The sequence below is a fragment of the Pseudoalteromonas piratica genome, from assembly GCF_000788395.1.
In the GTDB taxonomy this organism is placed as follows: Bacteria; Pseudomonadota; Gammaproteobacteria; order Enterobacterales; family Alteromonadaceae; genus Pseudoalteromonas; species Pseudoalteromonas piratica.
In genome coordinates this window covers 519,043-634,385 of record NZ_CP009888.1, presented here as the reverse complement: position 1 = coordinate 634,385, position 115,343 = coordinate 519,043, and the positions used below count along the sequence as shown (strand labels likewise).

The 115,343-nt window shown below is 40.6% G+C and carries 104 protein-coding genes and 1 riboswitch (1 of these 105 running past the window's edge); of the genes, 48 read left to right on the top strand and 56 right to left on the bottom strand.

Annotated features, from left to right (window positions below; all coding sequences use genetic code 11):
- Nucleotides 1-534: the 3' portion of a glutathione peroxidase gene (locus OM33_RS02770; RefSeq protein WP_038638472.1), read on the top strand. The gene continues 12 nt to the left of window position 1, outside the view; 534 of the gene's 546 nt are visible here — the last part of the coding sequence; its start codon lies off the left edge, out of view; its stop codon occupies nt 532-534.
- A gap of 54 nt (nt 535-588) precedes the next feature.
- On the opposite strand, the gene OM33_RS02765 is transcribed toward OM33_RS02770, so the two are convergent.
- The 4 genes from OM33_RS02765 to OM33_RS02750 all read right to left on the bottom strand — a co-directional run bounded on the left by OM33_RS02765 (nt 589) and on the right by OM33_RS02750 (nt 6,460).
- Nucleotides 589-3,405, bottom strand: coding sequence for a TolB family protein (locus OM33_RS02765; RefSeq protein WP_038638469.1), 2,817 nt, complete (start codon nt 3,403-3,405; stop codon nt 589-591).
- Nucleotides 3,406-3,499: 94 nt separating this feature from the next.
- Nucleotides 3,500-5,014, bottom strand: coding sequence for a PH domain-containing protein (locus OM33_RS02760; RefSeq protein WP_038638467.1), 1,515 nt, complete (start codon nt 5,012-5,014; stop codon nt 3,500-3,502).
- The gene (locus OM33_RS02755) at nt 5,001-5,525 is read right to left on the bottom strand and encodes a PH domain-containing protein (RefSeq protein WP_038638464.1); all 525 of its coding nucleotides are present in this window, start codon (nt 5,523-5,525) and stop codon (nt 5,001-5,003) included. Before OM33_RS02755 ends, OM33_RS02760 begins: the two co-directional genes overlap by 14 nt.
- Nucleotides 5,526-5,608: 83 nt before the next feature.
- Nucleotides 5,609-6,460: a D-hexose-6-phosphate mutarotase gene (locus OM33_RS02750; protein ID WP_038638461.1), complete on the bottom strand. Its 852-nt coding sequence runs from the start codon at nt 6,458-6,460 to the stop codon at nt 5,609-5,611.
- A gap of 256 nt (nt 6,461-6,716) precedes the next feature.
- On the opposite strand from OM33_RS02750, the gene OM33_RS02745 reads away from it, so the two are divergent.
- Nucleotides 6,717-7,643 (top strand): endonuclease/exonuclease/phosphatase family protein, encoded by a 927-nt coding sequence (locus tag OM33_RS02745; RefSeq protein WP_199922491.1) that lies wholly within the window; start codon nt 6,717-6,719, stop codon nt 7,641-7,643.
- 150 nt (nt 7,644-7,793) lie between these two features.
- On the top strand, nt 7,794-9,491 hold the full coding sequence (locus OM33_RS02740; RefSeq protein ID WP_038638455.1) for an alkaline phosphatase D family protein: 1,698 nt from the start codon (nt 7,794-7,796) through the stop codon (nt 9,489-9,491).
- Nucleotides 9,492-9,549: 58 nt separating this feature from the next.
- Here OM33_RS02740 and glmS read toward each other — a convergent pair whose 3' ends face one another.
- Both glmS and OM33_RS02730 read right to left on the bottom strand, forming a co-directional pair.
- Entirely contained in the window at nt 9,550-11,373 is a 1,824-nt protein-coding gene (glmS, locus tag OM33_RS02735) for a glutamine--fructose-6-phosphate transaminase (isomerizing) (protein WP_038638452.1), read from the bottom strand.
- 74 nt (nt 11,374-11,447) lie between these two features.
- Complete coding sequence (locus OM33_RS02730; RefSeq protein ID WP_038638449.1) at nt 11,448-12,212, bottom strand: DeoR/GlpR family DNA-binding transcription regulator; 765 nt, start codon at nt 12,210-12,212, stop codon at nt 11,448-11,450.
- A 199-nt stretch (nt 12,213-12,411) separates the two neighbouring features.
- Between OM33_RS02730 and OM33_RS02725 the strand changes: the two genes are divergently transcribed.
- Nucleotides 12,412-13,095: a hypothetical protein gene (locus tag OM33_RS02725; RefSeq protein WP_052140876.1), complete on the top strand. Its 684-nt coding sequence runs from the start codon at nt 12,412-12,414 to the stop codon at nt 13,093-13,095.
- A gap of 23 nt (nt 13,096-13,118) precedes the next feature.
- Here OM33_RS02725 and glmU read toward each other — a convergent pair whose 3' ends face one another.
- Nucleotides 13,119-14,480, bottom strand: a complete 1,362-nt coding sequence (glmU, locus tag OM33_RS02720) for a bifunctional UDP-N-acetylglucosamine diphosphorylase/glucosamine-1-phosphate N-acetyltransferase GlmU (RefSeq protein ID WP_038638446.1) — start codon at nt 14,478-14,480, stop codon at nt 13,119-13,121.
- 265 nt (nt 14,481-14,745) lie between these two features.
- Nucleotides 14,746-15,558, bottom strand: a complete 813-nt coding sequence (locus OM33_RS02715; RefSeq protein WP_038638442.1) for a class I SAM-dependent methyltransferase — start codon at nt 15,556-15,558, stop codon at nt 14,746-14,748.
- 220 nt (nt 15,559-15,778) lie between these two features.
- On the opposite strand from OM33_RS02715, the gene OM33_RS02710 reads away from it, so the two are divergent.
- Together OM33_RS02710 and OM33_RS02705 are read left to right on the top strand one after the other, a co-directional pair.
- The gene (locus OM33_RS02710) at nt 15,779-18,967 is read left to right on the top strand and encodes an amidohydrolase family protein (RefSeq protein WP_038638439.1); all 3,189 of its coding nucleotides are present in this window, start codon (nt 15,779-15,781) and stop codon (nt 18,965-18,967) included.
- A gap of 248 nt (nt 18,968-19,215) precedes the next feature.
- Nucleotides 19,216-20,283: an ABC transporter substrate-binding protein gene (locus tag OM33_RS02705; protein ID WP_038638435.1), complete on the top strand. Its 1,068-nt coding sequence runs from the start codon at nt 19,216-19,218 to the stop codon at nt 20,281-20,283.
- A gap of 4 nt (nt 20,284-20,287) precedes the next feature.
- Here OM33_RS02705 and OM33_RS02700 read toward each other — a convergent pair whose 3' ends face one another.
- The 4 genes from OM33_RS02700 to OM33_RS02685 form a co-directional block, all read right to left on the bottom strand.
- On the bottom strand, nt 20,288-20,578 hold the full coding sequence (locus OM33_RS02700) for a S24 family peptidase (protein WP_052140875.1): 291 nt from the start codon (nt 20,576-20,578) through the stop codon (nt 20,288-20,290).
- Nucleotides 20,579-20,705: 127 nt separating this feature from the next.
- Nucleotides 20,706-21,119 carry a hypothetical protein gene (locus OM33_RS02695; protein WP_038638432.1) on the bottom strand — a complete coding sequence of 138 codons (414 nt, stop codon included), beginning with the start codon at nt 21,117-21,119 and terminating at the stop codon, nt 20,706-20,708.
- Between the two features lie 127 nt (nt 21,120-21,246).
- Nucleotides 21,247-22,629, bottom strand: coding sequence for a cytochrome c oxidase accessory protein CcoG (gene ccoG, locus OM33_RS02690; RefSeq protein WP_038638429.1), 1,383 nt, complete (start codon nt 22,627-22,629; stop codon nt 21,247-21,249).
- A gap of 265 nt (nt 22,630-22,894) precedes the next feature.
- Nucleotides 22,895-24,316 carry a sigma-54 interaction domain-containing protein gene (locus tag OM33_RS02685; protein WP_038638426.1) on the bottom strand — a complete coding sequence of 474 codons (1,422 nt, stop codon included), beginning with the start codon at nt 24,314-24,316 and terminating at the stop codon, nt 22,895-22,897.
- Nucleotides 24,317-24,489: 173 nt separating this feature from the next.
- Here OM33_RS02685 and OM33_RS02680 point away from each other — a divergent pair, with 173 nt between their 5' ends.
- From OM33_RS02680 to OM33_RS02670, 3 genes are all read left to right on the top strand, one after another.
- Nucleotides 24,490-25,443: an ABC transporter ATP-binding protein gene (locus OM33_RS02680; RefSeq protein WP_052141044.1), complete on the top strand. Its 954-nt coding sequence runs from the start codon at nt 24,490-24,492 to the stop codon at nt 25,441-25,443.
- Nucleotides 25,440-26,624 (top strand): ABC transporter permease, encoded by a 1,185-nt coding sequence (locus tag OM33_RS02675; protein WP_038638423.1) that lies wholly within the window; start codon nt 25,440-25,442, stop codon nt 26,622-26,624. The genes OM33_RS02680 and OM33_RS02675 overlap by 4 nt, the downstream gene beginning before the upstream one ends.
- A gap of 219 nt (nt 26,625-26,843) precedes the next feature.
- Entirely contained in the window at nt 26,844-27,053 is a 210-nt protein-coding gene (locus OM33_RS02670) for a hypothetical protein (protein WP_038638420.1), read from the top strand.
- 108 nt (nt 27,054-27,161) lie between these two features.
- Here OM33_RS02670 and OM33_RS02665 read toward each other — a convergent pair whose 3' ends face one another.
- The 3 genes from OM33_RS02665 to OM33_RS02655 form a co-directional block, all read right to left on the bottom strand.
- Nucleotides 27,162-27,635 (bottom strand): Dps family protein, encoded by a 474-nt coding sequence (locus OM33_RS02665; RefSeq protein ID WP_038638417.1) that lies wholly within the window; start codon nt 27,633-27,635, stop codon nt 27,162-27,164.
- Nucleotides 27,636-27,734: 99 nt separating this feature from the next.
- Nucleotides 27,735-28,340 (bottom strand): PGAP1-like alpha/beta domain-containing protein, encoded by a 606-nt coding sequence (locus OM33_RS02660; RefSeq protein WP_038638414.1) that lies wholly within the window; start codon nt 28,338-28,340, stop codon nt 27,735-27,737.
- 11 nt (nt 28,341-28,351) lie between these two features.
- Entirely contained in the window at nt 28,352-28,888 is a 537-nt protein-coding gene (locus OM33_RS02655; RefSeq protein ID WP_038638410.1) for a YaeQ family protein, read from the bottom strand.
- A gap of 85 nt (nt 28,889-28,973) precedes the next feature.
- Here OM33_RS02655 and ylqF point away from each other — a divergent pair, with 85 nt between their 5' ends.
- Complete coding sequence (ylqF, locus tag OM33_RS02650; protein WP_038638407.1) at nt 28,974-29,918, top strand: ribosome biogenesis GTPase YlqF; 945 nt, start codon at nt 28,974-28,976, stop codon at nt 29,916-29,918.
- 62 nt (nt 29,919-29,980) lie between these two features.
- On the top strand, nt 29,981-30,784 hold the full coding sequence (locus tag OM33_RS02645; protein WP_199922490.1) for a hypothetical protein: 804 nt from the start codon (nt 29,981-29,983) through the stop codon (nt 30,782-30,784).
- A gap of 851 nt (nt 30,785-31,635) precedes the next feature.
- On the opposite strand, the gene OM33_RS02640 is transcribed toward OM33_RS02645, so the two are convergent.
- The 3 genes from OM33_RS02640 to speE all read right to left on the bottom strand — a co-directional run bounded on the left by OM33_RS02640 (nt 31,636) and on the right by speE (nt 35,331).
- Nucleotides 31,636-32,145 carry a hypothetical protein gene (locus OM33_RS02640; protein ID WP_038638398.1) on the bottom strand — a complete coding sequence of 170 codons (510 nt, stop codon included), beginning with the start codon at nt 32,143-32,145 and terminating at the stop codon, nt 31,636-31,638.
- A gap of 167 nt (nt 32,146-32,312) precedes the next feature.
- Entirely contained in the window at nt 32,313-34,328 is a 2,016-nt protein-coding gene (locus tag OM33_RS02635) for a glycoside hydrolase family 97 protein (protein ID WP_038638395.1), read from the bottom strand.
- A gap of 142 nt (nt 34,329-34,470) precedes the next feature.
- A complete protein-coding gene (speE, locus tag OM33_RS02630) occupies nt 34,471-35,331 on the bottom strand; it encodes a polyamine aminopropyltransferase (RefSeq protein ID WP_038638392.1) in 861 nt (286 codons plus the stop codon).
- A gap of 165 nt (nt 35,332-35,496) precedes the next feature.
- On the opposite strand from speE, the gene speA reads away from it, so the two are divergent.
- The 4 genes from speA (at nt 35,497) to OM33_RS02610 (ending at nt 40,489) form a co-directional block, all read left to right on the top strand.
- Nucleotides 35,497-37,377, top strand: a complete 1,881-nt coding sequence (gene speA, locus OM33_RS02625) for a biosynthetic arginine decarboxylase (RefSeq protein ID WP_038638389.1) — start codon at nt 35,497-35,499, stop codon at nt 37,375-37,377.
- Between the two features lie 105 nt (nt 37,378-37,482).
- A complete protein-coding gene (locus OM33_RS02620) occupies nt 37,483-38,379 on the top strand; it encodes an acyltransferase (protein WP_038638385.1) in 897 nt (298 codons plus the stop codon).
- On the top strand, nt 38,373-39,284 hold the full coding sequence (locus tag OM33_RS02615; protein WP_038638382.1) for an acyltransferase: 912 nt from the start codon (nt 38,373-38,375) through the stop codon (nt 39,282-39,284). The genes OM33_RS02620 and OM33_RS02615 overlap by 7 nt, the downstream gene beginning before the upstream one ends.
- 14 nt (nt 39,285-39,298) lie before the next feature.
- Nucleotides 39,299-40,489: a mechanosensitive ion channel family protein gene (locus OM33_RS02610; RefSeq protein ID WP_038638379.1), complete on the top strand. Its 1,191-nt coding sequence runs from the start codon at nt 39,299-39,301 to the stop codon at nt 40,487-40,489.
- Here the strand turns inward: OM33_RS02610 and OM33_RS02605 are convergent.
- Nucleotides 40,479-41,420, bottom strand: a complete 942-nt coding sequence (locus OM33_RS02605; protein ID WP_038638376.1) for a histidine kinase — start codon at nt 41,418-41,420, stop codon at nt 40,479-40,481. The genes OM33_RS02610 and OM33_RS02605 overlap by 11 nt on opposite strands.
- Nucleotides 41,413-42,552: a sensor histidine kinase gene (locus tag OM33_RS21940; protein WP_199922489.1), complete on the bottom strand. Its 1,140-nt coding sequence runs from the start codon at nt 42,550-42,552 to the stop codon at nt 41,413-41,415. The genes OM33_RS02605 and OM33_RS21940 overlap by 8 nt, the downstream gene beginning before the upstream one ends.
- 352 nt (nt 42,553-42,904) lie before the next feature.
- Here OM33_RS21940 and OM33_RS02595 point away from each other — a divergent pair, with 352 nt between their 5' ends.
- Both OM33_RS02595 and OM33_RS02590 read left to right on the top strand, forming a co-directional pair.
- On the top strand, nt 42,905-43,678 hold the full coding sequence (locus OM33_RS02595) for a substrate-binding periplasmic protein (protein ID WP_052140873.1): 774 nt from the start codon (nt 42,905-42,907) through the stop codon (nt 43,676-43,678).
- Nucleotides 43,679-43,750: 72 nt separating this feature from the next.
- Nucleotides 43,751-44,392 (top strand): OmpA family protein, encoded by a 642-nt coding sequence (locus OM33_RS02590; RefSeq protein WP_199922488.1) that lies wholly within the window; start codon nt 43,751-43,753, stop codon nt 44,390-44,392.
- A gap of 41 nt (nt 44,393-44,433) precedes the next feature.
- Here OM33_RS02590 and OM33_RS02585 read toward each other — a convergent pair whose 3' ends face one another.
- Together OM33_RS02585 and OM33_RS02580 are read right to left on the bottom strand one after the other, a co-directional pair.
- A complete protein-coding gene (locus OM33_RS02585; protein ID WP_038638373.1) occupies nt 44,434-44,781 on the bottom strand; it encodes a rhodanese-like domain-containing protein in 348 nt (115 codons plus the stop codon).
- A 2-nt stretch (nt 44,782-44,783) separates the two neighbouring features.
- Nucleotides 44,784-44,972, bottom strand: a complete 189-nt coding sequence (locus OM33_RS02580) for a YgaP family membrane protein (RefSeq protein ID WP_038638370.1) — start codon at nt 44,970-44,972, stop codon at nt 44,784-44,786.
- A 135-nt stretch (nt 44,973-45,107) separates the two neighbouring features.
- Here OM33_RS02580 and OM33_RS02575 point away from each other — a divergent pair, with 135 nt between their 5' ends.
- From OM33_RS02575 to OM33_RS02565, 3 genes are read left to right on the top strand one after another with little or no spacing between them, the layout of a single operon-like run.
- Nucleotides 45,108-45,413: an ArsR/SmtB family transcription factor gene (locus OM33_RS02575; RefSeq protein WP_038642935.1), complete on the top strand. Its 306-nt coding sequence runs from the start codon at nt 45,108-45,110 to the stop codon at nt 45,411-45,413.
- Nucleotides 45,414-45,425: 12 nt separating this feature from the next.
- Complete coding sequence (locus OM33_RS02570) at nt 45,426-48,725, top strand: efflux RND transporter permease subunit (protein WP_038638367.1); 3,300 nt, start codon at nt 45,426-45,428, stop codon at nt 48,723-48,725.
- A 3-nt stretch (nt 48,726-48,728) separates the two neighbouring features.
- On the top strand, nt 48,729-49,781 hold the full coding sequence (locus OM33_RS02565) for an efflux RND transporter periplasmic adaptor subunit (protein ID WP_038638364.1): 1,053 nt from the start codon (nt 48,729-48,731) through the stop codon (nt 49,779-49,781).
- A gap of 26 nt (nt 49,782-49,807) precedes the next feature.
- On the opposite strand, the gene OM33_RS02560 is transcribed toward OM33_RS02565, so the two are convergent.
- Nucleotides 49,808-50,683: a DMT family transporter gene (locus tag OM33_RS02560; RefSeq protein ID WP_038638361.1), complete on the bottom strand. Its 876-nt coding sequence runs from the start codon at nt 50,681-50,683 to the stop codon at nt 49,808-49,810.
- Between the two features lie 402 nt (nt 50,684-51,085).
- Between OM33_RS02560 and OM33_RS22470 the strand changes: the two genes are divergently transcribed.
- The gene (locus tag OM33_RS22470) at nt 51,086-51,256 is read left to right on the top strand and encodes a hypothetical protein (RefSeq protein WP_199922487.1); all 171 of its coding nucleotides are present in this window, start codon (nt 51,086-51,088) and stop codon (nt 51,254-51,256) included.
- Here OM33_RS22470 and OM33_RS02555 read toward each other — a convergent pair.
- From OM33_RS02555 to OM33_RS02545, 3 genes are all read right to left on the bottom strand, one after another.
- Complete coding sequence (locus OM33_RS02555) at nt 51,246-51,932, bottom strand: pseudouridine synthase (protein WP_038638357.1); 687 nt, start codon at nt 51,930-51,932, stop codon at nt 51,246-51,248. The two genes, OM33_RS22470 and OM33_RS02555, sit on opposite strands and share 11 nt — an antisense overlap.
- Nucleotides 51,933-51,937: 5 nt before the next feature.
- Nucleotides 51,938-52,393 carry an NfeD family protein gene (locus OM33_RS02550; RefSeq protein WP_038638353.1) on the bottom strand — a complete coding sequence of 152 codons (456 nt, stop codon included), beginning with the start codon at nt 52,391-52,393 and terminating at the stop codon, nt 51,938-51,940.
- Nucleotides 52,394-52,456: 63 nt separating this feature from the next.
- Entirely contained in the window at nt 52,457-53,374 is a 918-nt protein-coding gene (locus tag OM33_RS02545) for an SPFH domain-containing protein (protein WP_038638350.1), read from the bottom strand.
- Between the two features lie 179 nt (nt 53,375-53,553).
- Here OM33_RS02545 and OM33_RS02540 point away from each other — a divergent pair, with 179 nt between their 5' ends.
- Entirely contained in the window at nt 53,554-53,919 is a 366-nt protein-coding gene (locus OM33_RS02540; RefSeq protein WP_038638347.1) for an outer membrane protein assembly factor BamB family protein, read from the top strand.
- Here OM33_RS02540 and OM33_RS02535 read toward each other — a convergent pair.
- The 4 genes from OM33_RS02535 to OM33_RS02520 form a co-directional block, all read right to left on the bottom strand.
- Nucleotides 53,916-56,048, bottom strand: a complete 2,133-nt coding sequence (locus OM33_RS02535) for a TonB-dependent receptor plug domain-containing protein (protein ID WP_038638344.1) — start codon at nt 56,046-56,048, stop codon at nt 53,916-53,918. The two genes, OM33_RS02540 and OM33_RS02535, sit on opposite strands and share 4 nt — an antisense overlap.
- A 102-nt stretch (nt 56,049-56,150) precedes the next feature.
- Nucleotides 56,151-57,179, bottom strand: a complete 1,029-nt coding sequence (locus OM33_RS02530; protein ID WP_038638342.1) for a metallophosphoesterase — start codon at nt 57,177-57,179, stop codon at nt 56,151-56,153.
- A gap of 147 nt (nt 57,180-57,326) precedes the next feature.
- The gene (locus OM33_RS02525) at nt 57,327-59,477 is read right to left on the bottom strand and encodes an ATP-binding protein (RefSeq protein WP_038638340.1); all 2,151 of its coding nucleotides are present in this window, start codon (nt 59,475-59,477) and stop codon (nt 57,327-57,329) included.
- A 169-nt stretch (nt 59,478-59,646) separates the two neighbouring features.
- Nucleotides 59,647-59,970, bottom strand: a complete 324-nt coding sequence (locus OM33_RS02520) for a DUF3718 domain-containing protein (protein WP_038638338.1) — start codon at nt 59,968-59,970, stop codon at nt 59,647-59,649.
- A gap of 527 nt (nt 59,971-60,497) precedes the next feature.
- Here OM33_RS02520 and OM33_RS02515 point away from each other — a divergent pair.
- Entirely contained in the window at nt 60,498-60,863 is a 366-nt protein-coding gene (locus OM33_RS02515) for a DUF4870 family protein (protein ID WP_038638335.1), read from the top strand.
- A gap of 47 nt (nt 60,864-60,910) precedes the next feature.
- On the opposite strand, the gene OM33_RS02510 is transcribed toward OM33_RS02515, so the two are convergent.
- From OM33_RS02510 to OM33_RS02500, 3 genes are all read right to left on the bottom strand, one after another.
- A complete protein-coding gene (locus tag OM33_RS02510) occupies nt 60,911-62,380 on the bottom strand; it encodes an LruC domain-containing protein (protein ID WP_038638332.1) in 1,470 nt (489 codons plus the stop codon).
- Nucleotides 62,377-62,757: a hypothetical protein gene (locus OM33_RS02505; RefSeq protein ID WP_038638329.1), complete on the bottom strand. Its 381-nt coding sequence runs from the start codon at nt 62,755-62,757 to the stop codon at nt 62,377-62,379. Before OM33_RS02505 ends, OM33_RS02510 begins: the two co-directional genes overlap by 4 nt.
- A gap of 120 nt (nt 62,758-62,877) precedes the next feature.
- A complete protein-coding gene (locus tag OM33_RS02500) occupies nt 62,878-63,783 on the bottom strand; it encodes a response regulator (protein WP_199922486.1) in 906 nt (301 codons plus the stop codon).
- A gap of 82 nt (nt 63,784-63,865) precedes the next feature.
- Between OM33_RS02500 and OM33_RS02495 the strand changes: the two genes are divergently transcribed.
- Nucleotides 63,866-64,663: a hypothetical protein gene (locus tag OM33_RS02495; protein ID WP_038638326.1), complete on the top strand. Its 798-nt coding sequence runs from the start codon at nt 63,866-63,868 to the stop codon at nt 64,661-64,663.
- A 1-nt stretch (nt 64,664) separates the two neighbouring features.
- On the opposite strand, the gene cysC is transcribed toward OM33_RS02495, so the two are convergent.
- The 15 genes from cysC to ubiE form a co-directional block, all read right to left on the bottom strand.
- Nucleotides 64,665-65,261, bottom strand: a complete 597-nt coding sequence (gene cysC / locus OM33_RS02490) for an adenylyl-sulfate kinase (protein ID WP_038638325.1) — start codon at nt 65,259-65,261, stop codon at nt 64,665-64,667.
- Nucleotides 65,262-65,283: 22 nt separating this feature from the next.
- Complete coding sequence (locus tag OM33_RS02485) at nt 65,284-67,008, bottom strand: SLC13 family permease (protein WP_010561471.1); 1,725 nt, start codon at nt 67,006-67,008, stop codon at nt 65,284-65,286.
- Nucleotides 67,009-67,010: 2 nt separating this feature from the next.
- On the bottom strand, nt 67,011-68,429 hold the full coding sequence (gene cysN / locus OM33_RS02480) for a sulfate adenylyltransferase subunit CysN (protein ID WP_038638320.1): 1,419 nt from the start codon (nt 68,427-68,429) through the stop codon (nt 67,011-67,013).
- On the bottom strand, nt 68,429-69,328 hold the full coding sequence (gene cysD / locus OM33_RS02475; RefSeq protein WP_038638317.1) for a sulfate adenylyltransferase subunit CysD: 900 nt from the start codon (nt 69,326-69,328) through the stop codon (nt 68,429-68,431). Before cysD ends, cysN begins: the two co-directional genes overlap by 1 nt.
- Before the next feature lie 37 nt (nt 69,329-69,365).
- Complete coding sequence (gene cysG / locus OM33_RS02470) at nt 69,366-70,790, bottom strand: siroheme synthase CysG (RefSeq protein WP_038642931.1); 1,425 nt, start codon at nt 70,788-70,790, stop codon at nt 69,366-69,368.
- A gap of 482 nt (nt 70,791-71,272) precedes the next feature.
- Nucleotides 71,273-72,286: a porphobilinogen synthase gene (hemB, locus tag OM33_RS02465; protein ID WP_038638315.1), complete on the bottom strand. Its 1,014-nt coding sequence runs from the start codon at nt 72,284-72,286 to the stop codon at nt 71,273-71,275.
- Nucleotides 72,286-74,142: a sensor domain-containing diguanylate cyclase gene (locus OM33_RS02460; RefSeq protein WP_038638312.1), complete on the bottom strand. Its 1,857-nt coding sequence runs from the start codon at nt 74,140-74,142 to the stop codon at nt 72,286-72,288. Before OM33_RS02460 ends, hemB begins: the two co-directional genes overlap by 1 nt.
- Nucleotides 74,133-74,921 carry a TatD family hydrolase gene (locus OM33_RS02455; protein WP_038638310.1) on the bottom strand — a complete coding sequence of 263 codons (789 nt, stop codon included), beginning with the start codon at nt 74,919-74,921 and terminating at the stop codon, nt 74,133-74,135. The genes OM33_RS02460 and OM33_RS02455 overlap by 10 nt, the downstream gene beginning before the upstream one ends.
- A gap of 4 nt (nt 74,922-74,925) precedes the next feature.
- A complete protein-coding gene (locus OM33_RS02450; RefSeq protein ID WP_038638306.1) occupies nt 74,926-75,447 on the bottom strand; it encodes a hypothetical protein in 522 nt (173 codons plus the stop codon).
- A gap of 1 nt (nt 75,448) precedes the next feature.
- Nucleotides 75,449-76,207, bottom strand: a complete 759-nt coding sequence (tatC, locus tag OM33_RS02445) for a twin-arginine translocase subunit TatC (protein WP_052140872.1) — start codon at nt 76,205-76,207, stop codon at nt 75,449-75,451.
- Nucleotides 76,188-76,529: a Sec-independent protein translocase protein TatB gene (gene tatB, locus OM33_RS02440; RefSeq protein ID WP_038638302.1), complete on the bottom strand. Its 342-nt coding sequence runs from the start codon at nt 76,527-76,529 to the stop codon at nt 76,188-76,190. The genes tatC and tatB overlap by 20 nt, the downstream gene beginning before the upstream one ends.
- Before the next feature lie 2 nt (nt 76,530-76,531).
- Complete coding sequence (gene tatA / locus OM33_RS02435; RefSeq protein ID WP_038638299.1) at nt 76,532-76,756, bottom strand: Sec-independent protein translocase subunit TatA; 225 nt, start codon at nt 76,754-76,756, stop codon at nt 76,532-76,534.
- Between the two features lie 31 nt (nt 76,757-76,787).
- A complete protein-coding gene (gene ubiB / locus OM33_RS02430) occupies nt 76,788-78,404 on the bottom strand; it encodes a ubiquinone biosynthesis regulatory protein kinase UbiB (protein ID WP_038638296.1) in 1,617 nt (538 codons plus the stop codon).
- Nucleotides 78,405-78,415: 11 nt separating this feature from the next.
- On the bottom strand, nt 78,416-79,021 hold the full coding sequence (locus tag OM33_RS02425; RefSeq protein WP_052140871.1) for a ubiquinone biosynthesis accessory factor UbiJ: 606 nt from the start codon (nt 79,019-79,021) through the stop codon (nt 78,416-78,418).
- Between the two features lie 4 nt (nt 79,022-79,025).
- The gene (gene ubiE, locus OM33_RS02420; protein WP_038638291.1) at nt 79,026-79,778 is read right to left on the bottom strand and encodes a bifunctional demethylmenaquinone methyltransferase/2-methoxy-6-polyprenyl-1,4-benzoquinol methylase UbiE; all 753 of its coding nucleotides are present in this window, start codon (nt 79,776-79,778) and stop codon (nt 79,026-79,028) included.
- Between the two features lie 262 nt (nt 79,779-80,040).
- On the opposite strand from ubiE, the gene OM33_RS02415 reads away from it, so the two are divergent.
- Nucleotides 80,041-81,846: an EAL domain-containing protein gene (locus tag OM33_RS02415; protein WP_199922485.1), complete on the top strand. Its 1,806-nt coding sequence runs from the start codon at nt 80,041-80,043 to the stop codon at nt 81,844-81,846.
- Nucleotides 81,847-81,853: 7 nt separating this feature from the next.
- Here the strand turns inward: OM33_RS02415 and OM33_RS02410 are convergent, their stop codons facing one another.
- Entirely contained in the window at nt 81,854-82,858 is a 1,005-nt protein-coding gene (locus OM33_RS02410) for a diguanylate cyclase domain-containing protein (protein ID WP_038638284.1), read from the bottom strand.
- Between the two features lie 307 nt (nt 82,859-83,165).
- On the opposite strand from OM33_RS02410, the gene OM33_RS02405 reads away from it, so the two are divergent.
- Entirely contained in the window at nt 83,166-84,959 is a 1,794-nt protein-coding gene (locus tag OM33_RS02405; RefSeq protein WP_038638281.1) for a DUF885 domain-containing protein, read from the top strand.
- A 75-nt stretch (nt 84,960-85,034) separates the two neighbouring features.
- A riboswitch (cyclic di-GMP riboswitch) is annotated at nt 85,035-85,119 on the bottom strand.
- 171 nt (nt 85,120-85,290) lie between these two features.
- Complete coding sequence (locus tag OM33_RS02400) at nt 85,291-86,352, top strand: potassium channel family protein (RefSeq protein ID WP_038638278.1); 1,062 nt, start codon at nt 85,291-85,293, stop codon at nt 86,350-86,352.
- A gap of 39 nt (nt 86,353-86,391) precedes the next feature.
- Here OM33_RS02400 and OM33_RS02395 read toward each other — a convergent pair whose 3' ends face one another.
- Together OM33_RS02395 and OM33_RS02390 are read right to left on the bottom strand one after the other, a co-directional pair.
- Nucleotides 86,392-86,640: a hypothetical protein gene (locus OM33_RS02395; protein WP_038638275.1), complete on the bottom strand. Its 249-nt coding sequence runs from the start codon at nt 86,638-86,640 to the stop codon at nt 86,392-86,394.
- A 101-nt stretch (nt 86,641-86,741) separates the two neighbouring features.
- Nucleotides 86,742-87,194 (bottom strand): EVE domain-containing protein, encoded by a 453-nt coding sequence (locus tag OM33_RS02390; protein ID WP_038638273.1) that lies wholly within the window; start codon nt 87,192-87,194, stop codon nt 86,742-86,744.
- 74 nt (nt 87,195-87,268) lie between these two features.
- Here OM33_RS02390 and tesB point away from each other — a divergent pair, with 74 nt between their 5' ends.
- A complete protein-coding gene (tesB, locus tag OM33_RS02385; protein WP_038638270.1) occupies nt 87,269-88,129 on the top strand; it encodes an acyl-CoA thioesterase II in 861 nt (286 codons plus the stop codon).
- Between the two features lie 44 nt (nt 88,130-88,173).
- Here the strand turns inward: tesB and plsB are convergent, their stop codons facing one another.
- On the bottom strand, nt 88,174-90,585 hold the full coding sequence (plsB, locus tag OM33_RS02380; RefSeq protein WP_038638268.1) for a glycerol-3-phosphate 1-O-acyltransferase PlsB: 2,412 nt from the start codon (nt 90,583-90,585) through the stop codon (nt 88,174-88,176).
- A gap of 250 nt (nt 90,586-90,835) precedes the next feature.
- On the opposite strand from plsB, the gene lexA reads away from it, so the two are divergent.
- From lexA to OM33_RS02355, 5 genes are all read left to right on the top strand, one after another.
- Complete coding sequence (gene lexA, locus OM33_RS02375) at nt 90,836-91,453, top strand: transcriptional repressor LexA (RefSeq protein WP_038638265.1); 618 nt, start codon at nt 90,836-90,838, stop codon at nt 91,451-91,453.
- A 337-nt stretch (nt 91,454-91,790) separates the two neighbouring features.
- Entirely contained in the window at nt 91,791-92,921 is a 1,131-nt protein-coding gene (coxB, locus tag OM33_RS02370) for a cytochrome c oxidase subunit II (protein WP_038638263.1), read from the top strand.
- On the top strand, nt 92,921-94,495 hold the full coding sequence (gene ctaD, locus OM33_RS02365; protein ID WP_038638260.1) for a cytochrome c oxidase subunit I: 1,575 nt from the start codon (nt 92,921-92,923) through the stop codon (nt 94,493-94,495). Before coxB ends, ctaD begins: the two co-directional genes overlap by 1 nt.
- The gene (locus OM33_RS02360) at nt 94,495-95,070 is read left to right on the top strand and encodes a cytochrome c oxidase assembly protein (RefSeq protein WP_038638257.1); all 576 of its coding nucleotides are present in this window, start codon (nt 94,495-94,497) and stop codon (nt 95,068-95,070) included. The genes ctaD and OM33_RS02360 overlap by 1 nt, the downstream gene beginning before the upstream one ends.
- Nucleotides 95,054-95,932, top strand: coding sequence for a cytochrome c oxidase subunit 3 (locus tag OM33_RS02355; protein WP_038638254.1), 879 nt, complete (start codon nt 95,054-95,056; stop codon nt 95,930-95,932). The genes OM33_RS02360 and OM33_RS02355 overlap by 17 nt, the downstream gene beginning before the upstream one ends.
- Before the next feature lie 17 nt (nt 95,933-95,949).
- On the opposite strand, the gene OM33_RS22300 is transcribed toward OM33_RS02355, so the two are convergent.
- Nucleotides 95,950-96,168, bottom strand: coding sequence for a DUF2909 domain-containing protein (locus OM33_RS22300; RefSeq protein ID WP_081991107.1), 219 nt, complete (start codon nt 96,166-96,168; stop codon nt 95,950-95,952).
- Between the two features lie 19 nt (nt 96,169-96,187).
- On the opposite strand from OM33_RS22300, the gene OM33_RS02350 reads away from it, so the two are divergent.
- From OM33_RS02350 to OM33_RS02290, 13 genes are all read left to right on the top strand, one after another.
- Entirely contained in the window at nt 96,188-96,907 is a 720-nt protein-coding gene (locus OM33_RS02350; protein WP_038638252.1) for an SURF1 family protein, read from the top strand.
- Nucleotides 96,900-97,424 carry a hypothetical protein gene (locus OM33_RS02345; RefSeq protein WP_038638251.1) on the top strand — a complete coding sequence of 175 codons (525 nt, stop codon included), beginning with the start codon at nt 96,900-96,902 and terminating at the stop codon, nt 97,422-97,424. Before OM33_RS02350 ends, OM33_RS02345 begins: the two co-directional genes overlap by 8 nt.
- Nucleotides 97,425-97,432: 8 nt before the next feature.
- Nucleotides 97,433-98,425: a COX15/CtaA family protein gene (locus OM33_RS02340; protein WP_038638249.1), complete on the top strand. Its 993-nt coding sequence runs from the start codon at nt 97,433-97,435 to the stop codon at nt 98,423-98,425.
- A 9-nt stretch (nt 98,426-98,434) separates the two neighbouring features.
- Nucleotides 98,435-99,331 (top strand): heme o synthase, encoded by an 897-nt coding sequence (cyoE, locus tag OM33_RS02335; protein ID WP_038638247.1) that lies wholly within the window; start codon nt 98,435-98,437, stop codon nt 99,329-99,331.
- Nucleotides 99,332-99,340: 9 nt separating this feature from the next.
- Nucleotides 99,341-99,958: an SCO family protein gene (locus tag OM33_RS02330; protein ID WP_038642927.1), complete on the top strand. Its 618-nt coding sequence runs from the start codon at nt 99,341-99,343 to the stop codon at nt 99,956-99,958.
- Nucleotides 99,959-99,999: 41 nt separating this feature from the next.
- Entirely contained in the window at nt 100,000-100,335 is a 336-nt protein-coding gene (locus tag OM33_RS02325; protein WP_324607048.1) for an STAS domain-containing protein, read from the top strand.
- Between the two features lie 12 nt (nt 100,336-100,347).
- Nucleotides 100,348-100,710 (top strand): response regulator, encoded by a 363-nt coding sequence (locus tag OM33_RS02320; RefSeq protein ID WP_038638242.1) that lies wholly within the window; start codon nt 100,348-100,350, stop codon nt 100,708-100,710.
- A 12-nt stretch (nt 100,711-100,722) separates the two neighbouring features.
- Complete coding sequence (locus OM33_RS02315; protein ID WP_038638240.1) at nt 100,723-102,828, top strand: chemotaxis protein CheA; 2,106 nt, start codon at nt 100,723-100,725, stop codon at nt 102,826-102,828.
- Complete coding sequence (locus tag OM33_RS02310; RefSeq protein WP_038638238.1) at nt 102,828-103,340, top strand: chemotaxis protein CheW; 513 nt, start codon at nt 102,828-102,830, stop codon at nt 103,338-103,340. Before OM33_RS02315 ends, OM33_RS02310 begins: the two co-directional genes overlap by 1 nt.
- A 74-nt stretch (nt 103,341-103,414) precedes the next feature.
- Nucleotides 103,415-106,141, top strand: coding sequence for a methyl-accepting chemotaxis protein (locus OM33_RS02305; protein WP_038642924.1), 2,727 nt, complete (start codon nt 103,415-103,417; stop codon nt 106,139-106,141).
- Between the two features lie 50 nt (nt 106,142-106,191).
- Nucleotides 106,192-107,010: a CheR family methyltransferase gene (locus OM33_RS02300; protein WP_038638236.1), complete on the top strand. Its 819-nt coding sequence runs from the start codon at nt 106,192-106,194 to the stop codon at nt 107,008-107,010.
- Nucleotides 107,007-107,615 carry a chemoreceptor glutamine deamidase CheD gene (gene cheD, locus OM33_RS02295; RefSeq protein WP_038638228.1) on the top strand — a complete coding sequence of 203 codons (609 nt, stop codon included), beginning with the start codon at nt 107,007-107,009 and terminating at the stop codon, nt 107,613-107,615. Before OM33_RS02300 ends, cheD begins: the two co-directional genes overlap by 4 nt.
- An 8-nt stretch (nt 107,616-107,623) precedes the next feature.
- Nucleotides 107,624-108,652, top strand: coding sequence for a protein-glutamate methylesterase/protein-glutamine glutaminase (locus tag OM33_RS02290; RefSeq protein WP_038638225.1), 1,029 nt, complete (start codon nt 107,624-107,626; stop codon nt 108,650-108,652).
- A 20-nt stretch (nt 108,653-108,672) separates the two neighbouring features.
- On the opposite strand, the gene OM33_RS02285 is transcribed toward OM33_RS02290, so the two are convergent.
- The gene (locus tag OM33_RS02285; RefSeq protein ID WP_234402718.1) at nt 108,673-109,698 is read right to left on the bottom strand and encodes a polysaccharide deacetylase family protein; all 1,026 of its coding nucleotides are present in this window, start codon (nt 109,696-109,698) and stop codon (nt 108,673-108,675) included.
- On the opposite strand from OM33_RS02285, the gene OM33_RS02280 reads away from it, so the two are divergent.
- Nucleotides 109,675-111,009, top strand: coding sequence for an MATE family efflux transporter (locus OM33_RS02280; RefSeq protein ID WP_081990993.1), 1,335 nt, complete (start codon nt 109,675-109,677; stop codon nt 111,007-111,009). The genes OM33_RS02285 and OM33_RS02280 overlap by 24 nt on opposite strands.
- A gap of 218 nt (nt 111,010-111,227) precedes the next feature.
- Here the strand turns inward: OM33_RS02280 and nfuA are convergent, their stop codons facing one another.
- Nucleotides 111,228-111,803: a Fe-S biogenesis protein NfuA gene (gene nfuA, locus OM33_RS02270; protein ID WP_038638218.1), complete on the bottom strand. Its 576-nt coding sequence runs from the start codon at nt 111,801-111,803 to the stop codon at nt 111,228-111,230.
- A 210-nt stretch (nt 111,804-112,013) separates the two neighbouring features.
- Between nfuA and OM33_RS02265 the strand changes: the two genes are divergently transcribed.
- A complete protein-coding gene (locus OM33_RS02265; RefSeq protein ID WP_052140870.1) occupies nt 112,014-114,572 on the top strand; it encodes a M14 metallopeptidase family protein in 2,559 nt (852 codons plus the stop codon).
- Nucleotides 114,573-114,605: 33 nt separating this feature from the next.
- Here OM33_RS02265 and OM33_RS02260 read toward each other — a convergent pair whose 3' ends face one another.
- Nucleotides 114,606-115,298 carry a ComF family protein gene (locus tag OM33_RS02260; RefSeq protein WP_038638217.1) on the bottom strand — a complete coding sequence of 231 codons (693 nt, stop codon included), beginning with the start codon at nt 115,296-115,298 and terminating at the stop codon, nt 114,606-114,608.
- Nucleotides 115,299-115,343: the final 45 nt, after the last annotated feature.

The following is a 115,343-nucleotide window of genomic DNA, read 5'->3' as shown; positions in this document are numbered from 1 at the left end:
AAAAAACTGCTGTTATCCACATTGGTTGCTCCCTCACTTTTTGCATTTTCGGCTATTGCTTCAGAGTGTAGTGATTTTACCAATCAAGAATTACGTAAATTACGCTCAAAAGAAACCATTAACTTATGTGAATTTAAAGACAAGCCCCTGCTTATTGTAAATACAGCGAGTAACTGTGGTTTTACGCCGCAATTTGAACAACTAGAGGCACTTCATAAAGAATATAAAGATAAAGGCTTAGTGGTACTGGGTTTCCCATCAGACAGTTTCTTCCAGGAAGAAAATGATGAGAAAGATACGGCAGATATGTGCTTTATCAACTACGGTGTTACCTTTAATATGATGGCAACCACGGATGTAAAAGGCAGTGATGCGAACCCTATTTTTAAACACTTAGCAAAAGAAACCCGCTCTCCAAGCTGGAACTTTAATAAGTACCTAGTGAGTAAAGACCGTCAAACAGTAACGCATTTTGGCTCTCGCGTTAAACCACAAAGCGATGAACTGAAAGCCGCAATAGAAAAAGCGCTTTAGAAACCAAAAAAAACCGCTCACCTTAAATGAGCGGTTTGAATTTTGAATGTCTATTTATAGGCTATACCAAAGCCCTAACCAACCTCGTACTTCATCTTGAATAGTATCCCCTTCAATTTTGGCAATACCAAAATCAATATTTAGATCATTTAAGAGTGATGGCGCAACGGCAAAGTCAAATTTGCTATTAAACTTAACCCCGTAGCTTGTTGCGAAGTCCTGGTTATCCAAGTCATGCTGGGCAACATAAAGCCATGGCATGTTTTGTTTAAATGCAATGCCAGCGCCAAAGCGTTGGTAGTCATCGCTCAGTGCAGTATAAAAAGGTAATTCATTGATAAGCGAGCGATCTGCTTGTGCTTCAGGCTTGATTAAACTTGATGCAAAACCACCAATGTTCAGCATTGTGTCATCGCGTTGTTGCGTATGGTAATCAACATATAGTGGGATTGACCACGCTTTACCAAACACTTTTAAACTGGCATCAAACCCTTGCCAGCTGCCACTTGTTGCATCACCGCTATAAATGCGAGCTGATGCACTTTGACCAATAGCAAACGACTGCCAATCGCGCTGCCATACTTGCTCAGCACCTAATGCAAACCATTGATTGTAAGCATCGCCAGTATCTTTATAAGAATACGCAAGGTGGCTGTTAACTTTAAACGCACCATTACGATATGGGTAACTCGCTTGTAAATAAGCACCTGTTGTATCTTCTTTTACAGCGAGTACATCTGGATGTTGATACTGATTTTGGGCGTTAATTTTATAGTCAAACGCATGGGCTAAGAACTGCCATTTATTGTATTGATACTTCGCATCAAAATAGGCGCCATTCAAAGCATTTTTATTATCAAGCGCGCCACCAAACTGCCAGCTTAATTTATTTAATAAATCTTTCCCTTTTACACCGACATGCAATAGCGCTGTACTTGCGCTGTTGTATTGCTCTGAAAGCGCAAATGAAAGCGTTTGGTCTGTGGCAGAGTAATCTCGCTGAGCGCCTACTTCTTGCTGGTAAATTTTTGCTGGTGGCAAAATATATTGCTCTGCTTTTTCAGTGGTTGCGTGTAATGTTTTCGCCCGCTCACTTACTTGTGTAACAGTCGCATTTTCGCCAAGTTGATAAATATCTGGACCTTCAGAGTTCACCGCTAAATACAGTAATCCGTGTTGCTTGGTTGGCATAGGGTATTGCATAACTTGCTGGCCAGCGCTGAGTTGTTCTAGCGTATCTGAGCTAAAAGTATAGCGATAAATATTTGTCTCACCATTTACACCGGCAACGAAATAAATGCTATTTCCCTCAGGGCTCCACTTAGGGTAAGACAGGAACTGATAACCTTTTGGCATAGGTACATTTATGTCTTTGCCGGTAGCAAGATCTTTAACCCATAGAGACCAGTTTTGATTTAACTCGGTTTTTAGATATGCCAGTTTGCCATTTTTGAACTGTGGAAAGTCATACACAGTGTCAATTGAAGGAGCGGTTAAATCGCTAATTTGACCTGTTGTTAAGTCGATTTTTACTAATTGTGAATAACCTTGCTTTACGCGTTCTGCATAAGCGATATTAGTATCCGCCAGTGAAAATCGGCGCACATTAGCAAGCTCGGTAAGCTGTTTGGTTTCACCAGTGTCGCTGTTCCAACTGAACAAGTCCTGGTGGAGGGTGTTCATTTCGTTATTTGCTGTGCTAAACGCACCGTAAATAAGCGTGGTGTTATCTTGCCATAGCGGATTCAAAATACCTTTTCGGTTGATTGAATTCAGGGTCTTTTTAGACTCTTTTTTAAAGCTAGTAGGTCTGCTGTTTGCAATATCTTTCGCATCGTCTTCGAGTAACTCTTTTTGCGCCTCTTCAAACTCGTCAATGGCATCAGCGTTCTCTTCTGTTGCATAGATGGTAAGTTTGGTATTGCCCTTTTTATCCTTGCTTACGATAGCAAGCTTATCTTCATCTGGTGAAATGCTTGGCGCTGTTTGAATGTAATCGAGATCAAACCACTCTTTGGTATCTAATGGCGATTGCGTTGCTTCTTTGCTGAGTGCCTTATGGGTATATTCCGCAACAAAACGACGATATAGTTTGCTTGGTTTTTCAAGGAAAACACCTTCGAAGGCCGATTCAAAATCACGCTTTTTAACGGCTTGCATGCGTGTCCAAACTGCATCTAGCTGTTCTTTGCTGTAGTTTTCTTCGAGCCATTGTAAATAACGCACACCAACAAGATAAGCCATTGAACCTGCCATGTACCCACCGTCTTCTTCGCTCAGCTGGCTGTAGCTTGGTAGATTGCCCTCTTTAGCAAACTGCATAATCAGTGATTCAACGTAGTTGTCATGTAAGCGGCCACGGCCTGTCATTTGTGATTCGAGCAAGGTTGCATAACCTTCAGCTGCCCAACGTGGGGTTGGGTTATGAGTAAGGTCATAGAGGCTAGAAAAGTTACGCAGCTTTTGGCGCCACTCACTGCGCGTTGGCTGCGCTAGGTGCACTAAATGCACGTATTCATGCAGTACTAATAATTGTTGCCAGCCCGAGCTATTTGAAATCACTGTATCTGACTGTGGCGGTGTGGCAAAAAACGCCATCATAGGATCAACACTGCTTGGAATGGCAAAGCCGTTCGACTGGTTATATGGATCGAATACAATGACATCCACTTGTTTATCCAGCACGCGATTCTGTTGTTCTTTTACTTTTTCACGGACAATTTCCAGCTCATTCGCAGCAGAAGTTGCCCAGCTTTGGTAGGCTTTTGGAAAATGAACTTTAAAGTTTTCTGTTTCAATGGTTTGCCAATTATCGTTGGCAGCTGTTGCAAAGCTTGCTGCAACCATCAATGAGAGTAATGACTTTTTCATATTATTTGTTCCTTGAATGATGCGGGCTAGCTTAATGCATCAGATATAAGGAAAAAAATAATAGTGATAAACGGTTAATCTCAATTATTGATGGTTACATCCAGCGCTTTTTGCTGGTTTCTGCCAAGAAAATAAGCTGATTCATTACCTGATTAACATAACTAGATGGCAAGTAAGGAATGGTTATGCCACCACTGGCTAACTGAAAACGTAATGTGCTTAGCTGTTGTTTACGCATAGGTGGCGTTTGTATGGTGGCGATTTGTTGAATTTTGAAGCCTTTAAAAACTTTGTAACTTACGCCAACTAGGCCTTTTCGTGTGAACACTTGTTCGCCATCAAAGTAAAAGCCAAAGCGTTTATAGCGTAAAAAGCTTAACCCTGCGCCTGCGAGCATTAGCACAATTAATAGTGGCCATGCGCCATTTATCAAAGGTTCATAGGCACTGATACTCACAATTGTCAGTGGCAAAAGCCAATAAAGCAGATACGTTTTATAGAAGTAATTAATTGCAATAGGTTGAAAAGGGATGTCGGTAATGGCGACTTGCTTATCCCAGCATAAATTCATGACCTCACTAACTTGCGATTTTGTGAGTACCGGTACAATTAAAGATTGCCCTTTTTTCACGGTATTGGCATGGCTGTTATTAATTTGCTTACAGTTGATGGTGTAGCGCTTTAATAGCTTAGCAATCCAGTTTTGTTTTACCTCTATCGATTGAATCTTATTGATGCTTAATGACATCTGATGGCGCTCAAAAAGGCCAGAGACACGTTTAATCTTGTTTTTTTCTAAGCTTAATTCGTAATTATAAAAACGAATAAGTGCGCCTAGCAGAGAGGCTAAAACAAAAATACCAATACCACTTAGTACTATGATTGTGCCAGCCGCAATTTCCGCATGTTCGTTACTATTTAATGAATTAGTGATTAGTTCAGTCAGTGGGGCTGCAAAGTCTTGCTTAATATAATCAATAATTTGCGTTGTAAATGGCGCAAGTGCTGCGAGCACTAAAAACATCATGCCCGACATTAAGCCGAACTTAGCGACTTCAAAATTAGCTAATGTGAGATCGGGAGTATTTGCATCTTCTTGCGCTTCGCTTTGTTGCTCGGCATGCTCAGGCATGGCACGGTAGTTAAAGATTTGGTCGCGCATCGTATTGGCATAATCAATACTAATACCGGGTAATACAACCTCTTGTTGCGAAGAGCCAGCCGCATCAAAATGACTATTTACTAATGAAAAGGGGGCAAAGTAAAACGGGGTTGCTAAGTTAACATTTTGCACTTTGGCAAAATTTAGCGTCACGCGTTCTTTTTTAAATACGCCTTTGCGTAATACTATTTCGTGCTCAGTAATTTTATAGCGAAAATTAAGGTAATAAAGCACCGCATAAATCACTAGCACTACTACCAAAGCGCTGACCACAGAAATAAACCAGAACAACTTATTCTCGACTTGTGTTACCCAAATGGCTAATGCTGGCGCGGCATTAATAAAGCCATCTTTTACAAAGCGCACAATAAAATGTAGTACAAAGTAAACAATGGCAACTGGCGAGAGCTTTTGCCACGCTGCTGGGTTTGTTTTATTCGTATTCATGTTGTTCACTTGCGGTGTTAGCTAAAATAAACTGCCTTAGTTTGCTTGCGCGCTCTTGTGTGAGGCCATGAATTTCCAAATCAGCACCAGCGCCCCCCGCGGTAAACAGTTTTAGTGTGGCAAGTTTGAGCTTGCGCTCAATCGGGTTACGGTGCGTTTCAATATGCTGAATTCGGTTAAATGGAATAGCGATGGTCCGTTGCCAGAAAACACCGCGTTTTAACAGTAAATCGTGCTCTCTCAGTGCGATGCCTGTCATGGCTACACTGCGTTTAGTAAACCACGCGATATAGATATTGAGTAATACCAAGGCCCCAGCAGCGAGAGCGGTGATAAGATTTGTCACTGGCGGTAAAAAATAGAGAAAAATAGTCACGGCAATGGAAATCGGCAAGACAAATACAAAGGTGCCAATAAGTGCTTCTTTGGTTGCTTGCTGATCTAATGGCTGAAAGTCTGCTTGATTATAATCTGGCAGCATTTGCTCGAAAACTTGTTGATTGCTAAACACAGGCTAACTCTTATTTCTTTATTTTTGTCTATTAAAACAAAAAACTCAGCAAATGCTGAGTTTTTATGATTTAAGGTTAAATATTATAACCAACGTACTGTATGTACTAATGAATGGCTGGCACCTGGTTGCAACGTTACTTTATCATCCATTACATTGGCAGCTTCTAAACACAGCATAGTGTGGTATTCATCATCGCGGAAATTACTTAGGCGTTTCGACTTTTCAATCCACGGATTCCACAGTACGCACGAACTCGAATTTTCACGACCGACCTCAATAATGCCGTCAGGTGTATTGATGGTTTGCACTAATGGCGTGTTTTGATACACCATATCCGTTTCGCGGGCAAAGCTAACAATGTCATTTTGTGTATAGGGACCTTCACCAAACTCAATGTAATTTGAACCTTGTAGTCCATCGACTGTCGTGTTTTCAATTTCAGGGGTTGGGAAATAAGTATGCAATGCTTGCGTTAATTCAAATGCAGCAGCACCTGTATTGGTATTTATAAGTTCAATATGTAAATGGTCACTTAGGGTGAATACAACTTTTAAACTTGATTGATGTGGCCAGTACTCTTTATTTACTTGTGCCATTGGCAAAGAAAAACTCACAACAATTTTGTCATCGTTCTCAACAACTTCTTCTGCTCGCCATAACATAGTGCGTGCAAAACCATGCTGCGGCCATCCGTCGTTAGTGCTCATGCCAAACCATGGCCAGCAAATTGGAATGCCACCGCGTACGCCTTTACCCACTTGGTAGTCTTCATCTTGTGAAACCCAAATAAGCGGTTTTTTACCTTTAGGGGTGAACTCGGTAAGTTGTGCGCCTTGCAGAAAAATTTTAGCGCTACATAAGTCGGCATCTACCGAAATATATTCAAGACCAGTATCAGTTTGTTGCACGGAAACAGAAGGAGATAAATTCATAAGGCATCCTATTAAAGGGAACTCAATTTAATGCAGAAAACAAGATAACCAATGCAGGATCAATTAGCAAATCAGTAAATTTCAAGTAAGACTACAGATACCTACCTTATGTTACTTGGTGGATTTAATAGGCGCTGTGCTGATTGAAAATCAGACTGCGGTTAACCGAAAGAAAAGTCATCTTATCGCAAACAAAATGTGTTTTACTCATGGCAATTGATATACTGAAATTCTTTTTCACACAATGAACACACAAATGAAGAAAACGCTTATTACACTTGCTGCGCTGACTGCACTGGTGGGCTGCCAACAAAAAGAACAACAAACTTTAGCGCCAACAACACTGACGGATAGTAACAATTTAAAGTTAGTTAGCTGGAATATAGAGCACCTTGCTGATGAAATTGGCAAAGGATGTAAGCCGCGAAGTCAGGCTGATTATCAAGCGCTTGCTAATTATGCCGCTACCTTAAATGCCGATATTATTGCATTACAAGAAGTGCAGTCTGAAAAAGCACTCAAACGCGTATTTCCAGAATCACAGTGGCAATATGTGGTTTCAAGTCGTCCAGATAATGAAGCCTATGAATGTCGCGGACATGATGGCTTATTCTCAACGCCTCAGCGCACTGCATTTGTAATTAAAAAAGGCATTAATTTTACAGCACAAGCCGATTTCAAGGCACTCGCCCTTGATAATCCTGGATTACGTTATGGCACCTCAATTAGTGTGAATAATGGACAACTTGAAGTGTTAAATGTGCATATGAAAAGCGGTTGTTTTGTTAGTAACTATCGTAAAGACAACAAAAAAGCGTGCACTGTTTATCAACAACAGGGCCCAATTCTTGAAAAGTGGGTAAACCAGCGTGTTGATAGCAAAAAAGCATTTGTTGTACTTGGCGACTTTAACCACCGTTTAGTTGATCAAAACAATCGCTATTGGCAAGAGTTGAGTAAGGAAGATGGCGAGCGTATTTTATTAAGTAGTATGCAAAACTTACAAAGTTGTCACCCGAAATACAAAGCCCCAATCGATCATATTGTAACAGGTCCTATTGCTACTCAGTGGATTGTAGAAGGGTCTCAACAAGTTGATGCGTTTGGCAAACAAGGTGAACTCGATTATGACGATATGCTGAGTGATCACTGCCCAATAAGCTTAACTTTGTCGGTTAGATAACTCTTAAAGCGCACCTTTGTGCGCTTTTGTCATTTTTGTGCCGCAAATATGACACTGAACTGTCGCAAGTTCACAATATCGGAACAGTATATTTTCTCAAGGGACTATTACGCATCGGATGCGCCAATTCACAACTGAGAAAATATAACAATGAAAAGAACAATTCTATTAAGCCTATTGCTGCCTAACGCACTATTTGCTGCACCCGAAGTTCATTATCAAGAATGTAAAACCGCCTTTGACTATGCGCTGGCAAAATACCAAGGTACAACCGACAAAAATAATAGCGGTAGCCAGTGGTGCTATTTAAAATCACCGAAAGACGGTGAAAGTTGGGGCAATGTACGCACTGAGTCTATTCCTGAGTTTAAAACAGTTTCAGGTAAAACGTGTTTAACGCCGTCTAGTTATCAAGGTGAAAAATTCTATGGCTGTACCACTCGCAATCATTCATCGCCATGGTGTTATGTTGCTGAAGGTGACTGGGAAGAATGTGACGCGCCAGCGCCTGAACCGCTGTTAACTCATACACAACCACAGCAAAGCAAACGTTTAGACAGAGTAGCATTAGGTAGCTGCTTTAAAACCAAAGGGGATATGCCAGCAGCGTTAGCGCGTTTGATAGGTCATCAACCCGACCTATTTTTATGGTTAGGCGATAACATTTATGCCGATACCACAAACATGGCCTTAATGCGTCAGAAATACGATGATAAAAAGCGCAACCCTGATTATCAGCAGTTTTTAAAAGCCAACATCCCAGTTATGGCAACATGGGATGATCATGATTTTGGGCGCAACAATGATGGTAAATATTATCAAAAACGTGCAGAGAGCCAGCAAGAATATTTACGTCACTTTGATGTTGAAGCATCGGATCCGAGGCTTAATGGTCAGGCGGGTATTTACGAAGCTAAACTGCTCGGGCCAAGTGGTGAGCAAACTCATGTAATCACACTTGATGCGCGATATTTCCGTTCTCCTACTTTTAGTAACTATGGCACCTGCGAAGGTGATAACAGCACGATCTTGGGCGAACAACAATGGCAGTGGCTTGAAGCTGAGCTCAATAAGCCGAGCGAAATTAAAATTATTGCCAGTGGTATACAAGTATTACCTCCGCTTCACAAAGGAAGAAGCTTAAATAGCTACTGTGCTTACGGAAATGGTAACCAGTTTAATCAAGCGATTGCCAATTTGAATGAAGAAGCAATGTCTGGCACCAGTTACGAATCATGGGCTGAAATGCCCGCTCAGCGAGAAAAGTTATTAAGGCTTGTACAAAAGTCGGTAAATGCAGGCAAGACGAAAGCGGTGATTTTCTTATCAGGCGATCAACACTGGGGTGAGTTGTTACAAAAAGAGATACCAGCCAGTACAGAATTTGGTGCACCTGTTACCGTATACGAAGTGACGGCATCAGGCTTTGGTCAAAATTGGCCGTATCATATTGAAAACCCGCTGCGCTTGCCGATTTATGCCGATTCGCAAGGCAACGGTGACTATTCAAAACAATGCAAATTACCATACAAATATGCGTTGGTTGAATACCAAGGGTGTATTACACGTGATCACGATAAACCTTGGTGCTATACCGAAGTGGATGAAAACGGCAAAGGTATTGAAGGGGCGTGGGGTAACTGCGCACCAAGTGGCGCTGTAATTCCAACCGGTAAAGTTGGCGTTGTGAGTAACAATATTAGTTCGCTAACAACGGGTAATCGTCATTTGATTAATAAGTCGGGAAGCAACTACGGCATGCTTGATATCGATTGGCAAAACCGAGAAATAAAACTGTCGATTCAAACAGCCAAAGAAGAAGCCGTTTCTACGATAGTGACGTTCTAATGCTGTGTAAAATGGCAATAAAAAAGGCGCTAGTGCGCCTTTTTTAATTTGAAAATGCTTACTCAACCGTAACTGATTTTGCCAGGTTACGTGGTTGGTCTACATCGGTACCTTTAATTACCGCTACATAGTAAGACAGTAATTGCAGTGGAATGGTGTACACAATTGGTGCCAGTACATCGTCAACTTGATTGACGTTAATAACACGCATTGTGTCATCTGAGACAAACTCAGATGCTTTATCAGCGAATACATAAATAATACCGCCGCGTGCACGTACTTCTTCAACGTTTGATTTTAGCTTTTCCAGTAGCTCGTTATTAGGTGCAACAACAATGATTGGCATATCGGCATCAATCAGTGCCAATGGACCATGCTTTAACTCACCTGCTGCATACGCTTCGGCGTGAATATATGAGATTTCTTTTAGCTTAAGTGCACCTTCCATTGCGATTGGGTATTGATCGCCGCGGCCTAAGAAAAGTGCGTGATGTTTATCTGCAAACTCTTCTGCTAGGTCTTCAATACCTTCAGCAAGAGACAATGACTCTTCAAGCTTGTTTGGTAGAGATTTAATCGCATTGACAATTTCTGCTTGTGGCTGGCCTTTTTCTTGGGCAATTGATGCAACTAGCATAAGTAATCCAACAAGCTGAGTGGTAAATGCTTTTGTTGATGCAACGCCAATTTCAGCACCCGCTTTCGTCATAAACGCAATATCTGATTCGCGCACTAGTGAGCTGCCAGGCACGTTACAAATTGTCATTGAGCTCATGTAACCTTGCTCTTTAGCTAGGCGAAGTGCAGCTAAGGTGTCGGCTGTTTCACCTGATTGTGAAATGGTTACCAGTAGACTGTTTTCATGAACAAATGATTTGCGATAGCGGAACTCAGAAGCAATTTCAACGTTACAGCTAACACCTGCATATTGTTCTAACCAATAGCGTGCGACCATACCTGAGTGGTATGAAGTACCGCAGGCAATAATTTGCACATGCTTTACTTGCTTGAAAATATCCGATGCCGTATCGCCAAATGCGTCAACTGCAACTTTATCGCCATCAATGCGCGCTTCTAAGGTATTGCGCACCGCAACAGGCTGCTCGTAGATTTCTTTGAGCATGTAATGACGGTACTCACCTTTGCCTGACGCATCTTGGGTGATGTTAGACTCAACCACGTCGCGTTCAACAGCGTTGCCATCGATGTCGTAGATTTCAACTGAATCACGAGTAATACGGGCCACGTCGCCTTCTTCTAAGAAAATAAAGCTGCGTGTTACTGGGAGCAGTGCTAACTGGTCAGAAGCAATAAAGTTTTCGCCTAAGCCTAAACCAATAACGAGTGGGCTACCAGAGCGAGCTACGATAATTTCATTAGGGTTTTCTTTATCAAAAACCACTGTGCCGTAAGCACCTTCAAATTCTTTTACAGCAGCTTGCACAGATGCAAGTAACGAATCATGGCTTTGACGAAGCTGGTGGATTTTATGCACCATCACTTCCGTATCAGTGTCCGATAAAAATTCGTAACCATCACCGCGCAGTTGTGTGCGTAATTTATCGTGATTTTCAATAATACCGTTGTGCACAAGCGCAAGCTGTTGACTCGAAATGTGTGGGTGAGCATTGGCTTCAGTCACGCTGCCATGGGTTGCCCAGCGAGTATGCGCAATACCTGTTGTGCCTTTTACATCTGCAGCGGTAAGTGCTGCATCAAGATTAGCAACTTTACCAACTGCTTTTACAGTATTCAGCGCTTTGTCGTTGTTGCCTAATGCTACACCTGCTGAGTCGTAGCCGCGGTATTCAAGGCGCTTTAGGCCTTCAATTAAAATTCGGTTAACTGGGCGTTCTGCCACAGCGCCAACAATGCCACACATAATAATCTCCTTAAATTGCACGGTATGTGAGCGTTAAATGGGTTACAGGTTTGTTGTCAGAACCTGCAAATGCGTTATTTGGCGCAAATAACAGTAACGTGATGTTGTTCAATTGCCCGCTTAGTGTTGTCGTCTAAGCCATCATCCGTTACTAAATAATCTACTTGCTGCCACGGTATTTCTAAATTCGGTATCTTCTTACCAATCTTGTTTGATTCAACAAGCACAATTACTTCCCTTGCTGAATCAGCCATAACGCGACTCAAACCGATCAATTCATTGAATGTAGTAGTACCTCTATCAATATCAATGCCATCGGCACCAATAAATAATTGATCGAAGTCGTATGAGCGCACAACTTGCTCGGCAACTTGCCCCTGAAATGATTCAGAATGCGGATCCCAGGTGCCGCCAGGCATTAATAAAGTTGGCTCATTTTCTAATGAAAGCAATCGGTTAGCTACATTTATGGCGTTGGTCATGACGACTAAACCACGCTTGTGTGAAAGCTCAGGGATCATTGCTGCTGTGGTGCGACCGCTATCAATAATAATGCGGTTATGATCTTTAATGAGATCAGCTGCTGCTTTTGCTATTTGCATTTTGCGAATCGGATCGAGCTTTTCGTCGCTATTTGCAACGATCTCTTGTGGCAATGCCATTGCGCCACCGTAACGACGTAATAGCAGTCCACTCTGTTCAAGTGCGGTTAAATCTTTTCGAATCGTAACTTCTGACGTTGCAAACTGCTCAGCGAGTTGCTCTACACTGACCTCACCAAGTTCATTAACTTGCTGCAAAATAGTATGGCGTCTTTGTTGTGTATTTCGTTTCGTCATTTCTTCATTAAGTTTCGTTTCGAAAGGTTTTGTATTTTAGTCGAAACTTAATAGATCGCAAGTGCTTATTTAGTAATCGGAGTAAACCGCTTCATGAAAAACGCATAATACTGACTAAACCATGCTTATTTGGGGGAGTTGTAGTTGCGCTTTTATTTATTTATAGTGCTTAAAGCGTTAATAAAAACAACAAGATGCTATGAAGGAAAAAAAGCAATCCAAACTTCACTTTTCGCAAGATAAGGTGAATCTATTTTTGGCGCTATGCGCGATTATTATTTCAGCAGCGTCATTTTATGCGACATTTCTACAAGCAAATGCTGCGGAAAAACAGGTAAAAGCTGCAACTTGGCCTTGGATGCAGTTTGTTTCTGGCAATGCGAATATGGAAAAGCGCAGCCAAGAAATTACCTTTACCTTGAAAAATTCTGGTGCGGGCCCGGCACTTGTTAAATACTTGAAGTACACCTACCAAGGTAAAGAGTATTACAGCGTTTATGACTTTATCAGTGCATGTTGTTTTGATATTCATGCCTACGAAAAGGCGCTGCAAGAATTACAAAAGAAGTCACCGAAGGTCAATTTCTTTAAAGAATTTGGTTGGATCACTACCTCATTTGCGCAAAACGCTCTGGTGCCACCGGGGGACTCGCTTAATCTATTGGCATTTGAAAAAACCAAATATAACGAGAAGTTTTGGCAAGTACTCGATAAAAAACGCTTTAAAGTAAAAGTTGAGGTGTGTTACTGCTCATTACTTGAAAATTGTTACATCAGTAATGGCAAAGGTGATACCCAAGAAGTTGAAATGTGCCCAGCAATTGCCGAATCGAAACTTATCGTCGAAAGCCTTTCTGTAGAAACAAAAAAAGCCGCTAAATAGCGGCTTTTTCAATAGCGTTGCTGTTAGCTTTTCTTAACAGGACGCTGCCAACCATCAATATTACGTTGCTTTGCACGTGATACCGCTAGCTGTTGTTCTGCAACATTGGCTGTAACAACTGAACCTGCGCCAATAGTGGCTGTTTGACCAATTTCAACAGGCGCTACCAGCGAGCTGTTTGAGCCAATAAACGCGTTATCGCCAATAATGGTTTTAGATTTGTTTACGCCGTCGTAGTTGCAAGTAATGGTGCCAGCACCAATATTCACTTTTTCGCCTACTTCAGTATCACCAAGATAAGTGAGGTGATTCGCTTTAGAGCCTTTACCTAAGCGGGTCTTTTTCATTTCGACAAAGTTACCAATGTGTGAATCTTCTTCCATAACAGCTCCTGGACGAAGGCGTGCAAATGGGCCAAGTGTGCACTTAGCTGCTACTTTTGCCTCTTCAACAATTGAGTTAGCCTTAATCACTACGCCATCGCCGATTTCGCAATCTTTTAATACACAGTTCGGGCCAATAACCACATCGTTACCAATAACGACCTTGCCTTCAAATATGACGTTTACATCAATTTGTACGTCTTGTCCTGTGGCGACTTCACCGCGTACGTCAATGCGTGCAGGGTCGGCTAAACTTGCGCCATTTAGCATTAACTCTTCAGCTTGCCACGCTTGATAAGCGCGTTCTAATGCCGCTAGTTGCACGCGATTATTTGCACCTTCTACTTCCATTAAATCGCTTGGTTGCGCTGAAGTAATTTCAACACCATCAGCGTGTGCCATGGCTACGATATCAGTAAGGTAGTATTCACCTTGTGCATTATTATTTGATAAACGACCTAACCAATCGCGTAACAAGCCGCCATTAACCGCCATAATACCTGAATTAATTTCGGTAATTTTTAGTTGTTCTGGATTGGCATCTTTTTGCTCAACGATACCTACAATATTGCCATCTTTACGCTCAATACGACCATAACCTGTAGGATCATCTAAATCTACAGTCAGAATTGCAAGGCCTTGATTTGGTGTTGCTGCAAGCAGTGCTTCGAGTGTCGATTTTTTTGTAAGCGGTACATCACCGTAAAGAATCAATACGGTATCGTCATTGGCAATATGCTCTTTCGCTTGTGCAACTGCATGACCAGTACCTAACTGTTCTGCTTGTAAAACCCAGTTCACATCGTTGTGTGCTAAGTGTTCTTGAAGTAATTCACCACCATGGCCATACACTAAATTTGTGGTTTTAGCGCCAAGCGATAATGCGTTATCAATAACATGTTGCACCATTGGTTTATTCGCAACAGGGTGTAGGACTTTTGGTAGTTTTGAACGCATACGAGTGCCTTTGCCCGCAGCGAGAATTACAGTGGTCAGTGCCATTTATTAATTTCCTTTTTTCACATCGATAACAACCATGTATGAATTTCGTTAAATAATCCCACTCCCTGTGTTGAATAAACTCACCCAAAAAGATGAGTACTTGGTCATACAGAGTTGCTAAAACGGGGGATATTTTAACCTGTATTTGCGTTTAGATTAAATGACAAAGGACAAATAATTGTGAAAACAAAAACAAACAAGCACTTAGTATTAAGTGCTTGTGCTCTTAGAGAGTTGCTATTTAGTTAAGTATGGATGGTATGAATTACAATGTTGGCTTAACAAATTTAAGCGTAAATCGGTTACTTTCGCCAATAGCTAAGTATTTGGCTTTGTCTTTATCACCCAATGCAAGTGTTGGTGGTAGTGTCCAAACGCCTTTCTCGTATTGGGCTTGATCGAGCGGGTTGGCATTAACACCTGAACTTGCTACCAATTTAAAGCCCGCTTTTTTAGCAGCAGCTTCTACCACACTTTGCTTGATATAACCTGACTGACGGAATGCTTCAGCATCGAGGTTTTCAGGTAATTTATGATCGACCACACCTAACACACCACCTGGCTTAAGCGCTTTGAACGCGGAATCTAATGTGGTTTGCATCATTTCATCACTGGTCATGTAAAAGTTATGCAAGTTACGAAATGTCAGTACCATATCTGCACTACCAGCAGGTGCCATATCAGGACTAAACTTAGGGTGGAATTCGGTTATTTCTGTTTTGCTCAGCGCAGGCGTATTTTTAATTTTTGCTTGATACTTAGGTAAATGTTTATTGAAGTAACCCACATCGGTTCCTGATGGAAAGTGTGCTGCAACAAACTTACCTTTTTCAGCAACAACAGGTGAGATAACTTCGGTGTACCAACCACCTCCAGGCCAGATTTCAACGACTGTCATATCCTCAGTTAAGCCGAAAAAGTTAAGTGTTTGCTGAGGATTACGAAATTCATCTCGCGATTTATTTTTGTCGCTACGTACTTCGCTTTTTACTGCTTCTTGTAATGTTGTTGCGTGTACGGCTGTGATCGAGCTTGCTGCAATGGCTGCAGTAATCGCTAGGTTAAGTATCGTTTTCATTTTTAGTCCCTAAATATAATTTTTCAGTACAAGATAATCATAAAACTGTTGAATGTTTAAGCATTTTGCGATTGAACTTGTTGCAAAATATTTCCAATTTGGTTGTTGATAGTTTTTTAATCGAATTTTTAAGTGGTTTTAACTCACCCAAACTAGCTAATTCCCCACGATTTTGTTTCAATTCATTACAGAATAAACGTGACAACAAGAAGACTCCTAGATGAAACACATATTAAAAACCTCACTTGCAATGGCAGTGAGCTTAGCGCTGTGTTCGCATGTAAGCGCTGATGAAGCAAAAAAAGAAGAGAAAAAAGAGTGGCAAGTAGACGCGCCACAAGGTGAATTTTTTGATGCAAACATCAAAGTACAACAAGGTACTTGGATGAATGTTGATATTAGCCCTGACGGTAAAACACTGGCGTTTGACCTTTTAGGTGATATTTACACAATGCCAATTTCAGGTGGTAAGGCGACAAAGCTTACTTCTGATATTCCATGGCAAATGCAACCGCGCTTTAGCCCCGATGGCAAAAAGATCGCGTTTACGTCTGACCAAGGTGGCGGTGATAACATTTGGGTTATGAACACAGATGGTTCAGAGCAAGTCGCAGTAACAAAAGAAACGTTTCGTTTATTAAACAGCCCTGTGTGGAGCCCTGATGGTGACTTTATTGCGGCGCGTAAACACTTCACGGGTACGCGTTCACTTGGTGCAGGTGAAGTTTGGCTTTATCACAAAGCAGGTGGCAAAGGTGTTCAGCTAACAAAGCGTGCTAACGACCAGAAAGACCTTGGTGAGCCAGCATTTTCACCTGATGGCCGTTATGTCTATTTCTCACAAGATGCAACTCCAGGCAAAACATTCCACTACTCAAAAGATTCTGTTGCGGGCATTTATAAAATCAAACGCTATGATCGCGAAACAGGTGAAATTGAAACCATAATTGAGGGAATGGGTGGTGCTATTCGTCCAACGCCATCACCAGATGGTAAAAAACTAGCTTATGTAAAGCGTGATGATTTCCAATCAAGCTTGTATGTTTATGACTTTGCAACAGGTGAGCATACTAAGCTCTATGGTGACCTTGAGCGTGATATGCAAGAAACATGGGCAATCCATGGTGTTTACACTTCAATTGCATGGACACCAGATAATGAAGAGTTGGTGTTCTGGGCTGGCGGTAAAATTCATAAACTGGATGTTGCAAGCAAAAAAGTAAGTGACATTCCATTTGAAGTAGAAACTAGCAAAAAGTTACAAACGGCACTGCGTGTTGCACAAAATCTTGATACTAAAGATTTTGACGTAAAAATGCTGCGCAATGTACAGGTTTCACCTGATGGTGAAACAGCCATTTTTGAAGCCATGGGTCACATTTATAAGCGTGATTTAGAATCAGGCAAAGTAAAACGTTTAACCAAACAAAACGACCATTTTGAGTTCTACCCGTCGTTCTCACGTGATGGTAAGAAAATTGTCTATGTTACTTGGGATGATAGTGAGCAAGGCAAAGTACGCGTAGTATCAGCGCGTTCTGGTCGTGGTAAAGATGTTGTCGAAGTAAAAGGCAAATATGTAGAACCTACTTTTAGCCCAAATGGCGATACTGTGGTATATCGCAAGATTAAAGGCGGTGCGATTTTAGACCCAAGCTATTCTGTTGAACCAGGCATTTATGCAGTTAGCTCTAAAGGTGGTGACGCTGAGTTTATTACCAAAAGTGGTATTCAACCACAATTTGGTGCGCAGAATGACCGCATTTATGTGATGCAGGCATGGCCGAAGCCTTCTCTGTCAGTGGTAGAGCTGGACAGTAAAAAAGAGCGCAAGCTTTACGAGTCGAAGCATGCGACAGAGTTTCGTGTATCACCAGACGGTAAATACTTAGCGTTTGCAGAGCGTTTCAAAGTCTTTGTAACGCCTTTTGTTGAGCGTGGCAAAACTATCAACATAGGTCCAAAAGACAGCCAATTCCCAATTGAGCAGTTATCAGTACGCGCCGGTGAAAACATTAGCTGGAACACAGCAGCCGATAAGCTTTATTGGTCGCTTGGTCCAGAACTTTATCATGCAGACTTGAACGGTGTGTTTGATATTACAAAAGACGAGTCTAAGTCGTTTAAAGTAGAAAACGGCCAAAATATCGGCTTTAAGCAAAAAATGGATGCGCCAAAAGGGGTAATTGCACTGACTGGCGCACGCATCATTACCATGAAAGGTGATGAGGTGATAGAAAATGGCGTTATCTTAACAGATGGCAAGCATATCAAAGCGGTTGGTGCGGTAGCAGATGTAACTGTACCAAGTGATGCGTTAATTATTGAAATGAATGGCAAGACGATTATGCCAGGCTTAGTTGATGCGCATGCTCACGGTTCACAAGGTTCGAATGAAATTATCCCGCAACAAAACTGGGAGAATTTAGCAGGTCTTGCGTTTGGTGTTACGACAATTCATGACCCTTCAAACGATACGACTGAAATCTTTGCCGCTAGCGAAATGCAAAAAGCAGGTAAGATTGTTGCCCCGCGCATCTTCTCAACCGGTACCATTTTATATGGTGCGAACATGCCGGGTTACACGAGCCATGTTGATAGCCTAGACGATGCTAAGTTCCACATCGAGCGCTTACAAAAAGTGGGTGCGATTAGCGTTAAATCATATAACCAACCACGTCGTAATCAACGTCAACAGGTAGTGCAAGCCGCACGTGAGTTAGGCATGATGGTAGTACCTGAAGGTGGTTCATTGCTGCAACACAACCTAACAATGGTTGTGGATGGTCATACTGGGGTTGAGCACTCAATTCCTGTGGCAAATATTTATGATGATATTAAGCAGTTATGGCGTCAAACTGACGTGGGTTATACGCCGACACTCGGTGTCGCATACGGTGGTATTTGGGGTGAAAACTATTGGTACGATAAAACAGATGTATGGTCACACCCAATTCTGTCGAAATATGTACCTAAGAACCAATTATTGCCGCGCTCTATGCGTCGTGTTAAAGCGCCTGATCATCACTATAACCACGTAAATAACGCGCGTGTTTCGAAAGAACTACAAGACTTAGGTGTGTTAGTGAATATTGGTGCACACGGTCAACGTGAAGGTTTAGCTGCGCATTGGGAAATGTGGATGTTCGCGCAAGGCGGCATGGCACCACTTGAGGTGATCCGCACTGCGACTATCGACCCTGCCAAACATTTTGGTTTAGATAAGCATATTGGTTCACTTGAAGTCGGTAAGCTTGCTGACTTAATGGTAATTGATGGCAATCCGTTAGAGAATATTCGCGATACCGATAAAGTAACGCATACAATGATCAACGGTCGTTTATTCGACACGGCTACAATGAACGAAGTAGGTAAGAAAAAACGCGAAAAGCTGTATTTTGAAAAATAAGCTTTGAGCAATGTAACGTTTAAAGGCTGAACTTAGGTTCGGCCTTTTTTTTAGCGAGGTATGCATAGTGTTAACTTATTTATAGTTGCACTGCAGCAAGGCTCGCTTTGGTAAAGATAAATTTAGTAGCTATAGTTTGAATTATAAGTGTCACCGGTTAGCTGCTCTGAGTTGTTGAGAACCTACAGCTTTATTTTTGTTCACGTTATATACTGTTGGCGATCTAGCAGTAGAAAATGTAGTGTAAAATGAAAAATTCAGTGCGTTTATTATTTACTTTTATTCTCTTCAGCTGTGTATTTAGCTTTGCTAGTCACGCAAAAATAAAAGTGGTTTTTATCAATCCTGGCTCAGAATCAACAAATGACTCTGGAGATTTTTGGCCTAATGTAAACCGCTTTATGATGGCAGCAGCAGAAGATTTAGATGTACAACTGACATCACTGCATGCTAATCGAAATCATATTCTTATGAAGCAATTGGTCAGTGACGCGATTGCCAGCAAACCCGATTATTTGATTTTGGTGAACGAAAAAGAAAGGTTGCCGCAGATGCTTGAGCAACTCGCCAATACCAATATTAAAGTCTTTTTATTACTCAATAAATTTAGTCGTGCACAACAAAGTACCCTACCGCAGTCGTTAAAAGAAAAGGTGATAGGATGTTTATCGCCGAATAATAAAGAAGTTGGTGAGCAATTGGCGAATGCGCTGATTAAGCGTGCAAGCAAGTTTGATAAAACCGACTTAAAAATGTATGCACTACTAGGTGATTACAAAACTCCCGCAGCAAAAGAGCGCCAAATAGGCTTGAAACGTGCTCTGCAAAAGCATGCTGATGTGACATTGATTGATTCTACCGTGGCTAATTGGTCTGAGAGTAGTGCCTTTGAAAAAACGTATGGGGTGTTGTCGAAACACTCTACAGATATCGTATGGGCTGCCAATGATGCGATGGCGTTTGGAGCAATTGCTGCATTAGAACAATTAGGCAGAGCTGAAGAAGTGATTGTAGGCGGAATTAATTGGGATGTTCATACTAATGGGTATACAACAGATGTGTCATTCGGTGGTCATGTCACCTTGGGAGCCAAAGCGATTTTAATGCTAAATGACCATCACTTTTATCCGGAAAAAGCGCAAGCTATGAGTCAACGTGTCGCTATTTTTGAATCTTCTGAGTCAACTGTTCATGCTGAATTTATTAGCTTGCTGCGTGAAGAACAGTTTAATGAGATCGATTTTGCACGTTTCAGTGTTGCAACTGACAACCCCTTGGCATTTAACTTATCTAATTTAATGAGTGCTAAGCATTAACGTATCATCCTAAATTACATAATAATACGCCTGTGATTTGCGTTGCGTTAACCGGTCCAATTTGACAGCAGGCTAAAGTGTGCGGGTCGTCACCTGCAAGCCAATATAATCCATTCTTGTCTTGATACGCGATACGTTTGATAATGGTTCCAAACTCACTGTGTTCTACTTTTACTATCTGCCCCTTTTTCAGGTGCTTTTTCGTACCAAAATTATGCAGTAGGACATAGCTATTTGTTTCGATTGTGGGCGACATACTGTTGCCCGAAACTTTGTTAATGCTTAACCCGAACATTGTGTAAATCCTTTGCCTTGTTTGTCCTTTCGCATGCCGCTGCAACAGTGTCAAAATGAAAGAGTTTATCGAGAGTTTTAACTGCTTTGTTTAAAGCTGAGGGCTTTGTCATGGTTGTTCCTTTTCTTTAATGCAGCAAAGTATGACTATTCGCGTATTGGTGAGCACGATTAATACCTGTGCATTGGCGATGATACTTTGCTTGGAAATCTGAAAGGTGTTTTAGGGTAATAGCAGACAAACGAACCGCATTACTTTGCGTGTTATCACAGTTTGCTTGGTTATTAGCATGATCGAGAATAGTAAAATGGGCATGCAGTAAGCATTGCAACGCACGTTCTAATTGACCTTGTTGTTCATAAGTAGCAGCTAAATTTTGATACCCGCATACCCAGGCTTGCATTGCTTCAAGATTGTTGCGCTTCTGCTGCCAAAGTAAATCAATAAGCTCAATTGCACGCATATAATAACGTTCAGCCTCAAGCCAATTATGTGAATCAAAGCATTCATTCCCTTTGGTCATAGTGGATTGCCAGCTCATATGAAAAACTCTATCTACCAACTTAATGATAATGATTATTGATCGCGTTTGTGGTGTTGTAAAGAAAAAAGGCTCAATTAAATTGAGCCTTGCGTGCTAGGGAACTGAGCTGTATCTGGATGACAGCTTAGGGTTTGTAGAATTTAGATTGCTTTGTAATCTGTATGTCCGGTGACTCTATCGCTTTCACCTTAAAGTCAATCTCAGTTACTTTTTGCTTTAAGTCATATGCATCAGCAGTCACAGTTACTGGGAACTGGCTCATCTCACCTGCAGCAATAATAATTTGTTGAGGCGCACTTAATGCAAAGCGAGAATCTTCCAACAATGTGAGCGAATAGGTCAGCGTATTTTGCGTTTTATTGGTAATTTTGAAGGTGTAAGTGTTTTCAGTCAGACCTTCATAATTGACTCGATAAAGCGCATTGCGGTCACGTAAAATGCTAGTTTCAATTGGCACGCGTAAATTCATCCACACCAGCATGGTAATAATCACAAGACCTGTAAAGAAGCCGTATCCGACTAGTTTTAAACGGAATTTATCCGTTTTTTGACCTGCTAATTGATGTTCACTGGTGTAGCTAATGAGACCTTTCTCATAATTAAATTTTTCCATTGTTTCATCGCAAGCATCAATACAAGCACCGCAGTTAATGCATTCATATTGTAAACCGTTACGAATGTCGATCCCTGCAGGGCAAACTTCAACACATAGGTTGCAGTCAACACAGTCACCCAACCCAAGTTGTTTTGGATCGTCTTTGCGTTTACGACGGCCGCGTGACTCGCCGCGTTTCTCATCGTAGGCAACAACATAGGTATCCTTATCAAACATCACAGCTTGAAAGCGTGAATAAGGACACATATAAATACACATTTTTTCTCTTAAAAAGCCCGCATTGCCATAGGTACATACCGCAAATAAACCAACCCAGAACATAATAAGTCCCGACCATTCCAAAGCGATAAGGTTGCCGTACAGTTCGGCAACAGGCACAAAATAACTTAAAAACGTGGTGGCAGTAAAAAATGAAATAGCACCCCAAATGAGATGTTTAAGGCTCTTTTTGCGGAATTTCTCAAATGACATTTTTGACTTGTCGAGCTTGATGCGTTTATTGCGGTTTCCTTCGATTTTTTCTTCGACCCAAATAAACATCATCATCCATACTGTTTGCGGGCAGGTATAACCACACCAGACTCGACCGAGCCAAGTCGTGACAAAAAACAACGCAAATGCACCAGCCATAAAGACCCAGGCCAATAAGGTAAAATCTTGCGGAAATAATGTGGTATTAAAAAAGCGAAATTGTTGCGAGCCGATATCAAGCAGTATCGCCTGTTGACCATGGTAAGGAATAAAGGGGATAAGAATAAACGCCAACATCAGTGCCCAACCAATATAACGGCGAAGTTGCTGGTATTTTCCTTTTTGAGAGCGCACATAAATAGGCCCTTCTGTTTTATAGGGCTTAATAATCAGATCTTCTTCTTTGATATCAAACTTCATACTATTTCTCGACGGTAGATATACGTAATGCTTAGTTCACTAATAACAATAACTATGCCAAGCTTGAAATGTGGTCAAGATATTGATTTTTATCGTTTTATTTTGGTTTGGTCAATTCCGTTTGTCGCGACATATCGCGGCTCCGCGATATGTCGTGGTTTTTGCAGTGAATGTTAGGGGGCGGATTAGAACAGATTTGAAGATATTTGGTGTTATCCACCTTCGCTAATTTGCCTTTTCATCTGTGGTCAGGCCTATTTGAGGGTTAAATACGAGATATACCAAGCTTTTTCATTTTTGAGCGTAATGTACTCTCGGGCAAGTCTAATAATTTAGCTGCGCCATTAACACCGCCAATTTTGCCCGCGCATTGCTCCAAGACTTGTTCAATATAAGACTTTTCCATTTCAGCAAGCGTAAGTTGGGCAAAATTACTGGCATCTAAATTGGCCTGGAAGTCGTGCTTTATTTGGATCAATGATGTTTGGCTTAAAATAACTTCACGCTCTAGTACATTTTGCAGTTCACGTATATTGCCCGGCCAATGATAAGTAGCAAGACGTTTTAAGCTGGCTTTACTAATGCCTTTTATTGGTTTGCCAAGTTTGCGAGCAAGTTCTGAAATGATGTTTTGGCATAGAAGTGGTAAATCATCAAGACGCTCACGAAGTGCTGGCATGGTCAAAGGAAATACATTGAGGCGGTAGTATAAATCCATGCGGAATTCGCCTTGTTGTACCATTTTTAATAAGTCTTTATTGGTTGCTGCAATCACTCGAATATCAACTTTTAGGGTTTGATTTCCGCCAACACGTTCGAATTCTTGTTCTTGTAAAACTCGCAGCAATTTACTTTGTGCTTCAAGGCTTAACTCGCCAACTTCATCTAAAAACAATGTGCCTTTATCTGCTAATTCAAAGCGTCCTTTACGGCGTTCAGTCGCGCCAGTAAAAGCGCCTTTTTCATGGCCGAATAATTCGCTTTCAAGCAGGCTAGGAGTAAACGCTGCACAATTTACTTTCACTAGGGTGTTGTGAGCGCGTTTGCTAAGGCGATGAATATTACGTGCAATCAGTTCTTTACCTGTGCCGTTCTCACCCAAAATCAATACGGTACTGTCCGTTTTACTGACTAAACTGACTTGTTCAAGTAACTGCTTAAAACGTGGACTTTGGCCAACTAAGCCTGAATCACTCCAGTTTTCGTCGATTTCACTTTGCAGGTAGGTGTTTTCGGCCTGCAGTTGTTCGGATAATGCTTGCACTTGCGCAAGCGCTTCACGTAATGCGCGATCGCTCTCTTGTTGCTCAGTTACATCGCGGAAAATTGCCACTGCCCCGATAATTTTACCGTCTTTATAAACCGGGGTAGAGGTGTATTCGACTGGAAAACTAGAACCATCTTTGCGCCAAAAGACTTCATGGCTAATGCTGCGCTCTTGGCCGTCTTGCATGGTGGCATAAATATTACATTCATGAGCTGGATAAGGAGTGCCATCAGCGTGGCTATGGTGGTGATATTGATGGATCTTTTCACCTAGTAACTCACCTGCTTGCCAGCCTGTCATACGTTCTGCTGCGGGATTAATAAACACCGCTTTACCTTCTAAATCAAAACCATAAATGCCTTCTCCCGCAGCATTTAACAGTAGCTCTGAATCAGCAAGCAAATGTTTGAGATTATCCATGTATTACAACCCTCGATATTTCGAGGGTTAATTGTGCCAAGCTTTAGCTCAAATAGCCAGCAGCCATAAGCTCACATTTAAATGATAAGTGGCAATATAAAATGATGAGTGAGCTGTTCCTTAAAATTCAAGAACGTAAAATACTGACAATTATAATAAAAATGAGAAATGTTATGGCGCAGGCGATGATATGTGTGGAACAGGTGAGCAAGGAGTACAGCTCAACTATAGCAGTTAATCAATTGAGCTTTTCAGTCAATAAAGGCGAAATTTTTGCTCTATTAGGGCCAAATGGTGCAGGTAAATCATCTCTTGTTCGTATGCTGGTTGGTTTTACTAAACCTGATAGTGGTAGCGTATCGATTCAACTTGCCAATCGTTACTTAAGTGAAATTCCAGCGCATAAGCTCGGTTATTTACCAGAAGATCGCGGACTTTACGGTGAAAAAACACTTCTGCAAAACCTCCATTACTTTGCAGCACTGCACGGTGTTAGCAAACCAGACGCACAAAAAAATATTGATTACTGGCTAGCACGGTTTGACTTAATAGGGCGTGAAAATGAGCCTCTCAAGTCTCTCTCGAAGGGAAATCAGCAGAAAGTTCAGCTAATCACTGCAATATTACATAGTCCAGAAATTGTTATTTTAGACGAGCCTTTTTCAGGATTGGATCCGGTTAACCAAGAAAAAGTAGTGCAGTTTCTCGCGGAACTGAAACAGCAAGGCATGACTGTCATTTTAAGTGCGCACCAAATGGCAATGGTAGAAAAGCTTGCTGACAGAATGCTGCTGATGAATAAAGGCGAAGCCGTTTTATATGGCACATTAGATGCGATTAGAGCACATATAGGTGGCGCTTTAGAGCTAGAAGTTGGTTATGCAGGGGAGTTAAATGCCGAGGCATTGCAGCAACATTTTAGCCAATTTAATTATCGCTTAAATAAACAGTGTACTTTAGTTGTGAGCCTAGAAAATAAATCACAAGTGAATGATGTACTTACAATCTTGCCACAACTTGGTCAGGTGATGCATATCTCTAGTCGTAATATGGATTTACACCAAATGTATTTAAAAGCGATCGAATCCCATCAAAGTAAAAGTATTCGCCAAGGAGAAGCACAATGAATAACCAAATGATGCATGTTGCTAAATGGGAGTTTATGCACTTCTTTAAATGGAAGCAGGAAATTATTAGTAAGTTAATTATGATTGCGATTGCACTAGTGGTGTTTTTTTGGCAATCAGCAGCAAATTTTACAGCCAGTGACTACCGAGTAGCAGTTGCCAGTGATGTAAATTTTGAAATGACCCTTGAGGGTTATGCCTTCAGTCAAAAAAACATTAGCCAAACAGAGCTTAAGAAGGCCTTAGCCACGGGGGAATTTGATGCACTTTTATTAATTGATGAGTCAAAAAGCCCTGTGAAAATAGAATTTATCAGCAAAGGTAAAATGGCTTGGCAACAAACATTACAGAATGCGTTAAAACAGCATTATGCAACCAAAGTAAGTGACCAACTATCTCTTTCACCAAATCAAATGTCACTGTTAACTAACCCGATCACACTTTCAACTGAGTACCTTGATCACACCGTTAAAAATGAAGAAAACCATTCGTCATCAACGGCTATTGGTGTCTTAGTACTGCTTTCTGTGGGAATTTTTATGTCGTTTGCACAGGTTTTCGTATCAATCACAGGCGAAAAGCAGCAGAGGGTAACCGAACAACTTTATGCCACTATGAGTGCGCAAACTTGGGTGGATGGTAAAATTTTGGGGCAAGTGTTACTTGCACTTAAAGCTATGCTGAGCACGATTATTTCAGTTATGTTGGGTGTTGCATTTATGCAAGTAATCATTGAAGGGCAAGCATTCGATTTATCTTTTATTGATTGGGCTTTATTACCTTGGGTATTGGCGTTTGCATTATTAGGCCTTTATTTTTCTACGGCATTTATGGCGGCGATAGCGGCAGCCATTGATGACCCTAATCACAGTGGTAAATCTTCGTTTATGATGATCCCATTGATTCCCATGATCTTGGCATTTATGTTAATGGACAGTCCTAGCGGTTGGGTAATGACCTTTCTAAGCTACTTCCCACTTACTGCGTTCGCGGTGATGCCAGTTAAAATGGCATTAGTTGATGTGGCAATTTGGCAACCTATTTTGTCGCTGATACTAACGTTTGCCTTATGTGTTTACATGCGTGGCATTGCAGGTCGCTTATTTAAAATGGGCATGGTGATGTATGGCAAGGAGCCAAGCTTTAAACAAATGTTAGGGTGGGCGATTTCAGAACGCTAATACTAAAAAGAGGCACAAGCCTCTTTTTTAAGCATATTTGCTGCCAATTATTTCTGATTCGGTCTACTTTTTGAGCTAAATCAAGTTTCGAATCGGCTGGTAATTGGTTAGGAAATAAACTTGATTTAAGTCAATTCTCAATCTCAAAACGGGCGCATACTTAATTCCAGAAAGCGATTTATCACCGATAAGTTGAATAGTTTAAGAAGGAATTTCGTTATGAGAAATGTGCAAAAATCAGAAATTGTAGTAACAGTCATTGCTGTACTTGCGTTAGTTGTTACAGTGGTTGGTCACCTTGCTGGTGCAAGTATTGCAAACTCAAGCTCATTCGGCATTATTGCAGCGCCGGTGCCTCTTGTACTCTTTATTATTGCATTTGCAGCGTATAAATATGCGGCATCTCATGACGAAGACTCAAATCATTAATATTTGAGTTACTTAGGCCAGAAATTGCCCCGATTAGTTTTACTTTACTTGCGACAAAGGCAGCGTTAGCTGCCTTTTTTCATTGCAATTTTAAGATTACACATGGGATTAATGTAAGTACGCATTCAGCATCCAAACAAGTTTTTCTTGCTCTTTTATATAATCGCTCATTAGTGACGCTGTGCCTTCATCCTCTGCATCCCCAGCGAGTGAAAGTAAGCTTCGCTGTGTTGTGATAAGCTCACTGAAACCTGACAATAAATTGCTAATTGCGTCACGGCCTGCGCTGATATTTTTGGCTTCAGAAATCTTGCTGTTATTAAGGTAATCAGAAAAGCCGTGTAACGGCTCACCACCCAAGGTTAAAATACGCTCTGCGATTTCATCTACTTTAAGTAGTAAGTCATTATAGATTTCTTCAAATTTTGCATGTAATTCAAAGAAGTTTTCACCTTTAATATTCCAGTGAAAGCCACGTGCATTCATATATTGAATTTGGTAACTGCTTAACAGTGTATTTAATTCAACCACTAGCTTATGTGTGATTTCTTTGTCTAAACCGATAATTGAAACGTTTTTCATAACCCACCTCGTGTTCAAAATAAGAGTAATTTGTTTCGATGAGATGATTATCGGTTATCTTAATGATTGAATAAATCACTTAAACTAGATTGGAGTGTTCTATTTTTGTGATGATAAAATGGATTCTATGTAATCCATTACTTTATGTGAGTAAATTAAACTGGTGTGGCTTAAATGAAAGACTTTATGTTCAGCCATGCCTTTGAGTTTGGTTTCATCGAGCAGCACTGTGCCATCAGATTGGCTGTTCTTTTTGATGAACGGCATTAAGCCAAGAGGTAGGTCGCCTGCAATGCTATAAAGCTTGGCATTAAAGGGCCAATCATGATTTTCGGAAAGCAAAAACTCGACACTGTTCTTTAAGAATAACTCGAAGCCTTTCTCTTTCATGTGTTTTGCAATTGTCGCGCCTTTGTGAGGGGTACCAAGGGTAATCACTTTTTTCACATTTACGGCTTGTTTACTATTCGCTTCAAGATAAGCGCGTGCTATTAACCCACCCATCGAGTGACAAACAAATGCAGTGTTTTCACCGTCAATAAATTCGTCTATTTGTTGAAATATGCCTTCTTTATTGGGCGATAAGCTCTGGTAGCTTAAATTTAGCGTTTTAAAGCCAAGCTTTGTAATGCGCTTACTGAGCGGCAACATCACAAAGCCGGACATATATAACCCATGCAGAATAACAACTTTTTTAATCGTCATTTGCGCTCAAGTTATAAAATAGTGATAGGTTCTATCAGCACTGAATCGGTTTCGTTACTGACCCAGACCTGACCATCTTGTACCGTAACTGAAAGCTGCATATGTCTTGCTGCTAATGGAATAAGCTGCTGTGACTGTTCAAATGGAATGCTGATTACACGTAAATTGGTATGCTGGAAAAATTTTCCTTGGTGTTTTTCAAGCCATACTTTTTGATCGCCATCGCCATAGGTATATAAAATGGCTTGCTTAGATTGGTTGCAGGCTTTTTTTAAGCGTTTTTCATCTGGCAGGCCAAGATCTATCCACAATTCAATCTCATCAGTGAGAGACTTTTCCCATATTTCTGGTTCATCGTCTGCACATAAACCTTTAGTAAAGCTCAGTTTATCCGAGGCATTTAATGCAAATGCTAAAACGCGCAACATCAAACGATGTTCATTTTCTGAAGGGTGTTGTGCAATTGTCAGATTGTAATCACCGTATTGGTGTCTATCCATATCGCTCAAGTTTAATGAGAGCTTATGTACTAAAGCCTTTAACGCCATAATTATTATTTATATAAGAAAGATTACTGCTATTGTAACTGAATATAGTTAAAATACGCGTACTTTCATGCTTTGGAGAAAATAAATGGCAATTCAGTGGTTTCCTGGTCATATGAATAAGGCGCGCAATGAGATTAAAGAAATCATGCCGCAAATGGACGTGATTATTGAAGTGCTGGATGCGCGTATTCCTTACAGTAGTGAAAACCCAATGGTTGGCGACCTACGCGGTGACAAACCCGTGATTAAAATTTTAAATAAAGCTGACCTTGCTGATCCGGAAATGACCAAAGCATGGATGACTTACCTAGAGCGCGAAGATGGGGTGAAAACCTTACCACTTGATAATAACAAATCGAGCGAAGTGCACTTAATCAACGATTTATGTAAAAAGTTAGTACCGCATAAAGTGGGCGCTGATAAACAAATAAAAGCCATGATCATGGGTATTCCAAATGTCGGTAAATCTACATTAATTAATACGTTAGCTGGTCGTGTTGTGGCAAAAACAGGTAATGAACCCGCGGTAACTAAAGCGCAGCAAAAGATTCGTTTAGAAGATGGCATTATGTTGTACGACACACCGGGTATGCTATGGCCAAAAGTTGAAAACGAAAACTCTGGCTACCGTTTAGCTGCGACAGGTGCAATTCGTGATACTGCAATAAATTACGAAGAAGTGGCGAGTTATACCGCAGAGTATTTACTGAGTGCTTACCCTGAATTATTAAAATCGCGTTATAAAATGGATGAGTTGCCAGAGCAAGATTGGGAATTTATTGAACAAGCAGGGCGTAAACGTGGTTGTATTCGCTCGGGTAATCAGGTTGATACTCATAAAATGTCTGAAATCTTAATCAATGAATTGCGTGATGCTGTAATTGGTCGCATTTCAATGGAAACGCCAGAAATGCGTGAAGAGGAAGAGATTATGGTAGCCGAATTACGCGCCAAAGCCGAAGCCAAAAAACAAGCGCGTGAAGAAGAGAAAAAACAACGCCGTGCTCGTGCACGTAAAAATCGTCGCTAATATTGGTTTTAGAGCAAATATTCACTACAGTTAAATAAGTTAATAACTGTAGTGAATTTCGATTGCGCCGTTTATCCTTCATTTTTACAACGTTTTTATTGATTAGCTTTGCAAGCTCAGCAAAGCAAGAAATTATCTTTGCCACTGATCTTATGCCTGATCAAGGTAAGCGCAAGGCCGACCTGGTTTCTAATCTTGTCTATTACGTTATAGAGGCTTTGGAAAGTGATTATAAAGTGAGCTTTCAACAAGCGAGTAGAGAGCGTGAATGGCGGTTGATTACTAAACAAAACAATGTCTGTGTATACAATAAAACACGAACTTTGGAACGCGAAAAAGTCGCTATTTTCTCCACCTTACCATTGATCGTTTATGCACCTAATCGCTTGATTTTAAATAAACCTTTATCTGTCCCACAGCCAGTATCTTTTCAGCATATTCTTTCTCTTGGACTCACAATTGGAGTGGTAAAAGGGCGAAACTATGGCGAGCAATTGGATAGTGTCATTGCTGAAAATACAGACCGATTATATTTAGGGGCAGGTAGTAATAAGGCTGAACGTTTAGAAGTGATGCTCAAACAAGGAAAATTAGACGGCATTGTAGAATATTCTTCGGTATTTAAAAGCCGTCAACAAGATGCTCGTATTGATCAAGATTACTTTATTTATGCGCTAAAAGAAGCTCAAGAAGTGGTAAGAGGGTTTTTAGCATGTGCTAATTCTGAGGTCGGTAAGCAGTTCATAGCTGATTTTGAAAAAGTGATGCAAAGCGAAAATTATCGAGCTTTTGTCATAGCGCGGTTAAATGAAGCAAGCAACTACATTGAATCTGCATACATAATAGAACAACTTGGATACAAATAAAAAAGGCCTCTTTCTGAGGCCTTTTGGTTTCATATCTACCGTCACCGATATGAGCAATGTAGCAAGTAATTCGTATAAACTGGCCACTAGTAACGTAACTTCAGGGGCGCAAAGCGCGGTTACTAGCAGCCGTAGCCTGTTAATTCACTATTAAAAAGCTACTAGGGTCGAGAAACACAAAGAAGAGTGAGTGCGTGTACTGCTTCTTTGTTGAGATTGATTATCAATTAGATCTAAGTGTCTGTCAATATCTTTTTGATAATAATTCTCATTAACCTTTTTGGGCTTTACAGAAAATAAAAAAGGCCCCTTTTGAGGCCTTTTGGGTTCATATCTACCGTCACCGATATGAGCAATGTAGCAAGTAATTCGTATAAGTTGGCTACTAGCAACGTAACTTCAGGGGCGCGAAGTATTGCTGCTAGCAGCCGTAGCCAGTTAATTCATTATTAATAAGCTACTAGGGTCGAGAAACACAAAGAAGAGTGAGTGCGTGTACTGCTTCTTTGTTGAGATTGATTATCAATTAGATCTAAAAGTCTGTCAATAGTTTTTGAGAATAATTCTCATTATTTTTAATTCTGTGCATTGTGACTTACTTAAAATTTTGATTTATATGGATTTTTATTTTTGGAAACCTTGGTGTATTTTTTGTTTCTGGGTTGGGGGCTGTTTGTGCAGAGGTTTTTTCTAAAAGAACATAAAATTTTATATTCTGGTTATCCTCTTTGTAATAAAAGTGAAATCTAATGGAGTTACACTTTCAGTCAATAATTCGCTGCTAAACGAACTATTTCCCTTAGGTTATTTAGCCGACATTGCTTTGAGCAAGGTCGGCTTTTTTATGCCTGTTACATTTCTTTGAATTTTACTTTTTTAGTGCTGCGGGTGTAGCTGCGAGACTCCGGCGCTGTCCATTCACCTTGTTTGAAGTAACTAGTACTAACAGTGATCTTATCGTCTGTTAATTTGCTTGATGACTTTACTTTGGTGATTCCGTCTTTATTTCCTGTTACATCCTCAAAGGCAACAAACTCATTTTCTGCGGTTATTTCGAGTTCACCCTGAGTATAAAACCCAGCTGTTGTGAAGTAGAAAAACACTAATTTTTGTTTTTTGTTATCCCAAAAAATTAGGGATTCGCCACCATACGCGCCCTCATTAATTGAATGTAAGGTGCGCAGTGTTGTGCCATTTAATGTACTTTCCCAATGGCTAACGTCTACCGCACCATTGCTAAACGTAGACTCCCATGTGCCTAAGTAAGGCTCGAAAATTTTGAGCTTTTCGTCTAGTGCATTTGCATGGGTTGCTAAAGTTTGGAGCAACAAAGCGATGCCGATAATTAGGAGTTTCTTCATTTGTGTTCTCTTTCGTTGTTTTGTAATCCTGTGATTTTAAACACAGTCGACTTTTTATTGTCTCTTAAGCTTAGTGAAAACGAGGCAAAAGAAAAGCCCTAACAAATGTTAGGGCTTTGGTATGCCTGATGGCATAAGCAAGTAATTATTGCAGAAAATATAGTTTTTTAAAGTGCTTTAAAACGAATCGCAACACCGCCGCCGGCAGCCATTTTTAGGCTAAGCTCGTCTTTGTGTGTAACAGTCTGAGTGTAGATTGCCATTTCATAAGGTTTGTCGACCCAGTTTGCGTGTTCGCCATCGCTGTACACTTGGGCAATGTATTTGCGATTTGGTTCTAGAAAATTAAGGTCAATTTTCTCTGTGCGTGCATGTTCATCCGTTACGGCACCTAAGTACCAATCATCGGAATGCTTATCTTGTCGTGCAAATACAATGTATTCGCCTACTTCGCCAGCAATCGCTGTACTCTGTTGCCAATCCGTTGGTACATCTTTAATAAATTGAAATGCCTCCGGTTTAGCAAGGTAGTTGTGCGGTAAATCAGCTGCCATTTGAATCGGGCTATAAATGACAACATACAGTGCTAACTGTTTTGCTAATGTCGTCTGTGGACGGTTGGTGTCGCTGCCTAAACCATTAAAAGATAAGTCAAAGATTCCTGGTGTAAAATCCATTGGGCCTGAAAGCATGCGCGTAAAAGCTAATGTTGGCACATGACTCGGTGGGTTTGGTGGTGTGCCCCACGCATTGTACTCTTGACCACGAGCACCTTCGCGAGAGATCCAATTTGGATAAGTGCGGCGCAAACCAGTGTCTTTAATTGGCTCATGGGTATTAATGCTAATTTTATGTTTTGCAGCAAGTGTTACGTTGGCTAAGTACTCGTTCACCATAAATTGGCCGTCATGCCATTCGCGATGTACTTGGCCGTTTCTATCAACACGTTTAATGTTACCGCCATCAGCGACATAGCCGGTTTTAACTTGGCTAACGCCGTGCTTTTGGTAAAGCGCAAAGGCGTCTTCCATTTGATTTGCGTAGTTACTCACATTGCCGGATGTTTCATGGTGCCCAACAATTTCAACTCCTTTTGCTTTGGCGTAGTTTGCCAACTCAGCAAAGTTAAAATCAGGATAAGCTTGGGTGAAATTAAACACGTCGCCATTATGGAACCAATCGCCATCCCAGCCAATATTCCAACCCTCTACTAAAACACCTTTAAAGCCATTTTGAGCTGCAAAGTCGATGTATTCTTTAGTGAGTTTTGTGGTAGCGCCATGTTTTTCCCCGCTACCCCAGGTGTTTTCACCAATGTGCATTCCCCACCAAATACCTACGTATTTGCTTGGCTCTACCCAATCAACATTACCTAATTTGTTAGGTTCATTGAGGTTTAAAATGAGGTCTGAATTAGCTAAGCCAACTGCAGAATCAGAAATTTGAATGGTGCGCCATGGTGTTGTAAAACCATCTGATGTTTTTACTAATGTGCCATCGCTCCATGGCGTTAGATCAGCATTAAACTGGCCGTCACGACCTTGTTTCAGTGTCATTGCTGCAAAGTCGACGAGCGCTGCCTCATGAATGCTAATGTGAATATTGTCGTTACGTTTTAGGGTGACAGGAGTATGAATATGGCGTGCAGCATTGAGTGGTGTTTTGTTGTAAACATACTCATAACGGTTCCATTCACGGGCAGGAATCCACCAAGCAGTTGTCTTATTTGAATCTGATAGGTTGAACTGGGTAAGTTCTTTGCTGATTTCTGCGTGTTTGTAACCTTGCTTTTCAGCTAGTTGATAACGAAAGCCAATACCATCATCAAATACTTTAAAGGTGACATCAAAAGAGGTGTTGTTTTGCTTAAAGGTTAATGCCAGTTGGTTGTGATTATCGCGCACATTTTGACGTTCACCCCATGGCTGTTGCCAAGTGTCGTCGTGCGATGAAATACGTGAATTACTAATTTTGGCATTGTTTCCTAGGCTTTCATGCTCACGAAAAGTGAAGCCCAGATTTGACGGTGTGATGATAGTTTGTTGTTTAAATAAAACTTGGTAAGTAGGCAGAGTTGCATCATCACTGACGACGACTGTTAACTGTTGATTTGGGGAACTCACCGAAACGGTCTTAGCTTGCAGGCAGGGTGCAAGTATAAGCAGTAAGAGTGCTTTTTTCATGATGTTTCACTTGTTGTCAATGTGGGAGCATCAAGAGTAAAAGGTTGGTAAAAATGACACCAGCGTTTGCAAACGTATTCAATAACGCAAAAAGCCCTCAAAGAGGGCTTTAAATTTTATTAACGACTTAACGCGTTTGTAATTATTTAGCTAAAGCACGCTTTAAGAAGTTAGGTGTTGCTAATGCGCCTTGGTGAATGCCTACGTTGTAATATTCAGTATCAAATGGTGCATTTTCAACATCTTCAGCTCTGAATGCTGTGAAGTTTTCACCTTTGCGTGCCATGGTGGCTGACCATAAACCTGAAGGGTAAATTGGTTGTGGGAATGGCAGCGTTTGTAAATCGGCAAAACCAACTTCTAACATTGCTGCACGTGTTTCACGCAGTAATTGTTGGTGCATTAATGGCGATTCACTTTGCTGAATTAAGATACCGCCAGAGCGCAGTGCTTTTAGGCAGCTAGTATAGAACGCATGGTTAAATAAACCTTCACCAGGACCTACTGGGTCAGTACCATCAACAATAATAACATCGATAGATTCTGGTGCGGCTTCAGCCATAAACTTAATGCCATCATCAAACATCACAGTTGCGCGTGGATCGTTGTTCGACGCACATAATTCAGGGAAGTATTTCAACGACATTTCCGTTACCACTTCGTCAATGTCAATTTGATGAACGGTTTCAACACCTGGGTGTTTAAGTACTTCGCGTAATGTACCGCAATCACCACCGCCAATGATCACAACGTTCTTCGGTGCTGGGTGTGAAAACAATGCTGGATGGCTCATCATTTCATGATAGAAAAAGTTCTCGCGTGTACTTACCATAGTGCAGCCATCAATAATCATTAAATTACCAAAGTCTGTTGTTTCATACATTTCAACAAGTTGAAATGGCGATTGTTTTGACTCTAGTTTTTTATTAATGCGCAGTGAAAAAGCACTGCCATCACGATCACTTATTTCAGTGAACCAAGTATTAGCATCTAAATTAGACATAGTAGTTTTCACTTACCATTGTATGTTTAAAAATCGCGGCAATTTTGCCAGTGAAATGCGTGTGACTCAATTAGAAAATAAAATTATAGCCGAACAATTTAATTTTTATGGCTAGCGGCTGAAAAGCAAATTAAAATATTCTCAATTAGATGACTTTATAAAGAGATGACATTGGCTATAACAAACGCACGTGAAACTTATAACATTGCTCACTGGAGTGAAGGTTACTTTGATATTAATGAACAAGGTGAGCTAGTAGCATTTCCTGATAAGGACCAGACAAAGCAAGGTGTTTCTTTAGCGCAGTTAACTGAGCAATTTAAGGAACAAGGCTTAACCTTACCTGTGTTGGTTCGTTTTACTGATATTTTACAGTCGCGTGTTGATACGCTAGTTGGTGCGTTTGCGGATGCAAAACAAAGTCGAAATTATCAGGGCAAATACACCTGTGTTTATCCCATTAAAGTTAATCAGCAGTCGTCAGTAGTAAAAAAGCTGCTTGCTCATCAAAGCAACAAAGTAGGCCTTGAAGCAGGTTCTAAGCCTGAACTAATGGCGATTTTAGGTGTGGCAGACAAGCCAATTAAAATCGTTTGCAATGGCTACAAAGACAGCGAGTTTTTGCGTTTAGCGTGTATTGGTCAAGCGATGGGCCATGACGTAAATATTGTCGTTGAAAAGCTCTCAGAGCTTGATGTGTTATTGCAAGAAATTGAAACTTTAGGTATCGAACCTGGCATTGGTATTCGTATTCGCCTTAACTCTGTGGGTAAAGGGAAATGGCAAAACACGGGTGGTGAAAAAGGCAAATTTGGCCTTACGGCTAGCCAAGTGTTGAGCGCTATTGAGCGTTTGAAAAAAGTAGGAAAAGAGCACTTACTTACACTTGTGCATTTCCACATTGGTTCACAAATTGCGAATATTCGCGATATTCACCGTGCATTAAAAGAGTGTGCACGTCATTATGCTGAGCTTTGCCAAATGGGTGTCGCGCTTAAAACGATTGATGTCGGCGGTGGTTTAGGTGTGGATTACGAAGGTTCTGGTTCACGTAATTCGTGCTCGATGAATTACACTGTGGCGGAGTATGCGCGCAATGTTGTAAATACCTTTGCTGATACCTGTGAAGCGAATAACCTGCCGCAGCCGGACATTATTACTGAGTCAGGACGTGCGCTGACAGCGCATCATGCGGTGCTCATCACAGATGTTATTGATGTTGAAGAAGCACCAAAATTACACAGTGATATTGTGCTTTCAGATAGCTCGCCTCAAGTACTGCAAGAAATGTGGCAAGCGAAACAGCGCTTAACGCCGCGGTTAGCGCTTGAAATTTACCACGATGCAATGCATTTGTTTAGCGAAGCACATGAGCAATACGTGCACGGGTTATTATCGATGACCGATTGGTCGCAAATTGAAACCTTATATTTTGATATTCTTCGTGCAGTGCGAGCACAGCTAAGTATTAATGCTCGTTCGCACCGTGAGGTGATTGATGATTTAAATGAGAAGCTTGCAGACAAGTTGTTTGTTAATTTCTCATTATTCCAATCATTACCGGATGTATGGGGTATTCAACAGTTATTCCCAGTGATGCCAATTGAACGCTTAGATGAAGCGTGTTCGCAGCGTGCGATTATTCAAGACATTACGTGTGACTCTGATGGCCAAATTCGTGAATACGTAGACGGTGCTGGTATTGAAGCAAGTTTACCGATCCCTCCTTACAAACCTGGTGAGCAGTATCACCTTGCGATGTTTATGGTGGGGGCTTACCAAGAGATTTTAGGTGATTTACATAACCTCTTTGGTGATACAGATTCAGTGCATATTGAGCTAGATGACAATGGATTTGCACTTACCAATGCCTTAAAGGGTGACAGTGTAGAAGATGTGCTGAGATATGTTCACTACAATGAGAGCGATCTTAAAACCACTTATCAAAATCGATTAGCAGCAAGTAGCTTATCGCAGGCGTTACAACAGTCGTATTTGGCAGAGTTAGAAGCAGGACTAAGTGGCTACACTTACTTTGAAGACTGACCAGCTGTAAGACTAGAGTCTAGCTATTTATTGCTGCGCTAAAAAAGGCTAAAATATGGCCTTTTTTAGCTTGTTCATCGAATAAATCTGATAAGTGGTGTGATCTTGTATTATTTAAGAGCCCTAATTTCATTACTGTTTTACACAGTCAACACCTTGTTTTGGTTTGCCCCAATTTTTCTGGCTGGTGTTTTAAAGTTATTACCAATCAAACCATGGCAAGCAATGTGGAGCCTTGTTGCGAAATGGTGTGCAAGCCGTTGGGTTGGTACCAACAGCATAATTCAGTATATTTTTACACCGACAAAATTGGTTATTACAGGTAACCCAGAATTCACTTATAAAGACTGGTATTTGGTGGTGGCTAACCATCAATCTTGGGTCGATATACTTGTTATGCAGCGTGTATTGCATAAGAAAATCCCTTTCCTTAATTTCTTTCTTAAAAAAGAGCTGATCTATGTGCCATTTTTAGGTTTGGCATGGTGGGCGCTCGATTTCCCATTTATGAAACGAGCGAGTAAAAGCCAGCTAAAGAAAAACCCATCGCTGCGCACCAAAGATATGGAAACCACAAAGAAAGCCTGTGCCAAGTTTAAGCATGTACCGGTGAGTATTGTTAACTTTGTAGAAGGTACGCGTTTCACTAAAGACAAGCATATTCGTCAAAAAAGTCAGTTCGATAACTTATTAAAACCTAAAGCAGGCGGCGTTGCGTTTGTTATGGAAGCAATGGGTGAGCAACTGAATAAGCTCGTAGATGTCACAATTTGTTATCCGAAAGGTACACCTACTTTCTTTGACTACTTGGCAGGTAAAGTACCTGAAATCCGCGTACATATTGAAGTTAAGCCAGTGTCGTCAAACTGGGTTGGTAACTATTCAAATGACTCTGAATTCCGCGTGCAATTTCAAAATGAACTAAACGACTTATGGCAAGGTAAAGATCAGCAGTTGGCTAAGTTAAAGCATACTCAAGCAGCTGAGGAAGTATCATGCTAGCCAGATTTTTACCGGGTGTGTTGCTTGCGCCAATCGTGTTTACTGTGCTTGTAGGCAATGTCGTATTATGGGGCGCCATTGTCTTTTTGTTAGGACTATTAAAAATTGTTTTGCCGATTCAACTTATCCGTGATGTATTGCACCTTGCTTATAAAGGTTGGTGTAAGGGCAACTATTTCGGGGTCTGGCTTGCATGTGATAATTGGCAAGTTGATGTTGAAGGTGAGTTAGACGAGAGTGCTTGGTACTTACTGATTTCAAATCACCAGAGCTGGCTCGACATTATGGTATTGAGTGGTCTTGGCCGTTTGCCTGCGCCGAAATTCTTTTTAAAAGATGAGCTTAAGTGGGTGCCATTTGTTGGTGCTGGGGCATGGGCGATGGATATGCCATTTATGAAGCGCGTGAGTAAAGCCAAAGTGGCTAAAAACCCAAAACTAAAAGGTATGGATGTAGAGCGCACCAAACGTGCTTGTCGTCATTTCCGATTAAACCCAACAACCATTATTAATTTTGTTGAAGGCTCGCGATTTACTTCCGAAAAACATCAAAAACAGCGCAGCCCTTTTAAGCATTTGCTCAAGCCTAAAGCCGGTGGGATTGCGTTTGCGTTGGAAGTACTTGGTGAGAAGATGGATGGTTTGCTCAATACTAGCATTGTTTATCACGGTACCTCTGAAACGATTTGCAAGGATATGCTATTTGGTAAACTCAGCAAAATTCACGTCGATATCAAAGTTCAATCTATCTCGCCAGATTTACTTGGTAATTATCAGCATGATCGCGAGTTTAGAGTTGAGTTTCAGCAAAAATTGAATGATATTTGGCAGAACAAAGACGTACAAATCGCACTGATGCAAGAGAACTCTGAATTACCTAAGGTAACGCCAGCACACTCTAATTAATTAAAAGGATCTTTATGAGCAAAATAGAACAGCTATTAGCACCATGGTTATCTGAAACTTTCCCAACCGTGGTTTGGCTACCAAAAGCGCTTTCTATTTGCTCAGGCATATTATTGCTTGTCGTGCTTTATTTTGTTGCTAGGCACTTAATTTTACCGAGCTTTGAAAAGCTCGCTGTCTATATTTCCCCTCATCGTTTAGGGCAATTAAAGCCATTACTGACAAAATTAAATCGCCGACTCGCTGGTTTTATTTGTAGTGTGGCATTTCTATCAAGCTTTCACTATTTCTACCTTCCTGGTGAAGAGGGGGAGCTTTTTTACAGTACTGTAGGCCAAATTCTCGCGGTGATTTACAGCGGCTTCATTTTTAGTTCGATTATTAGTATCGCTGGGGCAGCTTATAACCAGCTCAGCTTTGCCAAAGATGTGCCCATTTTGGGCATTATTCAGGTGGTAAAACTGATTACCTTTATTGTGACCTCGATTTTAGTTGTTAGTGTCTTATTGGATAAATCACCTGCTTATATATTGTCAGGCTTTGGTGCACTTGCTGCGATGCTATTGTTAGTCTTTAAAGACACGATATTGGGGTTTGTTGCAAGTATTCAGATCGCGGCAAATCGCTTGGTTGCGGATGGTGATTGGATTCAGCTTGATCAATATGGTGCCGATGGTGAAATTGAAGAGCTTGGCCTCAACACTGTTAAAGTTCGAAATTGGGATAAAACCATTACCACAGTGCCAACTTATGCGCTTATTTCTCAGTCATTCAAGAATTGGCGAGGCATGCAGGAGTCAGGCGGGCGCAGAATAAAACGTGCAATTAATCTTGATTTAAACAGCATTTGCATTATTGATAATGAATTTATTGATGCGATTAAATCACATCACATTGTTGCGGATATTCTTTCTCAGCAGCAATTTGAAGAGGCGATAGATAAAAGTAATATCAGGCTTTTTCGTATTTATGCTGAAGAATATTTACGCCAACATCAGGCCCTAAACAAAGACTTAACACTGATGGTACGTGAATTAGCACCAACATCTGAAGGTTTACCTGTTGAGATTTATTGCTTTAGTAGCGACAAGCGATGGATCCCCTATGAGCATTTGCAGGCGGATCTGATTGACCATTTATTGGCAGTGCTGAGTGTATTTTCGTTGCGGCCATACCAAAGAGTAACAGGGCAACTTACACAATAATAGTGAGGTTTAGCCGCTTGTCTTGAAAGTTAATTTTGGCTTGCTGACTGGTAAAAAAGTCAATGTAATGGCCTTTGATACGCGAGATGATAAGCCTAGGCTGATAACTAAATCCTGATACTGAAATCGTACAAGCTTGTGCACTGAGCGATACATCGACATGAAGTGGCTGAGCGACTTTTAAGTTAAGCATATATAGCAGGTTGTATACCAACAGCGGTGGTATGGTGACTGATCGCAACTCCAGCTCTTCAGAGATTGAGAGCGTCAGATCGCCCGCATTGGCTAGACGCTGCATGTATTTGATGGCGTTCAACTCTTGTTTTAGCTCCACTAAATCTTGCTTTCCAGCTTGCAGCTTATAGCGTAATAGTTCAGCTAAGTCTGTGATTGATTCGCTCGCTGCATCGGTGTCTTTGTCCATTAGCGCTTCAATATTATCTAAGCACTGGTATAAGAACGCGGGTTGCACTTGCTGAGCAAGCATTTTAAGGGAGTGATGCTTAATACTTTTTTCAATGCTGGCCTTTTCACGGATTGCCTGAGCGCTGACGTAACCAATTGTCCAAACGAAGCTCAAAAATAAATTAAACTTTGTTAGTGATTTAACCAATTGTTGCCGCTCCGCAGCATCATCATACCAAAAATAACTGAGTAACATGCTCGGCAGATAAAGGATTGCCACTGTAATAATCACCGCACTGAGTACAACAAGGGCACGGTAAAAACGTTGTTTTTGCAACATGCGTTTAATAAAACGACGGGTTACTAAGTGCCATACTGAAACAAGCATAAGTGTATATAACAACCACTCGAGCGCGTGTTGCATAAGTTTCTCTGGCGCAAAAAAGGTAACTGCCACAAGCGGAAAGAGTAAAATCAGAGAAGTAATAATGCCTTGGGCAATGTAGTAATCATGCGACCTATTCACTGCTTTTATCCTTTTTAACTGGTATTTGCAGTTCAACGCTAAATTGATCTGTAGTGCGTTCGCAATTTATGGAAAAGTTATCGCGATATAACAATGCCAAACGCGCTTCTAAATTGGTTAAGCCAGTGCGAGTGCCATCAGCATGGCGGGCTGAGATATTAATTGGATTGCTGATCACAATACATAGCTTTTTGCCTTGCTGATTAACATCAATATTGATGCAACCACCTTGCGGCAATTGGCCAATACCATGTTTGATAGCATTCTCAATGAGGGTAAAGATACTCATACTGGGTACGAGTAAACTCTCACACTCTTTTGGTACTGAGATATTAAGATTAAGGCGCTCTTCAAAACGCACTTTTTCAAGTTGGAGGTAATGGCGGCAAAGCAGTAATTCTTGCTGTAACGCAATGCAGTGTTTTTTGTTATCAAAATGGTGTTTGAACAATTGACGAAACTCAAGCAAGAGTTTTTTGGCTTCATTCACATCCTCATAGAGCATTCCGCGAATACTATTTAATGAGTTAAACAAAAAGTGAGGATTCAGTTGGTACTGCAATACATCAAGCTGTTGTTGCTTCAGTTGTGTTTTTAGTTTGTGCTTATGCAAAATACCAAATGCTTGAAGGTAACACAGCATATACACACAATAAAAAAGGCTATGCAAAAAGCTTTCAACATAAAAGTATGCAGGCCCAAGAGGTTTGTCATACCCCTTCACATTGGTGGTTATGATAAGCGACACATAAGAATTGGTGTCACTACCATGCACATAATCAGGATCATCGACTTGTTTGGTACCGCCCTCAACTTTGAATAGAAAGCTGCCGGGAACAGATATTGTGTGCGTATAGGTTGCGCTTACAACACCAGCAAACACGCTGAGTACTAAGCCAGCTAAATAAGCCTTTTTGCCACTATTAAATCTTTGTTTAATGTATCTAAGGGGCAGATAAATACACAGTATTGGAAGAGCAATTATATGCACACTGTAGTGGGTAAGGCGTGCAACATTTACATCCTCAATACCTAAGGGACCAAATTGCCAAGAAATACTGATAAGAAGAATAAATGAAAAGAGTAGCAAGTTAATGCCAATCGCCAATTTATACTTTGCTATCCAATGCAAGGGTCACCTAGAGTTGAGGGAAAACTGATTGCAAAATATAGCTTTTCAGAAAAAATGGCAATAAATGTTTGAATAAGTAAATATTGCCATTGGTGTACTCGTGCTTTGTTACGTCTTGAGAGGTCTCTAAATCATTGTAATATTTGATTTTTACTTAGTGGTTGATTTAAAGTAAATACACTAATAAAAAGTATCATTTTGATGTGGTAACCCACTGTATATTAAAAAATTCTTACATTTGTGTATGAGAAATATCGTATTTTAGGTTTTTTTAGCTTACCTTTTTGGCTAGAATCAAACGGTATGCAACGCAGAACAAGGATTTTTTGCCACTCTGTAGTAAGGCAGAACTTTGAATTTTAAACACCTAATACATATCGTAATTTTCGCTACGTTATTGCTCGCACATTCTGTTAAAGCCAATGAGCGATTGGTTGTGGCTGTTGATCATGCACCTCCTTATAGCTACACCTTAGGTGAAACCCGACCTAGAGGTCTACTCATCGACATTATGATGCGTATCTCCAAGCAGCTAAATATTTCTTTGCAACTAACGCCTTGTCCTGTTTCTCGTTGTGTTCAACTCATTAAAGCGGGGCAGGCAGACATTGGTGGTGCTTTTATAAAAACGCCTGAGCGCGCGCGTGACATGGTATTTCTTGAGCCTGCTTATATGGTTTTGAGTTCGCCATTTGTCTTTTATGCGCAAACCGAGCTGGATATTACGGTCAATAATTATCAGGATTTATATGGTAAGCGCATTGGGGTTGTACGCGGGGCAGCTCATTTTGCGCGTTTCGACAATGATAAAGCGCTCAACAAAGTTGCTGTTCAAAGTGAACGAATCGCAATGGATTTACTGCTCAAAGGTCGTTTAGATGTTGTAATCGCCGTTGAGCAGACTGCAGATCATTCTTTAAGTGTATTAAACCAACCAACACACAGATTAAAAAAATTGAACTATCGCCACGATGAACCGATTCTTGGATTTGCCGTTGCGTCAAAACGTTCTGAAAATCAAAAGTTAATCAAGCAAGTACAAGAGTCACTGTGGTCTCTTGCTCAATCAGGTGAATTATCTCAACTGGTTGATTTGTATGATTTGCCGCCAGTTGTAGTGAATTAACTCTGCGATTCAGCGTTTATTCAGTCACATCAAATTACATTTTACAAAACTCCCAAGAAGAAAGATTAAACAATGAATTATTTGTTGCCACGTAAAGTATTAAACGTTTCTATTTTAGCTGCTGCACTTGCTGTTTCGGGGTGCGCCACGACTAATGCCGAAAAAGGTGCCATGATTGGTGCTGTTACCGGTGCGGTAATTGGTAAATCAACGTCAAATCATAAGAACAAGCGTGCGGTTATTGGTGCTGCAGTGGGTGCAATTGCAGGTGCTGCAATTGGCGATTATATGGATCGCCAAGAAGCTGAAATGCGCGAGCAATTATCTGGCTCTGGGGTTGAAGTGGTAAGGGAAGGTGACAACTTGCGTTTAGTGATGCCTTCTAATATTACGTTTGCAACAAACCAAGCATCTATTACGCCGCAGTTTCACGCGACCCTTAACTCCATTGCGAATGTGCTAAATCATTATGATAAGACTTATTTAAGTATAGAAGGGCACACTGACAGCAGTGGTAGCGAGAGCTATAACCAAACACTTTCAGAGCGTCGTGCGCGCAGTGTTCAACAATATTTAATTAACCAGTCGATTATGGGTGAGCGCTTATCGGTAACGGGCTATGGTGAGATGCGCCCGATAGCGAGCAATGAAACGGCTGCAGGTAAAGCGAAAAACCGCCGCGTTGAAGTGCAAATAGTGCCTAACCAAGCATAAATAAAGTAAAAAAGGCTTCCTGTTGGAAGCCTTTTTTGTTCCTAACAAAATGTTTCACAGACGGCATCTGCTTTACAGCTAATCACTGTTACCTGGTTATAGCCAACACGTTGCAATTGCTCAGCTGCCAAAGTGGCGCGACCACCAGTAGCGCAGTGAAGATAAATGGCACGGTCAGCGTCTTTTTCAATTTCGATCAGCTTCATTTCGAGTACACCGCGAGGAATATTAATCGCACCAACGGCACTTTTAATAGCATGTTCTGCAGGTTCGCGAACATCTATTAATAAACCATTATTTTGTGCCATTTCGGCTTTTGCTTGTGCTGAATTTACTTTTTTAACATTCTCTGAAGCGAGTTTAATAAGATCGGGTATGGTCTTTAGCATGCTTAATCCTCCAAGCCAAATTTACGTAGAATCGTGATCATAGGGCACCACTTGGTAAATGCTGATTGCAATAAGTTAAGCGCAATAAACAGCGTGAAAAACACCCAGTTTGGGTGCACAAAGTGCGTGAGAAGCAGCGATATAATAAGCATAATGCCGGCGATTAATCTGAGTGCGTCGTTAATCTTCATATGAAAAACCTAACTTAACGTGGAATGTGTTTTTAAATATATTAGAAAAATCTAAATTAGTAAATTCTAATATTAGACTTTTCTAATATAACAGCATATACTTTACTCAATTTTAAGAATATTGAATTGATGCTTATGATGTTAGATATGGACAAAATGCTTGAAAATGCGGCAGATGCTGAGCAGTTTTTAAAATTGATGGCAAATAAAAACCGCTTAATGATTTTATGTACTTTGAATCAAGGTGAATTAAGTGTCACTGAGCTCAATCAAATTATTCCATTAGCACAATCAGCCTTATCTCAACATTTAGCAAGCTTGCGCAAATCAAACTTAGTTGAAACACGCCGAGAAGCACAAACAATTTATTATCGTATTGTCGATCAGCGTGTCAGTGCTATGTTAAACGCTTTATACGAAATGTTTTGTCAGTCAGAGTAAAGGGCATTGAATATGAAGTTAACGCACCCCGTTGACCGCCTTGTTGCCAGTTCTTTAAAAGGCCGCATCCCGTTAGTTATTTTTATTTTTGCACTACTAAGTGGTTTATTGGCTTTGCAATTTACAGCTCGCGAAGAAGAGCCGCAAATTGTGGTACCTATGCTCGATATTCAGGTCGCAGTCCCCAATATCAATGCCAATCAAGTTGAACGACAAGTGACGATTCCGCTGGAAAAGTTATTAGCGCAAGTACCGGGTGTAGAACATGTATACTCCGTCACCCAAACCGGTGGTGCGATTGTGACACTGCGTTTTTATGTGGGGGAAGATCGGGAAAAAGCGATCTTAAACACTTATAACAAGCTTTACGCGAATCAACATACAATGCCAAGTATTGTGTCCAATTGGCAGATTAAACCAATTGAAGTTGATGATGTGGCTATTATGATGTTGGGGTTTTGGAGTGAAAAGCCTCAGCTTTATGATGACTATGCACTTCGTCGCATCGCACAAGAAGTCTCTACCCAATTACAAGCAATTGACGATACCTCTGAAGTGCGTGTTATTGGCGGGCGTCAACGCACTGTTCAAGTCTATTTAAACACCACCAACCTTGCCGCATTTAACACCACAGTGATGGATGTATACAATGCCCTAACTGTGTCTAATCAGCTTGCCGCAGTTGGCGTACAGGTGACAAATAATCAGTCAGTTGTTTTAGAAGTGGGCGATGTGTTCCGTCATAGTGAAGAGCTAAATCGTTTGGTTGTTAATGTGATCAACGGTAAACCTGTTTATTTATCAGATGTTGCCTCGATTCAAGATGGCCCTAGCGAGCCTTCAAGTTATCAATGGTATAGCGAAGTAGGTAAAAACAACGGTGATCACCCTATGGTGACAATTAGTGTTGCTAAACAAGCCGGCACGAATGCGGTGAGCCTTGCAAATCGTGTTTTAACAGAGGTTGAATCACTGAAAGGGCAGCTTATTCCTCAACATGTTAATGTTGCTGTACTGCGTGATTATGGTGAAACAGCCAATGAGAAAGTAAATAACCTTGTTTCATCTTTGGCGTTTGCGGTGTTTACCGTGGTGGTCTTTATTGGTGTGTTTTTAGGCTGGCGACCAGCCACTGTGGTTGGTTTGGCTGTGCCAATTTGTTATGGCTTAACACTTATCTTAGATATGGCATTTGGTTATACCATTAACCGTGTCACCTTATTCGCCTTAATTCTCTCGCTTGGCTTACTTGTTGATGACCCCATTACCGGCATCGATAACATCAAACGCTTTATGAGCAAAGGCAAAAATAAAGAAGGCCAAATTGTTGCTGCAATGAGCGAAATTCGCCCTGCATTGGTTATGTCGACAGTAACCATTGTGCTTGCTTTTGTGCCAATGGCGTTTATTACCGGCATGATGGGGCCATACATGGCACCGATGGCATTTAATGTACCTGTCAGTGTTATCGTTTCAACATTAGTTGCTTTATTTGTAACGCCTTGGCTTGCAAGCAAACTACTCAAAGACTCACCGACTAAGCTTAGAGCCAGTAAAAGTGGTAAGCTCTACCATAAAATTTTAACGCCTATTTTGGCGTCAAAATCGCGTGCCAAGATGGCACTGTGGCTTACTTTAGGGCTCTTTATAGTCAGTGCGCTCTTACCGGTATTTCGCAGTGTGCCACTTAAGTTATTACCATTTGACAACAAAAATGAAGTGCAAATCTTAATTGATTTGCCTGAATCAGCCAGTTTAGAACAAAGTGCGGCACTTTCTTCGGAAATTGCACAGCAGGTAAAGCGTGTTGCTGAAGTGCATGCCGTTGCAGTGTATGTTGGTGAGCCAAGTGCTATCGATTTTAATGGTATGGTGCGTCAATACTATATGCGTGATCGCGATAACTTAGCTGAAATTCGCGTGTTATTAGTTGATAAAACTGAGCGTGAACATCAGTCTCATGGTGTGGTGCTGCGTTTGCGTGAATTATTGGCGCCATTTAATAAAGACGGTGTAAATATCAAAGTCGTTGAGGTGCCGCCTGGCCCACCTGTATTGTCAACCTTAGTGGCAGAAGTGTACCGAAAGCCGTTTGTAGCATTAGAGCAACAGCAATTAGCCGCACGCCAAGTCGCAGCGCGATTAACCCGAGAACCGCACGTGGTTGAAGTTGATACGACACTGCAAGCAGAGCAACAAATTAATCGATTTGTGGTCGATAAAGAAAAAGCGGCACTGTCGGGCATTGCTACGGAAGATATTAAACGCACCTTAATGATTGCAGGTTTTGGCGTTGCTGCAGGGTCGGTAGCAAATGAATCGGAAGCAGAACCTCTGGCGATACAACTACGCATTCCTTATGCCACTCGTAACCAATTAAGTGAACTTGATAGCCTCTACATTCGTGGTCGCGAGGGTATCGCACAAACGGATTTAGGGCTAGGGTTAGAAGCCGCTCCCCAACCACTGGTTGCGCTCAGTGAATTGGGTGAATACCAAACATTAACGGTTGCACAACCTATTTTCCGCAAAGATTTACAATCGGTGATTTATGTCACCGCTGAATTAAATGGTAGAACGCCTGCAGAAGTGGTGGCAGATATAAATGCTGACCAACGTGAACATTTGGGCGATGAGCAAACCAATAATGTTGCTTGGCAAGAGCGCCACTACTTAAATAACGGTGGTGGTGATTTATGGTCAATTCCAAACGGCACATGGCTTACTTGGAGTGGTGAAGGTGAATTAAGAATAACCGCCCGGGTGTTTCGCGATATGGGTATCGCCTTTGCCTTTGCACTGACAGGTATCTTTTTTATTCTGCGCTTACAAACAGGGTCTTATGCACTGTCTGGCATTATTATGTCGGCAATCCCGTTAACCGTGATTGGTATTATGCCGGGCTTTTGGTTAATAAATCAGTTTGGTGAACGTGAAATCGCAGCGAGTCCCGAGCCGATTTTATTCACTGCAACGGCGATGATCGGCATGATTGCTCTTGCAGGCATAGTCGTGAGAAATTCACTTATTTTGGTTGAATTTATCAGTGCAGCTCGCGCGCAAGGTGAATCAATAAAACAAGCACTATTAATGGCAGGGAGTGTGCGAATGCGTCCTGTGTTATTGACGGCGGGTACCACACTACTGGGGAATTTGGTGATTATTCTTGATCCCGTTTTTAGTGGTTTAGCACTCGCCATCATTTTTGGCATTATTTCATCCACCTTATTTAGTTTGATTATTGTGCCCGCCGTTTACTATCTGGTTTTCGATGAGTCACAAAAAAGCGATCAAAAGCGTCAGGAGCAATAAATCATGACAAAACAAAAAGTATTAATTCCGATCATTGCTATTGTTAGTTTAATTGTAATGATCATTGCGATGGCCGGTGGCTTTGACGATAAAATTTCCCCGAATATCGCAGATGAACAAGCGAACAATTTAGAATCAATGACGCTTGAACCTTATCGCTATGTTGAAAAACTGTGGCTGCCAGCCAACCTTATTGCGAAACAAAATACCCAAGTGGCAAGTCGTATTTTAGCGAATGTGACATCAGTGAACGTAAGAGCTGGCGATATGGTACAAGCAGGCGATGTTATTGCCGAACTCGATAACCAAGACTTAAAGGCGCAAGTAAGACAAATTGCAGCGCAGGTTGAAGCCGTTTCAGCACAATTAACACAAGCGTCTTTGCAGTTAGAGCGCAATAAAACCTTACGCGAACAAGGGCTGATTTCGGTAAATGACCTAGACGCAGTGCAATCAACGTTTGATCAGCTACGCGCTACTAAACTCAGCTATGAACAACAACTTGATCAAGCGAAAGTGACGTTAACTTACAGTAAAATTGTTGCGCCAATTGCGGGTAAAGTGGTGGATCGTATGGTTGAACCGGGTGATTTAGTAAATCCTGGGCAAGCGGTTGTTGCGCTTTATAATCCAACCAGTATCCAAATAAGCAGCTTTATCCCTGAAAGCCAAGCAGTCAATTTAACGCTTGGCCAACAACTTCATGTAGAGCTCTCGTCACTTAATCAGATTCGGTCAGCCCGAGTAAGTGAAATTGTGCCGCTCGCTGATAGTGCGGCACGCAGTTTTGAAGTAAAGCTGGATTTAGCGGGCGATAATATTGATCTGACAGGGTTGATGCCGGGCATGTATGCAAAAGTGGGTATTGCTAGCGCGACACGCGAAGTGATTGCGATAGATGCCAAATATATCCAACATTTTGGTCAACTTGCGAAAGTATCTGTGCTTGAAAATGGCAATGTGAGTGAGCGTTTTGTTCGCTTAGGACAACCGATAGAGAATAACTTAGTAATTATCGTATCTGGTTTATCAGTTGGTGAACAGTTAGTGATCTAGGGCCGCCAAAAGCAGCCCGTTAAGCTCTACTGCCACATTACCAAAATCGCGGCAAAAGCAATTAAAATAAGACCGAGCAGTTCATTTTTGCTCGGTTTTTGTTTTAGCCAGAATATCGCAAGCAAAATAGTAAACAGGACTTCTATTTGTCCTAATGTTTTAACATAAGCAACATACTGAAGGCTCATTGCACTAAACCAGCCGATAGAACCAATACAGCTTGTCACACTAATGGCAAATGTTGTAGGAAAGTGCAGCTTTAATTTACTTAAAGTATGTTTTTCTTTGACTGTGATATGAATCAACAGGATCAGTGTTTGTATACTCAGCACCCACAATAGTACCCAAGCCGCACTGTGTGGAAAAGGTAAATTAAGGGCAATACTGGCCTCACGAACAGAAAGTGAGGTTAGCGCAAAGGCACTGCCGCAGCTCAGACCTATCAGGACCGTTTTCAGCTTAAACCCTTGGCTAAACTTTAGTCCACTCAGCACAAAAACAGCGAGAGCACCGATTAAAACACCAAACCAACCAAGCAGAGTCAGTTTACTGCCAAAGAGGAGCGCGCCCAAAATCGCAGCAACTAGCGCTTCACTTTTGGCAAGCCCTGCACCGATGGCGAAGTTTTGCTGCTTAAACAGTACAACCATCAGCGCTGTGGCTAAGATTTGCATGCCTGCAGCAACAGCCACATAGGTGTAAAACTGACTGTTGAATGTGGGAATTTCGACAGGTTTATATTGATATAATACGATGATATAAATGAGCGCAATGGGAGTGGCAAAAAGAAAACGCGCGAGCGTTACACCGAGTGTACTAACATGCTTACTCAATTTACTTTGCAAGCCATTACGAAAGGTTTGCATAAAGGCGGCAAGCACCGTAAAAAAGACCCAAAGCATACTGATACCTATGAATTTAAAAGCCCATCTTATCAGGAGGTAAAGGGTTATAGGTTACGGTTTGTTGAGTAGGTGAGAAAAATTCATTGAAAGTGCGACATTTTGTCACAGGTGAATATTTTTAAAGGTTTTATAATAAGTTTTGTAGCTCACCCTTTGCTACACATTTTCCACACAATGCTATTGTTGATTTGCCGCAAGTTTTGCGGCTTATTTTTTTCATACCTCGGCATTTTTTTATTCTAGATCAAAGTTTTTTTGACTAATAATTCTAAGCTACTCCCAGTTAATAGCTGGCACCATTTTATAAATGTTTTTAAGTAGGGTCAGCTTTAAAACGCACTACTTTTTAATGTTTAAATCAACCCCTGATTTGGTTTGGCACAACAGCAAGGAATTGTTATGAATACCAATAAATTTTTAGAGTTCTCTTGGGAATATTTAGATGTGATTTTAACCACAGTGTTTTTTATCGCGACTATGTCTTACCTCGCAATGAATGGCATGGAAAAAGCTTTGCTTCCAGGGGGGCTTATTGCAGCACTTTATATGTATGTGCGCTTTAGGAAATAATTTGGCTTCGGCTTATAGAGCAATATTTGCCGGGTTCGAGATTCAGCTCGGCAAGTGTTAGCTTTGCAATTCTTACGCGTTTTAAATCAGTTACATAATTCCCACAATACTTAGTCATTCTGCGTATTTGGCGATTGAGCCCTTGCGTTAATACAATGCGAAATTGCGTTTCATTTAATTGCTCTACAAGACACCGCCTTGTAATTTCACCTTTTACCGACACGCCAGCCATCATTTGTTGGCAGAATTCATCAGTGATAGGCTTACTGGTGGTGACGATATATTCTTTTTCTTTCTCGAAATCTGGGTGATTTAACTGGTGGCATAATGCACCATCATTGGTAAGTAATAGCAATCCATGAGAATCTTTATCTAAGCGTCCAATTGGAAACAGTCGCATGGCTTCTGGCAATAGATGAATAAGGCTATTTGGATCGCTTGGGATTAATTTACAATCCACTCCAATGGGCTTGAAAATTGCGTAGTAATGTTTTTCATTGGACGGCACGACTTGTTGCCCATTGACTTCAATATCATCGTTGCTATCAACATGATCTATATGATTTGCCAAGGCTCCATTAACGCGTACACGTTGTTGATCAATAAAGCGAGAGGCTTGACGCCGAGAACAGACCCCGGCATCAGCAATATATTTGGCTAGGCGAATTTTGTTCACAAAGGTTAGTGGGTCGCAATGATTTCTAAGGTCATGCTGTCGGCATTTACCACTTTTACGCGAGTACCTTTATCTATCTCACCATCAAACTTGACCTTCCAAAAAGTATCGCCAATTTGAATGCGCCCATAGCCACCTGATAAATCGTGCTCTACTACAAGTTCTCTGCCTATTAAGCTCGCGGCACGTTGGTTAAGCGGGCCGTGATCTGAGCGGTTATTAAATTCTTTAAAATATTTCCAATACGCAATGGAAAAGGAAAGCGCTGCAATAGCAAATAAAATGGCTTGCGTTTGCCATGTAATATCACTAAACAGGGCATTGATAATTGCTAGTAAAAATGCGGCAATTGCCGTTCCTAGCAAAAAGCCTGATGCGCCAAGTGCTTCTGCTCCTAGCAGAAGTAAACCTAGAGACAGCCAATGCCAAGGTTCTAAATTATTTAATAGCTCTATAATCATAACTGCTCCAAAAACACTGCGCAGCACGTTGCTACGCAGTGTTAGTATACAAGGTTGGGTGGTTTATTTCTTGCCGAACGCTTCTTTTGCGATTTCAGCAACACCAGCAATTGATCCCAACATATTGCTTGCTTCTAATGGAATCATCATAACCTTATTGTTATCAGACTCCGCTAACTTACCAAGTGATTCCATGTATTTTTGTGCAACAAAATAGTTAATAGCGCGCGAATCACCACTTTGGATTGATTCAGATACTAATCGTGTTGCTTCGGCTTCTGCCGCTGCTAATCGCTCTCTGGCTTCCGCTTCGCGTTTTGCTGCTTCTAATTGACCTTCAGCTTTTAGTATTTCAGCTTGCTTTTGGCCTTCAGCAACCTTGATTGCTGCTTCACGCTCACCTTCGGCTTCTAAAATATTGGCACGTTTTTCACGCTCGGCTTTCATTTGACGCGCCATAGCATCGACTAAGTCCATAGGTGGTGCAATATCTTTAATTTCGATACGCGTTACTTTTACACCCCATGGATCGGTTGCTTCGTCTACTTTAATTAATAGTGAGCCGTTAATTTTGTCCCGGTTCGATAACATTTCGTCGAGTTCCATTGAGCCAAGTACAGCACGAATATTGGTCATGACTAAGTTTCGCATTGCGCGTTCTAAATCGTTTACTTCATATGATGCTTTTACTGGATCCAAAACTTGGTAAAAACATACGGCATCGGTTGTTACCTGTGCGTTATCTGATGAAATAACAACTTGTGGCGGCACATCTAAAACTTGTTCCATCATATTTTGTTTACGACCAATACTGTCGACGAGTGGAATAATAAGTTGTAAGCCTGGGGTTAGGGTGCGCGTATATTTCCCAAAACGCTCTACTGTGTAGTTAAAACCTTGCGGCACCATTTTTATGCCTAGCATGACCAGGATAAAAACCACGGCAAGGCCAATTATTATTGTAATATCAAATTGTTCCATAACTAGCTCTCCTATTGAATTGGCTTCAATCTAACGTTTTTTGCACTGAAATAACAGATTTAATGATAAGAGGGTAATAACGGTGTTGGGCGGTATTGGCTTTTTGTTAAAAAAGACGCAGGCTAATAGCATGAATCCTGATAATTACTGTTTCGCCAGTGTCAAAAAGGAAATGATTAATGAATTATTTAATATTAGGTATGAGTGGTTATGTCATTGCAATTAACAAAGAAGATGGCAATGAAGTATGGCGCACAAAACTGAAGTCGAGCAGCATTACTGTGGTTAGCAGTGATCACAACCGTGTCTATGCTGCGTCATCGGGGCACTTATTTTGTTTAGACAAAGCAACGGGTGAACAAGTATGGACGAATCCATTAAAAGGGTTGGGTTATGGCACGTGCATTATTGATGTAGGAAGCCAAAATGCTTCTTTTGCTAATAGCGCTGTTTCTGGAACTGTTGCTGAAACTGCAGCCGTTACTGCCACAACAGCTGCTGCAATTGCTGTATCAGGGTCTGCTTCAGCCGGTGATGGCGGCTAAAATAAATAGCTCAAGGTTGCGCGAACATTCCGACCTGCTTGTGGATAAGGATGTAACGTAGTGCCACCTTGTTGGTAGTCAGCATCTAATAGATTGTGCGCAGTGAGAGATATGGAAAAGTTATCAAAAACCTTATAGTTAATTGCTGTATCAATTAAAATTACATCGTCCACAGTGTTATCTGGCTCATTAAAACTGACGCCTTCATCTGGGTAAGGATCGATAATTTCTTGCCCATTTGAGATGATATGTATTGGCAATTGCTGTTCACTAATAAAGCGCACAGTAAGACTGGCATCTGCGTTATCATTTACTTGCCAGCTAGTGATTAAGTTGGCAGTCAAGCTGGGTACATTATTGATTTCGTCGCCTGTTGTGGCAAAACGTTCAGAATCAATGACTGCTTGATAACCGACTGTTGCATGCCAAGTCATATTTCGCTTGCTTAATCGAGACTCTAATTCAATGCCCCAGGTCGTTAATTCACCTGCATTAGAGTAATTCGGTTCATCTACGCCAGCATTATTGTCACGGAAAATAAAGTCATCCAGTTGGTTATAAAACAGGTTTACGGCGCCGTAAAATTGGTGTTCAGCAAGTTTAATACTTGGTGTGAACTGCAGTGATGAGAGCTTTTCAGGTTTAAGAGTTTGTGCGCCTCGGAATGAGTTTAAGGTACTAAAACGATTCCAATAAGTGGCATCTACAAATGAGGTTGCATAAGATGCTTTAAAATTATAACCGTCTTCTCCTTGGTATATAATTGCAAGGCGAGGACTTAAATCATTAATGTTATCGCTACCGGCGCGGCTTTTTTGATCGAAACGGGCGCCAATATTTGCCAGCCAATGCTGTGAAAAGCTGTACTTAACTTGCGCAAATGCAGAATAAATAGACTCACTGCCGGTGTTTATTAAAGGCACTTGCTGATCAGCTGATACATAATCACTGCCACGTAAAGTCACGGCAAAATGAGAGTCAGTCACTCTCATATGATCAAACTGCATTCCAAAAAGGTAGTCGAACTTATCAATGCGCTTACTCAGATGAGTTAGAAGGCCAGATGAATATTCTTGCCAACCTACGCTGGCCGCTTGATCTATTGCAGGAGACGTCACAACGACCGAGTCAATTTCGTTTTCATCAAAATACATTTCTTGATGCCACTGCCAATCAGCGAGCGTATCTATATGAGAGATATTAAGGTGGCTGGCTTTATAACCTAAGCCTGGTCCTGTACCAGCATGTTTTCGGATGGTGTTATAATTGTATGCTTCACCGCTGATCCCGCCAGCTGAAAAAGGTTCTATGTAGTGAGCGCTCCGAGTATTGGCGAAAAAATGCCAGTTTTGATAGGTGAGTTTTGCGCCAATATCATAACTCGCGTTATCTTCAAATGCGCCAATTCGCGCAAAGCCATCTTCGCGAGGTTGTGGTGAGTAGTTCGCTTTCGGCGCTATGTTTTTATTGCTGCCTTGAGCTGAAAAATATTGCGCCCAAGCCAGCAAATCCCAATGCGCTTCACTTTTTCCAAAGGTAAGGCTTGCTTGTTTATGACCTTGATTACCTGCAGTAATGGCTAATTTTGACTGAGATAGCTCTCTACCAGACTTTAAAATAATATTAACGGTTGCTGTTAGTGCAACATTGCCATAAATGGAACTTGAAGGACCACGTAAAACTTCAATTTGTTTAATTTTATCAAGGCTGATGGCGTAATCTGGAGAAGCCATAGAATAGCTTCTGCTATTTAGACGATGGCCATCAATTAAGAATAAAATTTTCTGCTGTGAGGAAGTAAACACGCCTCTTGCTGCAATGTTTTGCTCATTTTGATCTTCCACATGTGTCATATTCGGCACATAGGCGAGCAATAAGTCTTTAATATTACGCGCCCCCGATTGTTTTATCATATTGGCGGTAATTACAGTGACAGGTACCGGGGCTTCGCTTAACGCCTCTTTGGTAAGGGAAGCAGAAGAGACTTCAACATTAATTAATTGCTCGAGTGAGAGGTCAAATAAATCATTATTTTCGTTGGCGTGAATAAATGATGAGTTTATGGCGAGTAATAAGCTGCATGTTAACAATGTTTGATTATTAATTTTACTGTAACTAGCGAATCGCATTTTCTCACTCTTATAATACGGGGTGTTCTTATAACGATATATGCCGATATAAAGCCTTTACCGTGATGTAACATCTTGCCATAAGTAGAATTTCACGCAAGTTTATTGCAATGGCTTTTGCTCGCCAGAGAGCATTCCTCGGCTAAACTTGTCATTTTCCCACAGTAGCAACTCGCCTTTTTCACCGCGTTTTATCGAGCTATCAATTGCGATGACTTTACCATTGAAACGGGTTTCTATTGTTGGCATGGATGTATGTCCGACAATCACCTGTGTTGCATTTAATTTTGCTAATATTGATTCTACTTGTGCTAACGCTAAGTCTTGATCCCGAAAGTAGCCACGGTACCAAATTGGGCCATTGCTACTGTGCAATGAGCGCCATGTTGAGTTGGCTTTGACTTCCTCTTTTGACAGCCCGATAGTTTTACGAAATGCAGCATTTGCTTGCTCTAAACTTAAATTTAGGTCGATAAACTCTTGATGAATCCCGCCATGTAAAAAGACGAAATCATTAACCTTAATAATTGTTGATTTACTTCTTAACCAACGGCCTAGAATACTTTGCTCACTATACTGTTGGCGCAAATCATTATTAAAGTGAGTTACAGTATGAAGGTATTTAGGATGAAGGTAACGCTGATCGTCACGTAATACCATATACTCATGATTACCTAGTAAGTAATGCAGCTTACCTCCAGCTGCTAGTGCTTGTTGTTCTAATTTGTATATCAACCAAAGCGCTTCTGTTACGGTATCACCGCGGTCAAAAATATCACCAGTAATAATTAAATGGCCTCGGCCATATGACCAATAGAGTTGTTGGTCGACCACCTTATTGTTGATTAATAAGGTTTTAAAAATACCAAATTGACCATGGATATCACTTATTGCAGCGATTTTTTCAACATCCTCATAGCTATCTACCTTATTAGCTGAAAAGGTTTGGGGGATAGTGAGGGGCCCGACATACTTTGAGACCTGTTTCGTATTCTTGCGAATATCGATTTGTTCTATGTGGTTATTTTTATAGAACAGATAAGGACCATCATTATAAAGTGTGTTTGCACATATCAAGTTGGTAAACAGCAAACAAAGTAACACTAATGTGGTTAAGGCAGTGCGCGTCATGTAATAGTCTTATCTATTTAAGTTATTGTTTTGCTAGGGTGACTTTTAGGCTTTTCGCTATCAACTCTTTAATACTCGTTTTTATATCTATTTTATATTTATAGCTATAAAATCAATGGTATAGGTTTGGTATGTCAGAATGCCTTTTTATAATTGTTGGCGTGCATACTCTAAATAACTGGTAAGGCTTTCCTGCCATAACTTTTTCAGCAAATCACTATTAAAAGTTAACGTATTATTTAGTAAATCACGTTCACACTGTTTGAGTGCAAGACCAAATCGGTTAAAGCCTAACTGTAATGCGGTGCTTGCTAAGCGATGCAAAATCCGAATTGTTTCATCAGTTTGTTTTTCATAATTATTTTCGCAACGAGCAAGTTTATCACGCAGCGACATAATAAACTCATCGTAAATTGCATTGAACTCTTCCTGTGCGAAAGAAGCACTCAAGCTATCAGCCGCAGAAGCATCAAATAGAACATCATCTATTTGCTGGTTGCTTTGTGAATATGCTTGCTGTTGCGAGTTAAAGATTGCTTGGCGCAATTTTTCGAGGCGAATAGGTTTTCCGACAATATCTTTAATGCCGAGGGCTAAATATTCTTTAACTTCATCAGGACTCAAGCTCGCAGTGAAAGCGAGAATAGGCGTGTGGCTGTTTTTATGTTGAGAATTGGCGAGCTTTTTGACCACATCTTGTCCTGAGAAGTCAGGTAAATTCATATCCAGCAAAATCAGGTCAAAGGTATTGGTTTTTACCATGTCGATTGCTTCTTGGCCGGTGCTGGCGAGGGTAACAGCATGCTGATCCATTGCCATAAACTCTAGCGCCAACTTTTGGTTAAGTGGTAAGTCTTCTACTAGTAAAACATTTAACCCTGTAAGCGTGTCAGCACTGACTTTACTTTGCTCAACTAAACTCAACTCGCCTAAACTGAAGCGAATATCGAAGCTGAACTGACTACCCTGGCCAAGTGTACTTTCGATAGTAAGCTCACTGTTCATTTTGTTAAGTAGGCGCTCACTAATTGCTAACCCTAGTCCTGTTCCACCCTTAACTTTACCAGCTTCACTTTGCACATAAGGCTCTTTGAGTTGCGCTATCTCTGAGGCTGCGATACCGGGACCTGAATCTGAAACAGTAAATCGCAACACATGTTCAAGCGGCGCTTTTTCCAATACTTCGATGGTTAAGATAACTTGGCCGTTATCGGTAAATTTAATGGCATTTCCAAGTAAATTAATTAGGACTTGCCTCACACTTTGCTGATCAAAGTAATAACATGCTTTACTTTGCAGGTGGTTATTAAGCTGAAAATCAATACGCTTTTGTTGTGCTAACGGTCGATAGAGCAGACACAGGTTTTCTAACCATGGGGTTAGTTCAATATCTTCTTCGGTGCCTGATTCAGTATTTTGTTCTAACCTTGCGTAGTCGAGCACTTTGCCTATCAATAGATTAAGTGATTCGGATGAGTTGATAATAGCCTCACAATACGGCTTCACCTTAGCATTGGGCGATTGATTTAAAATCAGTTGTGCGCTGCCCATAATGCCATTTAACGGCGTGCGAATTTCATGACTCATCGTAGATAAAAATAGCCCTCTGAGCTCAGCATCTTGCTGAGCTTTATCTTTTAACTCTGAAAAGTGTAAGGCCTTACGTTCACTACATAAGTACGCCATGCCGAGGGCATAAAGTAGCGGGCTCAAAATGCCCGTCACCATAGCGCCAATTGCAAACCAGGTATCACTAAAAATTTCTGTCGCTTCGAGTGGCACCAAATAATAAGTTCGCACAGGATAAATGATAATAAAAATAGCAGCGTGGCAATAATAAATGTGTTTTGCAAAGCGATGATTTGAAGTATCAATACTGGCAAAAACCCAGAGCATTACCACGCCTTCTAAAAAGCGTTGAAAATTAAAGATAACCAGGCGGTTGTGAATATCGGGTTCGCCATAGGTATACCATGCAAACATGATCACGCAGCAAATGGTCGTTAGATTGAAGAGTTTGATGATGTTGCTGTTAATAGCAAAGAAGCGTTGCAGTACATGAATACTGAGAATTGAGCAAATCAATACAATTAAACTCGCTATGCCTGCTTTAATATCGACGATGCGGTAGAGATACAGCGAATAATTGATAAGCGCGATCAGCATTAAGCTTGGCAATAATAGATTGGTAAAAGCACCATCTACATTTTTATTTTCACGCCACACTTGAAAGCTGATAAACCAAGAAAGTAATAAAACAACGCCACCAACGACGTAAAGAGTATTTAAATCAAGCATAGCGAGAGTTCTTAATCCTGTATCTTAGTATGCTATCACTAATTGGGTTTGCTAAAAAAGCAAAAGGCAAACATTATCTGTTCGCCTTTTAGGTTATTGGATTGGGATGTCTTAACTAAGATTAGCTATGACGCTTTACAAAATCAAGTACAATTATTTAACAAATAATTTACTTTGAATTGTGAGCATATCGTTCTTTCTCCTCGGCTAAGTTCAACCGAGCAATAGCTTTGTAGGCATTGTGCTTGTATGCAAACTCAGATGCTGTCATGCCGTTGCAACGTAATACTTTTTTGGCTTGATGCTTATTAAGGCGAGCTTGTTTTAAACGCTTTAAAATAAGTAATGGCTTATCTTTCGCTATTGCAACGCAAAGACTTGAGTCTGCAGAAGAATCTGCACTCACAATAGCAGGTGTTATATTATGAGCAACGCTTTGCGTGCTGGTGAAGGAAAGTAATGCAATGCTTGCTGTAAGTAGTAACGTTTTCATGTTGGCGTCCTTTTGAATGGCGTAAAGTAAAGTGCAAGCAAAAGATAACGTAGGATTTTCTATTTTGTGTTTTAAAACTATGATGCGGTGTAAGCAAGTATGTTTATATTGGCTGGTTAAAATTCACGCTATTTACATTGTTTTCAAATATAATTGAAGTTTACCGGTTATTTTGTTGCGTAAATAACAATAATTAATCCGGCGAACACTTTTTAATCGCCGGTCATCCAATCGAAAATAATAATAAATGTAAAAGGTAGTCAAAAAGTTAAAACTTTTAGAGATAACCTAAAAAAATAACTTGTTACAGATTGCCCTAAAAAAGCATCGGATAGCTTGAAATACAGTTTAAAAAACTGTTGAAATTTTACTTAAAGTTTATTGTCGCTTTTCTATTTCTTGGTTCTTATTCAACTAGAATTTAAGCTCTAACACCTCCGCTCAGTTATTATCTTATTGCATTAATTTAAGATGATTGTAAATTAAGCATTCTGGCAACAAATAAGTTCATCATAAGGAGATAAAAGGTGACTGACCAGGTAGTTGAAACAAACGAAAAGCAAGATGCGTCGGCAAAAAATGGCGCTAAAATTAACTATGTGCTTTACCTTGCGAGTATAATTTTAGGTATCACAGGTCTTATTGCTGTGATTATGGCATATGTAAATCGAAAAGATGCGCCTGAGTGGGTTCAAACTCACTATCAATTCCAAATCCGAACATTCTGGATTGGCTTGTTGTATGCTGTGATTGGCGGTATTTTGTCTGTTGTCGGAATTGGTCTTCTAATTCTTCTTTTTTACCTAGTATGGTTAATCGTTCGTTGTGTGAAAGGGCTTAAAGCACTGGACAAAAACGAACCAATTGAAAACCCAACCTCTTGGATGTTCTAATCTAATCGAGTTAGGTACTGAAAAAGGCGCATCAAGCGCCTTTTTATTTACCATTTCCAAAAAGCACTTGAGATAGACTTCGTTTTTCCTTGTTTAGGGTTTTTGTACCAAGTTTCATACTCTTGTGTACTGTGCATTGTATAATCTACAAAGTTATCATAAGCATCGCCTAAATCGGTGTATTCGAGCGGTGGTAACCACTGATCAGGAAAAACTAATGCGTAAGGGTAGCCAGCTTGATCTTTGAAGTCAGTAGATACATCACCGCTGTTGGTTGAATGTGATAACTGGGGTAAATGCCCTGATAAATGAATCTCATAACCCGTAGTAAGTACATGTAAATATGGGTCATAAGGTGCTGCAGGGATTGCACTAAAGCTAATTGGGTTATCCAGGTCAAAAGAAAAACTGAATTTATGCCCTTTTACCGGTGTTTGTGATGCTAATGTATTTGCGAAATCAGAACCCTCTACTTTCATTAGGTGCTTGGTATTTTCATACAATTTAAGATTTAGGCGGTTTTCAATAGACTGTAGCTGAGGGTAACCATCAATTTGCTCGGTTGAATCTGGTTTGAACAAATTCACGAGTGCATTGCCTGAAACCTGTTCTGAAAAGGGAATGTGCAGATGCCAATTATGATTCGCTGAAGCGCCTCGCGCAATCATATACCCGACACCAATAACTGACGTTACTTGGGTGTCAGTCATTCCGAAACCGACACGGTAACCAACAACAAGATCATTAAAATCATAATCACCACGGTTCGGATATTGGTCTTCATAGGCAACAACGTAATAAGATGTGCTACTCGGGTAGTACACCCACGCATCAACGGGATTAGTTACTTGAGATTGTGCAACAACCAGAGGGGCTTCATCGACACCTGGCGATAAATCAGCAAGAAACTGTGCATCTGAAGGATTAACCAAAGCAAGATCTTCAAAGCCTGCTGTGTAGTCATAAAATGCTTCGGGATCACCTAATGAGGTGTTCGTTTGCATTAAACGCACTTCCAAGTAAGCCTCATCGGCATTTTCAATAGAGTCCGGCACTTCAACAGTCAATAAGCTGTCGAATGCTGCGGTAATATCATTTAGCCCTGACCCTGTAATGCGAGAAGACCCGGTTTCACCAATCAAGGTGTAGTGAAATTCTCGAGTGGTTTCACCTATTCTCGCCACTAAGCTAGAAGTGGGTGTTGAGAACTGGCTATAGCGAGATTCAATACCTTGACGGACAATAATTAAAGACACGCTATCAACTGTAACTCCTTGGGTCGACGCTTTTTCTGTACCATTTGCCGCTTCATTAATATCAACAGCAAATACCAGATTCCCACTACTCGACACACGTAAAAATTCTAGATCGGAAGCTGTAAGGTTATTTTTACTTTGCTGTGCTCGAAATAAGTCAATGTACCCATACCCTTGCTTTATGGTGTCTTTTAATTTTACCGAATCAAGACTAAAAGCAGCTGAACAATAAAGGGCAATAAAAAGATAAAATAGCTTCATAGTGAAACCTCCCCAGACAACTGAGTGTCATGCTCAAAATCTGAAAAGATATCGTATTTGATTGTTTCAACATTATTGGGCACATGAATAGAAAAAACTTCTTGGCTTGGAAGTTTGCCAAGGTATAAGGTTTGCTCTGCATCGACATACACTTTGATGTAAATGTTGTTACCGGTGAGAGATAATGCTTTTAGGTCGATTTCCACTTGATGTTGCTTAAATTGGGCAAACGTTGCATTTTCATCGACAGGGTTATCGATAAGCTTATTTGATTGAACGACAACCGGCGAAGGGGCTGGTGGTTGCTCATTGCTTGCACCTCCACCGCCACATGCGGCAAGTAGAAAACAAAACATGCTACAAATTAGTTTTTTCATATGAATTATCCTTCTTACCGAGAGTAATAGGATTATTCAAGAAATGAGCCTACTTTAATCTATTGAATTTTTTATGCTTTTAATTTTCTAGTTGGGTTTTGCGTTGCAAATTGCAACGCTTTAAAAGCCTATAATGGTAATGCGACCTTGCGCCAATGGTTGGATTTGCAAAGAAATATCTAGCCTCTTATTGGCTGATGTTTTATACAAACTCTCGAGTTTTGGAAAAGATTGATCGATAAAATTAGCATTCTTCAGCCGTAAACTTTTTCTACTTTGGTGATCAAGAAAGACAACCGCGGCTTTTTGCAATATTTCTTGGCTTGTTTCCATCACATATTTGCTTGGCCGTTTAGATTTAATAACACGTTGAATGTGACCATTAGTTACATTGGGGTTACTCTTTGCCAAGATGCATGCGGCATAAATATCTAGCAGTGCTACTGAACGTACCTTTTGTGTTTCACTGTCTTCAAACACCGCCATAATGCAAGGCAACTTAGATTCATCAAATATTTGTGGCTTTATGGTATTAATTGATAGCTCAGCCGAAGTGAGTTTGATTAAACTTTTTTCTAACTGTGAAAGGTTTGGCAGAGCTAGCCCTTCTGAAAGCTCTTCTATTTCATCGAGAATAATTTCACTTTGCTCTACTCCTTGCACCAGAGGAAGAAGCTTTTCATAAAGTTGCTCATCATCAAATGGTTTACTCAAAACAAAGTCAGCGCCAGCTTGCAGTGCTTGCTCTAGTTGCTGTGGTTCTTCAATTGTTGTGATCATGCCGATTTGAGTGTCCAGCTTTTTCTTGCGAATAGCTTTAATCAAAGCAATCCCGCTAAGTTCCGGCATATTCCAATCAGTAAGCAAGATATGCGGTTGCCATTGCCCAATAATTGAAAGGGCATCGATAGGGTTATTTGTTTTTCTTATTGATAGGTGGCGATAACCGAAACCTTCGAGTGAGCGACGTACAATTTCAAGTGTTGCCTTACTATCGTCTACTACAAGTATTCTCACAATATGCATTTACTTTTGTCGATATTATCACCAGTATAGTCTCAAAAAATAATCAAGACTATACTTAACTTGTTGTCTTGCTGGAGAAGTTATGAATATCCCGGGCTTAACCTCATTTAAAGTTTTGGAAATATTAGCACTCGACCTTGGTCTGCTGATTCTTGCTGGTTGGTTTGTTATTTTGTGGCTGATTATTCGAGAGTTTCGAAAATTTGCCCATAAAGCGGGGGGAGGATCGCAGGTTGTCGATGATAAGCTTATTTCAGAATATCAAGAATCAATTGAAATGGCGTTAAATTACAGCGCAGAAAATCGCGATACACTCGATGCCTTAATTCGCGTGCAACAAGGGCTTGAGAGTCAACTTGCCAATATCAAAGCTTCCACTTCAGATCATATCAGCAAAGAAGAAAAAGCGTCCATGGAGGATTTAAACGCACGTTTACACAAAGCACAAAAATTGATTAAAAAGCTCAAAGGGGATTTGGATACCAGTGTTAAAAAGCTCAAAATCACCCGCGAAAAGCTTTATTCTCAGTATGATACTGTGGAAAGGTTAACAAAAGAAAATAAAAAAATTACTGAGCAATTTGAGCAACTTGAAAGAGAATATGTGCAATTGAGCGCAAACCCCACAGCCACATCGAATACGGAAGAAAATAATAACCTTAAACGTGCCCTGCAGCAGTATAAAAAACAAATGGCAGAGCAAGATCAAGTCATTCAACAATTAATGGCGCAAGGCGCAGATAATCCCGATACAGAAGAAGCAAAAAAACTACAGCAAAAGTTACTGCAAGCTGAAGAGCGTTTAACCCATTTGGTTAAAGAAAAAGATTTTGTTGAGAAGAAGTTTCTCGACTTGCTGCAACAAGTCGAGAAAAAATAACTTAGATTATTTGGCGTTGCTTCAAAGCAGCAATGATTTGGTTTACTGAATCAGCAACTGAATTAGCGCCTGTATCAAGTATAATTTCAGCATTTTCTGGTGCTTCATAGGTTGAATCAATACCTGTAAAGTTTTTAATTTCACCGGCACGCGCTTTTTTATAAAGCCCTTTCGGGTCACGTGTTTCACACACAGCTAACGGGGTGTCTAAGAAAACTTCAATAAACTCACCGTCTTCTACTAGCTCACGTACCATTTTACGTTCGGCTTGAAATGGTGAAATAAACGCACTCAGAACGACAAGACCTGCATCTACCATTAATTTTGCGACTTCACCAACGCGACGAATATTCTCTTGACGATCTTCATCAGTAAACCCAAGGTCGCCGCAAAGCCCATGGCGTACATTATCACCATCAAGTAAGTAGGTGTGAACCCCCATCTCATGAAGTGCCGTTTCTAAGGCGTTAGCAACTGTACTTTTGCCTGAACCGGATAAACCTGTGAACCATAAAATGCATGGCTTATGGCCTTGTTGCTTTACGCGAGCTGATTTTTCTACATGGTAGTTGTGCCATACAATATTTTCGTCACTCATAATGGGTTCTACAGTCCGTTAATTAAAATGGAAAAACAATAGGTATAAAGATCAACGCAGTAATTGAATATACTAACGACATGGGCACACCCACTTTGATGTAATCTTTTATCTGGTAATTGCCCGCGCTATACACCATCAGGTTGGTTTGATAGCCAAATGGCGAAATAAAGCTGGCAGATGCACCAAATGCTACCGCCATAATAAAGGGCAGAGGGCTGACGCCAAAGCCAATCGCTAAAGAATAGGCGATAGGGAATGAGAGTGCAGCTGCCGCGTTATTAGTAATTAATTCAGTGCAAAGCAAGGTCAAAAAGAAAATAACCACAAGAGCAGTGTAGGGACCAAACTGACCAACTAGACTTAACACAAACTCCGAGATTTGCGTTGCCACGCCGGTATCGATCATCAATTTAGCAAGGCCAATTGCGCTACCAACTATGACAAACAGTTCCAGAGGAAATCGACGCTTTACCTCGCTGACTGAGACGACACCCCATAACATAAAGGCAATTAGTAAAACGATTAAACCTTTAACAAGTGGCACAACATCAAAAATACTCAGGCCAATTACTGCAATAAAACCCGCGAATACACAGTGAGACTGTTTTTCATCAAGGTGACTCTGCAAGTCGAGGCCTGAGATATAAACAAATTCGCGCTTAAGTTTTTTGTTTGATTGGAAATCGCTGCTCGGCGCTAAAATAAGGCTGTCGCCAGCTTGTAATTGAATATTGGCAAAGCTACCTTCTAACCGACTATGGCCGCGGCGGATCGCGACTACTGCAGCTTTAAATTCTTTACGAAAATTCGCATCTTTGAGCGTTTGCCCAACCAGCGAACTACTGTGGCTGATTACCACTTCTACAAAGTGTTCAACGGCCATTTCGTGTTTGTCATGAATAACTTCGAGACCATCAAATTGTTTTAATAAAGGCACTGATTTTAAATCGCCAGAAAACAATAAAATATCGCCAGCTTTAATCACCTGTTTAGGTGTAACGGCTGCTATGCGTTTTTCGCCACGAATAATTTCTGCCAAGAAAATGTCTTTTAATTCACGCAGTCCATTTTCTTCAACCGTTTTACCAATTAATTTAGAACTCGCCTTCACTTTGCCTTCGAGGTAAAACGGCGTGACTTCATCGTCAGCTTCTTGATAGTTAGGCAAAAATTTTAAAAGCAATAAAATGGCAATGAGGCCTGCACTTAATACAGCAAGGCCCACTAAGGTGAAGTCAAAAAAGCCGAGCGGTGCCATGCCTGCGTCCACAGCAAAACCATTTACAATGAGATTGGTCGATGTGCCAATTAAAGTCAGTGTACCACCGAGAATCGCGGTATATGACAAAGGTAAAAGTAACTTTGATGGTGCATGCGTTTTATTTTCTTTCACTGCAGAAATAAGGCTTGCAACTACAGCTGTGTTATTAGTGAATGAAGATAAAAAGGCAGTTGATAAACCTAGTTTTGTTACTGATTTTGATAAGCTTCCTTTTGCTAAGGAAGTTGACAGTTTGCGGACAAATGCCGTTTTTTCGATGCCAATACTTATCAAAATCAACAATATGAGTGTGATTAAGGAAGGATTAGTGAAGTTAATAAGCACGCCTTCTAAATCAATAAGACCGGCTAAATAACTTACACTAATCGCGCCAGCAAAAGCCCACGCAGGCTTCAGTCGCGTGCCAAATAGGCACGCGACTAAAACAATCATAATAAGACTAAGGCTGACTTGTTGATACATACTTATAGCTTTGAAATATCAATTGCTTGCCAGTGAGGGAAGTGTTTACGCACAAGCGCATTAAACTCCACTTCAAAGGCACTGAAGTTAGATGGTGCTTGCTGTGCATCGGCACTGTCAAGTACTTGTTCAATCATGCCAGCCGCAACGGTTAAGTTCGACAGACGATCGATTAAGATAAATGAGCCTGTTTCACGGTTTGCTACATAGGCATCTGCGAGCACTTGCTCATCGATTTCAATAGTAACAATCGCGATTTCGTTAAGCTGTAAGCTGTCTGCCTGACCGTGTGCTAGGGTGTTTACGTCGATAGTGTGGTCAATCGCAACTACTTTCGCAGTTGTTTTCTTGGTTGCTAACTTAACATTGTATTCTTTGCCTAGCACTAACGGTGCTTCGTGCATCCATACTAATTTTGCTTGCAGACGGTTTGAAATTTTAGCCGTACTATTTGCTGGCACAACTACATCACCACGACTGATATCGATTTCATCGTTAAGTGTTAAAGTGATAGCTTGTCCAGCTTCTGCGCGCTCTAAATTACCATCAAAGGTTACGATTTCTTTTACCGTAGACATTTTACCCGAAGGTAGTGCTTTTACAGCTTCGCCTACTGTTAATCCACCCGCAACCAAAGTGCCTTGGAAGCCTCGGAAATTCAGGTTTGGGCGTGTAACTAGTTGTACAGGTAAACGCGCTTCAAACTCAGTATTTGCTGCAGCCGCAGGCGAGTCTTCAAGTAACTCAAGTAATGGTGCGCCGGTGTAATAAGGTGTTTTTTCAGAGCGTGTAACTACGTTATCACCTTTTAAGGCAGACATTGGAATAAAACGAATGTCTTCAACATTAAGTTGCTCAGCAAACGCTAAATAGTCTTGCTGAATTTTGTTGTAAACGGCTTCATCAAAATCCACGATATCCATTTTATTGATCGCAACAACAAACTGCTTGATGCCTAATGAGTCACAAATAAAGCTATGACGCTTAGTTTGCACTTGCACACCGTAACGGGCGTCTACCAGAATAATTGCTAAATCTGCAGTCGATGCACCTGTTACCATGTTGCGCGTGTACTGTTCGTGCCCCGGTGTATCAGCAATAATAAACTTACGCTTATTGGTTGAGAAATAACGGTAAGCAACGTCAATTGTGATACCTTGCTCGCGCTCTGCTTGCAGGCCATCGACGAGCAGTGCAAGGTCTAGTTCTTCACCCGCATTACCTACTTTTTCGTTATCTTTATGAAGTGCAGCTAGCTGATCTTCATAAATTTGATGGCTATCGTGTAACAAGCGACCAATCAGTGTTGATTTACCGTCATCAACGCTACCGCAGGTTAATAAACGTAATAAGCTTTTGTCTTGTTGACGTGATAGGTACTGCTCAATACCTAATTCTCTTACTTCATTTGCTGTCGACATTAGAAATAGCCCTCACGTTTTTTCTTTTCCATAGACCCTGATGAATCGTGGTCAATTGCACGACCTTCGCGTTCTGATGATGTTGATAACAACATTTCTTCAATGATGCCGGTTAAGGTGTTTGCTTCAGACTCAACTGCACCAGTAAGTGGATAACAGCCTAAGGTACGGAATCGCACTGAACGAAGTTCTGGCTCTTCGCCTTCTTTTAGTGGCATACGTTCGTCATCAACCATGATAAGTAACCCATCGCGTTCAACAACAGGGCGTTTGTCCGATAAGTAAAGTGGCACAATTTCGATGTTTTCTTGGTAGATATACTGCCAAATATCAAGCTCAGTCCAGTTTGATAGTGGGAACACTCGAATGCTTTCACCTGGGTTTACTTGGCCGTTATAGTTGCTCCACAGCTCTGGACGTTGGTTCTTCGGGTCCCAGCGGTGGTTCTTATCACGGAACGAGTAAACACGTTCTTTCGCACGTGATTTTTCCTCATCCCGACGAGCACCGCCAAATGCAGCGTCAAAGCCGTACTTATCAAGTGCTTGTTTTAAGCCCTGAGTTTTCATTATGTCAGTATGCTTAGATGAACCATGGGTAAATGGACCAACACCCATTGCAATCCCTTCAGGATTCTTGTGTACAATTAGATCAAAATCATATTCTTTTGCTAAGCGATCGCGAAACTCAATCATTTCACGGAATTTCCAATCAGTATCTACGTGCAGTAGAGGGAATGGAATCTTGCCTGGGTAAAAAGCCTTGCGCGCTAAGTGCAATAACACCGATGAGTCTTTACCAATTGAGTAAAGCATCACAGGGTTTTCAAACTCAGCCGCGACTTCGCGGATAATTTGAATACTTTCAGCTTCGAGTTGCTGAAGATGGGTTAATGCCATGATTTTGTCCTAAAATGTGAAGTTAATTCTAAAAATGTTATGCAGCGTTTGTTAGTAATTGGCTACTTGCCAATGGTGGCTGCTGTGAGTGACCAAACCATGCAAGCTCTTTGCTTAGGTTGGCAACTTCACCAATAATTAATAATGCTGGTGACTTAATTTGCTCTCTTGCGATTAAATCAGCCAAGTAATTGAGTTCACCTGTTACAACACGTTGTTCTTTACGTGTGCCATTTTCAATAATTGCCACAGGTGTCTCGGGTGCGCGCCCATATTCAAGCAATTTTGCTTGAATATGCGGCGATTTTATCACACCCATGTAAACAGCGAGAGTTTGATTTTCTTTTGCCAGAGACTGCCAGTCAAGTTCTTGTCCATCTTTCTTGCAGTGACCGGTAACAAACTGAATTGCTTGAGCATGGTCGCGATGCGTAAGCGGGATACCTGCGTAAGCTGAACAACCTGCAGCAGCCGTTATTCCTGGTACAATTTGAAACGCAATGTTGTGCTTTGCAAGCGCTTGCACTTCTTCACCACCACGACCGTAAATAAATGGGTCACCGCCTTTTAGGCGACATACTTTTTTACCTTCATTTGCAAGTTCAACAAGGATTTGATTGATTTCATCTTGTGGCACGCTGTGATTACCTAAGCGTTTGCCAACACACACCAATTCAGCGTCTTTGCGTACTAACGCCATAATCTCGTCAGACACTAAGTAGTCGTAGACAATCACATCGGCAGTTTGCATTGCTTGTAAGGCTTTTATGGTTAAAAGCTCTGGATCGCCGGGGCCTGCACCGACAACCAACACTTCGCCTGTTAACTGGTTATCGCCAGCTAAGATTTTCTCAAATGTTTCTTCTGCTCCAGCAAGATCGCCCTTTGCAACTTGGGCTACAGCATCTGACGTGAATGCTTTTTCCCAAAACATACGTCGTTTGCTAAAGCTATCTAATTGGCTTTTCACTTTATCGCGGAAGTTACCCGCAAGCTGTGCTAATGGGCCGATATGCTGTGGAATAATGGTTTCAAGCTTCTCGCGTAAACGGCGAGCAAGCACGGGGGCTTTTCCTGCGCTCGAAATCGCAATCGTGATCGGCTTGCGATCGACAATTGACGGAAAAATAAAGCTACACTTAGGTTGGTCATCAACCACATTAACAAAAATATTTTTTGCTTCAGCGCTATCAAAAACGGCTTTATTAACACTCTCAAGATCGGTTGCAGCAATCACTAAGCTCTGATTGGTAATATGTTGCTCTGAAAAGTAATCATTAATGAGCATTACTTTATTGGCATTGTTAAGTGCGATTAATTCATCGCAAAATTCGGGTGCAACAAGGGTAATGTTTGCATTTGCTTGCAACATCGCTTGGCATTTTCGAAGTGCGACTTCACCACCACCAACAATTAATACAGGCTTGTTATCAAGCTTGGTAAAAATTGGAAAATATTCCACAAGTTGTCCTCTAAAAAACGAATTTCGCGCTGTTTTACCCAAAGCTAAAAGGCTGGATAAAAGATTTAGCATGGAGCATAGAGAAGAGTTATCCAAGAAAAAAATAATTTTAAATATGACTATATTCTTTTTAGTTATATATCAACTTTCATTTTGGTTTAAGCAAGAAAAAACAAGGGGTTTGTATTAAATGATTGTGTTAAATATTGATTAGCCATTATAGTTATTAGATATAAGCTTTTTATTTCAAATAGGACTGCGATGCTACAGGCTATTTATTTATCTCTTTTTGCGTGCTTTGGTGCAACCGCAACCTGCTTTTTACAGTTTATGTATAGCTATTGGATAAAAGGCGAAATGCGGGTGAGTTATCTTCAGCGAGCCGGTGTAGGATTGGTACTTGCTATATTGTGTTATGGTGCAATTTTATTACTGCATTAGAATGAAAAAAGAGCGCTGGCACTCTTTTTTCATGTTTTATTTCAGTCTTTCTCATTTAACCAAATCGCAGCTTTTTTTGCGAAATACGTTAAAATCCCGTCAGCTCCAGCACGCTTAAATGCTAATAATGACTCCATAATAACAGGCTTCTCTGCAAGCCAACCATTTTGAATGGCAGCCATATGCATGGCATATTCTCCGCTTACTTGATACGCAAACGTCGGTGCACCAAATTCATCTTTAACGCGGCGAACAACGTCAAGGTACGGCATTCCAGGCTTCACCATTACCATATCTGCACCTTCTTGTAGATCTAATGCAACCTCACGCAATGCTTCATCTGAATTAGCCGGATCCATTTGATAAGTTTTTTTGTCAGCGCCTTTTAAATTGCCAGCTGATCCAACGGCATCTCTAAATGGACCATAGTAACTCGAGGCATATTTTGCTGAATAAGCCATAATCCGAGTATTAATGAAACCTGCTTCTTCAAGCGCTTCACGAATTGCGCCAATACGGCCATCCATCATATCTGACGGTGCAACAACATCAGCACCAACCTCTGCATGAGACAACGCTTGCTTAATTAGAATGTCAGTCGTGATGTCATTTAACACATAACCATCTTCATCGATAATGCCATCTTGGCCATGAACAGTGAAGGGATCAAGTGCAACATCCGTAATTACCCCAATCTCAGGTACTTCTTGCTTAAGCGCTTTTACAGTTCGCTGCGCTAAACCTTCAGGGTTATAGGCTTCCTCAGCTTCCAATGACTTTTTATCAGAAGGCGTTACTGGGAAAATCGCAACAGCTGGAACACTCAGTGCTACAAGCTCTTTTGCTTCTTCAATGAGTAGATCGATAGAAAGTCGCTCAATACCAGGCATAGAGTCAATTTTCTCGCGACGACCTTTTCCTTCTAAAACAAAAACGGGATAAATTAAATCAGCAGGCGTTAATACGTTTTCTTGCATTAACTTTCGTGAAAAAGGGTCTTTACGCATGCGGCGCATACGTGCATATGGGAATAAATCTAAACCTGATTGGGCCATTATAACTCCTCGGAATCGGTAGATGACTGGGTTGAATCGGCAAAACACACACGGTTACGACCTTGCTGTTTGGCTGTATAGAGTGCTTTATCTGCCCAGTCGGTATATTGATTTGGATCTAAACTTGCGTCTGCAATATGGCTAAAGATGCCCGCACTAATTGTGAGTTTAACGTCTCCAGAACTCGTTTTAATCGGGTGTTTTGCAATATTAGTGCGAATGCTTTCAGACACCAACTTTGCACCTTGGCTATCGGTGTTTGGAAGTATGAGCGCGAACTCTTCTCCACCGTAGCGGCATGCAATATCGGACGGGCGACGAAGCGCTCCTTTTATAGTGGCGGCGACATATTTTATAGCATCATCGCCAGCGAGATGACCATATTCATCATTAATGGTTTTAAAGTGGTCGATATCCAGCATTACAACTGCTAGCGGGGTTTGTTCTCGGCGGGAGCGGCGAAACTCCATGGTGATTTTTTTATCAAAATGACGACGGTTTCTCAATCCTGTGAGTGCATCTAACGTATTGAGTTCTTCCAGTTCTAAATTCTTTTCTTGTAGCTCTCGTAACGTAACTTCCAGTTCAAATGTACGTTCTTGAATTTTGCTCTCTAATTCTTCTTGATGTAGTTCTTGCAAACGAATCGTTTCACTTTGAATTGCTTCATTGGCTTCTGCTTCAGCAAGGCGCTTTTGCTGCTGACTGACTTTAACATCACGTTGTTGAATATATTGGCTTATTGCAATTAGTGTTAACGCGATACAGCTTATTAAATAGCTCCCACCAAATAGGATCATTAGTTGGCTAAAGTAGATGCTGACAGAAAATATTAATGCGCCCTTATACAGCATAGTGATTAGTAAAGGGAGTATGCAAACTACTAGTAATCGCGCTTTGGCATCACGCTTTTGCGCTCGTACACCTGTAACGATCAAAAGAATCAAAATATGGAAAAGCGCAAAAATGACAGCAAGGGTTAACGCCAAGGTATAACTTAAAAACGGCGAAATGATAACTAAAGCAACACTAATACCTAATGTAATTCTAAGACATGCAACTAATGGTTTTGCCAGAGAATGTAAACCCAATAGCCGCTCTGTCAAAATATTAAGCGGGATTAATACAAAAATTGTTAAGGTGGGCATCACGGTATGAATTAACCAAAAGCTTTGGTCAGAAATATAACGGTAGACATAGCCCAACAACCACGCAAACAAAAACCACACACAAATATTAAATACTGCAGCAAGTGCAAAAGTTTGTTTTTTGGTGATTAAAAAGAGCACGGATAAAATTAACGATGAGGCAAGCATAACACCTAAAATTAACCCCATAATCAGGTTAAATTTGGCTTTTTGCTCAATATACTTATCTTGTTGCCAAAGTGATAAGTTAAGTTTTAAAACACCTGTCGTTTCAGCTTTGATAAAGTACTCTTGTGATTGCATCGGAGCAAGGCTGAGTTTAAAAATTTGATCAGCATCTTTAAGGTAGCGAGTCTTTATAGGCACGCTATCACCTAGCTCACGTTGCGCAAGTAGCTTTCTCTGCTCAGTATGGTAAAGAGTTAACTTATCAATATGTACAAAGGCATTGAATAAAAATAAGTTTTGTTGAGCAGATGTATTATTCTCAATCGTAAACTTTAACCACACAGGCGAAGTGCCTAGTCCTAAATTAACTTGCCCGTTTTTTGCTTTTCGCCAAGTAGAAGCTGGAATATCACTAGGTGTATCAGTGGTAGAGGCCGCGTACTCGTAAACTAGTTCAGTATGACCAATCAGTTTACTGTTTAAGGTGTTAGCTTGGAGTGCAAAACTAAAGAGTAAGCAAATAATCAGTATTAATCGCATTTGGTTAACTCCAACCCAAATAAATGGTGGGCGTTTGCAAAAGCTGCGTTTGCTACATCTTCCGTCGGCAGTCCATATAATTCAGCCGCTTGTTCCACAACGTATTCAATGTGAAGTGGTTCTGAGCGTCTTGATTTAGGTTTTGGCTTGATATTTCGAGGCAAAAGGTAAGGAGCATCGGTTTCAAATAACAACTTATCAAGTGGAATTCGCGGAAGTAACTTACGTAAAGCATCACCTCGGCGCTCATCACATAACCAACCCGTGATACCAATATAAAAACCAAGTTCTAAGTATGCTTCTAACGCTTCCTCACTGTCAGTAAAACAATGTACAACACCTGGCACCTTGGCTTCTTTGACGATTGCTATAAAGTCATGATGAGCATCGCGCTGGTGCATATAAAGCGGTTTGTTAAGCTTATTAGCAAGTGCTACTTGTGCTGCAAATACTTCGCGTTGCTTATCGCGTGGCGAAAAGTCGCGATTGTAATCGAGACCACATTCGCCAATTGCGACCACTTCTTTATGACTGGAAAGAGATTGAATTGTTTGGCAGAAATCAGCATTAGCTGATTTCGCATCATGTGGGTGTATACCTGCACTTGCTACTAATGAAAATTCGTTAGCAAGTGCAATTGCATGACGACTGTCTTCAATATTGGAGCCAATAAGCAGCATATTTTCAACACCCGCGATACGAGCGCGCGAAACAACATCTGCTCTGTCTTTAGCAAATTGATCACTGCTTAGGTTTACACCTATATCAAAGAAACGCATAAAACTATTTACGTTTTACTTTTATGCCTCTATTGCGACCTTCAACTTTCATAATAAACGAATTGAACATACCGCGAGTAATGATGACCGTTTCACCTGATTTTAGGTTGAATCGGTCACTGCCGATCTGTTGCCAAACATGGCCATTCTCTAATGTAATAATTAGTTCACCATGAGGGTGAGTTTTTACTTTGGTAACTACCGAAGTAATTTCATCATCTTTTTTTTCAACCTTACGGTGTTCTAAGCCAAAATTGTCTTCCGCTTTTTGAGCGGTTGCTGCAACATTCTGTGATTTGCTCTTTGCAGGAGCTGCAGCATTATCGGGTAATTTGGCTTGTTTTTTCGATGATTTATTCTTTTTAGTCGCAGTGAGCTCTTTGCCTGCGATAACTTGGTCATAACATTGCAAACGTTGAAAGTCATTTTCAACAAAGCTGCATGCTTTTAAAGCTTGAGTGTTAATTTCTTTTGCACTTAATGGTAGCGCAAGTAGTGAAAGAATAACGATAGGTAACTTTTTCATTTTAGTTTTTGACCTCTTCTGAGTCCGTATTTTTTTGGTAAAAACCTGCTAGCAACAAGCCTAACTCAAAAAGGGCTAGCATGGGAATAGCCAACAGCGTTTGTGATAACACATCAGGTGGTGTTAAAAACATCGCAATGACAAATGCACCTACCACTACGTATGGGCGCTTTTCTTTGAGACTTTCTTTGGTGGTAGCGCCACTCCAGCAGAGCAGCATAATCGCCACAGGTATTTCAAACGCAATACCAAAAGCGAAAAATAACTTTAAAACAAAACTTAAGTAACTACTAATATCAGGACTGATGGTCATTACATCAGGACCAATTCCTGTAAAAAAGCCAAGTACAATTGGCATCACGAGGTAATAACAAAATGCGATACCACTGTAAAATAAGATAACAGAGGCCGCTAATATTGGCATGAGTACCTTTTTTTCATTTTGATACAAGCCTGGAGCAATAAACCCCCACACTTGATGCAAAATAAATGGGAAGGCTAAAAATAAGGCGGCAAACAAAGTGAGCTTGAAAGGTGCGAAAAATGGTGCAGTAACATCGGTTGCAATCATGTTGGCATTTTCAGGCAAATTGGCAAGTAAAGGAGTTGCTACGAATCCGTAGATGTCGTTTGCAAAATAGACCAGAGCCAAAAAGATTAACAAAATAGAGGCGAGCGCTCGCATCAAGCGATTGCGCAACTCAACCAAATGGCTAATAAAGGTTGGCGTTGTTTCAGCGTTACTTTGAGGGTTTGTCATTACTGCTATTCTGCACTTGTTCTGGCGTTTGTTCGCTTGGTTTGTAGCTATGAGTGACTGACTGTGCAGCATCCGAAAGTTCGTTTATGGAACGTTTCAGCTCTGGCGATAGGTTATCCATACCTTGTTGTTCAGCTTTTTTTAGGTTTTGGTGTAGCTCATGCACGCGCAACTCTTCGTTGATCTCCGCTTGTACGTTTGTTGCCATCTGTTTAATTGTTTTTATCCAACGTGCAACAGAACGCACCGCAGTGGGTAAACGTTCAGGGCCTAATACAATCAACCCCACAACAAGCACAACGAACAGTTCCCAAAAGCCCATAATTAAACCTTATCGTGCTTTTTTTCGCTTTCGTTAACTGTATCGTGTTCAGTTTTATTCTGAATTGCTTCCGATTTTTGTTCTTCGTCTGACACTGCTTTCTTAAAGCCCTTTACTGCGCCACCTAAATCACTGCCAATGCCGCGAAGCTTTTTAGTACCAAATAACAATACGATAATTGCTAAGATAATCAGTAGTTGCCAAATGCTAATACCACCAATACCCATAATAGTTTCTCCAATTTAATAGATGGTTAAATTATACCTGATGATTGCTTGAATGTCGCAAAGCGCGCCAAGCACAGATAGTGGCTGTGCTAAACAAAGCAATCGACGGCATAATAAATTCAGTTACAAAGAATACAGTGCCAGTTAATGTAAATGTCATGGCAAAAATTGCCCATACAATACCACGGTTAGACTGTTGTATTGTGACGTTAGCACTTTTATTCGTGTTTTGTTTTAGTGCTTTGTAAAGTAAATCAGGCATTTCAGGCAGCTTTTCACCCCAAAATGGCAAGTTCTCTTTAAGTTGTGAAAAAACCGCTTTTGGTCCAATTTGTTGTTTGACCCAATCTTCTAAAAAGGGTTTGGCGGTTTTCCAAAGATCGAGCTGAGGGTATAACTGGCGACCTAAACCTTCGACATATAACAGGGTTTTTTGAAGTAACACCAGCTGAGGCTGTACTTCCATGTTAAAGCGTCTAGCAGTATTGAAGAGGTTTACCAGTACTTGGCCAAAGGAAATTTCAGCTAGTGGTTTTTGGAAAATTGGTTCGCATACAGTGCGAATCGCAAATTCGAATTCTTCAACATTTGTATCTGCAGGTACCCAACCTGAATCGACATGAAGTTCGGCTACTTTGCGATAATCACGATTGAAAAACGCGATAAAGTTTTCGGCTAAGTAGCGCTTATCTTCTTTATTGAGTGTGCCAACAATGCCGCAGTCGATACCAATATACATTGGGTTTTCAGGGTGCTCGCGCGATACAAATATATTGCCTGGATGCATATCGGCATGGAAAAAACTGTCGCGAAATACTTGGGTGAAGAAGACTTCTACACCACGTTCTGCAAGTAGCTCTAAATTCGTGTTTTGCTCTTCAAGTGCAGCTATATCTGAAACGGGAATGCCATAAATTCGTTCCATTACCAGTACGTTTTTACGGCTGTAGTCACTGTAAACGTAAGGTATATATAGGCTTTCAGAGTTTTCAAAATTTCGTTTAAGCTGAATTGCATTGGCACCTTCACGCTGCAAATCTAATTCATCTAATAGCGTTTTACGGTATTCGTTAATGACTTCGACAGGACGCAGGCGCTTGCCATCAGGTAAAAATTGACTCACTAATTTAGCCAGTTGCGCCATCAGTTTTAAGTCGGCATAAATGGCGTTTTCAATATCCGGGCGAATGACTTTGATAACAACTTGGTGCAGAGCATCATGGTGCTTTAATTTCGCTGTGTGAACTTGTGCAATCGATGCTGACGCTAGCGGTTTATTATCAAACTCTTCAAATAATTGGTGAATATCGTCAAGTTGCAGTGCTTGTTCAATTAACTGCTGTGCTTTTTCACCATCAAAGGGGGCGACGTTGTCTTGTAATAAGCTAAGCTCTTTAGCGATATCGGGGGGTAATAAATCGCGTCGAGTAGACAGCATTTGACCAAATTTAACCCAAACAGGGCCGAGAGATTCCAGCGCCAAACGTAAACGTTGACCAGCATTTTTGTCTTTATGCTTATTTCCGAGCCAAAAGAAACATGCGCGCATTAACCTGCCATACCATGGAAATAAATGGCTTGGAATTAGCTCATCAAGTCCGAAGTTGAGAAAGGTTTTAACGATTTTATAAGCTCTTGTGAAATGCACTAAATGAGTCCTTAAATTGCTGCTGTAAGCTTATCAACGCGTTGTTCTAATTTTGCTAGGCTTTGTTGTAATGAACGGCAGTGCTGTTTGAATAATTGGGCTTCAAGTGGGTGAATCGATACCTTTAACTCGTCTTGCATTAGGCTGGTGAAGGTTGTTTGGCTGATTGAAGCTTGATGTTTTAATGTCTGTGCTGATTGTTTAACAAAGCTTACTAAGGTATAGGCAGGCCCATCGCCAAGGTAGCGCGAAAGGTTATTTGCCCAATCAATATTTAAGTTATTAAATGCCTTGCTAAATTGCTGCGCAAGGTTCAAATCACCTTCTAAATTTAGCTTACCGTTACGAATTAAATGGGTCACATTTTCAGGTTGTTTTAAGTCGAGCAAGGTATTTAAATCAGCGCAGATAAAACAGTCGCTGTCTTGGTTCGCAATTGGTAAAACAATAAATTTATCCCCATCAAAGAGCAGGGTAAGCGATACTGATAAATCGGTAACCTCTATGCTTAATTGTTGGCGAACAACCGGAATTAAATCACTAACAAAATCTTTATCGAGTTTGATTAGTTGATTTAGCAGTTGTTCTATTGCAGCTGCTACAAGGCTCGATACCATAGTGTTAAAACTTAAACCCTTTATGTAATGCTACGATGCCACCGGTCAGGTTTTCATAGCTTGTCATTTCAAAGCCAACTTCTTCCATCATTGATTTTAATGTTTCTTGATCAGGGTGCATACGAATTGACTCAGCTAAATAGCGGTATGATTCTGCATCATTAGCGACCAATTGCCCCATTCCTGGCAGTAAATTAAATGAGTAAAAGTCATAGGCTTTGTTAAGTGGCTCATAAATAGGTTTTGAAAACTCTAGTACCAACAAGCGACCACCAGGTTTTAGTACACGCTGCATTGATGCAAGTGCTTTGCTTTTATCTGTTACATTACGCAGACCAAAAGCAATGGTTATTAGGTCAAATGTATTATCTGGGAACGGCAGTGCTTCGGCATTCATTTGCACGTATTCAATGTTGCCTACTTTTCCTAAGTTACGCAGTTTTTCGCGTCCTACTTTGAGCATTGAATCATTGATATCACCAAGAATAACTTGACCTTCAGGACCAACAATATCACTGAAACGAGATGTGAGGTCACCGGTACCACCGGCTAAATCTAAAATTGTTTGACCCTGTCGAGCTCCTGAACAAGCAATGGTGTGGCGTTTCCATAAACGGTGAACTCCAAACGACATTAAGTCATTCATTACATCGTACTTGGCTGCAACAGAATGGAATACATCGGCTACTAAACCTTGCTTTTCGTCTCTTGCTACAGATTTGTAACCAAAATGTGTTTGCTCGTCTTGCGGCTTCATTTTCAATCCTATGATTATTAACGCCTATAGTTTACTCGAATGAGGTTAGAAATGACAATCATAGGCAGAACCTAATAACTGAAATTGGGCACATTTGTTGATCTCACACTAGACTGAAATTATTGGTGAAAAAATAATCGTACAGAATATGTCGTTAAAAGCGCTTTTTAACTTAATCGTGACATCAATTTTACTCTTACTATTTGTTGCGACTATTAGTTTTTCAGTCCTCAACAGCAAAGCTTTTATCAAGCAGCAGCTAATGGAGCAAACGCAGTTAGTTGGACGCAGTGTATTGCAAAGAATCTCGTTGTTAGAGGGCGTTGAAGCCGACGAAATGAAACAAGGCCTCAACGAGTTGCACAATGCATATGAATTTGTTTTCTTGAACGTAAAATTACAAAACACTGTGATATTTGAGCATCGCCAGAACCCTCAATCTAATTTACCAACCTGGTTAACAGCAGTATTAGCGGTTAGAAGCCCATTGTTTCAGCAAAATTTTTACCTTGCAGAGCAAGAGTATTTACTGCAATTACAAATATCTAATGTGCCCGCAAATAACTATATATACCAGCAGCTTATAGATGTATGTTTGATTTTTGCTTTTTTTATATTTCTCTCATGGTTTGTTTTTCGTATTGCGATTAATTTAATTAGAGAGCCCATTGAAGTTCTCCAGCAGCACACTCTTAAAATAGCTGATAACAATTTTACAGGTGTGCCTGAAATTAACAGTGTTGCTGAGATGAATGCATTGATGTCCAGTCATAATCGTATGACAAATCAAGTTAAAGAGTTGGTAAATGAGCTTACCAAGCGCTTAGAGCATGCGAAAAATGCGTTATACCGAGATGAACTCACTCAGCTAGGCAATCGTCGATTATTTACAGCACAGTTTAGTCAGCTGTTACATGAAGAAAAAAATCAAAACGGTGCGCTTATCTTAATCCGATTAAGTGAATGGGAAAATGTTCGCCGAAAAGAAGGGTTTTTGATTGCATGTTCATTTTTGGAAGATGTAATTCATATTTTACAGAGCAATTCAAAACAAGGGATCAATACTCGAATATTTAGGTTGAACGACAATGAGTTTGCCTGTGTGTTGCAACATTTAACCCGTGATGAAGTCGTGACATTACTTAATGACTTATCGTCAGATATCGCGAGGCTACAGGGTCGTTATCAACAAAAAAAAGAAGTGTTAATTGGGGCAGTACTTTGGCAGAGCAATGATGAGATGTCTGATGTGATGAAATCAGCCGACGAAGCGGTATTGCTGGCGGTGAAAGAGCGCAAGCATTATCACTTATATGAACCGTCAGAGCGCATGAAAAAAATGTCAGACATGCTTGCGACACGAGAAGGCGTGCTACTAGCTATAAATGACTCCGTTTTACAGCTTTCTCAACATGGCGTAATGATGTCAGATCAAGTCAATTTAATGTTCTCTGAAGTGCTTAGTAAAATTCAATACAAAGATGAGGTTATCCCGACCTTGCTGCTTCAATCGAAAGCGGAACAGTTTTCTGCCAGTGCGCGACTGGATGGACGTATTTTCGAACAGATTAGAACCATGTACATCAAAGGCGCATTAGATCTACCAATTAGTATTAATGCTTCAGTGCACAGTATTTTAGATGATGAGTTTTACGCATGGTTAATGGAGCAGTCACATCAATACGCTGATTTATTTTCTTCGATAATTTGGGAGTTTGATGAGATGATGTTGTCGCAAAGCCAATCAGCGCCTGAAGTGATAACAAAGCTTCATAAACTCGGTTCAAAGGTTGCCGTTGACCACTTTGGCACAGGCGATAATACCTTGTTAGCACTACGCAAATGGCCTATAGATATTGTGAAGCTCGATGGCAGCTTTATGCACGAGCTGGAAGATAAGCAAGATGCCTGGTACTTTCTTGAAAATATAATCAAGTTAGCGCATAGCCTAGGAGTGGTTGTGGTGTGCGAGCAGTTAGAGTCTGAACAACAAGTGAAGTGGGCAAAAGAGCTGGGCAGTGATGGGTTACAGGGATTTAAACTTGCACTGCCTCATGCTATTCATTAAGTGTCTACTAACTGGGGTCAAAGAAAACGTTATTTTTACCTTGTAACTTTGCTCTGGCAACCGAGTGTCTCGCAGCTGATGTAAGTTGATCTAAATTATCGTTATGCATTTCACTAATGCCTAACGAAATAGTCAATGTTGGTAAACGCCTACCACTGCGGGAGCTGATAAATTTAAGTTTTTCTACGCCAGAACGCATTCGCTCTGCGATTTCTTTAGCTGTTTGCAAACTTACATCGGGCAATAAAATGATAAACTCTTTACCCTTGGTACGAACAGGCAATCCGCTGTCTTGAACATAAGAGCGAATCTTCTTTGCCACTTTGCCGATAACAACATCACCGACTGCTTGTCCGTATTTTTCATTAAAGTCGTTAAAGTCATCAACATCGATGGCAATTGCGCAAATAGATTTACCTTGTTCTACCCAAACAGCAGCTTTGTCTTTCATATAGGTTTCTTTATACAAACCTGTTAGGGGATCTACATGACGTTGTTTTTCGATCTTTTGAAGCTGTTGTTGGCACGCCTTTAATTCTTGCCTTGCTTGCAATAGCGACTCGTGTACCCGTTGTTGTGATCCTTTAAGTTCGTAACTTGCGTTAATTAACTCTGCAATCAGTTGTTTAGCTTCGTTTGTATCGGCATCATCAATAGCGATTAAGCTGCTGTCGAGCGTGGCGATGTATTTATTAACGGTGTCACTACTTTGATCAATCGAGGTATCCATGGTGGTTAGGGTGTTAGATACGCCTTGGATCAACTCTTTTTGGCTACTATCTTGCTCAGATAGATAGCGATTGAATAAATTTTCTAGGGTGAAATTATCAAGTTTTTCGTCGGCAGCAAGCAGCTTTTCAACTTCTTCACACAAAGCGTCATTTGTTTTTGATATATAGCTGTAAATGGTATGATAATTGATAGGAATAGGTGGCAAATTATACCTTTCTAAAAACCAGCAAACCTCCGTCATTTTTTGTTGCGCTTGTGCCATGGAATCATGGTACTTCATAAAATCCCAACCTCAGTGGTTAATTACCGCTTAAATATTCACCCTAAATTATTAGCAACCTTCATCCTTTAAAGTCCTAAGTAATTAGAAAACAATTTTTCTATTTTGGGAATAGGAAAAGTCTATTAATTATCAAAAAAAAGCGATTTTTTTCACTATCAATAAGGCCAAAATTTACGAACAGGAAATTATCGCCTGCGAAATGGGCATACTGCTTCACTCAAACCATAACTTGGTCGCAAATAAGTTGAGATTAAAAATCAAAAGTGCGTATGCTGAGGGGAAGTAATCTTTTTGGTTTGGGTATATGAAAACGTTAAAAATTTCAGTTTTGACAGTTGCACTGTCGACAGCACTATTGGCTGGTTGCCAATCAACTTCTAACCTGCAAACGCCTGCCACAGTTTCAGCAGAAACGCAGATGGTGACACGATTTGAGCAATTGGCAGATAACATTGTGGATTATCGAAATAGCATCAATCCCTATAAAAATGATGATGGTGTTGACGGTTATTATTTACCAAACCTCTCAGAGCAATTTTTAGCGCAAGACTATAAACAAAACAAAGCATTTTTAGCGGAATTGGACAATATAAACCTGGAACAATTGGATGAGCAAAATCAAATTAACCATGCAATTATTCATTCACAGGTCAAAAATGCAGTTGATGAGTATTCTTTTAATGCACACTACATGCCATTGACGTCGGAGTTTGGCTTTCATTCAGCGCTATCCTTTATGGTTTCAAGTAGCAGTTTTAAAACGGAAGATGATTACCGGCTTTACTTAAAACGTCTAGCGGGTGTTGAACGTTATTTTGAGCAAAATATTCATTGGATGAGAAAAGGCATTGCGATTGGTTTAACCCAGCCTAAACCTGTATTGGCTGGATATGAAGATTCTATCAAAGCTTACATTGTTGAAAAACCAAGCGACTCGGAATTTTATAGCCCGTTTAGTACGAAACCAGAACATATTTCTGACTCCGTGTTTATTGCTTTACAAAATAAGGCCAAGTCATTAATCGCCAATCAAGTGATACCAGCTTACGAAAAATATTTGGCCTTTTTTGAGTCAGAATATGCACCAAATGCGCGTGCTGAGATAGGTATCTCATCGACACCGAATGGCAGTGAATTTTATCAAAATCGTGTTAAACACTACACTACGACCAATATGAGTGCGGAGGCTGTACATCAGCTGGGCCTTAAAGAGGTAGAACGCATTCGTAATGAGATGCAGCAGGTTATTGAAAAAACAGGGTTTGAAGGATCATTTGCCGAGTTTGTTCAATTTCTCAGAACAGATCCGCAGTTTTATGCGAAATCGGCTGAAGAGTTGCTAAAGGAAGCTTCTTACATCGCTAAGAAAGCAGATGCGCAATTGCCTAAATTCTTTAAACTGATGCCGCGAACCCCATATGGTGTTGCACCTGTACCAGCTTCGATCGCTCCTAAATACACAACGGGGCGTTATGTAGGCGCTAATAAAGATACCGACCCAGGTTATTACTGGGTAAATACGTATGGTTTAGATAAGCGTCCATTGTATGTGCTTGAAGCATTGACGCTTCATGAAGCTGTGCCAGGCCATCACTTCCAAATCTCCCTAAATAAAGAGCTTGAGAATGTACCAGATTATCGCCGTAATCATTATATTTCAGCATTTGGTGAGGGATGGGGCTTATATTCTGAATATCTAGGTAAAGAAATGGGCTTTTACCAAGATGCTTACAGTGACTTTGGTCGTTTAACATATGAAATGTGGCGAGCAGCTCGATTAGTTGTTGATACAGGCATGCACATATTTGGTTGGACTCGCGAACAAGCTATGACGTTTATGCAAGAAAACTCAGCACTTTCGCTACACAACATTAAGACGGAAACTGATCGTTATATCTCTTGGCCTGGCCAAGCACTTTCGTACAAAATTGGTGAGTTAACGATTAAGCGTTTACGTAAACAGGCTGAAGCAGAATTAGGTAAAGATTTTGATATTCGAGAGTTTCACTTTCAAATCTTAAAAAATGGCTCATTACCGCTTGAATTGTTGGAGCGCCAAATAGCAACTTATATTGAGGCAGCTAAGCAAGAAAAGTAAAAAATAAAGGCTGCTTCAAGACTTGTTATTTAACACCCGTTTGAAGCAGCCTACATAGCCCCCGACCTGTAAAGTGGCGGCAGTATCGCAATCATAGGAGAACTCCCTTAGACCGATAACTTTGCGTCCTCAGTTTTCACTGAGTTTGCCATTAACGAACTCAACAGTTCACACTAAGTCTAGAATGAGTTTTCACTTTTTTCACATCTATTTGTATTTTTTCGTTATCAAATTAGCCGTTTTGCTTTTTTGCTTGCCGATGTACTGACTTGCTCAATCTAAAATATAACGATACAGTGCGAGTGATTAATTTAATTAAATTATAGTTATCATGAGCTTAGTTATTAAGAAAATTTTAGTAGCTATACGGCGACATATACACCATGTCAGTTGGGCATCGGTGGTTTCATTATTGGCTTTACACATGCTCCTTACATGGGTGTGTTTGTATGGGGCGAATGAAACAGAGCTGTTAGCGATAAATCAATTTATTTATTACTACATCGTCACCACATCGACGGTAGGTTATGGCGACTTAAGTCCTTCCACTGAATGGGGAAAGCTATTTGTTGCTTTAGTACAAATTCCAGTTGGATTAGCACTTTTTGGTGTGGTGTTAGGGAAAGTTGGGCAAAGTATTACGGGGTTAATCAAAGCATCTATGACGGGCGATAAAGATTTTTCAGGACAAACAGAACACATTATCATTTTTGGTTATCACCATACGCGCACACGCAAAATGATAAATTATATTTTGGCAGATAATAAACGTATCGAACGCCGCATTTTGTTAGCTGTTGATGAAGCAATGACACACCCATTTTCTGATAACTTACATGTAGACTTTGTCCGTCTTTCGAGTTTTACAGAGATGGATGAATTGAAACGTGTTGCGATTGATGGTGCTGATAAGGTGATTGTGGATGGTGCTGATGATGACCAAACGTTTACAACGGCATTGAAAATTAGTCGTTTGGTGAATGAAAAATGTCATATCAGTGCTTATTTTCTGGATGAAAGTAAAAGTGAAATGCTACGAGAGCACTGCCAAAATGTTGAATCAACAAGTTCTAAGTCGGTAGAGATTCTTGTTCGATCCATGCAAGACCCTGGCTCAAGTCGTATTCAAGAGGAACTCCTTTCTACATTACATGGGGATACACAATTCAGTCTAGAAGTCGGAAAAGTTAAGGATGATTTAAAGTTTGAAGTCTTGTTCTTCTATTTTAAAAAGCACTGCGATGCCACAATTTTAGGGATTGCACAGAATCGTGTTGGTGAGGGTTTAGATTTGAATCCACCGCTAGATATGGTTATAAAACAGGGAGATATTTTGCACTACATGGCTGTAGAGCGTGTGTTGAGCGACGAAGTTGATTGGCAGTCACTGTAAGGCGAATTGAGAATTATAAAGGCAACGAACGTTGCCTTTTTAACGAATATGGTACGTAGGTTCCATATCCACTTCACCTAAATGATCGATAGTAGCGTAAATGCTATCGCATCTAGCGAATGCTAAATAGTTATTTTCTAGTTTGCGGGCAAATGCAAGCTGGTAGCCGTAACGATTTAACTTATTTAACTCGACTTTTTGTGCAAAGCTTAAGTTTTGCCAAAAGTCGTTTAAATCGCGCTCTCCAAGCCTTCTTTCATCTAAAGGTTTATTTGTTAAAGCGGACATAGTTTTTCACAGTTAAAAAATACTCAGTTGATATTAATACATGCCAAAGAGTTGTGTCTAGTCCGATCAGATAAAGAGACTTAAATAGTGATTTTTATAATTTAACTATATGTTTCTATAATATATTTCCATTCATCTTCAATTACAGGTTGAATCGAAAGGCGACTGCCCTTTTGTACTAAGTACATTGATTCAAGTTGTTTATCGGATTTTAATGTGGAAAGCGCAATAATAGGCAGTTTTTCAACGAATTCTAACGTAACACTGATCCAGCGAGGGTTGTCAGGTGTCGATTTTGCATCAAAGTATTTCGATTGGTCATTAAATTGTGAAGGATCTGGAAATGCTGTTTTAATCACTTTTGCAATTCCCACAATTCCTGGTTCTTTGCAGCTTGAATGGTAAATAAATACAAGATCACCTAGCGCAACTTGATCACGTAGGAAGTTCCTCGCTTGGTAATTGCGTATACCATCCCAAATTTCTTCCTGTTTACGCTGTAAATCATCAATAGAAAATTCATCCGGTTCAGTTTTAAACAACCAATATTGCATTACCTATTCTCGCTAATGTTAAAGTAACCAGTGTTTGCTATTATAGCGTTACTAGCAAATTACGAAATAGTGTTATGAGTCAGGTACTAGACGATCTTTTAGCGTTACTTAAGTTAGAAAAAATTGAGCAAGGTTTATATCGAGGTCCAAGTCAGGATCTTGGATTTAAAGCGGTATTCGGAGGCCAAGTTATGGGCCAAGCCTTGTCAGCAGCAAAAGAAACAGTTGCGGAAGATAGACAAGTGCACTCGCTTCACTCTTATTTTTTAAGGCCTGGTGATGTCGCACATCCAATTGTTTATGATGTCGAAAATATTCGTGATGGTAGAAGTTTTAGTACCCGCAGGGTAAAAGCAATTCAGTTTGGCAAACCGATTTTTTACATGACAGCGTCATTTCAGGTGGAAGAAGAGGGCGTAACCCATCAGGCTGCCATGCCGAATGTACCTGGACCTGACAAATTACAATCGTCATTGGATGTTTATCGTGAACACAAAGAGCTTATCCCTGAGAAAATTCGTAATAAAATTATTTGTGATAAGCCAATTGAAATGCGTCCTGTGAACTTTCAAAACCCATTTAAACCGGTTGTGACATTACCCGAACGGTATGTATGGTTTAAAGCAAATGGTGATATGCCTGACGATCCGCGAGTACATAAGTATTTACTCGCATATGCATCAGACTTTGAGTTTTTACCAACGGCATTACAACCACATGGTTTGTCATTTTTACAACCGGATATGCAAGTAGCAACGATAGATCATGCAATGTATTTCCATCGTCCTTTCCGTTTAGACGATTGGATTTTGTATGCAGTAGATAGCCCATCAGCCAGCGGCGGAAGAGGATTAGTTCGAGGACAATTCTTCAATCAGCAGGGTGAATTGATTGCATCGACCATACAAGAAGGTGTGATTAGAAAGTATGCTTAAAAAAGGCGGTAAAAACCGCCTTTTTATTAAACTAGAGTTTTAATTTAACCTTCCAAAGCGCTTGCAATACTTGGTGGCAAGTACTTTAAAATAGTTTTGCTAAGCTCAATTGTTGTTTGATTACCAGAAATCAGACCTTTTTCGCAGTCATTAATCATTTCGTTATTTTTGAGTGTACTGATAAAACCTGAAAGAACTTTCTTATCAAAGAACTCAGGCGTATCGATACCAAACAATTGTGCAAGTTGCTGCGCAAAATCTTGACTCTGTTGCTCTAATTGATCCCTTGAAAGTCCCTCAGTGGCCAGTATGAGTTTTACTACGCTAGCATAGCGAATTAAGGTGCACTGAATAAATCGTGCTAATAAATTCAGTTGTGCTAACGATTTACTATTTGGGTTGGCAGAGATTGCGTCATTCTCAATAGTAATAAGTCCAATACCACTTAGTGCGTCAATTGTCTCATTTAAGTAATTTTCACAATAAGGTTGCATAAACCATTCTTGTTTAAAAAGCGGATAAATCAAAGCGACTTGTTGTATTAATTTATCGCGAGAAATCTGTTTTTGGCTGATTAAGATCGCGCTAATTAAACTCGGTACAGCAAATAAATGAAGTACATTATTGCGATAATAATTTAATAACACTTTTTGCGTGTCTTTGATGCGAATAACATCAACAGGGCTTTGTGTAATAGCCTCAAACTTATCTAGCTTCAACGCATGTTCTAATAATTGTTCAGCACTGTTTTCAGGTAGGCTAATGTCTTGGCTGTAGGGAGCAAGTTCAAGAAGCCTTAAATAGCTTGTCATTGATGCAACAAGCTCAGTTTTTGTCATGGCTTGCTTATCAGTATTAAGCAAAATACACGACATCAATGTGACAGCATTGATTGCTGCAGCATTATTGATGTTGACCATTACTGAATCTGCTAAATTGCCGACAATTGGTGTTAACCAATGAGGTTTTTCTGAAGCATTTATACTGTCACGCCAATCTGATTGGTGTTGTGTTAGGTATTGATTGATATTAATTGGTTCGCCAAAATTAACGTTACCTTTACCATAATTTTTTAGCTTCTTAAGAGACTTAAATACACCTAAAACAGATTCGTTTTTCTTTTTCTGACCAGCTAATTCACCTAAGTAAGTATTTACTTCCATGACGTGTTCATAACCAATGTATACAGGCACTATTGATATTGGGCGGTCAATACCACGTAAAATTGATTGCATTGTCATTGCCAGCATGCCGGTTTTGGGAGGGAGTAAACGACCTGTCCGGCTTCGCCCCCCTTCGGTATAAAACTTAACGGCATAGCCCTTAATAAATAATTGACTTAAATACTCACGGAATACTGAAGAGTAAAGTTTGTTTCCTTTAAATGAGCGACGTAAAAAGAATGCACCACATCGCCTGAAAATAGGTCCTGCCGGCCAAAAGCTTAAATTAATGCCTGCCGCAATATGAGGTGGCACATAACCTTGGTGGTAGATGACATAGGTTAACAATAAATAATCCATATGGCTGCGGTGACAAGGCATGTAGATTATTTCATGTCCTTTATCTGTAAGTTCTTGAATGCGCTCAGGGTTGTTTACTTCAATGCCATTGTAAAGCTTAGTCCAAAGCCAAGTAAGGATTCGCTCTAGGACGCCAATCATGGATTCATTGTAATTAGCTGCAATTTCATCAACCAGCTTTATCGCATTTTGGCGCGCTTCAGCGATCGAAATGTTTTTACTTTTTGCTTCTTCCTCAATTGCGGCTTTGACAGAAGCTGATGCAAGTAACCCTTGGTATAGTTGATCGCGTGAAGGTAGTTTGGGGCCAAGTGCAGCTAGCTTTTGACGTTTAAAATGCACACGTGCAACGCGAATGAGTTTATGCGGTAAATCGCTACTTTGTTTTTTACCTGTAAGTTCAGAAAGTTGTAATGGGCGGCTAAAGCGAATTAAATTGTCGCGACCAGATAGTAAAACAACAAAGAGTTTGCGTAACCAGCTCGGGGTTAGAGAGCTTGATAGAATGGTGCCGAGACCTGGCTTCTCTTTACCAGGATTACGTCCCCATAAAATGGTGACCGGTATAACCTGTAAGTCATCAACATCAGATTGTTTTAATGCATTAAAAATATTTTCACTGATTGACAGGGCTGGGCTTTCTTTTTTTACCGAACCGATCAAGGGTGAACGGTGATGAATAGGAATGTAACGTGGAACCTGATGCTCACCAATTTGTTGGTTGATTTGAGGGTCGGGCAGCCCTAACTTTTTACACGTTGTTTGTAACGCAGCAGCATCAGCAAAGGAATTTAATAAGGTGATGTAAACGGTTGGTTTATTTGCGTCGATACCAAGATTATCTAAAGGGTGTTCGGGTACAATTTTTGAGCGCACAAAAAGCTTATTCATAGCATTTGCGAACAACTGAATCACAGCACTAACCAAATTCATAAAACCAACCTAAAACAAAAAGGGGCGCTAGCATACCAGTTAACTTAAAAAGATTAAATAACTGGTCATGCCAGAAGAAAAATAAAGCAATCTGGCTAAAGTCCAATGTGCTATTTACTTTTAAATGCAACAAATTGCTTTGCGAAAACTAAATCTTAAGCATAGTGCTAAATATCAAAGAATTAAAAGTTGCGAAATAGCATTAACTGTATATACTCACAGTTATCTGTACTGTATGGAAAACCAGTGAATGAGACCATTAACTAAGCGCCAAGCGCAAATCCTAGAGCTTGTTAAAGTATTTATAAAAGATACCGGTATGCCGCCTACGCGTGCTGAAATAGCCTCTACATTAGGCTTTAAGAGCGCCAATGCTGCTGAAGAACACCTAAAAGCACTTGCGAAAAAAGGGGTCATCGAAATGGTACCTGGGGCAAGCCGTGGTATTCGTCTTGTTGAAGAAGAGGAACCGGAACAATTAGGTTTACCATTGGTTGGTCAAGTTGCAGCGGGCTCGCCTATTTTGGCGCATGAGCATATTGAAAGCCACTATCAAGTGGATCCAAGCTTATTTAATCCATGTGCTGACTTTTTGCTTAGAGTTAAAGGTGAGAGTATGAAAGATATCGGCATTATGGATGGCGATTTATTGGCAGTACACAGAACACCTGTGGCAAATAATGGGCAAGTTGTCGTCGCGCGTGTAGATGAAGATGTGACCGTTAAACGTTTCGAAAAAGCGGGTAAGCAAGTACTGTTGCACGCCGAGAATGAGGCTTTTGATACAATCAAAGTCGACTTAGAACATGATCACTTTAATATTGAAGGATTAGCCGTTGGCGTGATCCGCAATGCAGATTGGATGTAATGATACACCTAATTACTATGGCTAGAGGCTTTAACCACTAGCCATATAAACAAAGCAAACACTTCTTAACTTCATTTTTAGTTTCCTTCCCTTGCTTAAAAAAAAGCGCTAACCCATAGATTTATAAAAAATTTATCTTAAATTTGACTTGCGTAAAAATTAATCGTTTACTAGACCTTAGTAGTAACCTTTGTTTTCTTATAGCTGTGTGCGGGCTTTGAAAACAAAACATAATAAAGAAAATGGAGTGATGCTGTAGTGCGTCGTGTGATCTAATCACATTAACTTTCACTGACCATTTCCTAACAACATAATAATAATTAGCAAAGGAGCGAGCATGAGGTTAGTTAAGCTATCCTTATGGTTACTATTGAGCTTTCCTTTTTTAGCAGTTGGGACGAGTCAATATAACTTACCTGTTGGGGTGACGGACATCAGCCGTGATGTCTATGAGCTCCATATGACCATATTTTATATCTGTTGCGTAATTGGATTAGTCGTATTTGCCGTGATGTTTTGGGCAATTATCCATCACCGTAAATCTAAAGGGGCAGTACCAGCCCAATTCCATGAAAGTACAAAAGTTGAAATTTTGTGGACAGCAATTCCATTTGTCATTTTGATTGCGATGGCTGTGCCGGCAACCAAAACATTGATTGCAATGGAAGATACCACAAAAGCGGATTTGACCATCAAGGTTACAGGTTCGCAATGGAAGTGGCACTACGAATACCTTGACCACGATGTGTCATTTTATTCAGTACTTTCTACACCGCGTGAGCAAATTACCAATCAAGATGAAAAAACCGAAACTTATCTGTTAGATGTAGATAAGCCACTCATTATCCCGAAAGGAAAAAAAGTACGCTTCTTAATGACCTCTGATGATGTGATTCACTCTTGGTGGGTGCCAGAGTTTGCGGTTAAGAAAGACGCTAACCCGGGTTTTATTAATGAAGCATGGACACGAGTCAATGAGGCGGGTATTTATCGCGGACAGTGCGCTGAACTATGCGGCAAAGATCATGGTTTTATGCCTATTGTAGTCGAAGTTAAAGAGCCCAATGAATTTGAACAATGGCTCGCAAATGCGCAGCTAGAAAAGGCGCAGGCCGCTGCTGCAGAAAAAGCATCATTAAGCGTCACGCTTTCCGAAGATGAGTTAATGACACTTGGTGAGCAAGTCTATATGGCAAATTGTGCCGCTTGTCATCAACCATCAGGTATGGGGTTGCCAGGTGTATTCCCTGCTTTAAAGGATAGTCCAATTGCAGTCGGCGATATTAAAGCACACATCGACATTGTTGTGCATGGTAAGCCTGCTACGGCAATGCAAGGCTACAGTAAAATGCTGTCATTAAAAGAACTTGCTGCGGTAGTGACTTACGAGCGAAATGCTTGGGGTAACAACACGGGTGATCTCGTTCAACCCAGTGACATTCAAGAATCAATGGGAGAAGCACAATAATGACTACAATAGCTGAATCTCATCATCACCATCATGCCCCAACAGGCATTAAACGTTGGCTATTTACGACCAATCACAAAGATATTGGCACGCTTTATTTGTTATTCGCGTTGCTGATGTTTTTAACTGGCGGTGCAATGGCGTTAGTGATCCGCGCTGAACTATTTCAGCCAGGGTTACAATTTGTTGAACCTCACTTTTTTAACCAAATGACCACTGTGCATGGTTTAATTATGGTATTTGGTGCCGTAATGCCAGCATTTACAGGGCTTGCGAACTGGATGATTCCAATGATGATTGGTGCGCCAGATATGGCGCTACCAAGAATGAACAACTGGAGTTTTTGGATACTACCATTCGCATTTTTTATCTTATTAATGTCACTCTTTATGGAAGGCGGTGGTCCTGCATTTGGCTGGACTTTCTATGCACCATTATCAACGACATATAGTAATGACAATACAGCATTATTCGTTTTTGCAGTGCACATTATGGGGATTAGTTCGATTATGGGGGCCATTAATGTGGTGGTAACCATAGTTAATATGCGTGCTCCGGGTATGACCTACATGAAGTTGCCACTGTTTGTATGGACTTGGTTGATCACTGCATTTCTACTGATTGCTGTCATGCCAGTATTGGCTGGTGCAGTAACAATGGTACTGACGGATAAGTACTTTGGCACAGACTTTTTTAATGCAGCTGGTGGTGGTGACCCTGTTATGTTCCAGCATATCTTCTGGTTTTTTGGTCATCCAGAAGTTTACATCATGATCTTGCCTGCGTTTGGGGTGATCTCAACAATTATCCCTACGTTCTCGCGTAAAAAGTTATTTGGTTATGCTTCTATGGTTTACGCAACGGCTTCCATAGCATTTTTATCTTTCATTGTTTGGGCGCATCACATGTTTACTACAGGGATGCCATTAGCTGGTGAGCTGTTCTTTATGTATAGCACTATGCTGATATCTGTTCCTACTGGTGTAAAAGTATTTAACTGGGTTGCTACCATGTGGCGAGGTTCAATTAGCTTTGAAGTGCCGATGCTCTTTTCTATTGCCTTTATTGTGTTGTTCACTTTAGGTGGCTTTTCTGGCCTGATGCTGGCAATTACTCCAGTCGATTTTCAATACCATGATACCTATTTTGTTGTTGCACACTTCCATTATGTTTTAGTTACAGGGGCTGTGTTCTCAATTATGGCAGGTGCGTATTATTGGTTGCCGAAATGGACCGGAAACATGTATCACATTGGTCTTGCAAAGACGCACTTTTGGCTGTCGTTGATAAGCGTCAATATTCTTTTCTTCCCAATGCATTTTGTTGGGTTGGCCGGGATGCCTCGTCGTATTCCTGACTATGCGCTTCAATTTGCTGACTTTAATGCATTGATCAGTATCGGTGGCTTTGCATTTGGTTTATCGCAGTTGCTGTTTGTTGCTGTGGTATATAAATGTGCTAAAGGTGGCCAAAAAGTCCCTGCGAAAGTGTGGGATGGTGCTGAAGGTTTAGAGTGGGAGGTTGCATCACCGGCACCTTATCATACTTTTTCTGAGCCACCGGAAGTGAAGTAATGAATAACGTAAAGCTACTTAAAAAATTAATTTTAACCAGCCTATTAATGTTTGCATTTGCTTTTGCACTTGTGCCTCTTTATGACGTTTTTTGTGATATCACAGGATTGAATGGCAAGCCAAATATGGAGCAAGCACAGGCTAGTGCTAACAGTGATGAGTCTCGCAGTGTACGTGTCACGTTTATTACACATGCACAAGCAGGGGCGCCATTTAAGGTCAAGGCAAAGCGCTACAGTGTAGACGTAAGCCCCGGTGAAATGGAGCGCATAGAATTTATTGCGCAAAATTTATCAAGTAGCGACAAAATAATGCAAGCCGTGCCCTCGGTAGCGCCGGGTCGTGCGGCTAAATATTTACATAAAGTCTCTTGTTTTTGTTTCAACCAACAGCCTCTGACTAGCAAAGGTTCTGCTGATCTACCCTTACTTTTTTACCTAGATGAAACTTTGCCAAATGATATTCATGAAGTCACTTTGTCATACACAATTTATGATATTACCGCAGACATTGAAGGAAAAGTTGCAAGCAACAGCAAAAGCGATGGGGAGTTAACAAATGAAAGCTCAATATGAAAAATATTATGTGCCAGAACAAAGCCAGTGGCCCATTGTCGGAGCCGTCGCATTATTCTTAATTGCGATAGGTTCGGGTTTAGCGGTAATGCAAACAGCTAAACAACAGGGTGGAGTTGGCTTTTATATCTTGCTGCTTGGGATTGCAGTACTACTTTATATGTTGTTTGGGTGGTTTAAAAACGTCATTGACGAGTCACAAGGTGGACTTTATTCAGCGCAAATGGATCGCTCTTTTCGACAGGGAATGGCCTGGTTTATCTTCTCAGAAGTAATGTTCTTCATGGCATTCTTTGGCGCGTTGTTTTATGCCAGAACCTTTGCTGTGCCTTGGTTGGGCGGGGAAAGCAATAATGCCATGACAAATGAAGTCTTGTGGCCCTCTTTTGAAGCCGCATGGCCATTGTTAAGCACACCTGGAGGTGGCGAAACGAGAGCAATGGGATGGCAAGGGTTACCACTGATTAATACTATGATTTTGCTTTTATCATCAATTACATTGCACTTTGCGCATACAGCAATGGAACAGGGTAAGCGAACTCAATTAAAAGCGATGTTAGCGTTAACTATTTTGCTGGGTGTAATTTTCCTCGGGTTGCAAGGTGAAGAATATGTTTATGCATATCAAGAGCTCGGACTTACCCTTGATTCAGGTATTTACGGTAACACATTCTTTTTACTAACTGGTTTTCATGGCATGCATGTTACATTAGGAACAATTCTATTGCTGGTGGTGTTTTTGCGGATTATGAAAGGCCACTTTAGTGAAGAAAAGCACTTTGCATTTCAAGCTGCGGCTTGGTACTGGCATTTTGTAGATGTGGTTTGGCTGTGTTTGTTTGTATTTGTTTATGTACTTTAAATATAAATACCAAGTAATTAGCTAACAGTATAAGGGTTGCTGTTTGGTGTAATGAAACCAAACAGCATCGCAAATAAAATAATCATCAAAACAATTGCAGAAAATAATACTCGTCGCCCAAGAAAATGGGACATTGAGTTGGGAGAAGCGTCGCTTTTAAGCATGCACACAAGTGCCTTAAACAAACTAAAAACGATGTAAAACAATAAGAATACGATAATTAATTTTATCAACATAAGTTGGAGAGTTTGCGTTATGCGGTTAACCCAGAATAGTGCAAAAAGCATCACTCTGCTAGTCTGTACAACCACAATTGCGTTAATTTGTACAAGTTTAGCTGTTTGGCAATATCAAAGGTCTCAGCAAAAATTAGATATTATCAATAAACTAGATAAGTTAACTAAACAAGGGGTATTGCCTTGGCATCAGCTTGCGAGTTTACCTCAAGACTGGGTTGCAACAGGGCTTAATGTATCTTTAGCAGGTGCATTGGCAGATCAATACTGGTGGCTTGATAATCGCGTAGTTAATAGACAGTTTGGTTATGACCTCATCATTGCTGTAAAGCCACTCAACTCTTCTCGTTGGTGGCTGGTTAATATGGGATGGTTTGCAGGGTCATATCAACGCGAAACGTTACCAGAAGTAAACCTGCCACAGCAGCTTTCTCTTGTTGGCATTCTCAAAGTAAGTGACTTTGAAGGGTTCAACCTAGCAAATAGCAGAGACGAAATTCAGCAAGGTCAGCGGTTACAATTTATATCTCCTCAATTAGCGTCTCAATTACTCGAACAAGAAGTTGCGCCCTATATTATTTATGCAAATGAGCAACATGCAGTAGGCAAGTACCATTATCAAGTGATCAATATGTCTCCAGATAAACATCGCGCTTATGCGTTGCAGTGGATTTTACTTGCTCTTGGAGCAGTAGTTGTAGGTGGTGCTATATATCGAAAAGGAGGTTCTAATGAATAAAACACTTTGGGTATTTATTCTATGTTTTATTGCCCCGGTAGTCTTTGCTCTGATGGCACTTAAATTTAGCTGGCTTGAACCTGCTCAGACAAACTATGGGCAGTTTCTAAATGATGAAAAAATCATCGCAAACTGGCCTGAAAATCAACACACCAAGTGGTCATTGGTGGCAATTAACCAGCAGGTGTGTGAAAAAGCTTGTTTGTCAAAGAAGCAGTTAATAAAAAATGTCTTTGAAGTGCTTGGCAAACATAATTTGTATGTAGGTGCCTATTCGCTTAACCAACAAAGTGACTCCCTTAAATTAAACGACTTAGTGTCATCAAAGGAACTTACCCATGATTTAGCTGAGCAATCTTTAACTATGAACTCTGATGCAATTTATCTAGTTGACCATCGAGGCTTAGTGGTTCTTGAATATCCAGTAACTTATCAAGAAAGTTCTGACAATGATATGAAACGAGGTTTAATCAAAGATCTCAAAAAGTTACTTAACTACAGTCGCAGCCGAGCGTAGGAGGTTGAGTGAAAAGTTATCATAAATTAGTTTTCTTTGGCTGTATTTTTGCCTTCATTGTTGTTGGGTTAGGGGCTTACACAAGGTTGAGTGATTCGGGGTTGGGTTGCCCTGATTGGCCTGGCTGCTATGGCTTTTTAACCGTGCCGAGTGAGGAGCATGAGTTAGCAAAAGCGGAATCCTATTTTCCCAGCTTAGAAGTCGATCAGGGGAAAGCCTGGAAGGAAATGATCCATCGCTATTTTGCGGGCATGTTGGGAATAATAATTTTGTTGATTGCTATCTTAGCATTTAAGCAACGCCAACATAAACTCGCACCGGTAAAGCTCCCTTTGCTGCTTCTGGTATTGGTTGTTTTCCAAGCAGCTTTAGGCATGTTAACGGTGACGATGAACTTACAACCGCTCATTGTAATGGGTCACTTACTGGGTGGTTTTTCAATCATTAGTTTAATGTTCTTGCTTTATATTCGATTAACATCAGAACGTATTCCTGGCGGAGATGCTGGTGCAAAGCCTTTTTATGGTTTGTCACTTGTCGCATTAGGTTTTATTGTATCGCAAATAGCGTTAGGAGGTTGGCTAGCAGCTAATTATGCAGCGTCACTTTGCGCAGACTTTCCGCTTTGTGGTGCAAACACGTTCGAACGTTTCTCATTTAGCAGTATATTTCAACTACCCGATGGCCATGCTACCTATGAGTATGGTGTGTTATCCGCTGAAACGAGAATGTCCATTCACTTTTTTCATAGGATTTGGGCTTTAGTTACTGCGTTCGTGGTGTTCTGGGTTGGACTTAGGATAATCAAAAACTGTTATTCAACGGCTATCAAGCATGCTGTTTACCATGTTTGGGCTGTATTGGTATGTCAGATAGCATTAGGAGTGAGCTTAATCTTAATGCATATACCGCTAAATGTGGCACTAATGCACAATCTGACAGCTGTTTTATTGCTATTGAGCAGTGTGCGTTTGGCTTACCTTTTAAGAAGCAAGTGCTAGGAGTAAATTATGACAACTAACGTTTTACAGCTTCAGCGCTCAGTAAGGGCAAAAATTCATGAGTATTTAGTGTTATGTAAGCATAAGGTAGTAATGTTGCTGGCATTAACAGCTGTGGTTGGACAAGGACTCGCGCCAAATGCTGAACGTACTTTGCTAGAGCAGATGATGACGATTGTTGGTATAGCCTTATTGGCGAGCAGCGCTGCGGTAATTAATCATATTGTCGATAGTGATATAGATAAAAAAATGCGTCGCACTGATGCTCGACCAGTAGCGACAGGCAGTATTTCTAATGGCCACGCATTCACATTCTCAATGATTATGCTAGCGGTTGGATTTTCCCTATTAGCACAATTTGCAAACTGGTTAACAGCATGGCTGACCATGTTTGCTTTAGTTGGGTATGCATTTATTTATACACTAGTACTGAAAAGAAGAACACCACAAAATATTGTCATTGGCGGCTTTGCAGGGGCGATGCCACCATTACTTGGTTGGGTGTCTGAAACAGGCACTATGTCTGCAGAACCTTGGCTTTTGGTAATGATCGTTTTTACCTGGACCCCCCCTCATTTTTGGGCGTTAGCCATTGATCGTAAAAAAGATTATGAAAATGCAAAAGTACCAATGCTGCCAGTAACTCATGGTATCGAGTTTACTAAAACTATGGTGTTACTCTATAGCGTGCTGTTAACTTTGGTATGCGTTTTACCCTTTCTAATTGGTATGTCTGGAAATGCATATTTAGTTGCTAGCTTAGTTTTAAACAGCATTTTTGTTTACCGTGCTTGGCAGTTAAAGTTTGCTCCAAAAGAGAAATCGGCGATTAAACTTTTTATCTATTCTATCTGGCAACTTATGCTACTATTTATGGCATTGTTTATTGATAAGTGGTTGATTTAAATGCCTCAAATCAAAGCTTTTTACTTTTCTTTGTTGTGTGCTGTGGTGCTTATTGGGTGTGGTCCAAAAGCGCCACCTGAAACGCATGCTTTGCTTTATCAAGAGGCGAGAGCGGTAAAACCCTTCATCCTAGAAAATCAGTTCGGTGAAGCTGTTTCAGAAGAAAATCTTAAAGGCCAATGGACGTTGTTATTTCTGGGTTACACGAGTTGTCCTGATATTTGTCCAATGACATTAGCAAAATTAACTCAAGTCTACGAAAAACTTTCCGATACATATCCCATTAATATTTGGTTTGTTTCTGTTGATCCCAAACGGGATGTCGTTGATAAGCGCCGACAGTATATTGATTATTTTAACCCAGACTTCACTGCAGTGTCGGCGGAGCACAAACAGTTATTTCCATTCGTTAGGAACTTAGGTTTAGTTTATGCCATTCATGACGATGGGGAGTCTGAAAATTACACTGTCGATCATAGTGCTTCGGTTACCTTGGTTGATCCTAGTGGCGCAGTTAGAGCGATATTCAAACCGGAATTTGCGAAAGGAAAAGTACCAATTATCGACCAGTCCAAAATTATTGAAGACTTGCACGCGATAATTGAATATTATTCTAGCGCGCTATGAATTATTAATTTCCTAACACATTAATTAGATTTAAATAATCGATAATATTTTGGCAATTTTTAATTCTGGGTCTACGCTTTATTTTAAGCGAACAAGGAAAGAAAACTATGTATCAGTTACCCGCCGAGCTTATCATAAACTCGGTCTCTGAGCTTAAAGAAACTCTCTTAGATTTGTTGTCGAAGCAATCGAGTATAGAACTTGATATTTCTCAGGTTACTCGTGCTGATACAGCTTCAATTCAATTACTCTGTTCGTTGCAAAAAAATCTAGCGGAAACTCAGCAGCAAATTACTTGGCATGGCAATAGCAATGCATTATTTGCTGCAGCAAAAACTTTGGGAGTGCAAGATTTTCTTGCCTTGTCAGAACAATAATTTGGGGTCTGTATGAAAAAGATTTTGGCGGTTGATGACTCAGCATCAATGAGACAAATGGTTGGTTTTACGCTTAAAAAAGCGGGTTTCGATGTAACAGAAGCAAAAGACGGAAGCGAAGCACTTGAAATAGCTAAAGGCGAAAGCTTTGATGCTGTGATTTCAGATGTAAACATGCCTGTTATGGATGGAATCACGCTTATTAGAGAGTTAAGAGCATTACCAGCTTATAAATTCACGCCAATGCTGATGCTAACGACGGAATCTGGTCTCGATAAAAAGACTGAAGGGAAAGCTGCAGGAGCAACAGGCTGGATTGTTAAACCTTTTAATCCTGATCAACTGTTGGCTGTAATTAAAAAAGTCATCCGATAAGCAGGAGGCGGCATGAGCATCGACTTAAGCCAATTCTTTGAGGTTTTCTTTGAAGAAAGCCTTGAAGGTCTGGATGTAATGGAATCTGAGTTGTTAAATCTCACACCTGGAGATCTTGACAATGAAACCATCAATACAATTTTTCGTGCCGCACATTCAATAAAAGGTGGGAGTGGAACATTTGGCTTTACGCATGTTTCCGACTTTACTCATGTTCTTGAAACTCTCTTAGATCAAATCCGCGAGGGCTCTCGAGAACTTACCTCTGAGCATGTTAATTTACTATTAAAATCAGTTGATTGCTTGCGTGAAATGCTCGGCGATTTACAAACAAATCAAGAAACTGATTTAACTAACGCCACTGAGCTGAAAGAAAAGTTTGAGCAAATTCTAGCTGGCGAAGAAGGCGTCTCAGAGCCGCAATCAAGCTCGCCAGAAGCTAATGATGTTGCTGACCAGCCCTCACAAAATGCATTAGACACGTACGAAGTTATTTTTAAACCTCAGCATCATTTATTCAAAACGGGCAATGAGCCTATTTATTTGATTGAAGAATTGGCTGAGTTAGGCGAAATAGATGTTGTTGCAAACATCGAGCTGGTTCCTGATATTCATGATATTTCTTCGGATGAATGTTATCTCACTTGGACTTTTTACTTAGAAACCAACAAAGGTGAAGATGCAATTAAAGAAGTTTTTGAGTGGGTTGAAGATGACGCTGAAATTAGCATTACACTGTGTGGTGGCTTATTCGGAGATGAGCCTGATGATGAAGTACCAGTAGTTGAAACAAGTGTAACTGAAGCAACGCAAGCTGCTGCAACAACAAAACCTGAAAACCAAAAAGACGTTGTACCAGCTGCGAGCAAAGGCGCTGCAAAAGCCGCTTCAACAGAAAGCACGTCAATTCGTGTAAGTATTGATAAGGTTGATTCGCTCATTAATATGGTAGGTGAACTTGTAATCACACAAGCTATGCTTACTCAGCTTGGTGAAGGTGAAATTACCGAAAATAAATTAATGGCCTTACAAGAAGGATTAGCTCAGTTGGCGCATAACACGCGTGATCTGCAAGAGAGTGTAATGCGCATTAGAATGTTGCCCATTAGTTTTGTCTTCAGCCGTTTTCCTCGTTTAGTGCGTGATACATCGCAAAAGTTAGGCAAAGAAGTTGAGTTAAAATTACTCGGCGAGCAGACTGAACTTGATAAGACAGTGATGGAAAAAATTTCAGATCCTATGGTGCACTTGGTGCGGAATTCACTGGATCATGGGTTAGAAACACCTGAGCTTAGAGAAGAAGCTGGTAAATCTAGAGTTGGTAAAGTTACGCTCAATGCCTTCCACCAGGGCGGTAATATCGTAATAGAGATTATGGATGATGGTGCAGGTTTAAATACTCAAAAAATTAAACAAAAAGCAATTCAAAATGGCCTAATTAGTGAAAGTGACGAACTGTCCGATGACGAGATTAACGAACTAATTTTTATGCCGGGTTTTTCTACAGCAGATCAGGTGAGCGATATTTCTGGTCGTGGTGTTGGCATGGACGTAGTAAGACGTAACATTCAATCACTAAATGGCTCTATAGAAGTGACATCAGAGCAAGGCATAGGTTCAACATTCACAATTCGCTTACCACTGACGCTAGCTATTTTAGATGGGCAACTTGTCACAGTTGCACAACATACCTACATTATTCCGCTTATTTCCATTGTTGAGTCGCTACAAATTGATTTAAAAATGGTTAATTGCGTTGGCGGCGGGCTAAATGTCTTGCGATTGCGAGATGAATACATTCCGATATTAAGGCTGCATCAAATATTTAACCACAGTGGCGCAATTGAAGACCTTGATAAAGGCTTATTGGTTATTGTTGAAAGTGATAATCAAAAAGTGGGACTGCTGGTTGATGACTTGTTAGCTCAGCAACAGGTCGTAATCAAAAGTCTCGAAGCAAATTACCAAAAAGTAGAAGGTGTTTCTGGTGCCACGATTTTAGGTGACGGCAGAGTCTCTCTTATCATAGATATCACAGGTTTAATCAAACTTGCTGGCCTTAAAAAAGCAGGTTCAACAGAACTTGCAATTGAGTCGATAGAAAGTGAGGAAGTTTAATGGAAGCCATTGTTGATGAAACCTTAGACTCATTAGAAGAACACCAAGAAGAAGATATTTGTCAATTCCTCACATTCATGATGGCGGATGAGGAATATGGTGTAGACATTTTAGCTGTTCAAGAAATTCGAGGCTGGGAAGAGATTACCCAGATCCCCAATTCACCAGCTTATGTAAAAGGCGCAATCAATTTGAGAGGAACAATTGTTCCTATCATCGATCTTAGAGCCCGTTTTGGTTTACCTCAGGTGCCTTACAGCTCTGTAACTGTAGTAATTGTCGTTAAAGTTGGTTTACAAAGCGGCGATAAAATAATGGGTATAGTGGTTGATGCTGTCTCAGATGTATACAGCATCTCAGAGTCAGATGCGCGTGATGTGCCTGACGTTACAAATACAGATAATACCGAATTTGTTCAAGGTCTTGTCAATGTCGGTGAAAAAATGGTGGTGTTATTAGATCTAAAGCGTGTACTAGATCTAACTAAAGATACTGAACCAAAAGAGCAATAATTCATCCTTAGATGAATAAATACAAATTGAACCGATGATGGAATGCAATCAAATAAGAAAGGGTGGTGATTGATATGTGGGGTTTTAGTAAAAAACCGAACACGGGTAATACAAAATCAGAAAGCGATCTCATTTTAGAGGCGCTCAGCCGTTCTCAAGCGGTTATTGAATTTAAGCCTGACGGAACTATTATCAACGCCAACCAAAACTTTTTGGCTGCGCTTGGTTACCGTTTAGAACAAATTCAGGGGCAGCACCATCGCATGTTTGTGCCAGCAAGTGAGGTAAATAGTGCCGAGTATAGCCAGTTTTGGTCCCGACTTTCGCGTGGTGAGTTTTTATCTGGTGAATTTAATCGCATTACATCCGATGGTAAGGAAATATGGATTCAGGCTTCATATAACCCTGTGCTTAACGAGCAAGGGGTTGTTACGAAAGTCGTTAAATATGCTTCAGATATCACGGCACAAAAAATGGCGGCTTCAGATGCCAAAGGTCAACTTGAGGCAATTAGTAAATCGCAAGCCGTGATCGAGTTTAACTTAGACGGCACTATCATCACCGCAAATGATAACTTCTGCAGTGTTATGGGCTACCGATTAGATGAAATAGTTGGTAAACACCATAGTATGTTTGCAGACGCTGATTATGCATCAAGCTTAGAGTACAAAGAATTCTGGCAAAAGCTTAATCGTGGAGAGTATTGTGCGGGTGAATATAAGCGTGTGGCTAATGGGGGCAAAGATGTGTGGATTCAAGCATCTTATAACCCAATTTACGATCCCAGTGGCAAGCCTTTTAAAGTTGTAAAATATGCCAGCGATATTACTGCCCAAAAACAAGCTGAGATAGCTTCAAAAGAGGCCGCAAATAGAGCAAACGCCTTAAAAGTATGTCAAGCAAATGTGATGATTGCAGACAATGATTTAAACATTGTTTTTATCAATGATGAAAACTTAAAAATGTTGAAATATCGAGAGGCATCTATTCGCAAAGTACTACCAAATTTTGATGCCAGTAATTTACTAGGGCAATGTGTTGATATTTTCCACAAAGACCCAAGTCATCAGCAGAAAATGTTAGCCGCACTGAAAGATGTTTACAAAACAAAAATCTCAGTTGATGAACTAACTTTTTCACTAATAGCAACACCTTGGCTAAGTACTGAAGGTGAACGTATTGGTACCATCGTTGAGTGGGATGATATTACTGATGAGTTAGCTGCGCAAAGAGCTGCTGAAGCGATTGCAGCTGAGAATTCACGAGTACGTCAGGCACTTGATACTGTTAATACCAATACCATGATTGCTGATGCAAGTAATACCATTGTTTATATGAACGATGCTGTGCTGGGCATGATGCGAAATGCTGAATCTGACATTAAACGCGACTTACCAAACTTTAATAGTGCTGCTTTGATGGGATCAAATATGGATGTTTTCCATAAAAATCCAGCCCATCAACAACATATGGTAGAGCGTTTAACATCAACCTACAGTACAGAAATCAACGTGGGTGGACGTACCTTTGCACTTACTGCAAACCCAATTTTCTCAGATGATAACGAGCGTTTAGGTACCGTTGTTGAATGGCTTGACCGCACTGCTGAAGTCGCCATCGAAAAAGAAATCGATCAACTTGTTTCGGCTGCCTCAAAAGGAGAGCTAGATTCTCGAATAGAGGAAACGGGTAAGCAAGGGTTTTTCTTAAACCTTGCTCAGGGTTTAAACAAGCTTGTTGAAATCTCTGAGGAAGTAATCAATGAAACCGCTGAAATGCTCGATGCAATGGCGCATGGTGACCTTACTAAACGAATTTTAAGTGACTACCAAGGTTCGTTTGATAAGTTAAAACGCGATGCCAATACAACTGCCGAAAAACTAACGGAAGTTATTGAAAAAGTGAGCGTATCGTCAAATTTAGTAGCCAGTGGTGCTGAGGAGATTTCTCAGGGGAACACTGACTTGAGTCAGCGTACTGAAGAACAGGCATCTTCTCTTGAGGAAACTGCATCCAGTATGGAAGAAATGACGAGCACCGTTCGTCAAAATGCTGATAATGCAAAAGTGGCAAATGAGTTAGCTAATGATACACAAACGAAAGCCAAGCAGGGCGGTGAAGTGGTCGAACGCGCTGTTGAAAGTATGGCTGAAATCAATCATTCAAGTAAGAAAATTGCCGATATTATCGGTGTAATCGATGAAATTGCTTTCCAAACAAACCTACTTGCTTTGAATGCTGCTGTTGAAGCTGCAAGAGCGGGTGAGCAAGGTCGCGGTTTTGCTGTCGTTGCTGGTGAAGTTAGAAACCTAGCACAGCGCTCAGCAGCTGCTGCAAAAGAAATCAAAGAGCTTATTCGTGACAGTGTTAGCAAAGTTGAAGATGGTACTCTGTTAGTTAACGAATCAGGAAGCACGCTGCAAGAGATAGTTGCATCAGTTCAGCGTGTAACCGAAATGATTGCAGATATCACAGTCGCTTCTGAAGAGCAAAGTTCCGGTATCGAACAAGTAAACAAAGCGATTACACAGATGGATGAAATGACTCAACAAAATGCAGCATTGGTTGAACAAGCTTCAGCTGCGAGTGAGTCAATGGCGGAGCAAGCAAATGGGATGCGCCAATTATTAAGCTTCTTTAATACTAATGGCGGCGGGGGTATTGAAACCCCTAGAATTGCTCAACGTCCAGCAGCTAAATCTGCGCCTCGTATCACTTCTCGCAGCGAGCGCTTGCAAATTTCATCAGTTCCTTCAGGTGATGATTTTGCTGACAGCAGTGAAGAGTGGGAAGAGTTTTAACTGTTAGTTAAGAGCTAAGTAAGTTTACTTAGCTCGCCTTAGGAGTCAGTGTGGCGAAGGAATTTTTACTAACAGACAGTGAATTCGAAACGATCGCGAAAATGGTTTATGACGCTTGTGGTATTGTACTAGGTAGTCATAAGCGCGAAATGGTGTATTCACGTCTTGCACGAAGAATAAGAGTACTCAATTTATCGAGTTTTGCGGAATACATCACATATTTAGAAGAATATCGTCGTGAAGAGTTTAGCCATTTTATCAACGCGATAACTACCAACCTGACGTCTTTTTTTCGCGAGCCTTACCATTTTGACTATTTGCGAGAAAAACTTATTCCACAAATATTAGAGCGTAACCGAAATACTAAACGAGTAAGAATATGGTCAGCTGGTTGCTCCACAGGAGAGGAGCCTTATACCATTGCAATGACGATAGCCGAACGGTTTCCTCCTTCTTGGGATGTGAAAATATTAGCCACAGATCTTGATTCTAATGTGTTGGCAAAAGCCAGTGCAGGAGAGTACGCAGAAAATTCAATAACTGGCTTAGACGAGACACTGAAAAAACGCTTTTTTTTGAGAAATAAACAAAGTGGTTTGTTTAAGGTCAGGCCAGAACTTAGAAAAAACATATATTTTAAACGTCTCAATTTATTGCAAGATTGGCCTATGAAAGGTGAATTTGACGTAATTTTTTGTCGAAATGTGGTTATCTATTTCGATCAGCCTACAAAAGAATCCTTGTTCCAACGTTATGCTGAAAAATTATGTTCAGAGGGACATTTATTTTTAGGTCATTCAGAAAGTATGAATAAATCACAAACACAGTTTGTCGCGTTAGGGAAGACAATGTACAGGAAGGCTTTTTGAAAACAGATTTTAAACAATGCCTTAGTGGTTTTGATCATATAAAACGCTATTGGGATAGAGGGCGTGATAGTGTTGTGGCCAAGATTTTACCTGGCGAAGTTTATGTGACAAAACAGAATGAACTGATATCAACGGTGTTGGGGTCGTGTATCTCAGCATGTGTTTATGACTATAAAATGGGCATTGGTGGCATGAACCACTTTATGCTGCCCGCAAATAATAATGCAGGGATTGATAGTTTAAGCTGCCGCTATGGTAACTGGGCCATGGAGTTTTTGATAAATGAAATTATTAAAAACGGTGGAAGCCGAGATAACTTCAAAATTAAAATATTCGGTGGCGGAAAAATTATCAAAGGCATGGGAGATATTGGAGAGGGCAATATTATGTTTGTCTCACAGTATTTAAAGAATGAAGGCTTTTTAGTTGAATCTCATGATGTTGGTGGCCCTTGGCCACGTAAAGTGTTGTTTAATCCAACATCAGGCAAGGCACATGTGAAAAAGTTACGCAGTATGCATAACGACACAATTCAGCAACGTGAGTTTAAATATCTTCATGAAATTGAAGAGCAAGATACTCATACTGACATTGAGCTGTTTTAGGAATGAAGATGATCAGGGTTTTAGTAGTCGACGATTCGCCATTAATCCGTGCAGTGTTGACAGAAGTGCTACAACAAGCGCAAGACATTGAAGTAATAGGTACAGCAAACGATCCTTACCAAGCTAGGGATTTAATTAAGCAACTCAATCCAGATGTGCTAACACTTGATGTTGAAATGCCCAAAATGGATGGCGTCAGTTTTTTAAAAAACTTGATGCGTTTAAGGCCTATGCCTGTGGTAATGATTTCAACGTTAACACAGCAAGGTGCACCAGTTACGCTCGAGTGTCTAGAGTTAGGTGCTGTCGATTTTGTCGCAAAACCAACACAACAAGTTGGCGACAAACTACTTGATTACGCTCAAATTCTTCATGAAAAAATTCGAGCTGCAGCAAAAGCTAAAGTACGCAGTTTGAAACCAACTAGTTCGAAAGCGCCCAAACCAGTTATTGGTAATGTCGATAATACTAAGCTGGTGGCTATTGGTGCATCAACAGGTGGCACAGAAGCGATAAAAGAATTATTAACAGGTTTACCTGACTCTTTTCCACCTATTGTTATCACGCAGCATATCCCACCTGTTTTTTCCGCATCGTTTGCAGAAAGAATGGATCGCTCTGTTGCTTTAAAGGTAAAAGAGGCAGAAGACGGCGAGCTAATTAAGCCGAACCACGTTTATATTGCACCTGGTGATTATCATTTAGCTGTAGTTGGCGTAGCGGGGAGCTTAAAATGCAAAGTAATGCAATCGCCACCTGTGAATCGTCACCGTCCAGCTGTAGATGTACTGTTTAAATCGATCGCAAAACTCGAGTTAGGCAACAAAGTCTGCGCGTCGATATTAACTGGTATGGGAGCCGACGGTGCTGCGGGTTTACTCAAACTAAAAGAGTTTAATGCCTATACACTGGCACAAGATGAAGCATCGTCAGTTGTTTGGGGAATGCCGCGTGCAGCAATTGAATTAGATGCTGCACAACAAGTGTTAAGTCTCGATGCATTTGCTGCTGAAATTACCAACTGGGCAAAAAAATAATCAACAACCCCCTTTTGTGATTATGGGGAAATAACAAAAGGGTGAGATAGCCAATAATAGCGTCCTGGTTTTGCCTTACTTGGTGCAGTGCAGTTATAGCGTGTACGCCCTTTATTAAGCTCCTTTTCAGCTTGTATCTCAACTTGGTTGTCACTAAGCCAAGTTATTTTTGCCCTATTGCCAGCAATAAAACAGTTAAATTGCCCTTTGTTAAAATCCTTTTCTAGAAATGACAATTTGAGTTGTGGTTTTGTGTTGTTAGTGACCGATTTGGCGTTAACTTTAAAGCTAAAAGGTAAGCTGGCGATTTTTGTTTTTAACGTTGCTAAGTTAGCGTAAATCCCAGATGCAGGAAAGCGCGGTACACGGGTAAGGTCAGTGTGAAGGCCAACCGCACCAGAATGTTGTCCTATTCCTACAAACCCCAGTTCAGTCACTATTTGCTGTAAAGCTTGATTAAACTCCCCATATGGATAGGCTAAATATTTAAAATTATGTCCTATTTCTTGCTTAATTCTGAGCTCAGAGTGGGTGATGTCTTTGCGTACTCTTTCTTGCCATTGTAAAAATGACTCATCGTTTTCAATAACATGAAGGTAATCGTGCTTGGCGCTGTGGTTAGCAATAAATGCCCCTTCTTTGGCTAAGGCTCGAAGTTGCTGCCAGCTCATCACGTAGTTTTTTCCCTCATCAATAAGTTGAGGATTGACAAAAATCGTATAAGGATAATTAAAGCGTTTTAAAATAGGCGCGGCTTGTGTGAAATTATTTAGGAAGCCATCATCAAAGGTGAGGGCAACTGTTTTGTCAGGTATACTCTTTTGCTGCTTTATTGATTCAATGATTTGTTGCAATGGCACGACTTGGTAACCATGCTCTTTTAAGAAGCCCAAATGGTCACTAAATTCACTTTCAGACAAGCTTGTAACTCGTGGTAAAGTTTCTGAAACATGATGATATTGCAAAATGACTGCTGCCTGAGCAAGGCCAAAATACAAACTTAAAAATAGTCCAAGGCATAAATGAAAAACTTTTTTACTCGCCATAAATCTTTCCATATCGGATTGTTAGTGCTTGCGTGGCCAATGATTTTATCAAACATTAGTGTACCACTACTGGGTTTGGTTGATACAGCCGTGATTGGTCATTTAAGCGAGGCGAGCTTTTTAGCCGGTGTTGCACTGGGTAGCATGGTTATTAATTTGCTGTTTTGGTTAGCCGGTTTTTTACGTATGAGCACAACCGGTTTAGTGGCGCAGGCGTATGGTCAAAATAGTCCTCAAGGCTTGATGCAGGAACTTAAAGGTGCTGCTTTTTTAGCGATTATCATTGCCACAATACTATTACTGTGTAGTCCTTTTATAAGTCAGGTAATGGGTTACTTTCTGTCTGGCAGTGAGGCTGCAATTGGGCATGCTCAAACCTATTTTAATATTCGAATCTATAGCGCCCCTGCTGCGTTATTAAATATGGTTATTTTAGCGTGGATGCTAGGTACCCAGTTTAGCAAAGGCACTCTTCTAATTGTGTTGGTGACGAATATCACTAATATTATTTTAGATGTACTTTTTGTGGTGTTATTTGAATGGCAGGTTGAAGGTGCTGCAATGGCATCGGTTGTAGCTGATTATATTGGCTTATTTGCAGCGCTCATTTTATTAAAAGTGCGTTTTATCAAGCACTCATTGTCGTTTGCTGCTTTGTTAAAGGTGCCTTTGCGAGGCATGGCTCGCTCTTTAAAGTTAAATCGTGACATTTTTATTAGGTCTTTATTTTTGCAGCTGTGTTTTGCTTTTATGACCTATTATGGCGGTATTCTTGGTGATGTTACTCTTGCTGCCAACGCGGTATTGCTGAATTTCTTATTGTTAGTTAGTTTTGCGCTTGATGGTATTGCCTATGCAGTAGAAGCTAAAGTAGGCCAAGCAAAAGGGCGCAAAAAAGCCCAGGCAATTCATTTGTGGGTGGTAATAGGGCGCTTTTGGGCATTTGCTTTCGCTTGCCTTTATAGCCTTGTATTTATAGTGTTCGGCTCGATTATTATTGGATTACTAACCGATTTGCCAGATGTATTAAGCACTGCAGAAAACTATTTAATATGGTCTATTTTACTGCCACCTATCGCTAGCTTTTGCTTTTTATACGATGGTGTTTTTGTTGGTTTAACCAGAGCAAAAGAAATGCGCAATACCATGATATTTTCTGCGTTGGTGGGGTTTGCTGGAGTGTTTGCTGTGAGCTACCAATGGGGGAATCATGGTCTTTGGTTAGCGATGACCTGTTTTATGGCATTAAGAGGCCTAACGCTTGCTAAAAAATATCACGATGCTTGGCGCTCTCGTCAGCTTTTGCAATAACTTGCGAAAACCGATTAGCAAAAATGCCCAAATACCCGTAAATTGCAAAGTAAAGCGAAATTGGTAGTAAAAGCAACCCGCCAATTTGGAAATAATGACTATTAAAGTAACCGTAGACAATAAGTGATGCTGCAATAACAAATAAGCCTAAACCGCTCAAGAAACGCTTTAGGCTTATTTTGGGTTCATTACCAAGTCGGTAAATAACCTGTTTAAACTTAATAATATGAGTGCTCGCCAGATTGGTGTTCAGTAATATCACGAACACCTGTGATTTCTTCGAACTTAGCAACCATTTGAGTTTCTATGCCATCTTTCAATGTCACATCAATCATTGAACAGCCGTTACAACCGCCACCAAATTGCACAACAGCAATACCGTCTTGCGTGATCTCAACTAAATTAACCTGGCCACCGTGGTTGGCTAGTTGTGGATTGATTTCAGTTTCAATCATATGCTGAACACGCTCTTGAAGGCTTGCGTCATCGCTCAGTTTTTTCGCTTTTGCGTTTGGTGCTTTAAGAGTTAGCTGTGAACCCATCTTGTCTGTTACGAAGTCGATGTCTGCTTCCTCTAAAAAAGGTGCGCTTTCTTCATCAACAACTGCATCAAAGCCATTAAAAGGTAGCTTGATATCTGTTTCTTCAATTGCATCAGCCGGGCAATAAGAAACGCCGCACTCAGCTTGTGCCGTACCAGGGTTAACTACAAAAACGCGAATATTTGTGCCTTCAGCTTGATCCGCGAGTAACTTGGCAAAGTGGCTTTGTGCTGCCTCAGAAATGGTAATCATAATTCGACCTATACCTGACTAATTTACTTGGTTTTTAGTATATCACTTTTTTTGTTTGCTAAAATAGTGGCGGACGTTGAAAAATAGTTTTAACTGGTCTTATTTTTTTGCACCTTCAACTTAAAGCTGTGGGTTTGTATGTCAAAGCTTGGTAGTTTTATATGCTTAAAATTGCACTAACTATAAATCACTCATCATTATGGCATCACTATGAAAAAGCTGTATCTTTTACTAATCTCAGCCTGTTTGGCACTTCTCAGTTTGCAGAGCTCAGCAAAGAGCTTAGACTTTTATTTTGACGAAAAAATTAACTTCGACCCTGCGATACCCACACCGGAATCTGTTCTAGGTTACCAAGTAGGTGATTGGCATGTACGTCATGATCAACTCGTCACATATATGCAATTTCTTGCTGAAAAGAGCGATCGCATTAGCATTGAAGTGATTGGTTATAGCCATGAACAGCGCCCGCTTGTGTTACTAACTATCACTAATCCTGCAAGACTGAATAATATTGATATGGTGCAAAAACAGCACTTATCTCAATCACTATTAGGTAAAAAAATTGAGCAAAACTCGCCAGTGATAACCTGGATGGGTTATAGCGTACACGGCAACGAAGCAAGTGGCAGTAATGCGGCGCTTCTAGTCGCATATTACCTAGCAGCAGCTCAAGGGGAGAAAATAGAAAAGCTACTTGATGACACTGTGATCTTACTTGATCCGTCTTTAAATCCGGATGGCTTGGCGCGCTTTTCACAGTGGGTAAATAGCTATAAAGGTAAAAATATCTCGGCTGACCCAAATCATAAAGATCATAACGAGGCTTGGCCAAGTGGTCGTACTAATCACTATTTTACAGATTTAAATCGAGACTGGTTGTTACTTCAACACCCTGAATCACGTGCGCGAATTGCTAAATATCACCAGTGGATGCCGCATGTCTTAACTGACTTCCATGAAATGGGTCCGCACAGCACCTACTTTTTCCAGCCGGGAATTCCTTCGCGAAAGTTTCCGTTAACACCAAATGAAAATGTTGAATTAACACAAGAAATTGCGACTTTTCATGCCGCCGCACTGGATCAACAAGGCGAGTTGTACTTTACGGAAGAAAGTTTTGATGATTTTTATATCGGCAAAGGATCAACCTACCCAGATATTCATGGCACCATTGGTATTTTGTTTGAACAAGGTAGTGTACGAGGTCATAAGTACGAAACAATAAACGGGCTTCGTGAATTCTATGATGCAATTAAAAATCAGTTAACGACATCACTTTCAACGTTCGATGCAGTGGTATCAGGAAAAAGTAGTTTACTGACTTATCAGCAACGTTTTTACAAAGACAATGCCAAATTAGCATCAAAAGACAAAGTGAAAGGGTACGTGGTTGCTTCTGGCAAAGATAAGTCTCGTTTTGAGGCGTTCTTATCGCTATTACATCAGCATCAGATAAAAGCTTACCCACTGAGTAAAGAGGCGACAGTTGCGAAGCAAATATTCGATGCCAATAGCAGCGTTTATGTTCCGCTAAATCAGTCACAATATCGACTTATTAAAGGTATCTTTTTAGAGCAAACTAGTTTTAACGATAATACCTTTTATGATGTCTCAGGTTGGAACCTTGCACACTCATTTAATTTAGAGTTTGCCAAAGTTAATTCAAACCGCGGCGTTAAATACCAAGCGCAGGCATGGCAACCTGAAGCACATCAAGAAAATCAAGAATTATCAAAAAATTATGCATTTGTGTTTGAATGGCATGATTATTTGGCGCCAAAACTGCTTTCACAGTTGCAGCAAAATGGTATTGTGGCACGTGGTGCTATGAAGCCATTTACAGCATCAACCACAAACGGTGAACATGCATTTTCAGCTGGCTCAATTATTATTGCTAAAGGACTGCAGCAAGACGCTAACTGGTTCAAAAAACTACAAACATTAGTGCGTAAATCCCCAGTAAAAGTTCACCAAATTACATCAGGATTGACTTCGAAGGGCATTGATATTGGTTCACGTAACATTGTGCCTTTGAAAACACCCAAAGTGTTGCTTGTGGGTGGACAAGGCACCAGTCAATATGAAGTAGGGGAAGTTTGGTATTACCTTGATCGTTACTTAGATATTGCAACTACATTAGTTGATTTAGAGCGCTTGAAGCGTATTGATTTAGCTCCCTATACTCACATAGTGATGACAAATGGTAGCTTTGCATCAGTTTCAACAAAAACAGTCGACAAGCTTAAATATTGGGTTCAACATGGCGGTGTTGTATGGGCGCATAAATCAGGTGCTAAGTTCCTAGCGGATAAAGGAATCTTAAAGGCTGAATACCTCTCAAGTGATGATATGGCAAAAGCGTTTCCAACTGATAACTTAAGCTATGCGGATAAAGATCGCTACCATGGCGATAAACGCATTGCAGGTGCGATTTTTAATGCAAATATAGACTTAAGCCATCCATTAAGTTTTTCATATGAACGAAACACTGTACCAGTTTTCAAAAATAACACCTTCGTTTTAAAACCAAGTGCAAAACCTTTTGTTAATGTAGCAACGTATACTGATGCGCCTTTACTAGCAGGGTTTAGTCATGAAAAAAACAATCAACAAATTTCAGGTAAGGCAGTGGTTTTAGCCCATAACTACGGCAAAGGAAAGGTGATTGCAATGTCTGATAACCCTGTGTTTAGAAGTTACTGGTATGGCACCAGCCGCCTGCTCAGTAATGCAATTTTTTATGGTCATACAATAGACTCAAAATAGTAATTAATAATTATGGGGCTATATGCCCCATAATTATCCTCTATAGGACTGGGCGCTAATTGCAACAACCCACACAGACACTTCTCTAACGCCTGCGTTTTTCAGCAATCTCGCTAATTCATTCACAGTATTACCCGTTGTGATGATGTCATCTACGATAGCAACATGCTGATATCTCGTTAATAAATTACAATTAAATGCGCCCCTAACATTACTTTTTCGATCTCGTTTATTAAGCTCGCTCTGAGCTTTGGTTCGTCTTGTACGTATCAAAGAATGTGTATCGATAGGAATGTTAACGCCTTGCCAAATTTCTTCACTTTGATTAAAGCCGCGACGAAAATCCCTTAGCCAATGCAGGGGTACAGGCATGATTACGTCAGGTTGTTGCCAATTTTTAAAACGTTTGGCTGCGAGTAGTTGCTGCTTGATTAATTGTCGAAGGGCATTAATGTAAATAAGCTGTTTATTGAATTTAAGCGCTTTAAGCCACTGTGAGGTTGGGTCTTGATACCAAGTGACTGCAAACAATGAATCGAACTTTGGTGACTTCAACAACTTATTAATATCGGGTCGATGGAGTAAATTAGCAGAGTCTTTAAATGTAATGCGTTCAATATCGGCAAGACAAAAGCGGCATAACTTTGCCGGGTGACGTAATCGCTCTCGACAGCATAAACAGGTATTAGGCAGCGCCCAATCTAATAGGCTTTTACAAACATTCATACAGGATTTCCATATCACTTACTGTTAGTATAGCGAGTAAATTGT

Bases quoted from the DNA above. Each gene is read 5' to 3' on its own strand.
- OM33_RS02765 (WP_038638469.1), bottom strand. From the start codon at position 3,405: ATGAAAAAGTCATTACTCTCATTGATGGTTGCAGCAAGCTTTGCAACA.
- OM33_RS02760 (WP_038638467.1), bottom strand. From the start codon at position 5,014: ATGAATACGAATAAAACAAACCCAGCAGCGTGGCAAAAGCTCTCGCCA.
- OM33_RS02750 (WP_038638461.1), bottom strand. From the start codon at position 6,460: ATGAATTTATCTCCTTCTGTTTCCGTGCAACAAACTGATACTGGTCTT.
- OM33_RS02745 (WP_199922491.1), top strand. From the start codon at position 6,717: ATGAAGAAAACGCTTATTACACTTGCTGCGCTGACTGCACTGGTGGGC.
- OM33_RS02740 (WP_038638455.1), top strand. From the start codon at position 7,794: ATGAAAAGAACAATTCTATTAAGCCTATTGCTGCCTAACGCACTATTT.
- glmS (WP_038638452.1), bottom strand. From the start codon at position 11,373: ATGTGTGGCATTGTTGGCGCTGTGGCAGAACGCCCAGTTAACCGAATT.
- OM33_RS02730 (WP_038638449.1), bottom strand. From the start codon at position 12,212: ATGACGAAACGAAATACACAACAAAGACGCCATACTATTTTGCAGCAA.
- OM33_RS02725 (WP_052140876.1), top strand. From the start codon at position 12,412: ATGAAGGAAAAAAAGCAATCCAAACTTCACTTTTCGCAAGATAAGGTG.
- glmU (WP_038638446.1), bottom strand. From the start codon at position 14,480: ATGGCACTGACCACTGTAATTCTCGCTGCGGGCAAAGGCACTCGTATG.
- OM33_RS02715 (WP_038638442.1), bottom strand. From the start codon at position 15,558: ATGAAAACGATACTTAACCTAGCGATTACTGCAGCCATTGCAGCAAGC.
- OM33_RS02710 (WP_038638439.1), top strand. From the start codon at position 15,779: ATGAAACACATATTAAAAACCTCACTTGCAATGGCAGTGAGCTTAGCG.
- OM33_RS02705 (WP_038638435.1), top strand. From the start codon at position 19,216: ATGAAAAATTCAGTGCGTTTATTATTTACTTTTATTCTCTTCAGCTGT.
- OM33_RS02700 (WP_052140875.1), bottom strand. From the start codon at position 20,578: ATGTTCGGGTTAAGCATTAACAAAGTTTCGGGCAACAGTATGTCGCCC.
- OM33_RS02695 (WP_038638432.1), bottom strand. From the start codon at position 21,119: ATGAGCTGGCAATCCACTATGACCAAAGGGAATGAATGCTTTGATTCA.
- ccoG (WP_038638429.1), bottom strand. From the start codon at position 22,629: ATGAAGTTTGATATCAAAGAAGAAGATCTGATTATTAAGCCCTATAAA.
- OM33_RS02685 (WP_038638426.1), bottom strand. From the start codon at position 24,316: ATGGATAATCTCAAACATTTGCTTGCTGATTCAGAGCTACTGTTAAAT.
- OM33_RS02680 (WP_052141044.1), top strand. From the start codon at position 24,490: ATGGCGCAGGCGATGATATGTGTGGAACAGGTGAGCAAGGAGTACAGC.
- OM33_RS02675 (WP_038638423.1), top strand. From the start codon at position 25,440: ATGAATAACCAAATGATGCATGTTGCTAAATGGGAGTTTATGCACTTC.
- OM33_RS02670 (WP_038638420.1), top strand. From the start codon at position 26,844: ATGAGAAATGTGCAAAAATCAGAAATTGTAGTAACAGTCATTGCTGTA.
- OM33_RS02665 (WP_038638417.1), bottom strand. From the start codon at position 27,635: ATGAAAAACGTTTCAATTATCGGTTTAGACAAAGAAATCACACATAAG.
- OM33_RS02660 (WP_038638414.1), bottom strand. From the start codon at position 28,340: ATGACGATTAAAAAAGTTGTTATTCTGCATGGGTTATATATGTCCGGC.
- OM33_RS02655 (WP_038638410.1), bottom strand. From the start codon at position 28,888: ATGGCGTTAAAGGCTTTAGTACATAAGCTCTCATTAAACTTGAGCGAT.
- ylqF (WP_038638407.1), top strand. From the start codon at position 28,974: ATGGCAATTCAGTGGTTTCCTGGTCATATGAATAAGGCGCGCAATGAG.
- OM33_RS02640 (WP_038638398.1), bottom strand. From the start codon at position 32,145: ATGAAGAAACTCCTAATTATCGGCATCGCTTTGTTGCTCCAAACTTTA.
- OM33_RS02635 (WP_038638395.1), bottom strand. From the start codon at position 34,328: ATGAAAAAAGCACTCTTACTGCTTATACTTGCACCCTGCCTGCAAGCT.
- speE (WP_038638392.1), bottom strand. From the start codon at position 35,331: ATGTCTAATTTAGATGCTAATACTTGGTTCACTGAAATAAGTGATCGT.
- speA (WP_038638389.1), top strand. From the start codon at position 35,497: ATGACATTGGCTATAACAAACGCACGTGAAACTTATAACATTGCTCAC.
- OM33_RS02615 (WP_038638382.1), top strand. From the start codon at position 38,373: ATGCTAGCCAGATTTTTACCGGGTGTGTTGCTTGCGCCAATCGTGTTT.
- OM33_RS02610 (WP_038638379.1), top strand. From the start codon at position 39,299: ATGAGCAAAATAGAACAGCTATTAGCACCATGGTTATCTGAAACTTTC.
- OM33_RS02590 (WP_199922488.1), top strand. From the start codon at position 43,751: ATGAATTATTTGTTGCCACGTAAAGTATTAAACGTTTCTATTTTAGCT.
- OM33_RS02585 (WP_038638373.1), bottom strand. From the start codon at position 44,781: ATGCTAAAGACCATACCCGATCTTATTAAACTCGCTTCAGAGAATGTT.
- OM33_RS02580 (WP_038638370.1), bottom strand. From the start codon at position 44,972: ATGAAGATTAACGACGCACTCAGATTAATCGCCGGCATTATGCTTATT.
- OM33_RS02575 (WP_038642935.1), top strand. From the start codon at position 45,108: ATGATGTTAGATATGGACAAAATGCTTGAAAATGCGGCAGATGCTGAG.
- OM33_RS02570 (WP_038638367.1), top strand. From the start codon at position 45,426: ATGAAGTTAACGCACCCCGTTGACCGCCTTGTTGCCAGTTCTTTAAAA.
- OM33_RS02565 (WP_038638364.1), top strand. From the start codon at position 48,729: ATGACAAAACAAAAAGTATTAATTCCGATCATTGCTATTGTTAGTTTA.
- OM33_RS02560 (WP_038638361.1), bottom strand. From the start codon at position 50,683: ATGCTTTGGGTCTTTTTTACGGTGCTTGCCGCCTTTATGCAAACCTTT.
- OM33_RS22470 (WP_199922487.1), top strand. From the start codon at position 51,086: ATGAATACCAATAAATTTTTAGAGTTCTCTTGGGAATATTTAGATGTG.
- OM33_RS02550 (WP_038638353.1), bottom strand. From the start codon at position 52,393: ATGATTATAGAGCTATTAAATAATTTAGAACCTTGGCATTGGCTGTCT.
- OM33_RS02545 (WP_038638350.1), bottom strand. From the start codon at position 53,374: ATGGAACAATTTGATATTACAATAATAATTGGCCTTGCCGTGGTTTTT.
- OM33_RS02540 (WP_038638347.1), top strand. From the start codon at position 53,554: ATGAATTATTTAATATTAGGTATGAGTGGTTATGTCATTGCAATTAAC.
- OM33_RS02535 (WP_038638344.1), bottom strand. From the start codon at position 56,048: ATGCGATTCGCTAGTTACAGTAAAATTAATAATCAAACATTGTTAACA.
- OM33_RS02530 (WP_038638342.1), bottom strand. From the start codon at position 57,179: ATGACGCGCACTGCCTTAACCACATTAGTGTTACTTTGTTTGCTGTTT.
- OM33_RS02525 (WP_038638340.1), bottom strand. From the start codon at position 59,477: ATGCTTGATTTAAATACTCTTTACGTCGTTGGTGGCGTTGTTTTATTA.
- OM33_RS02520 (WP_038638338.1), bottom strand. From the start codon at position 59,970: ATGAAAACGTTACTACTTACAGCAAGCATTGCATTACTTTCCTTCACC.
- OM33_RS02510 (WP_038638332.1), bottom strand. From the start codon at position 62,380: ATGAAGCTATTTTATCTTTTTATTGCCCTTTATTGTTCAGCTGCTTTT.
- OM33_RS02505 (WP_038638329.1), bottom strand. From the start codon at position 62,757: ATGAAAAAACTAATTTGTAGCATGTTTTGTTTTCTACTTGCCGCATGT.
- OM33_RS02500 (WP_199922486.1), bottom strand. From the start codon at position 63,783: ATGCATATTGTGAGAATACTTGTAGTAGACGATAGTAAGGCAACACTT.
- OM33_RS02495 (WP_038638326.1), top strand. From the start codon at position 63,866: ATGAATATCCCGGGCTTAACCTCATTTAAAGTTTTGGAAATATTAGCA.
- cysC (WP_038638325.1), bottom strand. From the start codon at position 65,261: ATGAGTGACGAAAATATTGTATGGCACAACTACCATGTAGAAAAATCA.
- OM33_RS02485 (WP_010561471.1), bottom strand. From the start codon at position 67,008: ATGTATCAACAAGTCAGCCTTAGTCTTATTATGATTGTTTTAGTCGCG.
- cysN (WP_038638320.1), bottom strand. From the start codon at position 68,429: ATGTCGACAGCAAATGAAGTAAGAGAATTAGGTATTGAGCAGTACCTA.
- cysD (WP_038638317.1), bottom strand. From the start codon at position 69,328: ATGGCATTAACCCATCTTCAGCAACTCGAAGCTGAAAGTATTCAAATT.
- hemB (WP_038638315.1), bottom strand. From the start codon at position 72,286: ATGGCCCAATCAGGTTTAGATTTATTCCCATATGCACGTATGCGCCGC.
- OM33_RS02460 (WP_038638312.1), bottom strand. From the start codon at position 74,142: ATGCGATTAATACTGATTATTTGCTTACTCTTTAGTTTTGCACTCCAA.
- OM33_RS02455 (WP_038638310.1), bottom strand. From the start codon at position 74,921: ATGCGTTTCTTTGATATAGGTGTAAACCTAAGCAGTGATCAATTTGCT.
- OM33_RS02450 (WP_038638306.1), bottom strand. From the start codon at position 75,447: ATGAAAAAGTTACCTATCGTTATTCTTTCACTACTTGCGCTACCATTA.
- tatC (WP_052140872.1), bottom strand. From the start codon at position 76,207: ATGACAAACCCTCAAAGTAACGCTGAAACAACGCCAACCTTTATTAGC.
- tatB (WP_038638302.1), bottom strand. From the start codon at position 76,529: ATGGGCTTTTGGGAACTGTTCGTTGTGCTTGTTGTGGGGTTGATTGTA.
- tatA (WP_038638299.1), bottom strand. From the start codon at position 76,756: ATGGGTATTGGTGGTATTAGCATTTGGCAACTACTGATTATCTTAGCA.
- OM33_RS02425 (WP_052140871.1), bottom strand. From the start codon at position 79,021: ATGGTATCGAGCCTTGTAGCAGCTGCAATAGAACAACTGCTAAATCAA.
- ubiE (WP_038638291.1), bottom strand. From the start codon at position 79,778: ATGAAGCCGCAAGACGAGCAAACACATTTTGGTTACAAATCTGTAGCA.
- OM33_RS02415 (WP_199922485.1), top strand. From the start codon at position 80,041: ATGGAGCAAACGCAGTTAGTTGGACGCAGTGTATTGCAAAGAATCTCG.
- OM33_RS02410 (WP_038638284.1), bottom strand. From the start codon at position 82,858: ATGAAGTACCATGATTCCATGGCACAAGCGCAACAAAAAATGACGGAG.
- OM33_RS02405 (WP_038638281.1), top strand. From the start codon at position 83,166: ATGAAAACGTTAAAAATTTCAGTTTTGACAGTTGCACTGTCGACAGCA.
- OM33_RS02400 (WP_038638278.1), top strand. From the start codon at position 85,291: ATGAGCTTAGTTATTAAGAAAATTTTAGTAGCTATACGGCGACATATA.
- OM33_RS02395 (WP_038638275.1), bottom strand. From the start codon at position 86,640: ATGTCCGCTTTAACAAATAAACCTTTAGATGAAAGAAGGCTTGGAGAG.
- OM33_RS02390 (WP_038638273.1), bottom strand. From the start codon at position 87,194: ATGCAATATTGGTTGTTTAAAACTGAACCGGATGAATTTTCTATTGAT.
- tesB (WP_038638270.1), top strand. From the start codon at position 87,269: ATGAGTCAGGTACTAGACGATCTTTTAGCGTTACTTAAGTTAGAAAAA.
- plsB (WP_038638268.1), bottom strand. From the start codon at position 90,585: ATGAATTTGGTTAGTGCTGTGATTCAGTTGTTCGCAAATGCTATGAAT.
- lexA (WP_038638265.1), top strand. From the start codon at position 90,836: ATGAGACCATTAACTAAGCGCCAAGCGCAAATCCTAGAGCTTGTTAAA.
- coxB (WP_038638263.1), top strand. From the start codon at position 91,791: ATGAGGTTAGTTAAGCTATCCTTATGGTTACTATTGAGCTTTCCTTTT.
- ctaD (WP_038638260.1), top strand. From the start codon at position 92,921: ATGACTACAATAGCTGAATCTCATCATCACCATCATGCCCCAACAGGC.
- OM33_RS02360 (WP_038638257.1), top strand. From the start codon at position 94,495: ATGAATAACGTAAAGCTACTTAAAAAATTAATTTTAACCAGCCTATTA.
- OM33_RS02355 (WP_038638254.1), top strand. From the start codon at position 95,054: ATGAAAGCTCAATATGAAAAATATTATGTGCCAGAACAAAGCCAGTGG.
- OM33_RS22300 (WP_081991107.1), bottom strand. From the start codon at position 96,168: ATGTTGATAAAATTAATTATCGTATTCTTATTGTTTTACATCGTTTTT.
- OM33_RS02350 (WP_038638252.1), top strand. From the start codon at position 96,188: ATGCGGTTAACCCAGAATAGTGCAAAAAGCATCACTCTGCTAGTCTGT.
- OM33_RS02345 (WP_038638251.1), top strand. From the start codon at position 96,900: ATGAATAAAACACTTTGGGTATTTATTCTATGTTTTATTGCCCCGGTA.
- cyoE (WP_038638247.1), top strand. From the start codon at position 98,435: ATGACAACTAACGTTTTACAGCTTCAGCGCTCAGTAAGGGCAAAAATT.
- OM33_RS02320 (WP_038638242.1), top strand. From the start codon at position 100,348: ATGAAAAAGATTTTGGCGGTTGATGACTCAGCATCAATGAGACAAATG.
- OM33_RS02315 (WP_038638240.1), top strand. From the start codon at position 100,723: ATGAGCATCGACTTAAGCCAATTCTTTGAGGTTTTCTTTGAAGAAAGC.
- OM33_RS02310 (WP_038638238.1), top strand. From the start codon at position 102,828: ATGGAAGCCATTGTTGATGAAACCTTAGACTCATTAGAAGAACACCAA.
- OM33_RS02305 (WP_038642924.1), top strand. From the start codon at position 103,415: ATGTGGGGTTTTAGTAAAAAACCGAACACGGGTAATACAAAATCAGAA.
- OM33_RS02290 (WP_038638225.1), top strand. From the start codon at position 107,624: ATGATCAGGGTTTTAGTAGTCGACGATTCGCCATTAATCCGTGCAGTG.
- OM33_RS02280 (WP_081990993.1), top strand. From the start codon at position 109,675: ATGAAAAACTTTTTTACTCGCCATAAATCTTTCCATATCGGATTGTTA.
- OM33_RS02285 (WP_234402718.1), bottom strand. From the start codon at position 109,698: ATGGCGAGTAAAAAAGTTTTTCATTTATGCCTTGGACTATTTTTAAGT.
- nfuA (WP_038638218.1), bottom strand. From the start codon at position 111,803: ATGATTACCATTTCTGAGGCAGCACAAAGCCACTTTGCCAAGTTACTC.
- OM33_RS02265 (WP_052140870.1), top strand. From the start codon at position 112,014: ATGAAAAAGCTGTATCTTTTACTAATCTCAGCCTGTTTGGCACTTCTC.
- OM33_RS02260 (WP_038638217.1), bottom strand. From the start codon at position 115,298: ATGAATGTTTGTAAAAGCCTATTAGATTGGGCGCTGCCTAATACCTGT.